General features: G+C 66.9%; 105 protein-coding genes, 2 tRNA genes and 1 pseudogene (2 of these 108 running past the window's edge). 51 read left to right on the top strand and 57 right to left on the bottom strand.

The genetic code is table 11. From position 1 onward, the window contains the following. The 3 genes from nrdE to nrdF form a co-directional block, all read left to right on the top strand. Positions 1 to 1809 carry the 3' portion of a class 1b ribonucleoside-diphosphate reductase subunit alpha gene (nrdE, locus tag IEW22_RS04670; RefSeq protein WP_188585428.1) on the top strand. It extends 387 nt beyond the left edge of the window, so the window shows 1809 of its 2196 coding nt (coding positions 388–2196); its start codon lies beyond the left edge, outside the window; the stop codon is at positions 1807 to 1809. Between the two features lie 70 nt (positions 1810 to 1879). Continuing rightward, positions 1880 to 2623 carry a maleylpyruvate isomerase family mycothiol-dependent enzyme gene (locus tag IEW22_RS04665; protein ID WP_188585427.1) on the top strand — a complete coding sequence of 248 codons (744 nt, stop codon included), beginning with the start codon at positions 1880 to 1882 and terminating at the stop codon, positions 2621 to 2623. A 209-nt stretch (positions 2624 to 2832) separates the two neighbouring features. Then, on the top strand, positions 2833 to 3834 hold the full coding sequence (gene nrdF / locus IEW22_RS04660; RefSeq protein ID WP_188585426.1) for a class 1b ribonucleoside-diphosphate reductase subunit beta: 1002 nt from the start codon (positions 2833 to 2835) through the stop codon (positions 3832 to 3834). Positions 3835 to 3908: 74 nt separating this feature from the next. On the opposite strand, the gene IEW22_RS04655 is transcribed toward nrdF, so the two are convergent. After that, positions 3909 to 4829 carry a LysR family transcriptional regulator gene (locus tag IEW22_RS04655; protein ID WP_188585425.1) on the bottom strand — a complete coding sequence of 307 codons (921 nt, stop codon included), beginning with the start codon at positions 4827 to 4829 and terminating at the stop codon, positions 3909 to 3911. A gap of 108 nt (positions 4830 to 4937) precedes the next feature. Here IEW22_RS04655 and IEW22_RS04650 point away from each other — a divergent pair, with 108 nt between their 5' ends. Further along, complete coding sequence (locus tag IEW22_RS04650) at positions 4938 to 6449, top strand: aminotransferase class I/II-fold pyridoxal phosphate-dependent enzyme (RefSeq protein ID WP_229742177.1); 1512 nt, start codon at positions 4938 to 4940, stop codon at positions 6447 to 6449. A gap of 16 nt (positions 6450 to 6465) precedes the next feature. Here IEW22_RS04650 and IEW22_RS04645 read toward each other — a convergent pair whose 3' ends face one another. Further along, positions 6466 to 6858, bottom strand: a complete 393-nt coding sequence (locus IEW22_RS04645; RefSeq protein WP_188585424.1) for a TIGR03618 family F420-dependent PPOX class oxidoreductase — start codon at positions 6856 to 6858, stop codon at positions 6466 to 6468. Between the two features lie 123 nt (positions 6859 to 6981). Between IEW22_RS04645 and IEW22_RS20665 the strand changes: the two are divergent. After that, a pseudogene (locus tag IEW22_RS20665) lies at positions 6982 to 7509 on the top strand (DUF2252 family protein); the annotation flags it as partial. Further along, positions 7479 to 8510 (top strand): DUF2252 family protein, encoded by a 1032-nt coding sequence (locus IEW22_RS04640; protein ID WP_407066591.1) that lies wholly within the window; start codon positions 7479 to 7481, stop codon positions 8508 to 8510. The pseudogene IEW22_RS20665 and the gene IEW22_RS04640, both read left to right, overlap by 31 nt. 51 nt (positions 8511 to 8561) lie before the next feature. Here the strand turns inward: IEW22_RS04640 and IEW22_RS04635 are convergent, their stop codons facing one another. Continuing rightward, entirely contained in the window at positions 8562 to 9509 is a 948-nt protein-coding gene (locus IEW22_RS04635; protein WP_188585423.1) for an ABC transporter substrate-binding protein, read from the bottom strand. Positions 9510 to 9981: 472 nt separating this feature from the next. Between IEW22_RS04635 and ctaD the strand changes: the two genes are divergently transcribed. The 6 genes from ctaD (at position 9982) to IEW22_RS04605 (ending at position 16193) form a co-directional block, all read left to right on the top strand. Further along, positions 9982 to 11751 carry an aa3-type cytochrome oxidase subunit I gene (gene ctaD, locus IEW22_RS04630; RefSeq protein ID WP_188585422.1) on the top strand — a complete coding sequence of 590 codons (1770 nt, stop codon included), beginning with the start codon at positions 9982 to 9984 and terminating at the stop codon, positions 11749 to 11751. A gap of 2 nt (positions 11752 to 11753) precedes the next feature. Continuing rightward, positions 11754 to 13007 carry a phosphoserine phosphatase SerB gene (gene serB / locus IEW22_RS04625; RefSeq protein ID WP_188585421.1) on the top strand — a complete coding sequence of 418 codons (1254 nt, stop codon included), beginning with the start codon at positions 11754 to 11756 and terminating at the stop codon, positions 13005 to 13007. Positions 13008 to 13052: 45 nt separating this feature from the next. Beyond that, positions 13053 to 13838 carry an aminoacyl-tRNA hydrolase gene (locus tag IEW22_RS04620; protein ID WP_188585420.1) on the top strand — a complete coding sequence of 262 codons (786 nt, stop codon included), beginning with the start codon at positions 13053 to 13055 and terminating at the stop codon, positions 13836 to 13838. 118 nt (positions 13839 to 13956) lie between these two features. Next, positions 13957 to 14451, top strand: coding sequence for a cupin domain-containing protein (locus IEW22_RS04615; RefSeq protein WP_188585419.1), 495 nt, complete (start codon positions 13957 to 13959; stop codon positions 14449 to 14451). A 49-nt stretch (positions 14452 to 14500) separates the two neighbouring features. After that, positions 14501 to 15331 carry an ABC transporter ATP-binding protein gene (locus tag IEW22_RS04610; protein WP_188585418.1) on the top strand — a complete coding sequence of 277 codons (831 nt, stop codon included), beginning with the start codon at positions 14501 to 14503 and terminating at the stop codon, positions 15329 to 15331. Beyond that, positions 15267 to 16193, top strand: coding sequence for an NUDIX hydrolase (locus tag IEW22_RS04605; RefSeq protein ID WP_229742176.1), 927 nt, complete (start codon positions 15267 to 15269; stop codon positions 16191 to 16193). The genes IEW22_RS04610 and IEW22_RS04605 overlap by 65 nt, the downstream gene beginning before the upstream one ends. 37 nt (positions 16194 to 16230) lie before the next feature. Here the strand turns inward: IEW22_RS04605 and ligD are convergent, their stop codons facing one another. Beyond that, on the bottom strand, positions 16231 to 17169 hold the full coding sequence (gene ligD, locus IEW22_RS04600) for a non-homologous end-joining DNA ligase (protein WP_188585417.1): 939 nt from the start codon (positions 17167 to 17169) through the stop codon (positions 16231 to 16233). Between the two features lie 52 nt (positions 17170 to 17221). On the opposite strand from ligD, the gene IEW22_RS04595 reads away from it, so the two are divergent. From IEW22_RS04595 to IEW22_RS04585, 3 genes are all read left to right on the top strand, one after another. Beyond that, positions 17222 to 18010, top strand: a complete 789-nt coding sequence (locus IEW22_RS04595) for an enoyl-CoA hydratase/isomerase family protein (RefSeq protein WP_188585416.1) — start codon at positions 17222 to 17224, stop codon at positions 18008 to 18010. A gap of 162 nt (positions 18011 to 18172) precedes the next feature. Further along, the gene (locus IEW22_RS04590; RefSeq protein ID WP_229742175.1) at positions 18173 to 19144 is read left to right on the top strand and encodes a class I SAM-dependent methyltransferase; all 972 of its coding nucleotides are present in this window, start codon (positions 18173 to 18175) and stop codon (positions 19142 to 19144) included. A 54-nt stretch (positions 19145 to 19198) separates the two neighbouring features. Then, entirely contained in the window at positions 19199 to 20470 is a 1272-nt protein-coding gene (locus IEW22_RS04585; protein WP_188585414.1) for a THUMP-like domain-containing protein, read from the top strand. 1 nt (position 20471) lies between these two features. Here the strand turns inward: IEW22_RS04585 and IEW22_RS04580 are convergent, their stop codons facing one another. Beyond that, positions 20472 to 21713: a PQQ-binding-like beta-propeller repeat protein gene (locus tag IEW22_RS04580; RefSeq protein WP_188585413.1), complete on the bottom strand. Its 1242-nt coding sequence runs from the start codon at positions 21711 to 21713 to the stop codon at positions 20472 to 20474. Between the two features lie 284 nt (positions 21714 to 21997). Here IEW22_RS04580 and IEW22_RS04575 point away from each other — a divergent pair, with 284 nt between their 5' ends. Then, the gene (locus IEW22_RS04575; protein WP_188585412.1) at positions 21998 to 22735 is read left to right on the top strand and encodes an acyltransferase; all 738 of its coding nucleotides are present in this window, start codon (positions 21998 to 22000) and stop codon (positions 22733 to 22735) included. A gap of 74 nt (positions 22736 to 22809) precedes the next feature. Here IEW22_RS04575 and IEW22_RS04570 read toward each other — a convergent pair whose 3' ends face one another. From IEW22_RS04570 to IEW22_RS04560, 3 genes are read right to left on the bottom strand one after another with little or no spacing between them, the layout of a single operon-like run. Next, entirely contained in the window at positions 22810 to 24114 is a 1305-nt protein-coding gene (locus IEW22_RS04570) for a glycosyltransferase family 4 protein (RefSeq protein WP_188585411.1), read from the bottom strand. Continuing rightward, entirely contained in the window at positions 24111 to 25757 is a 1647-nt protein-coding gene (locus IEW22_RS04565; RefSeq protein ID WP_188585410.1) for a 1,4-alpha-glucan branching protein domain-containing protein, read from the bottom strand. The genes IEW22_RS04570 and IEW22_RS04565 overlap by 4 nt, the downstream gene beginning before the upstream one ends. After that, positions 25754 to 26596, bottom strand: a complete 843-nt coding sequence (locus IEW22_RS04560) for a class I SAM-dependent methyltransferase (protein WP_188585409.1) — start codon at positions 26594 to 26596, stop codon at positions 25754 to 25756. The genes IEW22_RS04565 and IEW22_RS04560 overlap by 4 nt, the downstream gene beginning before the upstream one ends. A gap of 201 nt (positions 26597 to 26797) precedes the next feature. Here IEW22_RS04560 and IEW22_RS04555 point away from each other — a divergent pair, with 201 nt between their 5' ends. The 9 genes from IEW22_RS04555 (at position 26798) to IEW22_RS04515 (ending at position 40020) form a co-directional block, all read left to right on the top strand. Further along, the gene (locus tag IEW22_RS04555) at positions 26798 to 27583 is read left to right on the top strand and encodes an electron transfer flavoprotein subunit beta/FixA family protein (protein ID WP_188585408.1); all 786 of its coding nucleotides are present in this window, start codon (positions 26798 to 26800) and stop codon (positions 27581 to 27583) included. A gap of 54 nt (positions 27584 to 27637) precedes the next feature. Continuing rightward, positions 27638 to 28600, top strand: a complete 963-nt coding sequence (locus IEW22_RS04550; RefSeq protein WP_188585407.1) for an electron transfer flavoprotein subunit alpha/FixB family protein — start codon at positions 27638 to 27640, stop codon at positions 28598 to 28600. Between the two features lie 207 nt (positions 28601 to 28807). Continuing rightward, complete coding sequence (locus IEW22_RS04545) at positions 28808 to 29716, top strand: lysophospholipid acyltransferase family protein (RefSeq protein WP_188585406.1); 909 nt, start codon at positions 28808 to 28810, stop codon at positions 29714 to 29716. 100 nt (positions 29717 to 29816) lie between these two features. Continuing rightward, positions 29817 to 31373: an MFS transporter gene (locus IEW22_RS04540; RefSeq protein WP_188585405.1), complete on the top strand. Its 1557-nt coding sequence runs from the start codon at positions 29817 to 29819 to the stop codon at positions 31371 to 31373. Positions 31374 to 31417: 44 nt separating this feature from the next. Next, positions 31418 to 34984 (top strand): AfsR/SARP family transcriptional regulator, encoded by a 3567-nt coding sequence (locus IEW22_RS04535; RefSeq protein WP_188585404.1) that lies wholly within the window; start codon positions 31418 to 31420, stop codon positions 34982 to 34984. Between the two features lie 228 nt (positions 34985 to 35212). Beyond that, positions 35213 to 36541 carry an FAD-binding oxidoreductase gene (locus tag IEW22_RS04530; protein WP_188585494.1) on the top strand — a complete coding sequence of 443 codons (1329 nt, stop codon included), beginning with the start codon at positions 35213 to 35215 and terminating at the stop codon, positions 36539 to 36541. Between the two features lie 94 nt (positions 36542 to 36635). Beyond that, on the top strand, positions 36636 to 37841 hold the full coding sequence (locus IEW22_RS04525; protein ID WP_188585403.1) for a cysteine desulfurase family protein: 1206 nt from the start codon (positions 36636 to 36638) through the stop codon (positions 37839 to 37841). Further along, positions 37841 to 38992, top strand: a complete 1152-nt coding sequence (mnmA, locus tag IEW22_RS04520) for a tRNA 2-thiouridine(34) synthase MnmA (RefSeq protein WP_188585402.1) — start codon at positions 37841 to 37843, stop codon at positions 38990 to 38992. Before IEW22_RS04525 ends, mnmA begins: the two co-directional genes overlap by 1 nt. Next, a complete protein-coding gene (locus IEW22_RS04515) occupies positions 38989 to 40020 on the top strand; it encodes a uroporphyrinogen decarboxylase/cobalamine-independent methonine synthase family protein (protein WP_188585401.1) in 1032 nt (343 codons plus the stop codon). The genes mnmA and IEW22_RS04515 overlap by 4 nt, the downstream gene beginning before the upstream one ends. A gap of 36 nt (positions 40021 to 40056) precedes the next feature. On the opposite strand, the gene IEW22_RS04510 is transcribed toward IEW22_RS04515, so the two are convergent. Further along, positions 40057 to 40731, bottom strand: coding sequence for a L,D-transpeptidase (locus IEW22_RS04510; protein ID WP_229742174.1), 675 nt, complete (start codon positions 40729 to 40731; stop codon positions 40057 to 40059). Positions 40732 to 41099: 368 nt separating this feature from the next. On the opposite strand from IEW22_RS04510, the gene ligA reads away from it, so the two are divergent. Then, positions 41100 to 43181 (top strand): NAD-dependent DNA ligase LigA, encoded by a 2082-nt coding sequence (ligA, locus tag IEW22_RS04505; protein ID WP_188585493.1) that lies wholly within the window; start codon positions 41100 to 41102, stop codon positions 43179 to 43181. A 28-nt stretch (positions 43182 to 43209) separates the two neighbouring features. Here the strand turns inward: ligA and IEW22_RS04500 are convergent, their stop codons facing one another. Next, the gene (locus tag IEW22_RS04500) at positions 43210 to 43881 is read right to left on the bottom strand and encodes an ACT domain-containing protein (RefSeq protein ID WP_188585492.1); all 672 of its coding nucleotides are present in this window, start codon (positions 43879 to 43881) and stop codon (positions 43210 to 43212) included. Positions 43882 to 44201: 320 nt separating this feature from the next. Between IEW22_RS04500 and gatC the strand changes: the two genes are divergently transcribed. Further along, entirely contained in the window at positions 44202 to 44531 is a 330-nt protein-coding gene (gene gatC, locus IEW22_RS04495; protein ID WP_188585399.1) for an Asp-tRNA(Asn)/Glu-tRNA(Gln) amidotransferase subunit GatC, read from the top strand. After that, entirely contained in the window at positions 44528 to 46021 is a 1494-nt protein-coding gene (gatA, locus tag IEW22_RS04490; RefSeq protein WP_229742172.1) for an Asp-tRNA(Asn)/Glu-tRNA(Gln) amidotransferase subunit GatA, read from the top strand. The genes gatC and gatA overlap by 4 nt, the downstream gene beginning before the upstream one ends. Before the next feature lie 104 nt (positions 46022 to 46125). On the opposite strand, the gene IEW22_RS04485 is transcribed toward gatA, so the two are convergent. Together IEW22_RS04485 and IEW22_RS04480 are read right to left on the bottom strand one after the other, a co-directional pair. Continuing rightward, the gene (locus IEW22_RS04485) at positions 46126 to 47547 is read right to left on the bottom strand and encodes an alpha/beta-hydrolase family protein (RefSeq protein ID WP_188585397.1); all 1422 of its coding nucleotides are present in this window, start codon (positions 47545 to 47547) and stop codon (positions 46126 to 46128) included. Then, a complete protein-coding gene (locus IEW22_RS04480) occupies positions 47544 to 48158 on the bottom strand; it encodes a hypothetical protein (protein ID WP_188585396.1) in 615 nt (204 codons plus the stop codon). The genes IEW22_RS04485 and IEW22_RS04480 overlap by 4 nt, the downstream gene beginning before the upstream one ends. A gap of 166 nt (positions 48159 to 48324) precedes the next feature. Between IEW22_RS04480 and IEW22_RS04475 the strand changes: the two genes are divergently transcribed. From IEW22_RS04475 to IEW22_RS04465, 3 genes are all read left to right on the top strand, one after another. After that, positions 48325 to 49590 carry a sensor histidine kinase gene (locus tag IEW22_RS04475; RefSeq protein WP_188585395.1) on the top strand — a complete coding sequence of 422 codons (1266 nt, stop codon included), beginning with the start codon at positions 48325 to 48327 and terminating at the stop codon, positions 49588 to 49590. Beyond that, positions 49587 to 50240, top strand: coding sequence for a response regulator (locus IEW22_RS04470; RefSeq protein ID WP_188585394.1), 654 nt, complete (start codon positions 49587 to 49589; stop codon positions 50238 to 50240). Before IEW22_RS04475 ends, IEW22_RS04470 begins: the two co-directional genes overlap by 4 nt. Before the next feature lie 239 nt (positions 50241 to 50479). After that, positions 50480 to 51511: a 6-phosphofructokinase gene (locus IEW22_RS04465; protein WP_188585393.1), complete on the top strand. Its 1032-nt coding sequence runs from the start codon at positions 50480 to 50482 to the stop codon at positions 51509 to 51511. Positions 51512 to 51524: 13 nt separating this feature from the next. Here IEW22_RS04465 and IEW22_RS04460 read toward each other — a convergent pair whose 3' ends face one another. The 9 genes from IEW22_RS04460 to IEW22_RS04420 form a co-directional block, all read right to left on the bottom strand. Continuing rightward, complete coding sequence (locus IEW22_RS04460; RefSeq protein WP_188585392.1) at positions 51525 to 52211, bottom strand: IclR family transcriptional regulator; 687 nt, start codon at positions 52209 to 52211, stop codon at positions 51525 to 51527. Between the two features lie 11 nt (positions 52212 to 52222). Beyond that, on the bottom strand, positions 52223 to 53410 hold the full coding sequence (locus IEW22_RS04455; protein WP_188585391.1) for a CaiB/BaiF CoA transferase family protein: 1188 nt from the start codon (positions 53408 to 53410) through the stop codon (positions 52223 to 52225). A 13-nt stretch (positions 53411 to 53423) separates the two neighbouring features. Further along, a complete protein-coding gene (locus IEW22_RS04450) occupies positions 53424 to 54590 on the bottom strand; it encodes an acyl-CoA dehydrogenase family protein (protein ID WP_188585390.1) in 1167 nt (388 codons plus the stop codon). A gap of 240 nt (positions 54591 to 54830) precedes the next feature. Continuing rightward, a complete protein-coding gene (locus IEW22_RS04445) occupies positions 54831 to 56333 on the bottom strand; it encodes a purine-cytosine permease family protein (protein WP_188585389.1) in 1503 nt (500 codons plus the stop codon). A gap of 195 nt (positions 56334 to 56528) precedes the next feature. After that, positions 56529 to 57713, bottom strand: a complete 1185-nt coding sequence (gene hutI, locus IEW22_RS04440; RefSeq protein WP_188585388.1) for an imidazolonepropionase — start codon at positions 57711 to 57713, stop codon at positions 56529 to 56531. 106 nt (positions 57714 to 57819) lie between these two features. Continuing rightward, on the bottom strand, positions 57820 to 59175 hold the full coding sequence (locus IEW22_RS04435) for a formimidoylglutamate deiminase (protein WP_188585387.1): 1356 nt from the start codon (positions 59173 to 59175) through the stop codon (positions 57820 to 57822). Next, positions 59172 to 60401, bottom strand: a complete 1230-nt coding sequence (locus IEW22_RS04430; protein WP_188585386.1) for an allantoate amidohydrolase — start codon at positions 60399 to 60401, stop codon at positions 59172 to 59174. Before IEW22_RS04430 ends, IEW22_RS04435 begins: the two co-directional genes overlap by 4 nt. Next, a complete protein-coding gene (gene hutU, locus IEW22_RS04425; protein ID WP_188585385.1) occupies positions 60398 to 62146 on the bottom strand; it encodes a urocanate hydratase in 1749 nt (582 codons plus the stop codon). The genes IEW22_RS04430 and hutU overlap by 4 nt, the downstream gene beginning before the upstream one ends. Before the next feature lie 154 nt (positions 62147 to 62300). Continuing rightward, the gene (locus IEW22_RS04420) at positions 62301 to 63083 is read right to left on the bottom strand and encodes a phosphotransferase (protein WP_373284127.1); all 783 of its coding nucleotides are present in this window, start codon (positions 63081 to 63083) and stop codon (positions 62301 to 62303) included. 150 nt (positions 63084 to 63233) lie between these two features. On the opposite strand from IEW22_RS04420, the gene hutC reads away from it, so the two are divergent. Further along, complete coding sequence (hutC, locus tag IEW22_RS04415) at positions 63234 to 64007, top strand: histidine utilization repressor (protein ID WP_188585383.1); 774 nt, start codon at positions 63234 to 63236, stop codon at positions 64005 to 64007. Positions 64008 to 64054: 47 nt separating this feature from the next. Here hutC and IEW22_RS04410 read toward each other — a convergent pair whose 3' ends face one another. Next, positions 64055 to 65422, bottom strand: a complete 1368-nt coding sequence (locus IEW22_RS04410; protein ID WP_188585382.1) for an FAD-binding oxidoreductase — start codon at positions 65420 to 65422, stop codon at positions 64055 to 64057. 234 nt (positions 65423 to 65656) lie between these two features. Here IEW22_RS04410 and hutH point away from each other — a divergent pair, with 234 nt between their 5' ends. Both hutH and gatB read left to right on the top strand, forming a co-directional pair. Continuing rightward, entirely contained in the window at positions 65657 to 67234 is a 1578-nt protein-coding gene (gene hutH / locus IEW22_RS04405; protein ID WP_229742170.1) for a histidine ammonia-lyase, read from the top strand. 67 nt (positions 67235 to 67301) lie between these two features. Further along, complete coding sequence (gene gatB / locus IEW22_RS04400; protein ID WP_188585381.1) at positions 67302 to 68804, top strand: Asp-tRNA(Asn)/Glu-tRNA(Gln) amidotransferase subunit GatB; 1503 nt, start codon at positions 67302 to 67304, stop codon at positions 68802 to 68804. A gap of 19 nt (positions 68805 to 68823) precedes the next feature. Here gatB and IEW22_RS04395 read toward each other — a convergent pair whose 3' ends face one another. Then, entirely contained in the window at positions 68824 to 70032 is a 1209-nt protein-coding gene (locus IEW22_RS04395) for a PQQ-dependent sugar dehydrogenase (protein WP_188585380.1), read from the bottom strand. A gap of 176 nt (positions 70033 to 70208) precedes the next feature. On the opposite strand from IEW22_RS04395, the gene IEW22_RS19990 reads away from it, so the two are divergent. Together IEW22_RS19990 and IEW22_RS04385 are read left to right on the top strand one after the other, a co-directional pair. Continuing rightward, positions 70209 to 71831 carry a DoxX family membrane protein gene (locus IEW22_RS19990; protein ID WP_229742169.1) on the top strand — a complete coding sequence of 541 codons (1623 nt, stop codon included), beginning with the start codon at positions 70209 to 70211 and terminating at the stop codon, positions 71829 to 71831. A 274-nt stretch (positions 71832 to 72105) separates the two neighbouring features. Then, positions 72106 to 73932: an oleate hydratase gene (locus tag IEW22_RS04385; protein ID WP_188585379.1), complete on the top strand. Its 1827-nt coding sequence runs from the start codon at positions 72106 to 72108 to the stop codon at positions 73930 to 73932. A 121-nt stretch (positions 73933 to 74053) separates the two neighbouring features. Here the strand turns inward: IEW22_RS04385 and ilvD are convergent, their stop codons facing one another. Both ilvD and IEW22_RS04375 read right to left on the bottom strand, forming a co-directional pair. Continuing rightward, positions 74054 to 75898, bottom strand: coding sequence for a dihydroxy-acid dehydratase (ilvD, locus tag IEW22_RS04380; RefSeq protein WP_188585378.1), 1845 nt, complete (start codon positions 75896 to 75898; stop codon positions 74054 to 74056). Between the two features lie 272 nt (positions 75899 to 76170). Further along, complete coding sequence (locus tag IEW22_RS04375) at positions 76171 to 76767, bottom strand: PH domain-containing protein (RefSeq protein ID WP_229742168.1); 597 nt, start codon at positions 76765 to 76767, stop codon at positions 76171 to 76173. A 480-nt stretch (positions 76768 to 77247) separates the two neighbouring features. Here IEW22_RS04375 and IEW22_RS04370 point away from each other — a divergent pair, with 480 nt between their 5' ends. The 3 genes from IEW22_RS04370 to ilvC all read left to right on the top strand — a co-directional run bounded on the left by IEW22_RS04370 (position 77248) and on the right by ilvC (position 80894). Next, on the top strand, positions 77248 to 79242 hold the full coding sequence (locus IEW22_RS04370; protein ID WP_188585376.1) for an acetolactate synthase large subunit: 1995 nt from the start codon (positions 77248 to 77250) through the stop codon (positions 79240 to 79242). Next, positions 79239 to 79742 carry an acetolactate synthase small subunit gene (gene ilvN, locus IEW22_RS04365; protein ID WP_188585375.1) on the top strand — a complete coding sequence of 168 codons (504 nt, stop codon included), beginning with the start codon at positions 79239 to 79241 and terminating at the stop codon, positions 79740 to 79742. Before IEW22_RS04370 ends, ilvN begins: the two co-directional genes overlap by 4 nt. Before the next feature lie 87 nt (positions 79743 to 79829). Continuing rightward, positions 79830 to 80894 carry a ketol-acid reductoisomerase gene (gene ilvC / locus IEW22_RS04360; protein WP_188585489.1) on the top strand — a complete coding sequence of 355 codons (1065 nt, stop codon included), beginning with the start codon at positions 79830 to 79832 and terminating at the stop codon, positions 80892 to 80894. 130 nt (positions 80895 to 81024) lie between these two features. Here the strand turns inward: ilvC and IEW22_RS04355 are convergent, their stop codons facing one another. Continuing rightward, positions 81025 to 81684 (bottom strand): chymotrypsin family serine protease, encoded by a 660-nt coding sequence (locus IEW22_RS04355; protein ID WP_188585374.1) that lies wholly within the window; start codon positions 81682 to 81684, stop codon positions 81025 to 81027. 293 nt (positions 81685 to 81977) lie between these two features. Here IEW22_RS04355 and serA point away from each other — a divergent pair, with 293 nt between their 5' ends. The 3 genes from serA to IEW22_RS04340 are packed head-to-tail and all read left to right on the top strand — an operon-like array spanning position 81978 to position 85570. Further along, positions 81978 to 83576, top strand: coding sequence for a phosphoglycerate dehydrogenase (gene serA, locus IEW22_RS04350; protein ID WP_188585373.1), 1599 nt, complete (start codon positions 81978 to 81980; stop codon positions 83574 to 83576). Beyond that, positions 83573 to 84583: a 3-isopropylmalate dehydrogenase gene (locus IEW22_RS04345; protein ID WP_188585372.1), complete on the top strand. Its 1011-nt coding sequence runs from the start codon at positions 83573 to 83575 to the stop codon at positions 84581 to 84583. Before serA ends, IEW22_RS04345 begins: the two co-directional genes overlap by 4 nt. A gap of 60 nt (positions 84584 to 84643) precedes the next feature. Next, the gene (locus IEW22_RS04340) at positions 84644 to 85570 is read left to right on the top strand and encodes an N-acetylglucosamine kinase (protein WP_188585371.1); all 927 of its coding nucleotides are present in this window, start codon (positions 84644 to 84646) and stop codon (positions 85568 to 85570) included. Here IEW22_RS04340 and IEW22_RS04335 read toward each other — a convergent pair. Beyond that, positions 85567 to 86745, bottom strand: a complete 1179-nt coding sequence (locus IEW22_RS04335; protein WP_229742191.1) for an MFS transporter — start codon at positions 86743 to 86745, stop codon at positions 85567 to 85569. The two genes, IEW22_RS04340 and IEW22_RS04335, sit on opposite strands and share 4 nt — an antisense overlap. A gap of 201 nt (positions 86746 to 86946) precedes the next feature. Here IEW22_RS04335 and IEW22_RS04330 point away from each other — a divergent pair, with 201 nt between their 5' ends. From IEW22_RS04330 to IEW22_RS04305, 6 genes are all read left to right on the top strand, one after another. Next, entirely contained in the window at positions 86947 to 87720 is a 774-nt protein-coding gene (locus tag IEW22_RS04330; RefSeq protein WP_188585370.1) for a fumarylacetoacetate hydrolase family protein, read from the top strand. Between the two features lie 4 nt (positions 87721 to 87724). After that, positions 87725 to 88543 carry an alpha/beta fold hydrolase gene (locus IEW22_RS04325; RefSeq protein WP_229742166.1) on the top strand — a complete coding sequence of 273 codons (819 nt, stop codon included), beginning with the start codon at positions 87725 to 87727 and terminating at the stop codon, positions 88541 to 88543. 134 nt (positions 88544 to 88677) lie between these two features. Further along, a complete protein-coding gene (gene gltX, locus IEW22_RS04320; RefSeq protein WP_188585368.1) occupies positions 88678 to 90246 on the top strand; it encodes a glutamate--tRNA ligase in 1569 nt (522 codons plus the stop codon). Between the two features lie 75 nt (positions 90247 to 90321). After that, a tRNA-Gln gene (locus IEW22_RS04315) sits at positions 90322 to 90396 on the top strand. Between the two features lie 116 nt (positions 90397 to 90512). Continuing rightward, positions 90513 to 90585 (top strand) — tRNA-Glu (locus tag IEW22_RS04310). A 230-nt stretch (positions 90586 to 90815) separates the two neighbouring features. Beyond that, positions 90816 to 91346, top strand: coding sequence for a site-specific integrase (locus IEW22_RS04305; protein ID WP_188585367.1), 531 nt, complete (start codon positions 90816 to 90818; stop codon positions 91344 to 91346). Positions 91347 to 91432: 86 nt separating this feature from the next. On the opposite strand, the gene IEW22_RS04300 is transcribed toward IEW22_RS04305, so the two are convergent. Continuing rightward, the gene (locus IEW22_RS04300) at positions 91433 to 91597 is read right to left on the bottom strand and encodes a hypothetical protein (protein ID WP_188585366.1); all 165 of its coding nucleotides are present in this window, start codon (positions 91595 to 91597) and stop codon (positions 91433 to 91435) included. Positions 91598 to 91755: 158 nt separating this feature from the next. Continuing rightward, on the bottom strand, positions 91756 to 91893 hold the full coding sequence (locus tag IEW22_RS04295; protein WP_188585365.1) for a hypothetical protein: 138 nt from the start codon (positions 91891 to 91893) through the stop codon (positions 91756 to 91758). A 102-nt stretch (positions 91894 to 91995) separates the two neighbouring features. On the opposite strand from IEW22_RS04295, the gene IEW22_RS04290 reads away from it, so the two are divergent. The 3 genes from IEW22_RS04290 to IEW22_RS04280 are packed head-to-tail and all read left to right on the top strand — an operon-like array spanning position 91996 to position 93381. After that, positions 91996 to 92199: a ribbon-helix-helix domain-containing protein gene (locus IEW22_RS04290; protein WP_188585364.1), complete on the top strand. Its 204-nt coding sequence runs from the start codon at positions 91996 to 91998 to the stop codon at positions 92197 to 92199. 50 nt (positions 92200 to 92249) lie between these two features. Continuing rightward, a complete protein-coding gene (locus IEW22_RS04285) occupies positions 92250 to 92474 on the top strand; it encodes a hypothetical protein (protein ID WP_188585363.1) in 225 nt (74 codons plus the stop codon). A gap of 31 nt (positions 92475 to 92505) precedes the next feature. Beyond that, the gene (locus IEW22_RS04280) at positions 92506 to 93381 is read left to right on the top strand and encodes a hypothetical protein (protein ID WP_229742165.1); all 876 of its coding nucleotides are present in this window, start codon (positions 92506 to 92508) and stop codon (positions 93379 to 93381) included. A gap of 125 nt (positions 93382 to 93506) precedes the next feature. On the opposite strand, the gene IEW22_RS04275 is transcribed toward IEW22_RS04280, so the two are convergent. The 28 genes from IEW22_RS04275 to IEW22_RS04140 all read right to left on the bottom strand — a co-directional run. Then, positions 93507 to 93887 carry a hypothetical protein gene (locus IEW22_RS04275; protein ID WP_188585361.1) on the bottom strand — a complete coding sequence of 127 codons (381 nt, stop codon included), beginning with the start codon at positions 93885 to 93887 and terminating at the stop codon, positions 93507 to 93509. 109 nt (positions 93888 to 93996) lie between these two features. Then, on the bottom strand, positions 93997 to 95658 hold the full coding sequence (locus IEW22_RS04270) for an SGNH/GDSL hydrolase family protein (RefSeq protein WP_188585360.1): 1662 nt from the start codon (positions 95656 to 95658) through the stop codon (positions 93997 to 93999). After that, positions 95655 to 95873, bottom strand: coding sequence for a hypothetical protein (locus IEW22_RS04265; protein ID WP_188585359.1), 219 nt, complete (start codon positions 95871 to 95873; stop codon positions 95655 to 95657). The genes IEW22_RS04270 and IEW22_RS04265 overlap by 4 nt, the downstream gene beginning before the upstream one ends. A 47-nt stretch (positions 95874 to 95920) precedes the next feature. Then, positions 95921 to 96193: a hypothetical protein gene (locus IEW22_RS04260; protein WP_188585358.1), complete on the bottom strand. Its 273-nt coding sequence runs from the start codon at positions 96191 to 96193 to the stop codon at positions 95921 to 95923. A 7-nt stretch (positions 96194 to 96200) separates the two neighbouring features. After that, positions 96201 to 97247, bottom strand: a complete 1047-nt coding sequence (locus IEW22_RS04255; RefSeq protein WP_188585357.1) for a glycine-rich domain-containing protein — start codon at positions 97245 to 97247, stop codon at positions 96201 to 96203. After that, positions 97244 to 97870, bottom strand: a complete 627-nt coding sequence (locus tag IEW22_RS04250) for a hypothetical protein (RefSeq protein ID WP_188585356.1) — start codon at positions 97868 to 97870, stop codon at positions 97244 to 97246. The genes IEW22_RS04255 and IEW22_RS04250 overlap by 4 nt, the downstream gene beginning before the upstream one ends. Then, the gene (locus tag IEW22_RS04245) at positions 97867 to 98190 is read right to left on the bottom strand and encodes a putative phage holin (protein WP_188585355.1); all 324 of its coding nucleotides are present in this window, start codon (positions 98188 to 98190) and stop codon (positions 97867 to 97869) included. The genes IEW22_RS04250 and IEW22_RS04245 overlap by 4 nt, the downstream gene beginning before the upstream one ends. Further along, on the bottom strand, positions 98187 to 98390 hold the full coding sequence (locus IEW22_RS04240; protein WP_455350586.1) for a DUF7620 family protein: 204 nt from the start codon (positions 98388 to 98390) through the stop codon (positions 98187 to 98189). The genes IEW22_RS04245 and IEW22_RS04240 overlap by 4 nt, the downstream gene beginning before the upstream one ends. Beyond that, on the bottom strand, positions 98390 to 98701 hold the full coding sequence (locus IEW22_RS04235; RefSeq protein ID WP_188585353.1) for a hypothetical protein: 312 nt from the start codon (positions 98699 to 98701) through the stop codon (positions 98390 to 98392). Before IEW22_RS04235 ends, IEW22_RS04240 begins: the two co-directional genes overlap by 1 nt. 3 nt (positions 98702 to 98704) lie before the next feature. Then, entirely contained in the window at positions 98705 to 99019 is a 315-nt protein-coding gene (locus tag IEW22_RS04230) for a hypothetical protein (protein ID WP_188585352.1), read from the bottom strand. A 12-nt stretch (positions 99020 to 99031) separates the two neighbouring features. Next, complete coding sequence (locus IEW22_RS04225) at positions 99032 to 100087, bottom strand: N-acetylmuramoyl-L-alanine amidase (RefSeq protein WP_188585351.1); 1056 nt, start codon at positions 100085 to 100087, stop codon at positions 99032 to 99034. 10 nt (positions 100088 to 100097) lie between these two features. Beyond that, positions 100098 to 101684, bottom strand: coding sequence for a Gp37-like protein (locus IEW22_RS04220; RefSeq protein ID WP_188585350.1), 1587 nt, complete (start codon positions 101682 to 101684; stop codon positions 100098 to 100100). Further along, complete coding sequence (locus IEW22_RS04215) at positions 101684 to 102532, bottom strand: hypothetical protein (RefSeq protein ID WP_188585349.1); 849 nt, start codon at positions 102530 to 102532, stop codon at positions 101684 to 101686. The genes IEW22_RS04220 and IEW22_RS04215 overlap by 1 nt, the downstream gene beginning before the upstream one ends. Further along, positions 102529 to 106668, bottom strand: coding sequence for a phage tail tape measure protein (locus IEW22_RS04210; RefSeq protein WP_229742164.1), 4140 nt, complete (start codon positions 106666 to 106668; stop codon positions 102529 to 102531). The genes IEW22_RS04215 and IEW22_RS04210 overlap by 4 nt, the downstream gene beginning before the upstream one ends. Continuing rightward, positions 106661 to 106942: a hypothetical protein gene (locus IEW22_RS04205; protein WP_188585347.1), complete on the bottom strand. Its 282-nt coding sequence runs from the start codon at positions 106940 to 106942 to the stop codon at positions 106661 to 106663. The genes IEW22_RS04210 and IEW22_RS04205 overlap by 8 nt, the downstream gene beginning before the upstream one ends. A 38-nt stretch (positions 106943 to 106980) precedes the next feature. Further along, positions 106981 to 107475: a DUF7426 family protein gene (locus IEW22_RS04200; RefSeq protein WP_188585346.1), complete on the bottom strand. Its 495-nt coding sequence runs from the start codon at positions 107473 to 107475 to the stop codon at positions 106981 to 106983. Positions 107476 to 107560: 85 nt separating this feature from the next. After that, complete coding sequence (locus tag IEW22_RS04195; RefSeq protein ID WP_188585345.1) at positions 107561 to 108307, bottom strand: phage tail tube protein; 747 nt, start codon at positions 108305 to 108307, stop codon at positions 107561 to 107563. A gap of 2 nt (positions 108308 to 108309) precedes the next feature. Continuing rightward, a complete protein-coding gene (locus tag IEW22_RS04190; RefSeq protein ID WP_188585344.1) occupies positions 108310 to 108747 on the bottom strand; it encodes a minor capsid protein in 438 nt (145 codons plus the stop codon). After that, on the bottom strand, positions 108744 to 109076 hold the full coding sequence (locus IEW22_RS04185; RefSeq protein ID WP_229742163.1) for a hypothetical protein: 333 nt from the start codon (positions 109074 to 109076) through the stop codon (positions 108744 to 108746). Before IEW22_RS04185 ends, IEW22_RS04190 begins: the two co-directional genes overlap by 4 nt. Positions 109077 to 109086: 10 nt before the next feature. Further along, on the bottom strand, positions 109087 to 109410 hold the full coding sequence (locus IEW22_RS04180) for a hypothetical protein (RefSeq protein WP_188585343.1): 324 nt from the start codon (positions 109408 to 109410) through the stop codon (positions 109087 to 109089). Continuing rightward, positions 109410 to 109817 carry a hypothetical protein gene (locus IEW22_RS04175; protein ID WP_188585342.1) on the bottom strand — a complete coding sequence of 136 codons (408 nt, stop codon included), beginning with the start codon at positions 109815 to 109817 and terminating at the stop codon, positions 109410 to 109412. The genes IEW22_RS04180 and IEW22_RS04175 overlap by 1 nt, the downstream gene beginning before the upstream one ends. A gap of 65 nt (positions 109818 to 109882) precedes the next feature. Then, positions 109883 to 110176, bottom strand: coding sequence for a hypothetical protein (locus IEW22_RS04170; RefSeq protein WP_188585341.1), 294 nt, complete (start codon positions 110174 to 110176; stop codon positions 109883 to 109885). 8 nt (positions 110177 to 110184) lie between these two features. Beyond that, positions 110185 to 111189: a major capsid protein gene (locus IEW22_RS04165; RefSeq protein ID WP_188585340.1), complete on the bottom strand. Its 1005-nt coding sequence runs from the start codon at positions 111187 to 111189 to the stop codon at positions 110185 to 110187. Positions 111190 to 111236: 47 nt separating this feature from the next. Beyond that, the gene (locus tag IEW22_RS04160; RefSeq protein ID WP_188585339.1) at positions 111237 to 111854 is read right to left on the bottom strand and encodes a hypothetical protein; all 618 of its coding nucleotides are present in this window, start codon (positions 111852 to 111854) and stop codon (positions 111237 to 111239) included. 98 nt (positions 111855 to 111952) lie between these two features. Continuing rightward, the gene (locus IEW22_RS04155) at positions 111953 to 113053 is read right to left on the bottom strand and encodes a phage minor capsid protein (protein ID WP_188585338.1); all 1101 of its coding nucleotides are present in this window, start codon (positions 113051 to 113053) and stop codon (positions 111953 to 111955) included. Then, positions 113053 to 113208 (bottom strand): hypothetical protein, encoded by a 156-nt coding sequence (locus IEW22_RS04150; RefSeq protein ID WP_188585337.1) that lies wholly within the window; start codon positions 113206 to 113208, stop codon positions 113053 to 113055. The genes IEW22_RS04155 and IEW22_RS04150 overlap by 1 nt, the downstream gene beginning before the upstream one ends. Further along, the gene (locus tag IEW22_RS04145) at positions 113208 to 114812 is read right to left on the bottom strand and encodes a phage portal protein (protein ID WP_188585336.1); all 1605 of its coding nucleotides are present in this window, start codon (positions 114810 to 114812) and stop codon (positions 113208 to 113210) included. Before IEW22_RS04145 ends, IEW22_RS04150 begins: the two co-directional genes overlap by 1 nt. Further along, positions 114809 to 115343, bottom strand: partial view of a PBSX family phage terminase large subunit gene (locus IEW22_RS04140; RefSeq protein WP_229742162.1) — the final stretch only. The gene runs 770 nt beyond the window's last position; 535 of the gene's 1305 nt are visible here — the last part of the coding sequence; its start codon lies off the right edge, out of view; it ends in the stop codon at positions 114809 to 114811. Before IEW22_RS04140 ends, IEW22_RS04145 begins: the two co-directional genes overlap by 4 nt.

Here is a 115343-nt window from a genome sequence, read left to right as displayed (position 1 = left end):
ACACTCAAGACCTTCGACGGCAAGCGTTACCTCGAGCGGTTCGAGGACAGGGTGTGCATGGTGGCGCTGACGCTGGCCGACGGTGACACCGCACTGGCACGCGCACTGGTCGACGAGATCATCGAGGGCCGTTTCCAGCCGGCGACCCCCACCTTCCTCAACTCGGGTAAGAAGCAGCGCGGCGAGCCTGTTTCGTGCTTCTTGCTGCGTATCGAGGACAACATGGAGTCCATCGGGCGCTCCATCAACTCCGCACTGCAGCTGTCCAAGCGCGGCGGCGGGGTCGCGTTGCTGCTGAGCAACATTCGCGAGCACGGCGCCCCGATCAAGAAGATCGAGAACCAGTCCTCGGGCGTGATCCCGATCATGAAGCTGCTCGAGGACTCCTTCTCCTACGCCAATCAGCTCGGCGCGCGGCAGGGTGCCGGTGCGGTGTATCTGCACGCCCACCATCCCGACATCTACCGCTTCCTCGACACCAAGCGGGAGAACGCCGACGAGAAGATCCGCATCAAGACGCTGAGCCTGGGTGTGGTGATCCCCGACATCACCTTCGAACTGGCCAAGAACAACGACGACATGTATCTGTTCAGCCCGTACGACGTCGAGCGCGTCTACGGTGTGCCGTTCGCCGACATCAGCGTGACCGAGAAATATCACGAGATGGTCGAGGACGGGCGGATCCGCAAGACCAAGATCAAGGCGCGCGAATTCTTCCAGACGCTGGCCGAGTTGCAGTTCGAGTCGGGCTACCCCTACATCATGTTCGAGGACACGGTGAACCGGGCCAATCCGATCGCCGGCAAGGTCACCCATTCCAACCTGTGCTCGGAGATCCTGCAGGTCTCCACACCGTCGACCTACAACGACGATCTGTCCTATGCCCATGTGGGCAAGGACATCTCGTGCAACCTCGGCTCGCTGAACATCGCCAAGACGATGGACTCGCCCGACATCGCCAGGACGATCGAGACGGCGATCCGCGGGTTGACCGCGGTCAGCGATCAGACAGCCATCACCTCGGTGCCCTCGATCGAGAAGGGCAACAATGAGTCCCACGCGATCGGCCTCGGGCAGATGAACCTGCACGGGTACCTCGCTCGTGAGCGGGTGTTCTACGGCAGCGACGAGGGCATCGACTTCACCAACATCTACTTCTACACGGTGTTGTTCCACGCGTTGGCGGCCTCGAACAAGATCGCGCAGGAGCGTGGGCGGGCGTTCGCCGGCTTCGACGAGTCCACGTACGCCAGCGGTGAGTTCTTCGACAAGTACACCGAGCAGGTGTGGGAGCCGAGCACCGAACGCGTGCGAGAGTTGTTCGCGCAGGCCGAGATCACCATCCCGACGCAGGACGACTGGCGGGAGCTCAAGGCGTCCGTGCAGAAATATGGCATCTACAACCGCAACCTGCAGGCCGTGCCGCCCACCGGATCGATCTCCTACATCAACCACTCGACGAGTTCGATCCACCCGGTCGCCGCGAAGGTCGAGATCCGTAAAGAGGGCAAGATCGGCCGCGTCTACTACCCGGCGCCGTACATGACCAACGACAACCTGGACTACTACCAGGATGCGTACGAGATCGGCTACGAGAAGATCATCGACACCTATGCCGCGGCCACGCAGCATGTCGATCAGGGGCTGAGCCTGACCCTGTTCTTCAAGGACACCGCCACCACGCGTGACGTGAACCGGGCTCAGATCTACGCCTGGCGCAAGGGAATCAAGACGCTGTACTACATCCGGCTGCGTCAGATGGCTTTGGAGGGTACCGAGGTCGAGGGCTGCGTCTCCTGCATGCTGTGATCGTGTGAGATCTGGTCGACACGAGCCGACGCCGCTTCCCGCGCGCGTCGGCTCGTGCACACTGTGCGACATGAACGCAGACATGTGGCTCGAGGTGATCGTCGCCGAGGGAGACCGCCTGATCGATACCGATCCGGCGCAGCTGGCCGCCCCGGTACCGACCTGCCCCGGGTGGACCGTGCATGACGTGATCGGCCACACCGGTGCCGTGCACCGGTGGGCCGCGGACAAGGTGTGCCAGACAGGTCTCTACCGCGGATACGACACCATCGCGTTCCCCGACGACGCAACGGTGATCGACTGGTACTGCGACGGTCGTGATCTGCTGGTGCGGGAGCTCCGGCAGCGCGATCCTGATGCGCCGGCGAAGACCTTCGTGGGGGAGCGGACCAACGCATGGTGGTGTCGTCGGCAGGCCAACGAGGTCGCGGTGCATCGATTCGACCTCGACTCGGCGACGCGCGCCGGCGACGAGCGGCCCATCGAGGCCGGGGTGGCCGCTGCCGCCATCGACGAGTGGCTCGAACTGTTCGCACCGCGGTTCGTCGAGATGGGCCCCGGTGTGCCCGAACATCTTCTGGGTCGCACGCTGCATCTGCACGCGCATGACCACACCGACGGCGAATGGGTGCTCACGGTGACCCCTCGGGGCTTCGATGTGACCCGAGGCCACGTCAAAGCCGATGCGGCGCTGCGTGGGAGTGCATCCGATCTGTTGCTCGCGCTCTGGCATCGCAGAGCTCTCAAGGAACTCGACGTCGCCGGTGAGGGCTCAGTCGCCGACGAGATCCTCGATCTCGTCCACGTCACCTAGCTGCCACGCGACCCGGCCTGACCTGACCGCAACGGACGGTTGAACCCATGACTTGGTTCACCCCATGACTTGGGGTCCATTGCTCCCCATCCGCACCAGATGTTGTGTCTTAGCGTGTGTCGCCTCGGGCACGCGCGGGGTCGGCGAATACATTGGTTGCCAGCGCTGCGCTAAATACCAGCGGCAGGTTTCGAGACGTGAGGATTCCCATGACGACCACCCCACACAGCCCCGCCGACGGTGCACCCATCAAGTTGGTCAGCCGTGTGTCGGCGATCAACTGGAATCGGGTCACCGACGACAAGGACGCCGAGGTGTGGGATCGGCTGACCGGCAACTTCTGGCTGCCCGAGAAGGTGCCGGTGTCCAACGACATCCCGTCGTGGAACACGCTGACCGAATACGAGAAGCAGCTCACGATGCGGGTGTTCACCGGTCTGACGCTGCTCGACACGATCCAGGGCACGGTCGGCGCGGTGTCGCTGATCCCGGACGCCTCGACCCCCCACGAGGAAGCGGTGCTCACCAACATCGCCTTCATGGAATCGGTGCATGCCAAGAGCTACAGCTCGATTTTCTCCACACTGTGCTCCACCAAGGACATCGATGAGGCGTTCCGCTGGTCGGAGGAGAACGACTATCTGCAGCGCAAGGCCAACATCGTCATGGGCTACTACCGTGGCGACGATCCGCTCAAGCGTAAGGTCGCCTCGACGCTGCTGGAATCGTTCCTGTTCTACTCGGGCTTCTACCTGCCGATGTACTGGTCGAGCCGGGCCAAGCTCACGAACACCGCTGATCTCATCCGGCTGATCATCCGTGACGAGGCAGTGCACGGGTACTACATCGGCTACAAGTACCAGCGCGGCTTGGAGACCCAGACGCCCGAGCGCCGGCAGGAGCTCAAGGACTACACCTTCGAGTTGCTGTTCGAGCTGTACGACAACGAGACCGACTACACCGAGTCGCTGTATGACGAGGTCGGCCTCACCGAGGACGTCAAGAAGTTCCTGCGCTACAACGCGAACAAGGCGTTGATGAACCTCGGCTACGAGTCGATGTTCCCGCGTGACGAGACCGACGTGAACCCGGCGATCCTCTCGGCGCTGTCACCCAACGCCGACGAGAACCACGACTTCTTCTCCGGGTCGGGGTCGAGCTACGTCATCGGCAAGGCGGTCAACACCGAGGACGAGGACTGGGACTTCTAGTACTTCGGCTGTCGTCTGGTACGGGTGGTCGTCGGTCGGACGTGGACTGTCGGATGTGGACTGTCGGATGTGGACTAGGGTTCGCGTCCGACCGCAGACGTCGGGGCCGGCGGCAGTTCGGCGCGCAGCGCGGTGACGATGGCGTCGACGGCAGTGCCCTCGATCCACGGCGCCACGACGAGTGACACCTTCCGCTCCAGATTGGGTTCGTCGATCTCGACGACGACCACGTCCTCGTTGACCCCGGACAGGGCGAGTTCGGGGATCAACGCCACCCCGAGCCCGGCGGCGACGTACGCGGAGATGACCCGATAGTCGTCGCTGCGGGGGCCCGGCAGGGGAGTGAACCCCGAGCTCTGGGCCGCGTCGAACAGCGCGAGGTCGACCGGATCGGAATCGGTGGTCCCGAGGATCCAGCGTTCGTTCCGCAACATCGCCAACGTCAGCCCGGGGTCTGACGCCAACGGGTGGTTGCGCGTCAACGCGACCGCGAGGCGTTCGGTGGTCAGTGGGATGCGACGACTCCCACGCGGCAGCCGGGTGCCGCCGCGGCGGCCGTAGACGATGGCCATGTCCAGACGCAGGGCCGCCATGCCGTCGAGCAGGCCGTCGAGTTCGGTCTCGGTGATCCGTGGTTCGAGGCCGAGGGTGCCCGCCGCCTGGACGAGGGTAGGCAACAGGTATGCGGCCGCGGTGGGGAAGATGCCGACGCGTATCCGCCGCCGCGACTGCGCGAGTTCACTTCTCACGTCGTCCTGGGCCTGGGCCGCGCGGTCGAGGAGCGCCTGAGCGTGCGGGAGCCACGCCCGCCCGGCCGCAGTCAGGACGGTTCCCGATGACGATGCCTCGACCATGGGTGTACCCGTCAGCCGGCTCAGTGCCGAGAGATGGTGTGAGACTGTCGGCTGGCTCCAGTCCAGCACTCGGGCGGCTGCGAGCACCGATCCGGTATCGGCCACCGCGCGGAGCGCGCGCAGTTGGCGGAGGTCGAGCATGGGGACGTCCCTCGCATTCGCGAACGGCTGGTCGGATAAATAGCCAGTATGGATGGTTGCAGAATAGTCGCTCTTCTGTATGGAGCGCGTGCGAGCGACGATGTGCGTATGACACTCGAGTTCTCCGACCTGCGCGACGGCCTGGACATGGCTGCGATGTCGTCGACCCCGTACGCCGATGCCATCGCTGCACACGCTGCGCGCGACAGCATCCGGTTGATGGTTCCCGGTCACGCGGCTGATGTGCAGGCCGCGCCCACCCTCGCGTCGTTCTTCGGCGAGCGCACCCTGCAGTTGGATCTCCCGCAGCTGATCACCGGAATCGACAAGGGGATCGACAACCCGCTGCAGCGCTCGCTGGACATGGCCGCCCGGGCGTGGGGCGCGCGGCGGACGTGGTTCATGACCAACGGTGCATCGCAGGCCAACCGAGTGGCGTGCATCGCTCTGGGTGCTTTTCGGCGACCATCGGATCCTGTTGTCGCACAGCGCAGTATGCATTCGTCGTTCACCGATGGCGCGGTGATCGCCGGTCTGTCACCGCGATTCGTGCAACCGTCGATCGACGCCGTGATGGGGATCCACCACGGCGTCACTGCGGACGCATTGCGCGACCGGCTCGATTCCGTCGAGTCGCCGAAGGCGGTCTTCGTGGTGTCGCCGAGTTATTTCGGTGCGGTCGCCGATGTCGCGGGTCTGGCCGAAGTCGCCCACGAGCGGGAGGTGCCGTTGATCGTCGACGGCGCGTGGGGACCGCATTTCGGATTCCACCCCGATCTCCCCGGCAACCCGCTGGACCTGGGCGCCGATCTGCTGATCTCGAGCACACACAAACTCGGCGGGAGTCTCACACAGTCGGCGATGCTGCATCTCGCCGAGGGACGATTCGCCGATGAACTCGAACCGCTGATCGCCCGAGCGAATCTGATGGCACAGTCGACGAGTTGCAGCGCATTGCTGCTGGCGTCCCTGGACATCGCGCGAGATCGACTCGAGAAGGGCTCCGACGGAATCGGTGCATCCATCGCCCTCGCCGACGAGTTGCGTGCCCGAATCCGGGCAGGCGGACGGTTCGGGATCGTCAGTGACGGGTTCGGAAGCTTCTGCGACATCGTCGCCACCGATCCATTGCGGGTGTCGATCGACGTGAGTGTCGCGGGACTCAACGGTCACGCTGTGCACGAGGCCTTGCTGGCCGATCACGGTATCTACCTGGAGATCTCGACCGACCGGTGCGTGGTGGCGCTGGTCGCGCCCGGCGTCGCTGTCGATATCGACCGTGTGATCGCGGCCTTGCACTCGTTCGCCCCCGGTGGCGACGCCCCGGAGCCACCTGCGCTGCGTCTGCCCGAACCAGGATCACTGGCGATGTTGCCACGCGATGCGTACTTCGCTGCCGCGCAGACGGTTCCGATTGCTGAGGCGATCGGGCGGGTGGCCACCGAGTCACTCGCGGCCTACCCGCCCGGTATCCCCAACGTGCTTCCGGGCGAAGTGATCACCGCTGAGGTGGTGGCCTTCCTGCAAGCGGTGTCGGCATCGCCGGGTGGATACGTGCGTGGCGCAAGCGATCCCGATGTGACCACGTTGCGCGTGGTCGCCGATCACCCCCGGCAGTGACCGCGACGTGGCGACGCTACTTCTTGCCGAAGTAGGTCACGTCGAGGTTCAGGATGATGCGGTCGCGGGAGTCGTCGGGCGGTTGCTGGTCGGCGTTGCCGTAACGCTGGCCGAGCACCACGTAGTAGGCGCCGGTCGGGTCGGGCTCGATCGAGTCGACGATGCCGCGGGCCTCGAGGTAGCGGTACGGATTGTCCGGGTCGGTGATCACGAACGAGAAGTTCGGGTTCTTCAGAAGATTGGCGACCTTCTTGCGGAACTTGGTGTGCGTGAAGCGCAGCATCCCGTTCTCCCACTTGAACCACATCGGCGTGGCGTTGGGTACGCCGGCCGGGCTGATCGTGGCCAGCACGCCCACTATCGGACGTTCGAGAAGATCCTCGTACCCTTCGGGAATCGCGACTGTCATGGCGCTCAGCCTAGGCGGTCAGGGCGGCGGGTGTCCGGCACCGCCCGCGTGATCACTCCGACAACAGCGGAGCCCGCGTCGGCGATCGACGTCGAACGACGCCGATCGTTCTATCATCCGAGAATGGCGGCGCAGGACACCTCGACCTCAGACAGCTCGGCCCCGCAGGGCGGCCCTGGTGATGCCGGTTCGGCCGATCAAGCCGACCAGGCGGTGGCCACGGCGCGCTCGACGAACCTGGTCCACGCGGGTGTGCCGGTCCCCGAACACGACGGCGCGGGCCGGCTCGAGCGCAAAGTGGTGCCGCGTAAGAGTCTTGCCGAGTGGAACCCTGCGACGCGGGGACACGACCCATTACAGACGATCCTCGCGCAGAACGAGATTCGCGACCAGCGGCTGGTGCCCATGCGTCACGGGCGGATGTCGGCGTCACCGTGGACCTACTATCGCGGCGCGGCAGCGGTGATGGCCGCCGACCTCGCCTCGTCGGCACACACCGACCTCACCGTCCAGCTCTGTGGCGACGCCCACGTGCTGAACTTCGGTCTGTGGAACACCCCCGAACGCAACCTGGCCTTCGATCTCCGCGACTTCGACGAGACGCTTGCCGGGCCGTTCGAATGGGACCTGAAGCGCTTCCTGGCCAGCCTGGTGGTCCTCGGCGGCGACAAGAAGATCCCGGCCAAGTCCGTCACCGCGGCGATCGAGGCGGGCTACCGGGGTATCGGACCCAGATCGGGGAGTACTCGCGCACACCCATCCTCGACGTCTGGTACGACCAGGTGGAGGCCACCGATCTGGTGCGACTCACCGAGGGATCGAGCAGCGACGACACCAAACTCGACGAACTCATCGAGAAGCGGGCCCGCAAGCGGACCAGCCGCGGCGCCAGCAAGAAGCTGACGATGGTGGTCGACGGTGAGCGGCGCATCAAGGAGAAGCCGCCGTACCGCATGCACGCGCTGTCGGACTTCACCGAACTGCTCGGCGAGGCGATCACGGTCTACCACGAGTCCACACCCGACCACCTCTCGAGCCTGCTGTCACGATTCAATGCCGTCGATGTGGTCCAGCAGGTGGTGGGAGTCGGCAGTGTCGGCATGCGCGTATTCCTCATACTCAACGAGGAGCATGTCACCCACGACCCACTGTTCCTCCAGGTGAAACAGGCCACCGCGTCGGTCTACGAACAGCACCTGCAGCCGAGCACATATGGCAACCACGGTTCACGGGTGGTCCACGGGCAGCGGCTCATCCAGAGCGCCTCGGACATGTTCCTGGGATGGACGTCGGTCGACGGCTATGACTTCTACGTACGCCAGTTCCGCGATGGGAAGGTCATCCCGACCGGTGAGATGCTCGCACCCCGGCTCCCGCAGTTCGCGTATGCCTGCGGCCGGGTGCTGGCCCGCGCGCATGCTCGAAGCGGTGACGCGCGGGCGATCACCGACTACCTCGGCGGCGGCAAGTCCAGCACCGCCAAAGGGGACAAGCACGGCGGCAAGACACAGGACAGTGCGAAACGCGACAAGGTCGCCGAGGCCTTCATCTCATTCGCCTATGCCTACGCCGACCAGAACGCTGCCGACCATGCCCAACTGGCGAAAGCCGTCGAGAACGGGGACATCCCGTCGGCCCCCGGATGGCCGTGATCGAGTCGCGGCCGATCGAGGCCCCGACGCCGGGCCCGCACGAGACTCTGCTCAGCTGGTCGCGCCGTTGATGGTGCGCTGCAGATCGGCGACCACCCATCGGGCCGCGATCACACCCTGCCCCTCGTACCAGACGTAGTCGTCGGAGATGAACTCGCGCTTCCAGCCGACCGCTCCCAGCGAGAGCCAACGATCGCTCTTGAGGAGTGCCTCGGCCCGCGACTGCGACGTCTCACCCGCCGGGTAGCTCACGTAGATGATGTCGCCGTCGGCGTCGTCGAAGTTGTCGTCGGTGAGTGTCACCTGTGCGCCGCGTTGCGGCTTGGGCCGGTCGGCGCCCATAAGCGTGAGGATCTGGCCGGCGAACGAGTCGACCCCGGGCAACACGGTCGACGAGTCGAGGACGCGCACCAGCGAGACCTGGGTGTGCCGGGCGTCGACGCCCGCGCCGACAGCGCGTGCATAGTCGTCGACATCGGACAGTCGTGCGGTGCCGGTCTGCGCGCGCCCCAGTGCCGCCGAGACCGCGAGGAAACGGGTACGCCAATCGGCCTTCGGGTCGATCGTGACGACCTTGGCCGTGCCGAACGCGCGTGCGGCTGCCGAGGCCGGATCGGTGGTGAGAACCACGTCGGGGTGGGTGTCGCGGGCGCGCGCGGGATCGGGAGCCGAACCGAGAGCCGGCAGGTTGGTGACGGTGGGTCCCAGATAGTAGGGGAGTGCGGACCGCTCTGCGGTGACGGCCACGACCTTCGTCTGCTCGCCCAGCGCGCACAGCGGGTCGAGCAGTGAGATGTCGGTGACGGCGATACGGGCGGCATCGGGCGCCCCGGCGTCCGGTGCCGACGGCGCCAGGCAGGAACGCGCCACGCTGCGGGCAGGCTCGGCGATGCTCACGTCGGCGAATTTCGTGGGGATCTCGCTGACCGAGCTCTCGGTCGCGGGGATGTCGCTGGAGCCGCCGCCGCATGCGGCCAGGGCCGTGACCGCAGCACTCACGCAGAGCAGCGACACGCCGTGACGGATACGGCGGGTGACACGGCCAGAACCCCGGGACCGACGTGAGTTTCGCGTGGGCGGATGCGGCGTCCGGGCACGAGTCGTGGTCTGCACCCGCACCTCGAACCCCCGTCCCGTGTCGGATCCGTGCGGATCCCCAGCATGTGTCGCGCCTGCGACGCGATCACGCTAGCACCCGTTGTCGGACGGGTGCCGCCACGCGGCCGCCGCAATCGCCGAACCTGCGCGGGCACACGGTGTGTCGCAGTGTTTGTGCAGGCGATCGGGCATGCCGGACATCGGAGGGGAGGGACCTACGACACCGCGTAGGACCCGGTCTACGATGTGACTTCGTACCCAGTGGGTCAGGGCGCTTCGAAGGGTTTACGATCAACCCAGCGAATCATCGTCGTGTCTTGTCCACGGCATCAGTGTCGTGACCCATCACGAGGCCGCGCAGGCAGGAGGATCTGTGACAGCCGTAGACCAGCCCGTAACTCAACTGGCCCCGGTCCGCCCCTATCCGGAGCGGAAGGGGCTCAAGGGCTCGTTCTTCTACAAATTGATCACCACCACCGATCACAAGTTGATCGGCCAGATGTACATCACCGCCTGCTTCGCGTTCTTCTTGATCGGCGGCCTGATGGCGCTGCTCATGCGCGCCGAGCTCGCACACCCGGGCATGCAGTTCCTGTCGACCGAGCAGTTCAACCAGCTGTTCACGATGCACGGCACCGTCATGCTCCTCATGTACGCGACCCCGATCGTGATCGGGTTCGCGAACTACGTTCTGCCGCTGCAGATCGGTTCGCCCGACGTGGCCTTCCCGCGCCTCAACGCGCTGGGATTCTGGCTGTTCGTCTTCGGCTCGACCGTCGCCATCGGCGGCTTCCTGACCCCCGGCGGTGCCGCGGACTTCGGCTGGACGGCGTACACGCCCCTGACCGACGCCGTGCACTCGCCCGGAGCCGGCGCCGACCTGTGGATCCTGGGTCTGGCCGTCTCAGGTCTGGGCACCATCCTCGGTGGCGTCAACATGGTCACCACCGTGGTCTGCCTGCGTGCACCCGGTATGACGATGTTCCGCATGCCGATCTTCACCTGGAACATCTTGGTGACCAGCATCCTGATCCTGCTGGTGTTCCCGCTGCTGACCGCGGCCCTGATGGGTCTGTACGTCGACCGCACGTTCGGCGCACACATCTACGACCCGGCCAACGGCGGAGCCATTCTCTGGCAGCACCTGTTCTGGTTCTTCGGTCACCCCGAGGTCTACATCATCGCGCTGCCGTTCTTCGGCATCGTCTCGGAGATTTACCCGGTGTTCTCCCGTAAGCCGATCTTCGGCTACACCGGCCTGATCTACGCGACGCTGGGCATCGCGGCGCTGTCGGTCGCGGTGTGGGCACACCACATGTACGCCACCGGCGCAGTGCTGCTGCCGTTCTTCTCCTTCATGACGTTCCTCATCGCGGTCCCCACCGGTGTGAAGTTCTTCAACTGGATCGGAACGATGTGGAAGGGGCACATCACGTTCGAGACGCCGATGCTCTTCTCGGTCGGCTTCATCGTGACGTTCCTCTTCGGTGGTCTGACAGGCGTGATCCTCGCGAGCCCGCCGCTGGACTTCAACCTGTCCGACAGCTACTTCGTGGTGGCGCACTTCCACTACGTGCTCTTCGGCACGATCGTGTTCGCCACGTACGCCGGCATCTACTTCTGGTTCCCGAAGATGACGGGCCGGATGATGGACGAACGTCTGGGCAAGATCCACTTCTGGCTGACGTTCGTGGGCTTCCACACCACCTTCCTGGTCCAGCACTGGCTGGGCGCCGAGGGTATGCCCCGTCGCTACGCCGACTACCTCCCGTCCGACGGCTTCACGCACCTCAACGAGGTCTCGACGCTGGGCGCGTTCATCCTGGGTATCTCGACGCTGCCGTTCCTGTGGAACGTCTTCAAGAGCTACCGCTACGGTGAGGTCGTCACGGTGGACGACCCGTGGGGCTTCGGCAACTCGCTCGAGTGGGCGACCAGCTGCCCGCCGCCGCGGCACAACTTCACCGAGCTGCCCCGCATCCGTTCGGAGCGCCCCGCCTTCGAGCTGCACTATCCGCATATGGTTCAGCGGATGCACGATGAGGCGCACGTCGGTGGCGGCGGCCACAATGCCGAGGATGCTCGTCGTGAACCACTGACGGTGGGAAGTCACGAGTCCTCCGCGGATGCTGATCCCAGCTGAAGGTGAGCGACAACTTTTCTGACGACTCCGGGCTTGCCGGGACCGCATCGACCGTGTTGATCACGGTCACCGGTCCCGACAAGCCCGGAGTCACGTCTCTGCTTCTCGGTGCGCTCGCCGGTGAGATGGTCAGCCTTCTCGACGTCGAGCAGGTGGTCATCTACGGCCGGCTCACGCTCGGGATCCTCGTGGAGGTGCCCGGAGACCCGGAGCACCTGCAGGAGGTCGTCGAACAGGCGATGAGTTCCATCGGTGTCGAGGCGACCGTGGAGGTCGGCGCGGCGCCGGGTAAACATGTGGTGTCCAGCCACGCGGTGGTGCTGCTCGGCCAGCCGGTCACCGCGCGCGCCTTCCGGGCGATCGCCGCCGAGCTGGCACGTCAGGGCGGCAACATCGACTCCATCCGGGGGATCGCTGACTATCCTGTGACCGGCCTGGAACTGCTCGTCAGCGTTCCGCGCGACGATGTGGCCTCCGACGCGGCCCTGCGTCGCGGGCTGGCGGCCATCGCGGCCGACCACAACATCGACGTGGCCGTGGAGCGCGGTGGTCTCGCCCGGCGCGCCAAACGTCTGATCGTGTTCGACGTGGACTCCACGCTGATCCGCGGTGAGGTCATCGAGATGCTCGCCGCGCGGGCCGGTCGTGAGGCCGAGGTCGCCGCGGTCACCGAGGCCGCGATGCGCGGTGAACTCGACTTCGCCGAATCACTGCACCGGCGCGTCGAGGCGCTCGCTGGACTCGATGCGTCGGTGATCGACGAGGTTGCCGCCGACCTGGAGCTCACGCCCGGCGCCCGGACCACCATCAGGACGCTGCATCGTCTCGGTTATCACTGCGGCGTGGTCTCCGGCGGGTTCCGCCAGGTCATCGATCCGCTGGCGCACGAACTCGAACTGGACTTCGTGCGGGCCAACACCCTCGAGATCGTCGACGGCAAACTCACCGGCCGCGTGATCGGCGAGGTGGTCGACCGGCCGGGTAAGGCGCGCGCGCTGCGGGCATTCGCCGATCAGGTGGGTGTGCCGATGGAACAGACCGTCGCCGTGGGCGACGGCGCCAACGACATCGACATGCTCACCGTCGCCGGACAGGGGATCGCGTTCAACGCCAAACCCGCGCTCGCCGAGGTGGCCGATGCCGCATTGCATCACCCGTTCCTCGACGCGGTGCTGTTCATCCTCGGCGTCACCCGCGACGAGATCGAGGCGGCCGACGCGGTCGACGGTGTCCTGCGACGCGTACCGCTGCACTGACGTGCGACTGGTGATTGAGCTGCGGCCGGTGATGGGGTCTCGTCGATGACATTCGCCGACCGATACCGACGTCTCGCGTCGTATGCGGGCGCCGACTCCGATCCGGGAGATCCCGGGCAGGTGCTCGCGATGCCGGTGGTGCTGCGGATCGAGAAGAACGAGCCACCCGAACGTGCGAGTCTGCTCGCCGCCGCGGCCACCGCCGTGGCACAGCTGTGCCTGGATCCGCGGACAGATCCGACCCCCGATCCCGATGCAGCCGGCGGCGACCCGACCGGCGAGGATCGCCGCGCGGGTACCCAGCCCGGCCCGTGGGCGCAGGCCCTCGACGACTGGTGTGATGCCCGGATCCGCAAGATCGCACGCCGGGCGCGCGGGGCACAGTGGGATGCGGCCGGCGAGGTGGACGGTGTGACTGCCGAGGTCGGTGGTGCGCGTGCCCGGGCGATCGTCCCGGGTCCGGTGGGTGCGGTCGACAAGCGGATCGCGCGCCTGCAGATCGGCGGGACCGACGTCCCTGGTGAGCTCGAGGGAGCCGACGGGCGCGGAGACGGCGCGGTGTCGCTGTGGGTGAACCCCGACCTGGAGATGACCACTGGCAAACTCGCCGCGCAGGTGGGCCACGGGTCCATGCTCGCCGTGAAGCTGATGACCCTCGACGCCGCACGTGACTGGTACGACCGAGGCTGCCCCTGCCGGGTCCGCCAGACCGACGCGGTGCGCTGGCAGGCGCTTCTCTACGCGGAGGCATCACAGGGTTCGGTCGCCGTGCGTGACGCCGGATTCACCGAGATCGCGCCGGGTTCGGTGACGGTCATCGCGACTCTGTGACCGGGATGGCAAGGCCCGGGGCCGGGACGCCGCGGCGCGATGACCACGATGGCAGGGCGCGGGGCAGGCAGGTACGTCACCGCGCCCGGCGAGCGGTGCGCGCCTAGTGTGGTGAGTCGTGACCGATGACCTCGACGGCGAGAACAGGCCGGCGTCCGACGATGAGCGCACCGCCCGCCTTCCCGACTGGGCGCATGGGCTCGACCTGCGGCCACATCCCGAAGGGGGCTGGTTCCGGCAGACCTGGGTATCGGACGTCACCGTGCCCACGTCGATCCTGCCCGACGGGTATGAGGCCCCCCGCGCGAGCGCCACGGCGATCCTGTTCCTCCTGCTGCCCGACGAACAGTCGGCATGGCATCGGGTGCGCGGTGCCGAGATCTGGCTCTATCACCGGGGCGCCCCGGTCGAGCTGTCGATCGGGGGCGGCGCAGCGGCGCCGGGACGTGCCCACACCGTGCGCCTGGGGCCCGACCTGGCTGCCGGTGACCGCCCTCAGTTCGTCATCGCCCCCGGCGAATGGCAACGCGCTCGCCCGGCCGGCGACGAGGCGTCACTGGTGACCTGCGTGGTGTCACCCGGCTTCGATTTCGCCGATTTCGTGCTCGCCTGAGTCCACCCCCTGACAGCGTCTGGTCGGCAGATGGTGCAGGATTGGGGAGGTGCGAGACACCGACCCCGACCTCCTGATCGATTTCGACGATGTCACCGTTGTGCGCGGTGGTGCCACGCTTGTCGGGCCGATCACCTGGCAGGTCGAACTCGATGAGCGCTGGGTGATTCTCGGGGCCAACGGCGCGGGGAAGACCACGTTGATGCGGGTTGCCTCCGGTGAGATGCACCCTACGTCGGGTACGGCGTTCGTTCTCGGGGAACGGTTGGGCGCCACCAGTATTCGTGATCTGTCCACTCGCCTCGGCGTCACCACAGCGGCGATGGCCGCGCGTGTGCCCGCCGACGAGATCGTGTCGGATCTGGTGATCTCGGCGGGGTATTCGGTGTTGGGTCGCTGGCAGGAGACCTACGACGACATCGACCGCGACCAGGCCGTGGAGACCCTCGAATCGGTGGGCGCCGAACACCTCGCCGACCGTCGGTACGGCACCCTGTCCGACGGCGAGCGCAAGCGTGTGCTGATCGCCAGGGCGCTGATGACCGACCCCGAACTGCTGCTGCTCGACGAGCCGGCGGCCGGCCTCGATCTGGGCGGCCGCGAGGAGCTGGTCGCGCGGCTGTCGACGCTGGCGTTGGACCCCGACGCGCCGGCCTCGGTGTTGATCACCCATCATGTGGAGGAGATCCCGCCGGGCTTCACCCACGCCATGCTCCTCAAGCACGGCGAGGTGGTGTCCCAGGGTCTCATCGACGACGTGATCACTTCGGAGAATCTGTCCACGACGTTCAGTCAGGCGATTACTCTCACTCGAGATGGAGACCGATTCTTCGCCCGCCGCACGCGCCCCGCGGGCTCACACCGCCGCAGACGCGCCTGACGCGTCGCCGTCCGAGACCCCGGCTGCTGTCCAGACCCCGGCCGACGTCCAGGCCCCGGCTGCATCCGAGTCGCCGGAGTCGGACAGCGCGGCTCAGGCCCCGCCGGTACGTGACGCCGCGACTGTCGTACTCATCCGCGATGGCGACCCCGGCCTCGAAGTGTTCCTCATGCGGCGGGTGCGAGCGATGGCATTCGCCGGCGGGATGACGGTGTTCCCCGGCGGCGGTGTCGATCTCCGCGACGCCGAACAGGACCTCGACTGGCAGGGAGAGCAACCGCAGTGGTGGGCACGCGAATTCGCCACCGACACGGCCACGGCGACCGCACTGGTCGCGGCGGCGGTGCGCGAGACCTTCGAGGAGTGCGGGGTGCTGCTGGCCAGCGATGCAGCGGGCCGGTTCCCGGCGCCCGGTGATCTGGCACACGCGCGGGCGGATCTGGTCGCGAAGGACCTTTCGCTGGCCGGGTTGCTGCGCTCGCGCAACCTGACGCTGCGTGCTGATCTGCTGCGCCCGATGGCGCACTGGGTGACCCCCGAATCCGAGCCGCGTCGCTACGACACGCGCTTCTTCCTCGCCGCACTGCCCGAGGGGCAGGAGGCCGACGGACGGACCACCGAGGCGTTGTCGACAGGGTGGGCCACCCCCGCACACGCGTTGGCGGAATGGGAGCGGCATCATCACATGCTGCTCCCGCCCACCTGGACGCAGTTGACGGATCTGGCGGCGTATTCGTGCGTCGAGGATGCGCTGGCCGCACATCGGCCCATCACCGCCATCATGCCCACACAGGTGTCCGACGGCACCGTCCCGCTGGCCTTCGACGGTGCGCAGGACTACTTCCGGTTCGCGCGCCTGTGAGCTCCTGACGGCGGGTGAGGTTCTCGGGTGCGGCGGGTCAGCTGGCGAGGTCGTCGCGGTCGGCCCAGTCGAGCAGCGTGTCGAGCCCGAAGGCGACGTCATCGATCTCGGCGTGCAGATCGCCGACCTCGGCGTAGCGGGCTGCGACGGTGGCGATGGTGAAATCGTTCGGCTCGATCCGGTCGATCTCGGCCCAGGTGACCGGTGTCGAGACGGTTCCCAGGGCGTTGCCGCGGACCGAGTAGGCCGCGGCGATCGTGTGGTCGCGTGCGTTCTGGTTGTAGTCGACGAAGACCGTCGACGGGTCGCGGTCCTTACGCCACCACTGGGTCGCGACGTCGTGCGGGGCCCGTCGCGCCACCTCCAGCGCAAAGGCATGTGCGGCCCGACGGACGTCGGCGAAACCCCATTCGGGCCGGATGCGCACGTAGATGTGCAGGCCCCGCCCGCCCGAGGTCTTGGGGAAGCCGCGGATGTCGAGCTCGTCGAGTACCTCATGGGCCACCGCGGCCACGCGGCGCACTCGGGCGAAATCGCAGTCGGGCATCGGGTCGAGGTCGATACGCCACTCGTCGGGCTGTTCGACATGGCCACGCCGCGAGTTCCACGGATGGAACTCCACCGTCGACATCTGCGCCGCCCAGATCACCGAACCGAGCTCGGTGACGCACAGTTCGTCGGCGGTCCGCCCATACCGCGGGAAGTAGACCTCGACGGTGTCGACCCAGTCGGGTGCACCGCCCGGCAGCCGCTTTTGATGGATCTTCGGACCGTCAACCCCGCGCGGATAACGGTGCAGCATGCACGGGCGCTCACGCAGCGCCCGCACGATCCCGTCGCCGACGGCCAGGTAGTGGCCGATGAGGTCGAGTTTCGTCTCGCCGCGGGCGGGGAAGTAGACGCGGTTCGGGTTGGTGACCCGAATCGTCCGTCCGTCCACCTCGATGTCGACCGGATCGCCGTGTGCGGCGCTCATGACGCGAGGTTACCCGTCACCGGCTCGGCGACTCTGCGGTAACTTTCATGGCATGACGGAGTTTGTGACACTCGAGATCAACGAGGATCATCCCGGCGTTGCCACCATCGCGCTCTCGCGGCCCCCGATGAACGCGCTGAACCGGCAGGTGCAGACCGAGCTCCTCGAGGTGGCCCGTGAGGCCTCGATCCGCGACGACATCAAGGCCGTGGTGGTCTACGGCGGGCCGAAGGTGTTCGCCGCCGGCGCCGACATCAAAGAGATGAACACCATGACGTTCGTCGAGATGAACAAGATCGCCGGCGAGTTGCAAGCCGGTCTCGGTGCGCTGGCCTCCATCCCCAAGCCGACCGTCGCGGCCGTCACCGGATACGCACTCGGCGGCGGACTGGAAGTGGCGCTCGCCGCCGACCGCCGCATCTGCGGCGACAACGCCAAACTCGGTGTCCCGGAAGTGCTTCTCGGCGTGATCCCCGGCGGGGGCGGTACCCAGCGGCTGGCCCGCCTGGTCGGACCGGCCAAGGCCAAGGACATGATCTTCACCGGACGTCATGTGAAGGCCGACGAGGCATTGCGGATCGGACTGGTCGACGAGGTCGTCGCACCCGACGAGGTCTACAACGCCGCACTCCGCTGGGCCGCGCAGTTCGCGACCGCCGCCTCGGTCGCACTCGCCGCCGGTAAGGCGGCCGTCGACGAGGGGCTCGACACCGATCTCAGCACCGGCCTGAAGATCGAGAAGCAGTACTTCGCTTCGCTGTTCGCCACCGAGGATCGTGCCACCGGTATGCGTTCGTTCGTCGAGAGTGGGCCGGGTAAGGCAGTTTTCGAAGGAAAGTGACGCGCAGTCGCCCCTCGCGTCTCCGGGGACGGGCTCACCATGTCCGGCCCCGCGCACTCCCTACACGTGGGCGTGGGCGATGCATCCACCCGACCAGCACACGACCGCCTGCACGATGATGATCACTCATCGACGCAGACGAACCAGGAAGGTTCTGACCCCGTGACGACCTCTCAGCACGATCCCGCCCCCAATCCACACGCCACCGAGGAGCAGGTCGCCGCCGCATACGCCGACACCAAGCTCGCGCAGGTCCTCTACCACGACTGGGAGGCCGAGACCTACGACGACAAGTGGTCGATCTCCTACGACGAGCGGTGCATCGACTATGCGCGAGGACGTTTCGACGCCGTGGCCGCCGACGCTGAACTGCCCTACGGACGGGCACTCGAACTCGGTTGCGGCACCGGTTTCTTCCTGCTCAATCTCATGCAGAGTGGTGTCGCGGAGAAGGGTTCGGTGACCGATCTGTCGCCGGGCATGGTCAAGGTGGCACTGCGCAATGCCGAGAACCTCGGTCTCGACGTGGATGGCCGGGTCGCCGATGCCGAACGAATCCCGTACGAGGACAACACCTTCGACCTCGTCGTGGGGCATGCGGTGTTGCATCACATCCCGGATGTGGAGCAGTCGCTGCGTGAGGTGTTGCGTGTGCTCAAGCCGGGCGGGCGGTTCGTGTTCGCCGGGGAGCCGTCGACGATCGGGGACTTCTATGCGCGGTGGATCTCCCGCGCCACCTGGTGGGCGACGACCAATGTGACCAAATTCGGTCCGCTGCAGTCGTGGCGGCGTCCGCAGTCCGAACTCGACGAGTCCTCGCGCGCCGCAGCGCTGGAGGCCGTTGTCGACATCCACACCTTTGATCCGGGTGAGCTGGCAGATCTCGCGCGCCGTGCCGGTGCCACCGAGGTTGACACCGCCACCGAGGAGCTCGCCGCGGCAGTGCTGGGCTGGCCGGTGCGGACCTTCGAGGCCGCTGTCCCTCCGGAGAAGCTGGGTTGGGGCTGGGCCCGATTCGCCTTCGGTGGGTGGAAGAAGCTCACGTGGGTCGACGAGAAACTGCTGCACCGGGTGGTTCCGCAGAAGTTCTTCTACAACATCGTCATCACCGGGACCAAGCCGTCGCAGGACTGAACACCGCCGGGGCATCCTCGGACGTCGGGATGAGGGGCTGGTCAGCGAGAAGCGATGGCGTATGAATTCGATCTCGACGACGTCGGCTACCTGCGCTCGCGTCATGGCGAGAAGGCGCTGTCGAGCGCCGCTGAGCTGGCACTGACACCGGCCACCCTGATTGCTGACATCGCCGAACTCAAACGCCGCTACCCCGGCCATGAGGCGGCGCTGGCCGAGACCACCCGACTGCGCCGAAGAGCAGTGGGCAGACTTCCCGGCGCCGACGAGGTACTGACCACCGACGATGCGTTGCAACAGGCATCCGCATGGCCGGTGGCCACCCATCGCGCCGCGCGGATAGCGGCGCAGATCCCCGATGCGACGGTGCACGACGTGACGTGCTCGATCGGCGCGGATCTCATCGCGGCGGCTTCGACGACGGGCATCTCCGGGGTCATCGGCAGCGATCTGGACCCGGTACGCCTGGCGATGGCCGTGCACAACGCCGAGCGTGCGGAGGAGAGTGCGCGTTCTGCAGGGCGACGCAGGCTGACGCCCGTGCTGGTGGCACGCGCCGACGCGCTCACACCGACGTCACGGGCCGAGGTGGTGTTCGCCGATCCGGCGCGGCGCAGCGGTGGTCGGCGGACATTTCGGCTGGAGGATCTCGTCCCGCCGCTGCCCGAGCTGATGGTGACCTACGCTGATCGTCGGCTGGTGGTCAAATGCGCTCCCGGCCTGGATTATCAGCTGCTGCGCAACAGGTTCGGATTCGAGGGCGACGTGGAGATCGTCTCGCTCGACGGTGGCGTGCGCGAGGCGACCCTCTGGTCGGGTTTCTCCACCGTCGGTCCGGGCGTCACGCGCGCGACCGTCCTGCGCAGCGGCGGTGGCTCGTTCACCATCGACGACACCGAGCCGGATACCTGCACGGTCGGCGAGGCGGGCAGATGGATCTTCGACCCCGACGGCGCCGTCATCCGGGCGGGTCTCGTGCGCCAGTTCGCGACCAGACATCAGTTGTGGCAGCTCGATGCCCATATCGCCTATCTCACCGGTGACGATCTGCCCGCCGGTGAACGCGGCTGGCCGGTGATCGAACGACTTCCGTTCACGGAGAAGAAGATTCGCCGAGCACTGGCCGAACACGACTGCGGTGTCCTCGAGATCACCGTTCGCGGCGTCGACGTGGATCCCGACGCGCTACGGAAACGGTTGCGGCTCAAGGGTCACAGCTCGATGGCCCTGGTGATCACCCGGATCGGGTCGGTGTCGACGGCGTTCCTGTGTGGTGCGGGCGTGCGGGCGCCGCTGTCAGAGAGCGGAGTCAGTGCGACCGAGTGAATCAGCGCGACCGAGTGAAGTAGTAGACGGTCCCGGTGGTCGCCGCGGTGGCGATGGCGCCGTCGGTGCCGATCGACACCCCGGTCACGAACCCCTCCGACCGGCCGATCTCGACACTGCCCTTGGTGGTGCCATCGCGTGCCGACACCTCGGTGATCGACAGCTGCGAGGTGTTGGGGTCGCGGACGGGAACCCACGCGGTCCCGCCCTCGGCGAGCGTGGGCAGTCCGGCGGTGTGCAGGTCGTCGCGCCGCCAGAGCTGCGCGGCGCTGGTGCGGTTGTCGCGCAGCGCGATCGCCGGTGAGCCGAGTGCGGGCGCGGGCATGATGACGCCCTCGGGTGAGACCGACATGGTGCCGTAGCCGTACCCGCCGAGGTCGAACGACCAGCGCACTGCGGCCGAGCCGGTGTCGATCGCGTAGAGGTGGCCATTGGTGCCGAACACGTAGAGAGTGGTGCCGTCCGCGGACAGTACCGGCGTGCCGGTGGCGCCGTCGGGTACGGCGGCCTGGAACACCGATCGCAGTTTCCGGGTGCCGTCGACCTCGCTGTAGTCGACACCGACCACCTGTGCCGCCGACGCCCCGGAGGCGCGCACGATCAGGTAGGCGCGCTGGCGGGCGGTGTCGACGGCGGGTGGCGCTGCGATGGCACACTGCGGGCCGCCGACGGCGCACTGGTCGAGCCCGGCGGTGGGGTCATCGGGATGGACGTCGGGGCGCAGGTTGAGCGGGGCGGCCACCAGGTCGCCGGTCTGTGAACGCAGTGCGAGCAGCTGTCCCTGGGTGGTGGCCACCAGCACCACGGTGCGGGCGCCGAATTTCGCCGGCAGCGCCATGCCCTCGGTGGCGAACTTCCAGCGCACGCCGCCACCGGCGTTGATCGAGTAGAAGGTTCCGGGTTCACCGATGTAGTAGTTGTCGAACTGGTCGACCAGCGGCGCGTTGGCGGTGGCGCCGTCGGCGAACCGGCGGCAGAAGTCCTTGCGTCCGGCACGGGAGTCGAGGAGGAAGAAGGCACAGCCGCCGGATGTCGCGGCACTGACGGCCACATTCTGCTTACCGGAGACCACCACCGGAGCGGTGATGGGCCCGCCGAGGTCACGAGACCACGACAGCGACAGGTCGCTCGCGGAGGAGACCGCCGCGAAGTTGGAGTTGGCGGCGTTGCCACCGGCTGACGACCAGCCCGCCGATGCACGTCCACCCACATCCTCGGTGCCGCTGCTGCATGCGGTGGCCACGAGTGCGGTGAGCGTCGCGAGAACGCTCAGGGCGACGGGAAGTCGCGGTCGGTGAGATTGTCGGGAGCCCCGCCGCGGTGGTCTCGTGTCCCGTTCGCGACACACGCTGACCGACCTCACCGACATCTGGCTCCCGTTTCTGAACTCACGCACCCGTCACATCCGGCGGCCGGACGCCGCTCGCGCGGCGAACACACGTTGCGCGCAGCCGCCGCCTTCGAGAGCCTATCGTGTGGCACCTCACCGCCGTGGGCGCGGTGAAGGGTCGGTTATCGTGTGTCGTCATGACGAGTATGTGGAATCCGTCGGTGCGGTCGCGCTGGAGCGCCGGCCGGCGACGCGAGCCAGGGCAGGCGCGCTTCCTCACCGTCGATTCGCTGCGCTGGGTGCTGCGCAACCGCGCTTACACACCCTGGTACCTGGTCCGCTACTGGCGACTGCTGCGTTTCCGCCTGGCCAACCCGCATGTGGTGCTGCGCGGCATGGTCTTCCTGGGTCGCAACATCGAGTTCGTCGCCGAGCCGGGGCTCGCACGAGTGGAGATCGGCCGATGGGTGCACATCGGCGACGGCAACCACATCCGCTGCCACGAGGGGTCGCTGCGGATCGGCGACAAAGCCGTGTTCGGTCAGAACAATGTGGTCAACGCCTATCTCGACGTGGAGATCGGCGGCTCGACACTGGTCGCCGACTGGGTCTACATCACCGACTTCGACCACAAAATGGACGACGTGACGATGCCGATCAAGGATCAGGGCATCGTCAAGGGGCCGGTACGCATCGGCCCGGACACCTGGATCGCGACGAAGGTGACCGTGTTGCGCGACACGATGGTCGGTCGTGGCTGCGTACTGGGCGCCCATGCGGTGGTCCGCGGCACCATCCCGGATTTCTCCATCGCCGTCGGTGCCCCGGCCAAGGTGGTCAAGAACCGCGAGCAGGCATGGGCCGCCGGTGCCGATCAACGCGCCGAACTCGAGCGTGCGCTGGCCGACATCGAGCGTAAGAAACATCGAGCGTAAGAAGGTGCAGGTCCGCGAGCACTGACCGAGCGCCGGTCGCCGCGGCGGATCGGGCCGGAGTGCGGGTGCACCTCTCACACCGGGGGATCGTCGACGTCGGTGGTGGTCACCGGCTTGTTCGGATCACGTTCGGGCAGTGGGCGTTCCACGATCAACGGACGTCGTAGCGGTGAGCGCTCGCGACGTTTGGCCGCGGCGTAGACCCCGACGGTCTCCTGGGCGATCTGCGACCAGCCGAACTCGTCGGTGAGCATCTGACGTGCCCGCTGGGCACGCGTCGCCGCGGCGTCGGGATCGGTGAGGGTGGCCGCTACCGCAGCGGTCAGACCGGCCACGTCGGCCGGCGCGAAGGCCATCCCGGTGACACCGTCGGTGACGATCTCGCCGAGTCCCCCCGCGGTGGAGGCCACCAGCGGGGTACCCGCCGATACCGCCTCCAACGCCACGATGCCGAACGGCTCATATCGGCTCGGCAATACCAATGCATCGCAATCATGGAGTGCGGCAACGAGTTCGTCATGGTCGAGTCGTCCGACGAACCGCACTGACCGCAGTATCCGGTGGGTCCGTGCGGCGTCGCTCAGCCACTGCAGCTGGGTGCCCTCCCCGGCGACCGTCACAGTGGTGCCGGCAAAGCGACGGCGCAGCCGAGGCAGCGCGGCGAGCAGATCCTGCAGGCCCTTCTCGTATTCGAGGCGGCCGGCGAACAACAACCGCGGCGGCCCCGGTCGGCGTTCGGGCGAGCGATAGGGCCACGCACCGGTGTCGATCCCGTTGTGGATGGTGTGGATCTGGGCGAGTCCGGGGCCGAACAACCGGGTCACCTCGTCACGCATACTGGCCGAACAGGTGATCAGGGCATCGGATTCGTTGGCCAGCCACCATTCCACGCTGTGCACCTGGCGGCTGATACGACTTGACACCCAGCCGCTGTGCCGGCCGGCCTCGGTGGCGTGGATCGTCGACACCAGCGGTACGTCGGCGACCTGAGCCACCGCGATCGCCGCATGGGCGACCAGCCAGTCGTGGGCGTGCACCACGTCGGGTTGCCACGGTTGTGCGGCGCCGTCGCCGTCGCGGCCGTGGAGCACGCGAAGGCCGGCGCGAATCAGGCTGTGGCCCAGCGCAAGAGTCCACGCAGCCATGTCCTCGCCGAAGGTGAACTCCGGCGGGTCCTCGGGCACTGCGACCACGCGCACCCCCGCGCGCACCTCGTCGGAACCGGCGAATGCGCCGGCATCGGCGCCTGCCGGACCTCGGGTGAGCACCACGACATCGTGACCGGCCGCGGCCAGCGCCTCGCACAGGTGGTGGACGTGGCGTCCGAGACCGCCGATCACCACCGGCGGGTACTCCCACGACACGACGAGAATCCTCACGGCCGCACCATATTCCGCGCCGAGGATCCTGTGCCATCGAAGCCCGGGGCGTGCGGGCCATCGGCGCCGGGGGTGTGCAGGTCGTCGAAGCCCGCGGGCGGCAGCCGACGGGCGTCGAGGTGGGCGAACAGGTTGTCCGCGCGTGCCCAGCCGGCGGCGAGTGCGTTCGCGCGCTCCTCGCGTCCGGCGTCGGCGGCTGCGCAGATCTCGCGGGTCGCATGCGCGTGCAGGAAGGCGCGATCGCGTGCGTAGCCGGCAGCGGCGTCGCCGGTCACCATGAACGGCCAGTCCGAGGAGACCGTCAGCAGTGCTTCGCGCAGGATCTGATCGCTGACCGGGTCGCGTCGGTGACCTGCCGCTGCCAATCGCTTGTCCACCGAATCCAGTGCGGTGCGGCTCACCTCGTCGTTGAGCGCCACCAGATCGGCGACGCGCTCGCCGGTCCACACCCGCCAGTCCTTACCCGCTCCCCAGCTCGAGGCGGGCAGGTCCACCCGCTCGCCGACGAAGCCGCGGTCGGCGGCGGTGCGTAGCGATCCCACCGACACACCGGCCTCGGGCAGTCGGCGCAGCACGGCGGCCAGCCAGTCCGGGCCCTCATGCCACCAGTGTCCGAACAATTCGGTGTCGAATGCCGCGACCACCAGTGCCGGGCGTCCGGTGCGTTCGTACTCGCCGAGCAGCCGGGTGCGCACGGTGTCGACGAAGTCCTCCACGTGCCGGTCGAGGACACTGCGGGTGCGTTGCGGATCGTAGGGCTTCTTCGCCTCGCCGGGCACCGATCGCCCGGTGACCCGAGAAGCCTTGAGTCCGAATCGGTGATCGTAGGTGTAGAAGTCGCGGTAGACCGCGTGTCCGGGATAACCCGCGGTCGGCGACCAGACGCGGTAGGAGACGGTGAGATCGCGCCCGAAGGCGATCACATCGCTGTCGCCGACGGGTCGTCCGAGTGCGGTGTCGCCGTGCAGTGTCGGTCCGTCGACCATGAAGTGGCGCACGCCGGCGGCGCGGTAGCCGTTCTCCATCCCCGGCGTGTAGGCGCACTCGGGCGCCCAGATCCCCTGTGGGCGTGTGCCGATGCGGTGTGCGGCGTCGGCGAGTCCCTCGTCGAGGGAGAAGGCGCGCAGTCGCGGGTGCAGCAGCGGTGCGAACGGATGTGCCAGCGGCCCACCGAGATACTCGATGGCACCGCGGTCGGCGAGTGAACGCAACACCGCAGATCCGCCGTGGCGCCAACGTGATTCGAACAATTCGAGCCCACGTCCGGAGTCGTGGTGTTCGCGCTGTCCGGCGATGCGGACCTGTTGCTGTTGGGCCGCGTCATCGCCGACGAATTGCATGGCCTCGTGGGCGCGTAACCGCCAATCGGCGAGCCACTCGTGCATCGAGCTCAGGCAATGCGGGTCGTCGAGTTGTGCGGCCAGCACCGGCGTCACGCCCAGGGAGAGCAGATCGGTGCGTCCCTCGTCGGCGAGCTCCTCGAGCACTGCGGCCACCCGCAGGTAGGACCCCGCCCATGACTGGTAGAGCCACTCCTCGCCGACCGGCCACCGGCCGTGGTTGGCCAGCCAGGGCAGGTGGGAATGCAGTACCAGGGTGAACTGGCCGGGAACATCCGGGGCTGTCGTGTGTGCGGTGGTCATGCCGTCGGCAGGGAGGCGATCGCGAGCAGGTCGAGAGAGTCGTCGATGTCCTCGGCGGTGATCGCGAAATCGCCGGTGGTGATGGCCGCGACGTCGTCGACGAGGTCGGCGGGCCACGGTTCGTCGCGCAGGGCGCGCTGGATCTGCGCGTCGATGAACGATCCGCCCCACTTGTCGTCGAGTCGGCTCAGTGCCGGGCCGTGGTGCACGCCGAGCATCTCCTCGACCACCAGTCCCGCTCCGGTGATCAGGTCGGCGAGCTCGCCGGCGTCGAGTTCGCGGGTGTGGAACGGGTTGAGCGGTGTGTCGCGGCCGGGGGAGAAGGTGATGCGGTTGGGTGTGGAGATGAGGAGCCGGCCACCGGGGCGCAACACCCGGGCGCATTCACGCAGGAATGCCGGCTGATCCCACAGATGTTCGATCACCTGGAAGTTGACCACCACATCCACCGCGTCGGCGTCGAGGGGCAGGTCGATCAGATTGCCCTCGATCACTCGCAGATGGGGATAGCGCGCGGCGGTGTGCTCGACGGTCAGCCTGTCGTAATCGACGCATGTCACCGACGCGGCGTGTGCCGAGATCATGTCTGCGCCATAGCCTTCGCCCGATCCGGCCTCCAGGACGCGCGCACCGCTGCACCGGGGTCCGACGAATTCGTAGGCGACCTCGTGGCGGCGGAACCAGTAGTTCTCGCGCGCGATGCCGGGTACGGTGCGTTCGCCGGTGAGCGCCAGGGTCGCGAGCGCATCGGGAGCCGACGAGTCGGGGGTGGACGCCTGCGAGGTCGCTGCGTCGGCGGCGACCGGGGCGCTTCGCGGGTCCTCAGTTGCTCTAGTCATCCTCGCGAGCCTAGACCGCGATGAGATGATCGAAGTCATCGTGTGGAACTTCATATGTGTCTAAATGTGCAGTGAGCTGGCAGAATCTAGAGCGAACCGGGTTGAATACTCGCCGGTAACGAAGGTTAGACTTAGGACGACCCAGAGACTTACCGTGCGGTAAGTTCTCGCGAATCCGATGCAGGAGGTCGACGAAGACCCATGACGAACATTGTTGTGTTGATCAAGCAGGTTCCCGACACCTGGTCCGAGCGCAAACTGTCGGACAGTGACTTCACCCTGGATCGTGAAGCCGCCGACGCCGTTCTCGACGAGATCAACGAGCGCGCGGTCGAGGAGGCCTTGCAGATCAAGGAGGCTTCCGGGGGCGAGGTCACCATCCTCACCGCCGGTCCCGCCCGGGCCACCGACGCGATCCGCAAGGCACTGTCGATGGGTGCCGACAAGGCGATCCACATCGAAGACGACCAGCTGCACGGCTCCGACGCGGTGCAGACCGCCTACGTGCTGGCCCGCGCACTCGGCACGGTCGAGGGCGTGGAGCTCGTGATCGCCGGCAACGAGGCCACCGACGGTCGTGTCGGCGCCATCCCGGCGATGATCGCCGAGTACCTGGAACTGCCGCACCTGACGCATCTGCGCAAGCTGACCGTCGACGGCGACAACCTGACCGGTGAGCGTGAGACCGACGAGGGCATATTCCACCTCGAGTCGTCGCTGCCCGCGATCGTGAGCGTCACCGAGAAGATCAACGAACCCCGCTTCCCCTCTTTCAAGGGCATCATGGCCGCCAAGAAGAAGGAAGTTCAGAAGGTCTCGCTCGCCGACATCGGCGTCGAGCCCGAGGATGTGGGCCTGGGCAACGCCACCACCGAGGTGACCGGCGTGACCCCCAAGCCCCCGAAGACCGCAGGCGAGAAGGTCACCGATGAGGGTGACGGCGGCGTGAAGCTGGCCGAGTACCTGGTCGCGCAGAAGATCATCTGATCTCACGCCGATCGACTCACCTCACACACGCCCACATTTCGTAGGAGAAAAATCATGGCAGAAGTTCTCGTCCTCGCAGAGGTCGATGCCGAGGGCGGCCTGAAGAAGGTCACCGGCGAACTCATCACCGCTGCACGCTCGCTCGGCACCCCATCGGTGGTCGTCGTCGGCAAGCCCGGCACCGCAGCCGGTATCACCGACGCGCTCAAGGAATTCGGCGCCGAGAAGATCTACGTCGCCGAGTCCGACGATGCGGCCGGTTACCTGGTCAGCCCCAAGGTCGACGTGCTCGGCGCGGTCGCCGAGCAGGCGAGCCCGGCCGGTGTGATCGTCGCGGCCAACGCCGACGGCAAGGAGATCGCCGGTCGTCTGGCCGTGCGCCTGGGCTCGGGTGTCCTGATCGACATCATCGACCTGAAGAGCGACGGCACCGGTGTGCACTCGATCTTCGGTGGTGCGTTCACCGTCGACGCCAAGGCCAAGGGCGAGGTCCCGGTCTACGCGCTGCGTCCCGGTGGTGTCGAGGCCGCTCCGCAGGCCGGCGCCGGTGAGGTCGTCGAGGTCGCGGTGCCTGCCGTCGCCGAGAACGCGGTGAAGATCACCAAGGTCGAGCCCAACGTCGGTGGCGAGCGCCCCGAACTCACCGAGGCCTCGATCGTGGTGTCCGGCGGCCGTGGTGTCGGCTCGGAGGACAAGTTCCACGAGGTCATCGAACCGCTCGCCGATTCACTCGGTGCTGCGGTCGGCGCCTCGCGCGCGGCCGTCGATTCCGGGTACTACCCGGGTCAGTTCCAGGTCGGCCAGACGGGTAAGACCGTTTCGCCGCAGCTGTACGTCGCGCTGGGCATCTCCGGTGCCATCCAGCACCGCGCCGGCATGCAGACCTCGAAGACCATCGTGGCGGTCAACAAGGACGAAGAGGCCCCGATCTTCGAGATCAGCGATTACGGCATCATCGGCGACCTGTTCAACGTCGCACCGCAGCTGACCGACGAGGTCAAGAAGCGTAAGGGCTGATCACCCGGCCCATCGGGTGGGCGCTCTGCGCCAATCCCGGCAGGTGCCCCTGCAGCGCTCACCGCGTTGCGGGGGCATCGTCGTGTAACGGCAGGTGAACGCCGTGTCTGGCGTTCACCGCGCACCGGCGGAGCTTTCATCGGGACGGCATCGACACGTCACGCCGACGACGGCGACCGGCCTGCTCGGCCGACTAGACCTGTGGGTATGGGTGTCACCGATCCCGTTCAGCGGGTGACCGGCTCCGGTCTCCCGACGCACTCCTGGTATCCGGTCAGCGTCTGCGACGCCGGATGCGTTCATCCCGAGATCGCGGTGGGCGCCGCAGTGCGGGCCGGCCGGATCGTGTGTGCGGTGGCAGTGGTGGTGTGGGCGGCGGTGATGATGCCCGTGGTGGTGATGTCACCGCGGTCGATCCGGCAGAGGTACGTGCGCACGTTGTGCCGCCTGCTGCTGCGCGCCCTCGGGGTTCGGCTGGAGGTCAGCGACCAGCGCGTCGGCCGCGCTCCCGGCCGCCGATCGAGGATGTCCGGTCCGCCCAGTGCGCTGGTCGTGGCCAACCACACGTCATGTCTGGACATCCCCGCCATCGCCGCGGTGCTTCCCTCACGCTTCGTCACCAAATCCGAGCTCTGCCACCGGCCGGTGGTCGCCGCGATCGCGGGCCGGGTGCGTGCGATCCCGATCATGCGGCGGTCACTGCGCGACCTGCCCGCGGTGGTGGATCTCATCGGCGAGGGGATCGCCGCCGGTGATCATGTGTGCGTGTTCCCCGAGGGCACCACTCACTGCGGCCGGCACGTCGGCGACTTCCATCCCGCGGTGTTCCAGGCCGCTGTCGACGCACAGACACCGGTCCAGCCGGTGCGGCTGGAGTTCTCCATCTGCGGGCGTCCCACCACGCACGCGTCGTTCATCGGTGACGACGGCATCGGCGACACCCTCGGACGGGTGCTGCGAACCCAGGGGCTGATGGTGAGAGTGGTGTTGCTGGACATGCAGGCGCCCGGAGACGACCGGCGTGAACTGTCGCGACGCTGCGAGGCGCTCATCCATCCCGTGCACACCGGAGCGGCGGCTGCGGGCAGTACCGCTGCGCTGTCGCTCGCGGGCTGAGGTCTCGGTCGCCCATGTCGGCCTGATCGGGTCGGCACCAAGAAGTCTCCAAGCGCGTGCGCCGACGCTGAGATCCATCCATTCAGCGAAGGGCTTCGACATGACAGGTAGATCCTCTCTCGGCAGATCTTCTCCCGGCACATCTTCTCGCGGCAGATCTTCTCGCGGCGCCGCCGCCGGCAAGGCATACGGGAGCGGCACCGGGACATTCGGTCCGATCGGATCGGAGGTGCGTACCCCGTTCACCACCACGCAGCGTGCGACTCTGGCGGTCGTCTGCGTCGCCACGGCGATGCTCATGCTCGACATCGCGGTGGTGAACACCGCACTCCCGGCCATCGCCGGTGAATTCCACGCGCAGATGACCGCGCTGACCTGGGTGGTCGACGGCTACACACTGGCACTGGCGTCGTTGGTGCTCAGCGCCGGTGCTGCGGCAGACCGGATCGGCAGACGTGCGGCATTTCTCGTCGGCGCAGCACTGTTCACCGTCGCCTCGCTGCTCTGTGCGCTCGCCCCGGGTATCGGGGCGCTCGACCTGGCCCGAGTGGCTCAGGGTGTCGGTGCCGCGCTGCTGTTCGCCTCCTCATTGGCGTTGCTCGCCGGCGCCTTCACCGCAGCCGGTCAGCGTTCGCGCGCACTGGCCGCCTACGGGGCGACCATCGGCGCCTCATTCGCCATCGGACCGCTCCTCGGGGGCGTGCTGACCGAGGTGTTCGGGTGGCGGGCGATCTTCGTCGTCAACGTCCCGGTGGGTGTGGTGATGATCATCGCGGCCACCCGTATCCCCGAATCCCGCAGTGCGACACCGCGTCACGGTGATCTGTGGGGTCAGGCGGCCGCGATCGTGGGGCTGACCGCGCTCACCTACGGCTTCTTCGAGGCCGGCGACAAGGGGTGGTCGGCCGGTTCGGCACTCGTCGCCTTCGGTGTCGCAGCCGTCGCGGGGATCGCCTTCTGTGTGATCGAGGAACTGGTGGACCAGCCGATGCTCCCGCCGGCGATGCTGGCCCGGTTACCGTTCGCCGGCGCCCAAGCGGCGACGTTCGCGATCTCCGCCTCGCTGTTCGCCGTCTTCGTCTACGTCACCATTCACCTGCAGGGCGTACTGGGACTGTCACCGATCGCGGCCGGACTGGTGTATCTGCCGGGGACGGCGGCGATGGTGATCGCCGCGGCCGTCACCGATCGGATCGTCAGCCGCGTGCCCGCCTGGGTGCTGCTCTCGATCGCGTTGGCTGCGGTGGCGGCGGGGCTGGCACTCATGGCGATGGCGACCGGCGGCCGAGGCGCGGTGGCGTTGATCCCGGGATTCCTGGTCGCCTGCGTGGGCGCGGGGGTGTTCAACCCGGTGGTCAGCGGCGTGGTTCTCGCCGAGAGTCACTCCGATGACGTCGGACTGGCGTCGGGAATCAACGACGTGTTCCGTCAGTCGGGGATCGCGCTGGGTGTCGCGGCGTTGGGGGCGGTCCTGCCGGCCCACTCGGTGCTCACCGGCGGATCGCGCGCGGACTACGTCGACGGGGTGCGGACGGCCGAATGGATCGCCTGCGCGATCGCGCTGATCGGGGCACTGGCGGTGGTGGTGACGATGCGTCGGGCGCGCGCGGTGCCCGATGATGCGGGCACCGACATGGTGCATGCGGACGTAAACTGATCGCAAAGTCACACCACGAATCCGGTCGTGAGCGAGGTGACCTGATGCGCACATATCTCGTGCTCGGTCCTCTGGAAGTGCGTCGTGACTCGATCACCCTGGACCTGGGCCCGCCCAAACAGCGCGCCGTGTTGGCGGCACTGCTGCTCGCCCGTGGATCGGTGGTCTCGGTCGACCGCCTCGTCGACATGGTCTGGGGTCCCGAACCTCCGCATGCAGCGATCACGAGTCTGCAGGCCTACATCTCCAACCTGCGACGTGTCCTGCGCGGCGACACCGGTGATCCCTCACCGATCGAACGGGTCGCACCGGGCTATCGTCTCGTCCTCGCCGACGATCACCTCGACCTGATCGACGTCGACGAGCTCGCCGCGCAGGTCCGCGCCGCAGCCGAGGACGGCCGGTGGACCGACGTGCTGACCGCGACCGAGCAGGCGATCGGACTGTGGCGCGGGCCGATGTTGCCTGAACTCGCCGACGAGAAATGGGTCGCAGTGCAGACCGCCGGGCTCGCCGAGACGCGGATCGGGATCATCGAGGCACGGGTGGCCGCGTTGCTGGCGACCGCCGACACCAGTGCGGCGCTTCGTGAGATCTCCGCGCTGCGGACACAGGACCGGTTGCGCGACCGCGGCGTGTGGCTGCAGATGGTCGCGCTGCATCAGGCCGGCCGCAGCACCGAAGCCCTCGAGGCCTATGCCGCACATGTGGCCGTCCTCGACGAGGAACTGGGGATCGACCCGGGCACACCGCTGCGGGAGTTGCAGTCGGCCATCCTGCGCCATGATCCGGCGGTCGCATCGTGGCCACGCGCTCCGGGTTCGCCGGTCTCCGCTGCCATCGGTTCTGCCGACACGAGCCGGGGCACCGATGCGGTCAGGGCCGCTGAAGGGCGCAGTCCCGCGGTGGCTGCGCACGACCCGACCGGACCGTGTGATCCGCTGGTCGGCCGGACCGCCGAACGCGAAGCGCTCGCGGAGTTGTTCACCGACGAACGGCGACAAGGGTTTCGGGTTCTGGGATTGTCGGGGCCGCCCGGGATCGGAAAGACGCGGCTGGCGCAGGAGGCGGTGCGCCTTGCGCGCTGCGACGGCGACACCGTGATCTGGGTGCGATGCCCCGACGTCGAGGCGTGTCCGGCGTGGTGGCCGATGCGGCAGTTGTGCCGTGATCTCGGTGCCGACCCCGACGAGCTGCTGGCGATCCCCGCCGGTGCCGACGCCGACACCGCCCGGTTCACCGTCTACGAACGCATGCAGGCTCTGCTCGCCGATGCCACGGCCGGGACACCGGTGACGATCGTGGTCGACGACGTGCAGTGGGCCGACTCGATGTCACTGGGTCTGCTCACGTATATGACTGCGGCACTGCGTGATCGCCCGCTATGTGTGATCGTCACGATGCGCGAGCAGACCACACGTGCGGACCTGTCCCGGTTGCGGGAGAACATCATTCGAAGCGGTGGTCGGGTGTTCGACCTCGGCGAACTGGACAGATGTGAGGTGCACTCCCTGGCCGGCACCATCGCCAGCCTGGAGGCCGACGAAGTCGACGAGCTGTTCGCGCGCACCGGAGGAAACCCGCTGTTCGTCTCGGAATATGCGCGGCTGCCGGCGGATCGGCGTGGTGAGGCGGTGCCCTCGGCGGTACGTGCGGTACTCGATCGGCGTCTCGCGGCGCTCGATCCGACCGTACGTGAGGTGCTCGGTGTCGCGGCGGTGATCGGGGATGAGATCGATGCGACTCTTCTCGCCGCCGTCACCGGCCGAGACCTCGATCTGGTGGCCGACTGTCTTGACGAGGCCGCCGACGAACGCATCGTCGTCACGCCCGCCGGCAGACAGTCGACGGTCTTCGCCCATGCGCTGCTGCGTGAGGAGGCGATGTCCTCGGTCCGCGATCTGCGTCGCTGCCGAATACATCTGCGGGCCGCTCGGGTGGTGACGCAGATCGGCGGACATGACGCGATTGCTCGTCGTGCGACGCATCTGCTCGCGGCCCTGCCGCTCGCCGAGACCGCCGACGTGCTCGCCGCTTGCCAGGCCGCGGCGCAGGAGGCCACCGGCCGGTGGGATTCCGACAGCGCGGCGTACTGGCTGCAGGCGGCGTTGGACACCTATGAGTCGATGCCGATCGCCGAACAGGATTCCGGCGAGCGCGACGATCTGCTGGTGGCGATGCTCGATGCGCATACGCGGGCCGGACGTGCGCAGGTGGTGATCGACACCGTGACCGCGCGGATGTCCGAGGCGATCGCGCTCGGGGCGGCGCGTAGCGTCGGGCGGCTGGCCGCGGTACTGCTGCGCGCCGGCGGTGGGTGGCCGTGGATTCCGCCCACCGGTGAGGTCGGTGCGTTACGTGAGGTCCTCGTCGAGGCGAGCAGGTGCGCACGCGGCGATCCGGCCAGTGCGGCACGGGTTCTCGCGGCACTGGCAGTGTGCCACTGCTATCACCCCGATCCGGCGATCTGCGCGGGCCACCTCCGTGGCGCTCGCGATCTCGCCGCCTCGCTCGACCACACAGAGGCCCGGTCTGACGTGAGGGCTGAGGTGAGAGCCGATGTCCTGCTCGCCGAATTGATCGCCTACTCGGGCGTCGCCGACCATGCCGAACGCAACATCGCAGTGGCCCAATTGCTCTCGACGTCGGAGCATTCCTCGGCGGCCGTCGACGCGGTGATCGCCGACTCGGTGGCAACGATGGCGACGATGACACTCGGCGACATCGACACGACCGAACGCCATCTGCGGCGCGGGATCGTCGGCAGTGAACAGATGCGCCTGCCCATCCTGCGCGCACAGCTGCGCTGGATGGAAGCCGCACTCGCTGTGTGGCGAGGCGAATTCGGCCGCGCTGCAGACCATTTCCGCACCGCGATCGCCGTGCATCAGCAGACGCAGCTCTACGTCGCCGGCAGTGGTGCGCTGGCGATGATGGCGATGGCCACCCAGCACGGACTCTTCGACGACATCGTCGACCAGGTGCTCGGCACCTGGGGCGGCGACCGCATGCAGTGGGTCCGCCAGACGATGGCAGCCCGCCCCGGCGACGCCGTGGTCGCAGTGCTCACCGCCGGTGTCGCGGTGGCTGCCGGGGTCGATGGTGACCAACGACTGGCCGCCGAGATCGTCGACAGGTGGCGCGGCGCGGACGGACCGATGATGTGGACGTCACTTGCCCATGCGGTGATCCTCGCCGACATCGTGGTCGATCTGGGTCTGCTCGAACGAGCGAGGGAATTCATCGACTATCTCGAGCCGTTCCGGCACTGCATCGCGACCGTCGGTCAGGTCGGGTGCTTGGGGCCGGTCGCACTGGCACTGGCCGACCTGTACGCACTGTGCGCAGACGGCGACCGCGCGAGGGCTGCGCTCGCCGACGCGCGTGCGCTGTCCGATCGAGGAGGCAGTGAGCCGGGGCTGCTGCGCTGTCGGCTGGCCGAACAGCGTCATCGACTGGCCCAACGGCCCTCTGGATCGGGTGATCTCCCGCACCACCGTGACCACCTGTCGGATCCGTGGCGGGATGTGGAACTGGCCGACATCGAGGTGCGCGCACGCCGCATCGGTCTGATCGCGGTGGCCGACGCCGCACATGCGCTGCGCGGCTGAGGCCCTGCGCCATGCGTTCGCCAAGACGGCGCCAAGACGACACCGCCAGTGTTCAGGACATCGATATCTCGACTCCCCGGATATCTCGATCCCGAAAGCGAGGACGCCGTGTCCCAGCACATCACCTCCGAATCAGCCGCCACCGGCCCTGATCTCACCCACCCTGACCCGCCTCGACCTGACCCGACCGGTGACGGTGCTGACCCCACCGAAGTACGCCTCACCGAATTGCGCCGGCGTATCCGTGGCGGCATTCACGTCCCGGGAGACCCGGCCTACCCGACCGCCGGGTTCAACGTGGCCGTCACCCGGAATCCCTGGGCGGTGGTCGATGTGTGCGATGCGCGCGACGTCGCCGACGTGGTCGCCGTCGCCGGGGTCACCGCCACGACCGTGGCGGTGGCGGCGACGGGCCATGGCGGAACCGACGTCGGCGACGGGTCGATCCTCGTGCGCACCGCGGCACTGGATCGATGCGAGGTCGACCCGGTGTCGGCGACAGCACGCGTGGGCGCCGGAGTTCGCTGGCAGACCGTCATCGAACAGGCGGCCCGTCACGGGTTGGCGCCACTGTGCGGGTCGGCCCCCGGTGTCGGGGTCGCCGGCCTGATCAGCGGGGGAGGTATCGGGCCACTCGTACGCACCTTCGGCGCCACCGCCGATCATGTCCGCTCGATCGAGGTGGTGACCGGCGACGGCATGCTCGCGCGGGCGACCCCGGAAGACCACACCGACTTGTTCTGGGGGCTCCGTGGCGGCAAGGCCACCCTCGGCCTCATCACCGAATGCGTCATCGATCTCTTTCCGCTGTCCGAGATCGTCGGCGGCGCACTGTATTTCGATGCCGCCGATGCGCCAGAGGTGCTCACCGCCTGGCAACGGTGGTGCGCGGACATGCCCCGCTCGGCCAGCACGTCACTGGCGCTGTTGCGGCTGCCGGATCTGCCCGGCGTGCCGCGGCCGTTGGCCGGGCGGGCGACAATCGCGGTGCGCTTTGCCTGCGTGGAGGATCTCGGCACCGCAACCAACATCCTCGCGCCGATGCGTGCGGTCGCGACGCCGCTCATCGACACCGTGGGCATGCTGCCGTATCCGGCCATCGGCGCGATCCATGCCGACCCCGTCGAACCGATACCCAGCCACGATGACGGCACCCTGCTCTCCGACCTCCCCGATGAGGCCCTCGAGGTACTGCTGCGCCACGCCGGCCCCGATGTCCGGACCCCGCTGTTGATGGTCGAACTGCGTCTGCTCGGGGGTGCCTACGCCGAGGAACCGCGCGTTGCCGGAGCACTGAGCCATCGCCGGGCCAGTCACAACCTGCATGCGGTGGGAGTGCTCGCCGGCCCCGGCGCGGCCAGCGTGCGCACCGCTACCGATGCGCTGCTGGCCGACATGTCGGCATGGGCGTGCGGGCGTCTGCCGAACTTCACCGCATCGTCGGACCCTGCCGTGATCAGGTCCTGCTACGACGACCCGACCGCCGATCGACTGGCACGGCTGGCTCGTGAGTTCGATCCGCGCGGTGTGCTCGCCGTGGGCCAGGTGATGAGGTGAAGGTGATGAGGTGAGCCCGGCCATGGCGCGTGTGTGTCGGCGAGCAGCGGCCGGAATTGGCCACCGACCCCACGGTGTCTATGCTTGACACGGTATGTCTTCTTCGTCCGTGCGCTCTGTCTACCTCGATCACGCCGCATCCACACCGATGCGTGCCGATGCTCTCGAGGCGATGACGTCGGCGCTGGCCGAGACCGCCAATCCCTCCTCGCTACACGGCTCCGGTCGCCGAGCGCGCCGCCGTCTGGAGGAGGCGCGCGAGTCGGTTGCGGCGTCGCTGGGCGCCCGCCCGTCCGAGGTGCTCTTCACCTCGGGGGGTACCGAGAGCGACAACATCGCCGTGAAGGGCATCTACATGGCCCGCAGAGCGGCCGACCCGCGTCGACGCCGGGTGGTCATCTCGGCGGTCGAGCATCACGCCGTCATCGACGCCGCCCAATGGCTGGCCGACGAGCAGGGCGCCGAACTGGTGATCCTCGGGGTCGACGAGACCGGATTCGTCCATCCCGAATCGTTGCGCTCCGAACTCGGTGCGCACGCCGACGAGGTCGCACTGGTGTCGGTGATGTGGGCCAACAACGAGGTCGGTACCGTGCAGCCGATCGCCGAATTGGCTTCGGTCGCAGCCGAGTTCGACATCCCGTTCCACACCGATGCGGTGCAGGCCGCCGGTCACGTGCCGGTCGACTTCGGGTCGGCGGGCGTGTCGGCGATGAGTGTGGCGGCACACAAGTTCGGCGGACCCCAGGGCGTGGGTGCACTGCTCCTGGGCCGCGGCGTTGCTTGCACCCCGCTGGTGCACGGTGGTGGCCACGAACGCGACACCCGCTCGGGCACCCAGAACGTCGCCGCAGCCACCGCCATGGCAGTCGCACTGCGTGGGTGCCTCGCCGAACTCGACACCGCCGCCGCGCGCACCGAGGCGCTGCGGGAGCGGCTGACCGAACGTCTGCTCGCGGTTCCCGGCGCCGTGGTCAACGGCCCTGCGGGTGGACCCCGCCTGCCGGGGATCGTGCATGTCAGTTTCCCCGGATGCGAGGGCGACTCGTTGCTGATGCTGCTCGATGCCCGCGGCATCGAGTGCTCGACGGGATCGGCGTGCACCGCCGGGGTCGCCAGCGCCAGCCATGTGTTGATGGCGATGGGGCGCAGCAACGCCCAGGCGCGCGGTTCGCTGCGGTTCAGCCTGTCGCCGGCCACCACCGCCGAGGAGATCGACCTGGTCGGTGACGTGATCGGCGAGGTCGTCGACCGTGCGCGCAACGCCGGCATGGCAACGGTTGCGGCAGGAGAGCGCTGATGCGAGTACTGGCAGCGATGAGTGGCGGCGTCGACTCGGCGGTGGCCGCCGCACGCGCCGTGGAGGCCGGACACGACGTGGTCGGTGTGCACCTGGCTCTCTCGAGCGCACCGGGCACTCTGCGCACCGGATCGCGCGGATGCTGTTCCCGTGAGGACGCCGACGATGCGCGCCGCGCCGCCGACGTGCTCGGCATCCCGTTCTACGTATGGGATTTCGCCGACCGCTTCAAAGAAGACGTGATCGACGAGTTCGTGGCCGCCTACGCCGCGGGCCAGACCCCCAACCCGTGCCTGACCTGCAACGAGAAGATCAAGTTCTCGGCGCTGGCCGACCGTGCCGTGGCCCTGGGATTCGACGCGGTGGTCACCGGGCATTACGCCCGCCTGTCACAGGGTGTGCTGCGCCGTGCCGTCGACGACGACAAGGACCAGTCGTATGTGCTCGCGGTACTCAACCGCGAGCAGTTGTCGCGGGCGATGTTCCCGGTGGGTGACACGCCCAAGCCGCAGATCCGCGAGGAGGCCGCTCGTCGCGGCCTGGCGGTGGCCGACAAGCCCGACTCCCACGACATCTGCTTCGTGCCGACCGGCGACACCAAGGCATTCCTCGGTGCCCGTATCGGTGTGCGGCCCGGCGCGATCGTCGACCACGCCTCCGGCGAACAACTCGCCGACCACGACGGCGTCCACGGCTTCACCATCGGCCAGCGCAAGGGGCTCGGTATCGACGCCCCGGCAGCCGACGGCCGCCCGCGTTATGTGACCGACATCGACCCGGCCACCGGCACGGTGACCGTCGGAACCTCACAGGACCTGCGGGTCTCGGCGATCCTGGCCGACCGTGTGGTGTGGACCGACGGCACCGAACGTGACGAGCCGTTCGAGGCGGTGGTGCAGGTGCGTGCCCACGGCGGACTTGCCCCGGTGACCGTGCACCCCGTCCGCCTCGACGACGACCGGCCAGGGTTCCGCCTCGACCTGCACACCCCGCTCGCCGGCGTGGCCCGCGGGCAGGCGGCGGTGCTGTACCGCCCCGACACCGACGGGGACGTGGTGGTCGGATCGGGGCGTATCTGTGCCACCGGCGATGCCGTGCCCGACGTGGCCGGCACCTCGATCAGCGATGGCGGGAGCGCACGCGCGCGATGACCGCACTCGGCGGTGGCCGCTCCACCGCGATCGGGTCGATGCCCGGCACCGATGCCCGGGTCGCCGCCGAGGTCGTGATCGGCGAACTCGACATCCCCACTCTCCCCGAACTACCCGCCCGTGGACTGGGTGCGGACATGATCGGTCGGGCCGCGGCGATCCTGGTCGACATGCCCGTCGACGTCGCCGCCTCCGGCTACCGTTTGGCCGCGCGGCCGACCATGCTGATGCGACGTGCGGTCGACCTGCTCCGGCAGGATCTCGATGCCGTCGAGGAGTTCTGGGAGAGATCGGGGCGTGACGGCGCCGAGTCCGATCTCACCATCAGCTGTGTGGGTCCCTACACCTTCGCCGCCTCGGCCGAACTGCCCAGTGGACACAAGATCATCGCCGATCGCGGTGCCACCGCCGACGTGGTCGACTCACTCACCGAGGGACTGTCGAGTCTGGTCGCCGAGGTGGCCCGCCGGCTCGGGGTCCGGGTGAACCTGCAGCTCGACGAGCCGTTGATCGGGCGGGTCATCGACGGCCACATCACCCCGTTGACCAGGCTGAACGTGATCGAGGCCGTACCCGCAGCGGTGGCGGGTGAACGTCTGACGGCGGTGTTCACCGGCGTCGGGGTGCCCGGGATCCTGCATGATTGCGGAACGTTGCGCGCCGATCTCGTCGCCGCGATGCCGCCGATGACAAGCGGTCAGGTGGCGTGGTCGGTGGACCTGGGGCAGGTGCGCGGCGGCGCCGACCTCGATGCGATCGGGTCGTTGCTCGACGGCGGCGGGGAACTCGTCGCCGGGGCGGTCGAGTCGGTCCGTACCCAGCCCGCACCGCACCTCGACGACGTTCTGGCGCGCCTCATTTCGCTTGTCGACCGCATCGGTCTGCCGAGATCGGTGCTGGCCGAACAGGTTCTGGTGAGCCCCGCCTGTGGTCTGGCCGGGGCCACCGATGACTGGTCGCGCGAGGCGTTGTCGCTGTGCAGCCGGGCGGCGGCTGCCCTCGCCGACGATCCCGAGGCGATCGGGTAGTCGCGCCCGACCGACACCGGGCGTGGTTCGGGCACATCACGCGGTGACGGTGACCGTGGTGCCCTCCAGCGCCCATGTGTAGAGCCCCGACATCATCTCGGCGGGTACGTGCACACACCCGTGTGAGCCGAACCGCTTGTACATGTTGAGATCTCCGTACGGGAACTTCTGCCACGACGAATCGTGGAAGCCGATGTCCTCGAAATACGGGAGCCAATAGTGCACGAACACCCGATAATCCGGACCCCAGAGATATCGGTCGGTCTCGCGGGACTGGATCTGCCAGGTGCCCAGCGGTGTCCCGTCGCCCAGGTCCACACTGCCGGTGGTCACAGGGGAGTCGGCGTAGACGTTGGCGGCCTGACACAACCACATGTGCTGTGATCCGACGCTCACCACCACGCGACGCGGCAGAGTGTTGTCGCGGCACGGATCGGGTGCCGGAGTGGGCGGGGCCGACGCCGGCACGGCGGTCTCGGCCGCCGCACGCGGTGCCGGATCGTGCACGTTGAGCCGGACGATCACGCCGACCGACAATGCGATCACCGCGAGCAGACCGATCACCGGGAGTGCGTAGTCAGTGATGGCGCCAGTCGAGAGGCGGCCGAGTGGGAGGCGGCCGCGTGAGGAACTCGGCGAGTCGGGCGGCTGGCGATCGGGACGTGAGTCATCCCCACCGGTGCGATCGGTGGTGGCACGAGAATCGGGCACACCCATACGTCGAGAATTCCAACTTCTCTGGCACTTCGCCAGGGTCCGACGCCGCTGTGCCGCGGATCATTCGCGGCGGCAACCTCCTGACCTGCGGATAGTGGACGCCTTGCGACGGCGAATGTGTCCGCGTCGCATTCTCGGATAAGCGGCCAATCCGACGCCGCGTCCGCACAGACGTGCCGAAAGCGGCAGCGGGAGCTGTCGGTGCGCTCGACTAGCCTTGTAGCGTGACCGCTCGCCGCAGCTCCACCCGATCCGCCGCCTCCGACGACCCCGTCCAGGATCGCGCTCCCCAGGACACGGCCGCCGTTCGCGATGGCGCCGGTCCGGATGCCGGCGACCCGGGCACGGCCGATGGGGGCGAGCTGCGGACACAGTGGCAGGAGCTCGCCGACGAGGTGCGCGACCATCAGTTCCGCTATTACGTGAAGGACTCGCCGATCATCTCCGATGCGCAGTTCGACACACTGCTGCGCCGTCTGCAGAAACTCGAGGACGACCACCCGGAACTGGCCGCAGCCGATTCGCCGACCAAACTGGTCGGCGGCGGCTTCGCCACCGACTTCACCCCCGTCGATCACCTCGAACGGATGATGTCACTCGACAACGTCTTCGACGAGGAGGAGATGCGCGGCTGGATCTCGCGGGTCGAGGCCGACGCCGGGGTGTCGCCGGAGTTCTTGTGCGAGTTGAAGATCGACGGCGTCGCACTCGATCTGGTCTTCGAGAACGGCAGACTCGTGCGCGCGGCCACCCGCGGCGACGGGCGCACCGGTGAGGACGTGACGCTCAACGCACGCACCATCGACGACATCCCGGTCGCATTGACGGGCAGCGACGAGTACCCGGTTCCCGACGTCCTCGAAGTGCGCGGCGAGGTCTTCTTCCGCGTCGAGGAGTTCGAGGAACTCAACGCGTCACTGGTCGAATCGGGTAAGCCGCCGTTCGCCAATCCACGCAACTCCGCCGCCGGCTCGCTGCGCCAGAAGAACCCCCAGATCACCGCGGGGCGCCCGTTGCACATGATCTGTCACGGGATCGGCCACGTCGAGGGGTGGCGACCGGAGTCGCTGCACGACGCCTACCTCGCACTCGGCGCGTGGGGGCTGCCGGTGTCCACCCACACCTCCAAGGTCTCCGGCGCCGACGCGGTGATCGAGCGGATCTGGTACTGGGGCGAGCATCGTCACGACGTGGAGCACGAGATCGACGGTGTGGTGGTGAAGGTCGACGATTTCGCCATCCAGCGACGACTCGGGTCGACCTCGCGCGCCCCGCGGTGGGCCATCGCCTACAAATACCCGCCTGAAGAGGTGACCACCCGGCTGCTCGACATCCGAGTGAACGTCGGGCGCACCGGTCGCGTCACCCCGTTCGCCTACATGGAGCCGGTGACCGTTGCGGGGTCGACGGTCTCGCTCGCGACATTGCACAACGCCTCCGAGGTCGAGCGTAAGGGCGTGCTCATCGGCGACGTGGTGACCATCCGCAAGGCCGGTGACGTGATCCCCGAGGTTCTCGGTCCGGTCGTCGACCTGCGCGACGGCAGCGAACGCCGGTTCGTCATGCCCACCCACTGTCCCGAGTGCGGTTCGCCGCTGCGTCCGGAGAAGGAGGGCGACGCAGACATCCGCTGTCCCAATGCGCGCTCGTGTCCCGCACAGCTGCGCGAGCGGCTGTTCCACCTCGCCGGGCGCGGTGCCTTCGACATCGAGGCGCTGGGTTATGAGGCGGCGAGTGCGCTGTTGACCTCGCACATCATCGACAACGAGGGGGACCTCTTCTCGATCACCGCCGACGACCTGACCAGGTCGGATTTCTTCCTCACCAAGAAGGGGGAGCTCAGCGCCAACGGTAAGCGGCTGCTCGCCAATCTCGACGGCGCCAAGGATGTGCCGCTGTGGCGCGTGCTGGTGGGACTGTCGATCCGGCACGTCGGGCCCACCGCGGCACGGTCGCTGGCGTCGGAGTTCGGCAGCATCGACGCCATCGCGACCGCGACCGCCGAACAACTCGAGGCCACCGACGGTCTCGGCGCCACGCTGGCGCAGAGCGTGATCGATTGGTTCCGCGTCGACTGGCATCGCGAGATCGTGGACAAATGGCGCGCGGCCGGTGTGCGGATGGCCGACGAACGTGACGAGTCGGTGCCGCGCACGCTCGAGGGGTACACGATCGTGGTCACCGGTTCGCTGCAGAACTATTCGCGGGACGGCGCCAAGGAGGCGATCCTCGCCAGAGGCGGTAAGGCCGCCGGATCGGTGTCGAAGAAGACCGACTTCGTGGTCGTGGGCGATGCCCCGGGATCGAAGGCGGCCAAGGCGGAGTCGTTGGGGGTGCCGATCCTCGACGAGGACGGTTTCACCCGGCTTCTCGACGACGGACCGCCGGAGACGTCAGAACCCGACGATCCCGCCGCCGGGACCGACGATGCGTCGGATGGGTGACGCGGGCTGATCAGGGAGGGCGCGGCGATCAGGCCGGCTTGTCCAGGACGGTGTTGACGATGCCCGACAGGTATCCCAGGCGAGCGATCTCCGACGGCCGGAAGTCGGGACCGCCGGCACGTCCCAGCAGTAATGCCTTGTCGCCGTTGCCAATCGGTGCCGCGGCGAGCCGGGTCGCCATGTCGCTCCACGCCGTGGGCACCCAGTCGGCGTCGTGATCGAGGACGGTCGCCGAATGCAGCGGTAGCCAGTCGACGTCGGTGAGTGGTGTCTCGGGCGCACCGGAACTTCCGAAGAGGGTGATCACACCGGACCCGCCGCGCGTGATGACCATCGCCCACGACACCCGCAGCACCCGCGGGGTGTTGTCGACGAGTACCTGCATCCGATCGTGGGTGTTGGCCGTGGCGACCTGGTCGATCAGCTCGAGTTCACGGTGGGTGTCGAGAACGCCGGTGTACGGACGGATCGAGTCCACCCGTACGCCGTCGACCTTCTCGGCTGCGGTGATGAGGGTGTCGGGGAGTGAACCGGGGGCCACCTCGACGACGATGTCGTCGACGGCGTATCCGTTCATGCGCTCGACCACGTCGAGCGACAGGATGTCGGCGCCTGCCGAGCCGAGCGAGACGGCCAGTGCGCCGAGGCTGCCCGGCCGGTCATGCAAGTACACGCGCAGCAGATAGGACACGCTCGACATTGTTGCACCTACCGCGACTCCGATCCCGGCATGTGCTCGACGTCGCGCGCCGGGCGCGGACACCAGATCTGGCAGGTGGCCGGAGGTCTTCGAGGTGGCAATGCTCACGTGCATCCACTGTAGTGAATCGCCAGTGAAGCTCATTCGACCGACCCTCGGTGCGGCGCTGAGGAGTCCGTCGACATCACGGTCGGATGTGTTGACTAGGCTGACATGAGCGGTTGCCGCGCAGGTGGCCCGCACCCGCTGATCGTCGACGAGGTGATCCACGGACGACTCGGTCCACGTGTGATGCGGCTCGACTGCGATCAGGGGTTCACATGACCGGACACGGAAGGACCAACCGGACAGTGGCAGCAATCTCGCGGGACGAGGTGGCGCACCTGGCGCGATTGTCCCGACTCGCGCTCACCGACGCCGAACTCGACCAGTATGCGGGTCAGCTGGACTCGATTCTCAACTATGTGGCGCAGGTGTCGGAGGTCGCGGCCGCCGACATCCCGCCCACCGCTCACCCGGCCGACATCGCGAACGTGTTGCGACCAGACGTCGAGCACCAATGCCTCACCAACGAGCAGGCACTGGACCAGGCGCCCGCCGTCGAGCAGGAGCGCTTCGCCGTTCCGCAGATCCTGGGAGAAGAGCAGTGAGCGCCCCCACACGTGCCGCCGGACCCGTCACCGGGTTGTCGGCGGCTGAACTGGCCGAGAAGATCCACAGCCGTGAACTCACCTCGGTGGAGGTGACCCAGGCCCATCTCGATCGCATCGCCGAGGTCGACGACGAGCTGCACGCATTCCTGCATGTGAGTTCGCAGGAGGCGCTCGCCGCCGCGGCCGAGGTCGACAGGTCGCTGGATCAGGGGCAGGCGCCGACCTCGCCGCTGGCCGGTGTGCCGCTGGCGCTCAAGGACGTCTTCGCCACCACCGACGCACCGACCACTTGCGGATCGAAGATCCTCGAGGGCTGGATGTCGCCCTACAACGCGACCGTCACCGAACGGCTCAAGGCTGCGGGGATCCCGATCCTCGGCAAGACCAACATGGACGAGTTCGCGATGGGCAGCTCCACCGAGAACTCTGCCTACGGTGTGACACGAAACCCCTGGGACACCAGCCGTATCCCCGGCGGCTCCGGTGGCGGCAGTGCCGCGGCGCTGGCCTCGTACTCGGCGCCGCTGGCCATCGGCACCGACACCGGCGGATCCATCCGCCAGCCCGCCGCGGTCACCGCGACCGTCGGGGTGAAGCCGACCTATGGCACCGTCTCGCGATACGGACTCGTCGCCTGCGCCTCGTCGCTCGACCAGGGCGGACCGTGCGGCCGCACGGTGCTCGACACCGCACTGCTGCACTCGGTGATCGCCGGCTACGACCCGCGCGATTCGACGTCGCTGGATCTCCCGGTACCCGACGTGGTCGGTGCCGCGAGAGCCGGTGCCGCACATGATCTGTCGGGTGTTCGCGTCGGTGTGGTCACCGAACTGCAGGGCGAGGGCTATCAGCCCGGCGTGCTCGAATCCTTCACCGCCGCAGTGCAGACGCTGCGCGACCGCGGTGCCGAGGTGGTCGAGGTGTCGTGCCCGAGCTTCACCTCGGCTCTGTCGGCGTACTACCTCATCCTCCCCTCGGAGGTGTCGAGCAACCTCGCGCGCTTCGACGGCATGCGCTACGGGTTGCGTGTCGGTGACGACGGCACTCACAGTGCCGACGAGGTGATGGCACTGACCCGTGAGGCCGGATTCGGCCCAGAGGTCAAGCGGCGCATCATGATCGGCACCTATGCGCTGTCGGCCGGCTACTACGACGCCTACTACGGTCAGGCTCAGAAGGTGCGTACGCTGATCGCACGCGACTTCGAGGCCGCATTCCAGAATGTCGACGTCCTGGTGTCGCCGACCACACCCACCACGGCGTTCCCGATCGGGGAGAAGGTCGACGATCCGCTCGCGATGTACCTGTTCGACCTGTGCACGCTGCCGGTGAATCTCGCCGGCACCTGCGCGATGTCGGTGCCCTCCGGGTTGTCGTCCGACGACGGATTGCCGGTGGGGCTGCAGATCATGGCTCCGGCGATGGCCGACGAACGGCTCTACCGCGTGGGTGCCTCCTATGAGGCTGCGCGCGGCGATATCGGCTGATCGTTCTCGCCTGTCGTCGTCGGTGCCGTTGCGGTGATCCGTGCGGCGCAGGGTGCTCGCCCACGCGCGGTGCTCGACCGGTGGATGCTCGCCGTCAGTCGTCGTCAGCGTGGGTCGCGGCGGAGTGTGGTGTGATCGAGACACTGCTCGCGGATCTGCGCCTGCTCGGGTCCGTAGCGGTGCCCCACACCCGAGCCGAAGCTGCGCGCCGAGAGTAGGTCGATGCTGCGAGAGATGAAGCTCGCCACCGGGATCCACGGCGGGCGTCGCAGCGCGGTACCGGTGTCCACGCGTTGGTGCGTCGGTCGGGTCGGTCGCCATGCCAGTGCCGGCGACCAGTCGGCCACCGGGTCGGACCGATTGACGAGCACCTGCCGGTGGAGACCGTCGGCGGCGATGGAGTCGGCGGGCGGGCCGGCGAGCAGCGTTGTGCACACGCGCGAACCCCCGACACTCGCGCGGGCCGCGTCGGCGCCGACCGCTCCCAAGCTCTGTCCGTACAGCACCACGTGCGGGCGTTCGCCGCGCGGCATCGCCTCCAGAGCGTGCAGGACAGCCGCGGTGACCGCAGTCGCCGAGGAAATCGCCAGCGTGCGGTGGACGAGGAACGATTCCCAGCTCGGCGCGGAATCGTATTGGACGGCGATGACACTGAGGTCCGTGCGTGAGCGACTCTCGAATGCCGCGATCGCGGCGGGATCCACCCAGCCGGAGCCGGTGGGGACGGCGATCACCACCGTCGAGCGATGCGCACCCCCGAGCGTGAGCCAGGCCTTGACGGCGTCGCGGGCGCGATCCTGCATGGTCCGCTGGTCCAACGGCTCGTAGACGCGCAGCGACGCAGGCGTCGCGCTGTCGGTCAGGAAGCTCTCCGCGTGTGAGCGACCCGATGCCGGACTCGCTGCAGACCTCGCCGAACTCGTCGCGCCTGAGCTCAGACCGGTCGCGGACCCGCAGCTGACGGTGCCGGCGATCAGTGTCGCGATCACGGCGGTCGCGCAGGTCACCGCGACCGTGGGGGTCGCCGCACGCTGGGGTGTGAGGGCTGCGCGGTGGCGGCGACGACCGCGTACGGCCGCGACCGCGGCGTATCCCGCGACGACGGGTGTACAGAAGAGGACTCTCCACACCCAGCTCAGTCCACCGATGCCGAGTTCATCGCGAAGAGTGTTCTCCCAGAGCATGTTCCACGCGGACATCGCGATGCTCGCACTCAGACACACCGCGGCCGCCACGACACGCGCAGAGCCGGCGACCGGACAGGTCCTCGCCGGTGACCGGTGACCGACACAGCGCCCGACGACCCGCATGATTCCCGACGCCACAGCGCCGAACAACGCACCCGCGACGACGAGACAGGCGAGAACCGCGAACTCGACGAGCGGGACGCGGGGTAGCGACGGTGGGGTGAGTGCTAGTGCAGCACCCACGGCCGCGCCGAGGGAGGTCAGCGCGCGGGGCAGGTGTGCGGAGATGTCCCGGAGCGTCACACCCCGGACCGTCATGTCCCGGACCGTGATGGTCATGATCGGACCAGCCGGGCGAGGACGGTGAACGCGAAGACCGGCGCCGACACCGTGCGGCCGGGTGCCGTGTCACCCTCTCGCCACGAGTTCACGCCGACACCGCGATCGGCGAGATCTGCGGCCACATCGCATACGGCGTCGCCGCACGATCCGCGCATGCGAGCAATGAGGTTGGCGTCGAGTGCGCGCCGCGCCCACGGTTGCAGCGGGTGTCCGTGCACCGCCGCACTGCGCAGCAGGTCGTAGCCGAAATCGTGTTCCCGGCACATCGGTTGGAACTGCGCAGGCATCGCGATCGGAGACGAGCACGAACCCGCCGGATTCTCCGGATGTCCCTGACGGAGCTGCGGGAGGTAGCCGAATCGCGCGCCGAAGTCGGCGGGAAGGTGCGCGAGTGCGTCGGCGGGATGTGCACCGACGAGTGCGGTGATCGCCGCCCCCTCGGGTGTGCGTTCGTCGGCTGAGCGTCCGGCAGTCCCGCGGGCCGAGGCCCCGCCGGCGACCACGAAGGCCGCCACGATCCCGCCGGTGACGAGGATCGCTGCGATCAGCACTGCCGCAGACAAGACAGAGGTGCCGCCCGGCAGTGCTCTGATGCGTTGTGAGGTCATGGTTTTCGACGCTAGGAAGTGCGGGTCCATGCGCGAATCGGCGCGTGGACCGAGGTCAGTTCTCCCGCGCAGGTCGTGGGCGGGTGTGTGTATGCGACCGCTGAGGGAGGCGGATCTCCCTCCGGAGTATGAGGACACCGCAACCGGCATTTCGTAGGGTGGCGGTATGGCAGACGGCAACTCGCGCCGCCGGCCGTGGCGCACAGTGCGCGTGCGGGCGCGGCGACTGTTCACCAACGCGGACATCGCTGTCGCGCCGGCGGTCGCCGATCACTTCCGCTCACCGATGAACGTGATCGCGCTGCTGGTGGCGGCGGTGCTGTTCGCGGTCTCGTGGTCGACATTTGCCGCCACATTGGACCTCCCCGTCGCCGCGTGGCCGCTGTGTGCGGCGCTGACCGCGTTGCCGGTGGCCCTGGCGTGGTCACATCCACTGGTGGGGTGGGCCGTGTGCCTGGTGGCCGCGGCGGTCATCGGGCAGATCGCGGGGCGGGTGAACGAGTGGCCGTGGGCGATGCAGGTCACCACGATCATCGCGATGGTGGCGCTCACCGTCATGACCTACGTGCGGGTGCCGTGGTGGAGTGTGCCGCTGGTCTGGGTGGTGACGTCGCTGCTCTTCTTCCTCTCGGCGCCTGGGCTCACCTGGGTGGGGTGGGCGGTGGGCTTCGCGATCACCGGGGTGGTGGTTGTGTTGGCGCGCTTGGCATTCCGCTCGCGAATCGAACTCGAACGAGAGACTGGTTTGAAAGAGCAAGCGACCCAACGGTCGGCGGTGCTCAACGAGCGTGCACGGATCGCCCGGGATCTCCACGACGTGGTGGCGCACCGGATGTCGATGGTGGTGGTGCAGGCGGAGTCGGCGCCGTACCGATTGCGTGGCCTGTCACCGGAGGTGGTCGCCGAGTTCGAGTCGATCGCCGCCACCGGGCGCGAGGCACTGCAGGAGGTCCGTCAGATGCTGGGGGTCCTGCGGGTGGAGGAGGACGGCGCGCAGTCGATGCCCAACCCCACCGTTGCCGACATCGCGGCGCTGGTCGCCTCCACCCGCTCGGCCGGCGTCGACGTGCAGGCGCAGGTGAGTGTCGATCCGCAGACCCTGGGGGATGCGACGTCGCTCGTCGCCTACCGGATCGTGCAGGAGTCACTGGCCAACGCCACCCGGCACGCACCGGGTTCGTCGGTGGTGGTCGCGGTGCAGGCGAATGCGGGAACCCTCGAGGTGAGTGTCGACAACTCGGCTCCCCGCCCCGGCGCGGCCCCGTCGGGTGCGGTGGGTTCAGGCCCGTCTGACGAGGGCGGCGGGTTCGGCATCATCGGGATGATCGAACGCGCCAATGCCGTCGGTGGATCTCTGTCTGCGGCGGCCGCCCGTGACGGCGGTTTCGCCGTACGGGCCGTGCTCCCGCTGCGATCGGGAGTAACGGTGTGAGTATCACGGTGGTGATCGCGGACGACCAGGCGATGGTGCGGCAGGGATTCGGGGCGTTGCTGGCAGCCCAAGACGACATCGAGGTGATCGGCGACGCCGCCGACGGTCGTGCAGCGGTGGAACTCGTGCGCGCGGTGTCGCCGGATGTGGTGCTCATGGACGTACGGATGCCGGTGCTCGACGGTTTGCGGGCCACGCGGGAACTGCTCACGGGATCCGATCGCGTCGCCTCGAAGATTCTGATGCTCACCACCTTCGACATCGACGACTACGTCTACGACGCGCTGGCGGCCGGGGCCTCGGGCTTCATGCTCAAGGACGCCCCGGCCGCCGAATTGGTGCGGGCGGTGCGGGTGGTCGCGACCGGGGACGCACTTCTGGCGCCGTGGGTGACGCAGCGATTGATCTCCGAGGTGGTCTCCACACGCCGTCCGCGACCGGCCGCACCCGGGGCCACCGCGACACTCACACCGCGCGAACGCGAGGTGCTCGAGAAAGTGGCCGAAGGGAAATCGAATGCAGAGATCGCCTCGGTGCTGTTCGTCACCGAGCAGACGGTCAAGACCCATGTGAGCAGCGTGCTGGCGAAGCTGGGGCTGCGCGACCGGGTGCAGGCCGTGGTCTACGCCTTCGAAAACGGGCTTCGCTGAAAGTGCTCGCGCGAATGTCCCGCGTGCGACGCATCCGCCGTCCTCCGTGCCGTGTACTGACAGATCGTCCGTGGTCGTATCACGCAGCGCAGTGGGGCGGGGTCCACTAGATTGAACGCATCGCCGACCCGGCCGGGGGCCCGCTGTGGACCTGCTTCGTGGGTAGCGTGGGGCCGGTATGACGAGCTCGACGGCTCGACCGGATGTGTTGACGCCCGACGACGAGAGGATCTGTTCCTGTGGCCCGTTTCGGAATCCTGACCTCGGGCGGCGACTGCCCCGGGCTCAACGCCGTCATCCGCGGCGCCGTACTCAAGGGTGAGACGGTCTACGGGCACAGCTACCTCGGATTCAAAGACGGATGGCGCGGCCTCGTCGAGGGCGATGTGATCCCGCTCGACCGCGCGGTCGTACGTGGCCTGTCCCATGAGGGCGGCACGATTCTGGGCACCAGCAGGTTCGGGCCGTATACCGAACCGCAGGGTGGTCCGGAGAACATCAAGAAGGTGCTCGACGATCTGCGGGTGGACGGCGTGATCGCGATCGGCGGGGAGGGCACCGCCTCGGCGGCCAAGCGCCTCTACGGCGACGGCATCAACATCGTCGGTGTGCCCAAGACCATCGACAACGATCTGGGTGCGACCGACTACACCTTCGGTTTCGACACCGCCGTCTCCATCGCCACCGAGGCGATCGACCGATTGCGCACCACGGGTAATTCGCATATGCGGTGCATGGTCTTGGAGGTGATGGGTCGACATGCGGGATGGATCGCGTTGCACTCGGGTATCGCAGGCGGCGCACACGCCATCCTCATCCCCGAACAGCCCGAGAGCCTCGATCAGATCTGCGCGTGGGTGACCAGTGTGCGCGCACGAGGCCGTGCCCCGATGGTGGTGGTCGCCGAGGGATTCAAACTCCCCGACATGGGCGCTGCGCATTCGACGAAGGGTCTCGACGGCTTCAACCGTCCCCGGCTCGGCGGCATCGGTGAGGTGCTCGCCCCTCTGATCGAGGAGCGCACTGGAATCGAAACGCGCGCAACTGTTCTCGGTCACATCCAACGTGGGGGTTCGCCGACGGGATTCGACCGTGTGCTCGCGACCCGGATGGGTATGGCGGTCTCGGACCTCGTCGCCGATCGAGGCTGGGGTGAGATGGTGGCGCTGCGCGGCACCAACATCGTGCGCGTCGATTTCGAGGAGGCGCTCGCGAATCACAAAGTGGTGCCGCAGGAGCAGTATCAGGAGATCCGCGTCATCTTCGGGTGAGATCGCGTGTGAATCAACGCTGCTCGTCGGGCACTGCGGCGGCGATGTCTGCCCCGAGCTCTGCCGACAACCGGCCGGAGTACTCGACGAGCACTCGACCGTGCTGGGCACAGACATCGTCGGTGAGGCGAAACGTGGGCCCCACAATGCTCAACGCGCCCGCGACGCGTCCTGTCGCGTCGACGATCGGGGCCGCAACTCCCGTTGAGTGCTCTTCGATCGCATCGTCTGCAATCGCGTAGGAGCCCGGGGTCAGGTCGCCACGTAGCGCGGTTCCGGCGGCAGTTCCCGCGAGGGGGATGGTCTGACCGACCCATCCCATGTGCCGAATGGCGTGAGTGCCCTGAACCTGACCGATGTAGAGGCCGGTATCACTTGAGCCACGTATCGACAGATACGTTGATTCCCGCGTGATCTCGGCGATCGTCTCCATCGCCGGTTGGGCACGATAGAGGAGCTGGTTGTCGGAGATCGCCTGAGCGCCCAACTGCAGTAGTCGCGAACCTGCCTGGTAGACGTTGTCCCTGCCGCGTTGTACGAATCCCGTCTGCTCGAGGCTGCGGATCAGCCGCAGCGCGGTACTCGGAGCCAGATCCGTTGCCTTGGCGGCCTCGGCGAGGGTGAGCCCACCGTCTTCGATGATCGCTCCGAGTAGTTCGAAAGTGCGGCTGACACTTCGGGTCACGTCACCGGGCGGCATCTGATCCTCCTCTACACATGGTCAGGATTGTCACCCGTCCGATCGATCCGATCAGGTTCGGCCTCGCCGAGGATCTCGTCATGATGTTCGTCGAGGAGCGGGCTTCGTCTCACCCCGGGTCGCGCACTGTCGCCGAACACGACCGGCTGCCGGACGTAGGATACCGTTCCTGCAACCGGATGCTCGAAGGATTCGACCACCGCGCGGTGACCAGCCTGTTCCGATGTGAGTGCCTGTTCAACGGTCCACACCTCTGATCCCGCGAGTCCGGCAGCACTGAGCGACTCGAGCACCTGAGCGACACTCTTACCCGCAGCCCACGATTCGATCTCGGCACGCAGAGCGGGTTCGTTCTGTGTCCGGGCGGTGTCGTCGGCGAATCTCTCGTCTGTGAGCAGGTGATCGCGGCCCATTGTGTGGGCCAAGGTCTGAAATCCCTTCTGGCTGGCGATCGCGAGAACGAATTGACCGTCGGCGGCACGGAAGGTGTCGAACGGTGTCGACACGGGGTGCCGATTTCCCACGCGTTTGGGGGTCTCGCCGGTCGCCTGCAACTGGCTGTGCGCAGTCGGCAACATCGCGAGCAAGCTGTCCAACATCGCGATATCGAGGTGTTGGCCGCGGCCGGTGGCGCGAGACGACAGCAACGCTGTGCTGATTCCCCATGCGGCGAAGATTCCGGTGATGGTGTCGCCGAACGATTCGCCGAGACGTGTGGGACCGGATTCTTCAGTTCCGGTGATGCTCATGATCCCTGAGAGCGCCTGAACGACCAGGTCGTATGCGGCAGCGCCGGCCATCGGCCCGCTCTGGCCGAAACCGGAGATTGATGCGTAGACGATCCGTGGGCTGCGGGCGCGGACGGTGTCGTAGTCGATGCCGAGCCGGCCGGTGACACCCGGCCGGAAGTTCTCGACGACGACATCGGCACCCTCGATCAGGCACAGCAGTACCTCGCGATCGTCGGGGTCTTTGAGGTCGAGTGCGATGGAGCGCTTTCCGCGGTTGAGAACGTTGAAGTAGATGCTCTCACCGTCGCGGAACGGGCCCAGATGTCGCGAGTCCTCACCCGTCTTCGATTCGATTTTCACGATATCTGCGCCGGCGTCGGCGAGGAGTGCCGTGCAGAAGGGTCCCGAGAGCACGCGGGACAGGTCGATCACCCGGACGCCGTCGAGTGGGGCAGGTGCACTGGTCATTGTCGACTGTCTCTCAGTAATCGGTGGAACGGGTGGATGGTGCATTGCCGGCGATGGTCAGCAACTGGATCTGCGACGTGCCCTCGAAGATGCGCAGAATCCGGCAGTCTCGGTACAGCCGCTCGATCTCCGACTCGCGCATGAATCCGGCGCCGCCGTGAATCTGCATGACCTGGTCGACGATCGAGAAGCATGATTCCGTCGCAATGTATTTCGAGATCGAGGCGGCGCGGCGCACCTCGCCGCCGTCGTCCTTGACATCCGCCGCCCAGTCTGCGGTCACCCGTGAGGCGACGAGCCGGGCGTCGAATTCGCCGAGGAGGAGTTGGATGGCCTGGAAATCGCGGATGGGTTGACCGAACTGGCGACGTGTGGAGGCATATTCGCGCCCCACCTCCCATGCACGAAGCGCGATCCCATTTGCCATGGCGGCGACGTCGATTCGTGCACGGTTGAGTGCGGTCAGCGCGAGATTGCCGCCACGTCCCTCGGTGCCGATGAGGTGATCGTGCGGAAGCACCACGTCGTCCAAGTACACGGTGTAGGTGGGTGCTGAACGGATTCCCAACTTGTCCTGTGGCTCTGAAAAGCTGACGCCGGCAGTGCCCTTCGGCAGTGCGAAGGCTGTGATGCCGCGGAAGCCGGCCGTGGGGTCGGTTGTGGCGAAGACCACGACGAGATCGGCTTCCTGGGCATTCGAGATGAAGGTCTTGGAACCCGATAGGTGCCAACCGTCGTCTCGGTGGCATGCCGTTGTGCGCATGGAGGCGATATCGGAGCCTGCGTCGGGTTCGGTGAGTGCGAACGCCGCGAGGTGGCCACCGGATGTGAGCGGAGGCAGCCAACGTGTCCGCTGCGCATCGCTCCCGCCGAGGAGTATGGGCTCGATTCCCAGGTAGTGCGCGGTGTAGATGGATGCCAATGCCGCATCAGCACGTGCGATTTCCTCGATGGCAACCAGCTGTGCGCGGGTCGGCAGGCCGAGTCCACCGAACTCTGCCGGAATCGAGATGCCCATGAGGTCCTGATCGGCCAGGCGCTGGATGAGCTGTCGCGGAAACTGAGCGGATCTGTCCCGATCGGCCGCGCCGGGGCGAATCTCGGCGTCGGCGAATTCTCGTACCGACGTGCGCAACTCGGCGGACGTGACGGTGTCGGTGTGTGCGTGCTGGGTGGTCACCTGGGGCTCCTGAACTTTTCCCGTCTAATTCCATCTAATGGAATTAGAATACTGTCTGACGGCATAAGTAGTGTCGCATGGGACGAGTGGGGTGTCCACCCCGTGTGTGCTGGGTGGTGGCGCCATGTCGCGACTGGTTGGCGAGACCCGTTGCACGACAGCGGGCTTGTGGTTCCGTGAAGAACCACAAGCCCGCTGTGTATCGTGCGGATGTTCAATTATCTGATGAGGCAATGGTATTCAGTCGGGCACGCGACGTGAAGACGGGCCTCCCGCTGTTGCGTGGTCATGCGCAACGTGCTCGGAGTCTGGAACCGAGGATGCCTCCGACAGCGGTGACGTGGTGGGGTACACCGTCGCGGCCGGTGCGCGATTGTGGTGTCGTGCAGGCGGATAGTACAGGGCTGCGGCCACGACGAGCCCGAGTATCCAGGAGATGTCGACGCCGCCGATCATCCTGGTGATCGGTCCGGTGTACATCGTCTGGGCGAGAAATGGGATCTGAATGAGGACTGCGATCGTATAGGTCGACAGCGCATACCAATTCCAGGCACCGTAGCGGCCTCGACGGTCATAAAGAGCAGGGATGTCGATACGTTCCTTGGAGATCAGGTAGTAATCGACCAGATTGATCGCACTCCACGGCGTGAAGACCATGAGAAGCAGCAACACGAAATTCTTGAAATTCGACAGGAAGTTGTCGCTGGCGGCCAGCGCGATGATCATCGATATCGCGACGAATCCGAGGATGTACACCGTACGTACCCTGGCAGACACCGAGGATCGTCCGGTGAACGATGTCGTCGTGGTCAGAACGCCCATGAATCCGCCGTAGGCGTTGAGCGTGTTGACCGTGAGCTTTCCGATGACGATGACCAGATAGATGATCATGGCCGCCCATGCGGGCCCGGCCAGTTCGCCGAAGTAGCCGACCTGGTCGCCGAGGAAGGCGTCGCCTGCGATCGCCGCCACGAGTGCACCGATGGTCATCGACCACTGTGAGCCGAGGACACTACCGGCGAGCGTTGCCCAGAAGGTCTTCTTCGGGGATGTGTCACGAGGCAGGTAGCGGGAGTAATCAGCGACATACGGCCCGAACGTGAGCTGCCAGCCGGCGCCGAGTGACACCGCGAGCAGGAAGGTCGCGATATCGAAGCCGTGCACGCTGAGGACATCGGCCGCATCGTAGGCAACGAAGAGGCGGATGGTGAGGTAGGCGAAGGCGAGTACGCCGACGACCGTCGCGATGCGGCCGAGGAGGTGGATCATTCGATAACCGATGAGAGTCACCACCGCCGTCAGCACCGCGAAGATGACTATCCCCACGCTCACGCTGTCGATGTGCAGGAAATGGCTGATCGCCTGACCGGCGAGAACGCTTCCCGTCGCGGCGAATCCGAGATACATGAGGATGACCATCACCAGGGGGACGACCGCGCCGAGCACGCCGAATTGCGCGCGACTGGAGATCATCTGTGGAAGTCCCAGTCGCGGACCCTGCGCCGAATGCAGGGCCATCACGATACCGCCGAGGATGTTGCCGATCGCCAGTCCGATGATCGCCCACAGCGCGTCGGCGCCGAAGACCACGGCGAGTGCACCGTCGACGACGGCGGTGATCTGTGTATTCGCCCCGAACCACAACGTGAACTGGTTGAGGGGTCGCCCGTGGCGTTCAGCGTCGGGTACGACGTCGATGGTTCGGGTTTCCACGGTGGTTGCGCGGGTGTTCGTGTCGGTCACAACTGGTCCCTCGTGAGTGTCGATGGCTCCGCGAGCCGGAGATCATCTTTGTATAGTGCTGTATATACAACTTGCGTGCAGTGTGAATGCCGGAGTTTTTACAGTCTCGTAACCCTTGCCGTCGCATCTGCCCCCGCATTCATTGACATCGAAAGGCTTTGAGCAACAGTGATATACGGGTAGACGTGCGCTGGGTCAGTTCGTGCCACGATCGCGATGAGGCACCCCGCCGGCCACCACTGTGCCCACCAGCGGTACTCCCGGTCGGTAGGCGAGATGGATGTAGGAGGGAGCGTCGAGTACCGCGAGATCGGCGCGCATCCCTGGTCGAAGGACGCCGATGTCGTTGCGTCGCAGTGCGAGTGCACCGCCGGCTGTGGCTGACCAGAGCGCCTGAGCGGGTGTGAAATACATATCCCGCACCGCGACGGCGATACAGAAGCCCATACTCGTGGTGAACGAGCTGCCCGGGTTGCAATCGGTGGCCAGTGCGACCGTCACGCCCGCATCGAACATCCGGCGCGCATCGGGCCATCGTGCGCGGGTGGAGAATTCGGCGCCGGGCAGCAGTGTCGCCACGGTGTCGGAGGCGGCGAGTGCCGCGAGATCGTCGTCGGTGGTGTAGGTGCAGTGATCGATCGACGCGGCGCCCAGTTCCACACCGAGTGCGATACCCGGCCCGTAGTCGAGCTGTCCTGCGTGTAGGCGTGGGTGCAGACCCGCGTCGATGCCGGCCCGCAGTACATGGCGGGTCTCATCGACGTCGAATGCGCCGCGATCGCAGAACACGTCGATCCACCGTGCATGGGGTGCACATGCCGAGAGCATCTCCCCGCATACGAGATCGACATAGCCATCGCGATTGTCGCGATACTCCGCGGGTACCACATGGGCGCCGAGATAGGTGGTCTCGGTGGTGAAGTGGCGTGCGATCCGCAGGCTCCGCGCCTCGTCCTCGGTGCGGAGACCGTATCCGCTCTTGGTCTCGAAGGTGGTGATCCCCGCCGCGGTCATCTCGGCGACCAGATGTGCGACGTTGGCCTCGAGAGCCGCATCGTCGGCGTCCCGGGTCGCGCCGACGGTGGTCGCGATCCCGCCTGCGGCATACGGCTGTCCGCTTATGCGTGCGGCGAATTCTGCGGATCGCTCGCCGGCGAACACCAGATGTGCATGAGAGTCCACGAAGCCCGGGATCACCGCCGCCCCCTGCAGGTCGATCCGTTCGTCGGCGTCGGGGGCCCGCCTCGACGATCCGACCCAGGCGATGGTGTCGTCGGCGACCACCACTGCGGCGTCGGTGATGATGCCCAGCGCTGATCCGTCGCCGCGAGCGGGATCGTTGGTCACCAACTCGCCGATCCCGGTGTAAACGGTGGTCATGTGCGGACTCGAATCCTCGTGGTTGTCGGCATCAGTTCAGCATCCCGGCTCGGTTCAGCATCCCGGTTCATCCCGGCGAACGGGCTCGTCGCCGCAGACGGTCTGCTCATCTGAGCACCCCGGTTCTGCTTGTCAACGCGTCGATCTCGACTGCCAGCTGACCGGCAGGATCGTCGACGAGGGTGTGCCGGCGTGCGCGTACCACGAATTCTCCGTCGACCACGACGTCGGTCACGTCGGCTGCCGACGCCGCGAACACCACGGTCTCCGGGGAGAATCCGCACCCGGCGGTGCGCACCGAACCCATGTCGAGCGCCACGAGGTCGGTGCGCATGCCCACGGCGATGGATCCGGCATCGTGCCAGCCGAGGGCGAGCTGACCGTCGCGGGCGGCCGCGGTGAGCAGTCGGGTGGCCTCGAAGTTGCCTCGCCGCATGGTGCGCAGTCGCTCGTCGAGTTCGACAGCCCGTGACTCCTCGAAGAGATCGATCATCGCCTGGCTGTCCGAGCCGAGGCAGAAGTGCCCCGGGTTGTCCAGCAGCGGTGCCGCCGGTCCGATGCCGTCACCGAGATCGCGTTCGGTGGTGGGGCAGAAGCACACCCCGGTCGCGGTGTCGCGCAACAGCGCGATGTCGTGGTCGCGCAGATGTGTGGCGTGCACGACCGTCGTCGACGGTCCCAGTGCGCCGGCGTGGTCGAGGACCTCGATCGGACTCTGGCCGTAGAACGCCTGGCAGGCATCGATCTCGGCGAGCTGCTCGCAGGCGTGCACGTGCAGTGGCGCATGATGTGCTGCGGCCCACCGCGCGACCACCGGCATGTCTTCACGTGCGACGGCGCGCACCGAGTGGATCGCCGCGCCCACCTTGGCATGCGGTCGAGGTGGCTCCGCGGCCAGGAGTTCGACCCGCGCAGCCCAGTTCTGCACGCTTCCGTCACCGAATCTCTGCTGCGGTCCGGCGGCCAGCGGCGAACCATTCACGGCGGCAGTGAGATAGCACGCGTCGAGCAGAGTGATACGGATACCGGCGTCGGCGGCGGCATCGATCAGTGCGTGCCCCATCGCATTCGGGTCGGCGTAGGGACGGCCGTCGCGATCGTGGTGGAGGTAGTGGAACTCGCCGACCGAGGTGATTCCCGCCAGTGCCATCTCGGCGTACACCGCTCGCGCGAGACGTCGATAGGACTCCGGGGTGAGTCTCTCGGCGGCACTGTACATCAGCTCACGCCAGGTCCAGAACGTTCCGCGGTCGGTTTGGGTACGGGCGCGCAATGCCCGATGAAATGCGTGTGAATGGGCGTTGCCCAGACCCGCGATCACCATTCCGGTGAGCTGTTCGGCGCCCGGTGGTGGCGGTGTGTCGGGGGAGAGAGCGGTGATCACGCCGCCGTCGGAGTCCACGACGACGCTGTGGGCCACCACGCCGCCGTCGAGAATCGCTCGTTGACACCAGAACTTCATGACGCCGCCTGTGCGCGCATGATGGTGGCCAACGCCTGCGCGCCGGCTTCGCAGTCGGCCGGGTCGGCGTATTCGTGGGGAGAGTGGGAGACGCCGGTCGGGTTGCGCACGAACAGCATTGCGCTTGCCACCACCGACGCCAGGATGCCCGCATCGTGTCCGGCGGCGGTCGGCAGCACCGGAATGTCACCGAATTCCTCGGCCAGTGTCGCCTGCAGGTCGGCGGTCAGAGCGAGGGAGAAGTCGACCACCGGCGTCGTCGACTCCGCCTCGGCGCGTACCGATACCTGTTCAGCGTCGGCGTGTTCACCTGCCGCAGAGACGATGTCGTCGACGATGCCGGCCAGCGTCGTCTCGTCACCCGCCCGGGCGTCGAGCCATGCGGTCACCGACGATGCGATGGCGTTGGTCCCGTTGGGCGTCACGGCGACCTTGCCGAAGGTCGCCACACCACCATGGCTGCGCGCCATTGCGCGTGCGGCGAGGACGGTGGCGGCATAGACCAGCATCGGGTCGCGCCGATCGACCAGGCGTGTGGTGCCCGCATGATCGGCCCGTCCGGCGAAATCGAACCGCCACCGACCGTGCGGCCAGATCGACGACGCGATCCCCAGCGGGGCATCGGCCGGGCCGAGTGCTCGGCCCTGTTCGATGTGGAGTTCGACGAATGTGCCGACCCGCTCGGCGAGTTCGGTGTCGCGTCCGACGTGTCGCGGATCCCGGCCCTGAGCACCCATCGCCTCGGCGAGTGTGGTTCCCTGCTCATCGCGCAGGGCCAGGGCGTGGTCACGGCTCATCACACCGGTCGACAGCCGTGACCCCATACACGCCACACCGAAGCGTGCACCCTCCTCGTCGGAGAATGCGGTGACCGCAATGGGTTTGGTGGGAGTGATGTGCTGTTCTCGCAGGAGGTCGACCGCGTGGAGCGCCGACACCACGCCGAGCGGGCCGTCGAAGGCGCCACCGTCGGGCACCGAGTCGAGGTGCGAACCGGTGACGAAGGCATCTCGCGGATCGCCGGTGACACCTGGCGGCATCCACCACGCCCACAGATTGCCGTTGCGGTCCTCCTGTACGTCGAGACCGCGCGCAGTCGCCTCGCCGGAGAACCATTCGCGCAGCGTCATGTCCGCAGACGTCCACGCGAAACGTCGGTACCCGCCGCTGGTGTCGTCACGGCCGATGCCCAGCAGTGACGACCAGAGCGACTCGAAGGAACTCACTCGTTCTCCTGCATGGGGATTCGCACACCGCGTGCGGCGGCGACCTCGGCGGCGTGTTCATACCCGGCATCCACGTGGCGGATCACACCCATCGCCGGGTCGTTGGTCAGGACACGTTCGATCTTGGCCGCCGCCAGGTCGGTACCGTCGGCGACGGTCACCTGTCCGGCGTGGATGGAGCGTCCCATACCGACCCCGCCGCCGTGGTGGATCGACACCCAGGTGGCTCCGGAGGCGGTGTTGACCAAGGCGTTGAGCAACGGCCAGTCGGCGATCGCGTCGGAACCGTCGAGCATGGCCTCGGTCTCGCGGTAGGGGGATGCCACCGATCCGGAATCGAGGTGATCGCGACCGATCGCGATCGGCCCCGACAGCTCGCCGGAGGCCACCATCTCGTTGAATCGCAGTCCGGCCCGGTGACGTTCGCCGTATCCGAGCCAGCAGATGCGAGCCGGTAGCCCTTCGAAAGCGACCTTCTCCTCGGCCATGGTGAGCCACCGACGAAGGTGGTCGTTCTCCGGGAACAGTTCGAGGATCGCGCGGTCGGTGGCGGCGATGTCGGCCGGGTCGCCCGAGAGTGCGGCCCACCGGAACGGTCCCAGCCCTTCTTCGAATTGCGGTCGGATGTAGGCGGGTACGAAGCCCGGGAAGGCGAATGCGCGGTCGAAGCCACCCTTGCGGGCCTCGTCGCGGATGGAGTTGCCGTAGTCGAACACCTCCGCGCCGCGGTCGAGGAAGCCGACCATCGCGGCGACGTGGCGGGCCATGGATTGCTGTGCCTGTTCGGTGAACCAGACGGGGTCTTTCTCCGCCATCGTCTTCATGTCGTCGAAGTCGATACCGATGGGCAGGTAGGACAGCGGGTCGTGGGCCGATGTCTGGTCGGTGACGATGTCGATGGGGGCATCCCGGTCGAGGAGTTCGGCGAAGACCTCGGCGGCATTGCCGACCACGCCGATCGACAACGGACGCTTGGCATCGCGGGCCTCGATCGCCATCGCCAGGGCCTCGTCGAGATCGGCCGCCTTGGTGTCGAGGTAGCGGTGCTCGATGCGCCGATCGACACGTGAGGGGTCGCAGTCCACGCAGATCGCCACGCCGTCGTTCATGGTGACGGCCAGTGGCTGTGCGCCGCCCATCCCGCCCAGACCTGCGGTGAGCGTGATGGTTCCGGCCAACGTGCCGCCAAAGCGCTTGCGCGCCACGGCACCGAAGGTTTCGAAGGTGCCCTGCAGGATGCCCTGGGTGCCGATGTAGATCCACGACCCCGCGGTCATCTGGCCGTACATCGTCAGTCCCTGGGACTCCAGCGCGCGGAACTGTTCCCAGTTGGCCCAGTCGCCCACCAGATTGGAGTTCGCGATGAGTACCCGCGGGGCCCAGGTGCTCGTGCGCAGCACACCGACGGGTTTGCCCGATTGCACCAGCATGGTCTCGTCGTTCTCCAGGGTGCGCAGCGTCGAGACGATCGCGTCGAAGGCGGGCCAGGATCGGGCCGCGCGCCCGGTGCCGCCGTAAACGACCAGATCCTCGGGGTGCTCGGCGACCTCGGGATCGAGGTTGTTGCACAGCATCCGCAAGACCGCCTCCTGCTGCCACCCCTTGCAGGAGATCTCGCTGCCGCGCGGAGCGCGAACGGTGCGCGGGCCGTGATGCGGTGTTGCCCTGTGCCCAGTGGTGTCTTCTGCAGTGGTGTTTTCTGCGGCGGTGCTGTCTGGGGTGCTGGTCGGCTGGGTGCTGGTCATGCGTCTCTTCTCTCGGCTCTCGTCCCTGTCAGTGCTCGTCTACTGCTGCTTGTATAGTGCTGTATATACAACCTGAGCGCAGCGGAACCGCCGGATTTTTACACGCTCGTAACCGGGTTCCCGCTCGGTCTCGGGACGGGGGGCTCGCATGGTGTCACGAGAGATCCCAGAGCAATCGGTAGTAGGCGAGCCGATCACTGTCGTGCTGGATGCCGTAGCCCTCGAAGAGGGCCCGCTCACACGGCAGGTGAAAATTCCACTCCAGACTCCACGCCGCCACGGCCAGATCGGCCCACCGATCGGCCACGCCCAGGGACCCGAGATCCACGTGCGCCGTGTAGAAGCCGTTCTCGTCGAGAAGGGTGTTGGGGGCACAGGCATCGCCGTGGCAGACCACCAGCTTGTCGACCGGCGGCGGCGAGGAGAGGATCTCGCGAGCCTCGCTGATAGCGAGGTGGCGGTGTTCGGGTGCCCAGTCGGAGGGACCTTCGCCGTGTGTCAGGCGTGCGTGCACCTGTGTCTTCCGATCGTCGACCGACCAGGTGAACGGGCACCGGTCCACGGGTGCGAGATCGTGAAGCCGACGCAGCCCGAATCCGATCGAGCGGGCCGCGACCGACGGCTGCCCCTGCCAACGACGATCGGCGGCGTTGAAGGCATTGAGTGCCGAGGTGACGAGCCATGAGCCGGCATCGTCACGCCCCATCTCGAGCACGGCGGGCACCGTCACGAACGAGCCCACCCACCGCAGTCGTGCGGCCTCGTCGGTGAAATCGCCCTCGGGTGTCCCGGCGAGTTCGGCCGGTGCCCACTTCACAAAGCATCTGGCCGCATGCTCGGGTCCGATGCGGAATGTCACGCCGCCGCAGACATTGCGCCATACGGCGGTCGCGCGGTCGCCGTCGGCGATGGCCTGCACCGCGTCGGGGACCGGTATCTCGGTTCTGGGTACCCCGGCGATCGGAGCCTGTGCAGCGCTCACGTCTCGATTGTCGACCCAAATCGTCATCGGCGCGCCTCGAGCAGGGTCGGTGTGCTCACGCCGCGCCTGCGTGTCGGCGCGGTGGTGCTCGTTAGACTCGCCCACATGACCACCGCCTCGTCGGCGAATGCGAGCGACGGGCTCGCACGTGACTTCCGCGAGTCCGCGGGCCCGTCCGTGCCCGCCTATCAGCGGGTCAAACTGCTGATCGGGGGCCGTGTGCGCAGCGGTGAGTGGACCGAGGGGATGCAGATCCCCTCGGAGAACCAGCTGGTGGACGCACTCGGACTCTCGCGGATGACCATCAACCGCGCCTACCGGGAACTCAGCGCGGAGGGTCTGATCGTCCGGATCCCCGGGGTGGGGACCTTCGTCGCCGACGTACGTCGGCCCTCGCCACTGTTGGAGGTGCGCAGTATCGGCGACGAGATCGCCGAACGTGGTGGCCGCCACCGTATGTCGATGCGCTACGTCCGCTGCGAGGATGCCGGCGCCCATCGCGGGCTCCTCGACGATGCGGACTTCACCGCACCCACGGTGTTCCACTCCCTCGCAGTGCATTTCGAGGACGACATCCCCATCCAGATCGAGGATCGCTACGTCAACCCGGTGACGGCTCCGGGGTATCTCGACCAGGACTTCACCGAGATCACCCCGCATGCCTATCTGAGCGCGGTCGCGCCGCTGACCCGCGGAGAACATGTGGTGGAGGCTGTGATGCCCACCGCCGACGAGGCCGCGATGCTGGCGATGGAGGCCACCGAACCGTGCCTGCTGGTGCGCCGGCGCACCTGGTCGGGGGACAGGATCGTCACTGCGGCTCGTCTGCTGTACCCGGGCTCACGAAGCCGACTCGAGGGTTCGTTCACCACCACGTGAGCACGTGTGAGCAGTGCCCGGCTGAACCGGGCCATGTATCGGATCTCTCAGATCGCCTTGCCGGGGTTGAGGATTCCCAGTGGGTCGAGTGCTCCCTTGATGTCGTGGCACACCGCGAGCGTGTCGGCGCCGAGATCCTCGCCGAGCCAGCGCTTCTTCAGTACGCCCACACCGTGCTCGCCGGTCAGTGTGCCGCCGAAGGAGATCGCCGTGCGGAACACCTCTTCGGCGGCGGCCATCACCTCATCGGGCACCTCGGGTAGTCCGCGCTCGTAGATGAAGGTCGGGTGGACGTTGCCGTCGCCGGCATGGGCCACGCTCGCGACGGTCACGCCGTGCCGTGCCGATATCTCGTCGACGGCGGCGAGCATGTCGGCGAGGCGGCTGCGCGGCACGGCCACATCCTCCACGAGCGCGGCACCGGCGTGTTCGTAGGCCGGGTAGGCCAGCCGACGGATCTCGATGAGTTGTTCGGCTTCCGCGGCGTCGTCGGAGACGATCACATCGAATCCGCCTGCGGTGGTGAACAGTTCGGCGATCACTGCGGCACGTTCGATCGCTGAGGTGCCGGTGGTCTGGGCCACCAACAGTGCACCGGCGTCGGGTTCGAGGCCGGTGTGCTTGAAGTCGTCGATCAGTGTCAGCGTCCGGCGATCGAGTAGTTCCATGAGCTCGGGTTCGAGGTTGGCGCTCATCACCTGGGCAACGGCAGCCCCGGCGGCGGCGGTGTCGGTGAAGGAACCGACGATCACCGGGGACAGGCCCACTGGACGCGGACGCAGTCGCACGTCGATCTCGGTCACCACGCCCAGGGTGCCCTCGGATCCGACGAACAATCCGGTCAGGTCATAACCGCTGACGTTCTTCACCGTGCGACGGCCGGTGCGGATGATCCGCCCATCGGCCAGGACCACCTCGAGTCCGGCGATGCTGTCCCGTGTCACGCCGTATTTCACGCACCGCAGGCCGCCGGCGTTCGTGGCGACGTTGCCGCCGATCGAGCAGATCTCGACCGATCCCGGATCGGGTGCGTACATCAGTCCGCGCTGGGCGACCGCGCGGTCGAGTTCGGCGGTGATGACGGCGGGTTGGGTCGTGGCCAGCATGTTCGGGGCATCGATGTCGAGGATGCGGTTGAGATGGGCCGTCGAGAGAATGATGCACCCGTCGCTGGCCGTGGCCGCCCCCGCGATACCCGACCCGGCGCCGCGAACAACCACCGGAACCCGGTGTCGGGTAGCCCATTTCATGGTCTCCGACACCTGCGCGGTGTCGGCGGGCGAGACCACTGCGAGTGCCAGACCGTAGGGGGCGGGGGAGCGGTCGTGGCTGTAGGTCTCGATCACGTCGGGATCGGTCCGCACCGAGACGCCCGCCGCGACGAGTTCGTCGAGTGTGCTCTGCGAAAGGGTCATGGCTTGACGGTACGCGCGGCGCCGACCCCTCCGAGCAGCGGCTTGTCCGGTGAGGTGGTGTGCTTTCGTGTTGAACCGGCGACTCCGGTGTGCGACAGTTTCGGAGGTTGTATAGACAACTGCGTCGAGCGGCACCGTCCGACGCGCCGGCGGGGACACCGCCGCGCGACAGGCGGTGCCGATCGTGACGACCGAACGAAGCAGACAGACGAACGAATCAGGCAGGGGTGGACGGTGTCGAGTGCAGCAGTGGCCGACGGAACGCGGCAACGACCGACGGTGATCGTGGGTGTGGGTCCGGTCGGTGCCGATGACGTCGTGGCGGTCGCGCGTGGAGGCGCCGAGGTCACACTCGGCGACGACGCGCTGTCCGCGATCGCGCAGACGCGCACCCACATCGAGTCGCTGGCCGCGCGACCCGACCCCGTCTACGGCGTCTCGACCGGCTTCGGCGCCCTGGCGACCCGCCACATCCCCGAACACCTGCGAACCGAGTTGCAGCGCAGCCTGATCCGGTCACATGCGGCCGGAACCGGTGATGTGGTCGAACCCGAAGTGGTGCGGGCGATGATGCTGTTGCGATTGTCGACGTTGGCGACCGGCCGTACCGGTATCCGCCCGGAGACCGCGACCGCCTACGCTGCGCTGCTGTCGTCGGGGCTGGTCCCGGTGGTCCACGAATACGGCAGTCTCGGCTGCTCGGGAGACCTCGCACCGCTGGCACATGTGGCGCTGACTCTCACCGGTGAAGGTGTGGTGGCCACGCCCGACGGCCGGATCATCCCGACCGCCGAGGCGTTCGCCGAGTTCGGTCTGCATCCGGTGACCCTGGCCGAGAAGGAGGGACTTGCGCTGATCAACGGCACCGACGGCATGCTCGGCATGTTGCTGCTGGCGTTGGCAGACCTCGACAATCTGTTCGCCGTCGCCGACATCTCCGCGGCGATGAGCGTGGAAGGGCTGCTGGGGACCGACAAGGTCTTCGCCGACGATCTGCAGCGGTTGCGTCCCCAGCCGGGTCAGGCTGCGGCCGCGGCGAATATGCGGGCGGTGCTGGCCGACTCGCAGATCGTGGCCAGCCACGCCGGACCGGAGGACACCCGTGTTCAGGATGCGTACTCGCTGCGGTGCGCCCCGCAGGTCGCCGGTGCCGGCCGCGACACAGCAGCGCATGCGCGCATGGTCGCCGAGAACGAACTGGCCAGTGCCATCGACAATCCCGTGGTCACGTTGTCGGGGGAGGTGGTGTCCAACGGCAACTTCCACGGGGCGCCGGTGGCCTATGTGCTCGACTTCCTGGCGATCGCGATCGCCGACCTGGCGAGCATCAGCGAGCGACGCACCGACCGGTTCCTCGACCGCTCACGCAACCACGGCCTGCCGCCGTTCCTCGCCGACGATCCTGGCGTGGACTCGGGTCTGATGATCGCCCAGTACACCCAGGCTGCGATCGTCTCCGAGCTCAAGCGGCTCGCGGTGCCGGCGTCGGTTGATTCGATCCCGTCGTCGGCCATGCAGGAAGACCACGTGTCGATGGGATGGTCGGCGGGGCGCAAACTGCGCCGCGCGGTCGACGGTCTGGCCCGGGTGCTCGCCATCGAGGTGCTCACCGCGGGTCGTGGTGTGCAGATGCGGGCTCCGCTGCGGCCGTCGCCGGCCTCGGCCGCAGTGATCGAGACGTTGCGCTCGGCCGGTGTCGACGGTGTGGGCCCCGACCGATTCCTCGCCCCGGAGATCGAACGCGCGGTCGGTGCAGTGGTCTCCGGTGACGTGCGTGCGGCCGTGGAGTCGGTGGTCGGTCGGCTGCAGTGATGCCGATACGCCACGCTCGCACCATCCGAGGTACGTGGTCGTCGGCGGGAAACATAAACTGGTCGGCATGACAGCAGCGACCACAGACCTGATGGACTACGACGAGGTCGTCTCCACCTATGACCCGGTCCTGGGTCTGGAGGTGCACGTCGAGCTCGGCACCGCGACGAAGATGTTCTGCGGCTGCCCGACCGGATTCGGTGCCGACCCCAACACGCAGGTGTGCCCGGTGTGCCTGGGTCTGCCCGGCGCGCTGCCGGTGGTCAACGCCAAGGGCGTGGAGTACGCGATCAAGATCGGTCTGGCGCTGAACTGTTCGATTGCCACCTCGTGCACGTTCGCGCGGAAGAACTACTTCTATCCCGATCAGCCGAAGAACTATCAGATCTCCCAGTACGACGAGCCGATCGCCTTCGACGGTCACCTCGATGTGGTCCTCGACGACGGCACCACCTGGCGGGTGGACATCGAGCGGGCGCACATGGAGGAGGACACCGGCAAGTCGCTGCATGTGGGCGGTTCGGGACGTATCCACGGTGCCGATCACTCGCTGCTGGACTACAACCGGGCCGGCGTGCCGCTGGTGGAGATCGTGACCAAGCCGATCACCGGGACCGGTGAGAGGGCACCGGAGGTCGCTCGCGCCTATGTGAGCGCGTTGCGGGACCTGCTGCGTTCGCTGGACGTCTCCGACGTGCGAATGGATCAGGGATCACTGCGCTGTGACGCGAATGTGTCGCTGATGCCCAAGGGCGCCGACGAGTTCGGAACGCGCACCGAGACCAAGAACGTCAACTCCCTCAAGAGCGTCGAGGTCGCGGTGCGGTACGAGATGCGCAGGCAGGCGGCGGTTCTGAGCGCCGGCGGCGAGATCATCCAGGAGACCCGTCACTTCCAGGAGTCCGACGGCACCACGTCGGCTGGTCGGCGCAAGGAGACCGCGGAGGACTACCGCTACTTCCCCGAGCCGGATCTGGCGCCGGTCGCACCCGACCCGGCGTGGGTCGCCGAGATCGGCAAGAGCCTGCCCGAGCTGCCGTGGGTCCGGCGCGCGCGTATCCAGCAGGAGTGGGGCATCTCCGACGAGGTGATGCGCGACCTGGTGAACGTGGGGGCGATCGATCTGATCATCGCCACCGTCGAGGCAGGCGCCACACCCGAGAGTGCCCGCAGCTGGTGGGTGTCGTTCCTCGCCCAGCAGGCCAACACCCGCGAGGTGGAGTTGGCCGAACTGCCGATCACCCCCGCTCAGGTGGCCGAGGTGATCGCGATGGTCAACGACGGCAAGCTGACCACCAAACTCGCCCAGCAGGTGGTGGTCGGAGTTCTCGACGGCGAGGGCGAACCGGCCGAGATCGTCGCGACCCGCGGCCTCGAGGTGGTACGTGACGATTCGGCACTGCAGAAGGCGGTCGACGAGGCGCTCGCCGCCAACCCCGACATCGTGGAGAAGATCCGTGGCGGCAAGGTCGCTGCGGCGGGCAAGATCGTCGGCGACGTAATGAAGGCCACGCGCGGCCAGGCCGACCCCGCGCGGGTGAAGGAACTGGTCCTCGCCGCCTGCGAGTGATCTCGGCGACTCGGGTCGGTCAGGCTCTGCTGTCCGACGATGCCGGAACCAGGTAACGCACCACCCGGTCGTCGGTCGACACCGGCTTGCCTCCGGCGTCCTTGTTGACCGTCCCGAACTGCAGCAGGCCGCTGGGGAGTGCTGCCAGCGGCCCGACCGCACCGTACTTCTTGTCGAGGACCACGCTCGGCGCCGAGACGGTCGGACGGTCGCGGGTGGGGGCGTTGAGTTCGAGGATCTGTCGTGTCGTCGTCGCCGAGACGAACAGCGCGCCCGCAGTCGCGGCACATCCGGCGATCCCCGGCTTGTCCGGCCAGGTCCACAGTGTGTGGGCGGCGCCGGTGGCGGAGATCTGCTGCAGACGGTCCTCGGTAGGCGCACGATCGGTCAGGTACACCGCGCTGCCGTCGGCCACGGCACACAGCGATGCAGCCGCGCCGAGTCCGGACATCAGGATCTTCGGTCGGATACCCGAACCCGAGGTCAGATCGGTGACCGACAGGAGTTTGCCGGCCAGCGATGCAGGGTTGGCGGCTGCGGCCGGATCGCCCGCATTGCCGGTGGCCACCAGCAGCTCACCCGGTGAGCGGAAGTACAGCGATCCGCCGTTTCCGGTGGTGCCCTTGGGGATTCCGGTGAGTATCGGCTTGGGCGTGTCACCCGGAGCGATGCGGACCACCTCATTGTCCGACGCCGTCGAGACATAGGCGTAGATCAGCTGATCCTGGTCGTAGGTTGGGGAGAGGGCGAAGTCGAGGAGGCCGCCGTCGCCGGCCGGGTCGACGGGGAATGAGGCCACCACACGGTGGTCGCTGCCACGAGCCCCGGCGATGATGTTGCCCGTGGTGCGCTCGGCGACCATCGCGCTGTTGCCCTCGTTGTCGGTGGGCAGTACCGCACTGGTCGGCGACAGGCAGGTGATGATGACGGCGGGGTCGGGGTCCACACACGGCCCGGGTGCCTCGGTGGCCGGCGGCGCGCCCTGGTCGCCGTTGTCCTGGCTGGCCGGCGGCTGCGGGGGGACCGACATGATCCCGGCATCGGGGTTCTCGGAGAAGGTGCCCGCCGACGAGTCGCGGTCGGCGGAGGAGAAATCGCATCCCGTCACCGCCAGCGCGGCGGTGGCGAGGATGGCGACGAACGCAGCTGCCGGGCTGCGGAGATCGGTTCTGCGTTGTTCGGTTCTGCGGCGTCGCGGCCGGGCGGCGTTGCGCCTCGGAAAGGACATGCGCCCACAGTACTGATGTGCGTGATGCGCGTTCGGGGCTGATCGCCGGTATGGCCGGGATCGGACCTCGGTGGCTGGGGTGATCGGTGCCAGGCCTTCGAACACAGGTCATGAAGTGTCAACACTCCGAACGCCAAAGCGCCAGGTCGCCACACCCACGTCGTATGGTCGGGCTTGTGACCGACGACTACCGATCGACACCGGCACCCGAGCGCGACGCGCAGGCGCCGAGCCCGTTCGACGAACCCACCGAGGCGATAGAAACCGGGGCGACAGAGACCTCGGGCGACGCTCGGGGAGGGCGGGGTGCGCAGTCCGGCCGCGACGCGCGTGCGGGTCGCGAGCGTCCGGACTCGTCCCGGCCGCGAGCGCAGACCCCGTCGATGAGGTCGCGGCGCGTGAGCGGACCGGCCGGGTCCGCACCGGCGCGTCGGGTGGTCGACACCGACGACGACGTCTTCGCAGACGTCCCGCCGGCGCCCGCGGACCGCGCGCGTACTCCCGCAGCGTCCCACCCGGCTGATTCGCCCGAGACCGAGTCTCCTGACGCTGAAACCGCCGAAGCCGGTTCGACCCAAGCTGCTTCGACGGAAGCGGATTCGAGGGCAGCAGGTTCGACCGACACCGAAGCCGCTGACTCCACAACCATCGGCTCGCGATCCGGCGATGCAGAGTCCGGTTCGGCCGCACCTCCCGGCGAGGAGACCCCCGCTTCCGTCGAGCCGACCCACGACGAGCAGGAGGGTCCCGGGGAGGTGGTTCAGAAGGCGCCGACCCCAGAAGGGTCGAGAACAGACGAGTCGAGAACAGACGAGTCGACGACAGACGAGGTGACCCCGGTCGAGCAGCGGGTCGACGACACCGCCGATGCGCCCACTGCCGCGATCGAACGCGGGCGGATGTCCAGCGAGGACCGCGACAAGTTCTACGAGCGCAATGCGCGCCCGCGTGGGCGTGAGCGAGGAAAGGCCGCGGCCGCTACGGCCGCCGCTGGTGCGGCCGCGGCTACGGCATCTGCCGGCGCGCAGGACGCCGCTGACGACGAATCTGCCACGCAGACGCGGCGTCTGGACACCACCGACGCTCCGGATGAGAGGGCCCGGGGCAGCCGTCGCCGGAAGAAGGGCCGCGCGGATACCGAGGTTGCGACCGACGAGCAGACGCGCGATGGGCATGCGGACGAAACGCGCGACGAGGAACTCGATCGTCTGCGCAAGGCCTCGCGCCGCGGCACCCTTGACCTGGGTCTGCTGATCTTGCGCGTGGCCGTCGGCGTCATCGCGATGGCCCACGGCTGCCAGAAACTGTTCGGATGGTGGGGCGGACCGAAGCTCGGCGGCTTCACCGACATGCTCATCAACTCGCAGAACACCAGCATCGGGTTCACCCACGACGCGGCGCGACCGCTGGCGATCATCGGGGCACTCTCGGAGACGCTCGGTGGTCTGATGTTGATACTCGGATTGCTCACACCCATCGCCGGGTCGGCGATCCTGGGGGTGATGATCATCGCGACTGCCTACAAGGCGACGTTGGCGGGTGGCCTGTGGTTCTTCGCCACCGATCCCGACGGGCGCGGCGGTGGCGTCGAATACGAGATGTTCCTCGGAGTGGTCGCCGCAGTCATCATCCTCACCGGTCCCGGCCGCTACTCGCTGGACTTCAAGCGCGGCTGGGCGCGACGACCGTTCATCGGATCGATCGCCTGGCTGGTGATCGGTGTGGCCGCGGCGGTGGTGATCTGGATGCTGTTCAACGGTACGAATCCTGTCCATTCGCCGGGTAATCCATCCTCCTGACCAAGTGGCTCAGGTAGGTCGTGGCGACTGTCCGCGGTTACGCCTGACACATCGGTACGCGGTTGACGTTCAGGTAACTTCACCAAACCGGAGCCGATTCCGGTTCAATGAAGTTAAGCTGGCGATGTCGACAAGATCGGCGTGCGGATCAACCGCACGAGGTAGTTCTCCTGCCTCCACCACCGGGGGCGGGTCACGGTAGCGCCGACAGTGAGACGTGTCTGCATGAGCCGGACAACCGATCGCCGTCGGAGATGAAGCGATCGGAGAGTTGATGTATTACAGCAGCGGCAATTACGAGGCCTTCGCCCGGCCGCGCAAGCCCCATGGTGTCGACGGGAAGACCGCATGGTTCGTCGGCGCCGGTCAGGCGTCCCTCGCGGGCGCCGCGTTTCTGATTCGCGATGGTCAGATGCCGGGCGACAAGATCACCATTCTCGAGGAACTCAAGCTCCCCGGCGGTGCGCTCGACGGGATCAAGGAACCCAAGAAGGGCTTCGTGATTCGCGGCGGCCGCGAGATGGAGAATCACTTCGAGTGTCTGTGGGATCTCTATCGATCCATTCCGTCACTCGAGGTCGAGGGTGCCAGCGTTCACGAGGAGTTCTACTACCTGAACAAGGACGACCCCAACTACTCGCTGCAGCGCGCGACCATCAACCGTGGCGAGGATGCGCATACCGACGGACTGTTCACGCTGAACGACAAGGCGCAGAAAGAGATCCTCAGACTCTTCCTGGCCACGCGCGAGGAAGTCGAAGATGTCCGCATCGACGAAGTGTTCACCGATGAATTCTTCTCCAGCAACTTCTGGCTGTATTGGCAAACAATGTTCGCATTCGAGAAGTGGCATTCGGCTCTGGAGATGAAGCTGTACATCCACCGCTTCATCCACCACATCGGCGGATTGCCCGACTTCAGTGCGCTGAAGTTCACCAAGTACAACCAGTACGAATCCCTGGTGCTGCCGCTCTACACCTGGCTTCTCGACCAAGGTGTGAAGTTCCAGTTCAGCACCGTCGTGACCGACGTCGACTTCGAGTTCGACGGGGACAAGAAGACCGCGACCAAGATCCACTACGTGTCCGAGGGCGTCGAAGGCAGCCAGGATCTCGGAACGAACGATCTGCTGTTCATGACGATCGGTTCGCTGACGGAGAACTCTGACGAGGGTGATCATCACACGCCGGCCAAACTCAACACCGGGCCTGCGCCCGCGTGGGATCTCTGGCGTCGGATCGCCGCGAAGCACGAGGGTTTCGGCCGTCCGGACAAGTTCGCCGGCGACATCGACAAGAGCAAGTGGGAATCGTGCACGGTAACCACGCTCGACCCGACCATTCCCAAGTACATCCAGAAGATCTGCAAGCGGGATCCGTTCAGCGGCAAGGTCGTGACCGGCGGCATCGTCAGCGTGCGGGACTCGAGCTGGCAGATGTCGTGGACGGTCAATCGACAGCCGCACTTCAAGCAGCAGCCCAAGGATCAGATCGTGATCTGGGTGTACGGGCTGATCGTCGACAAACCGGGCGATTACGTCAAAAAGGCGCTGCAGGATTGCACCGGCGAGGAGATCACCCAGGAATGGCTATATCACCTGGGCGTACCGGAGGCCGATATTCCTGAACTGGCAGCCAATTCGGCCAAGGCGGTGCCCTGCATGATGCCCTACGTCACGGCCTTCTTCATGCCGCGGCGGGCCGGGGATCGCCCGGACGTCGTGCCGGAGGGGTCGATGAACTTCGCGTTCATCGGCCAGTTCGCCGAATCGCCGACTCGTGACTGCATCTTCACGACCGAGTACTCCGTCCGCACTCCGATGGAGGCGGTCTACACCTTGCTCAACATCGAGCGCGGCGTGCCCGAGGTGTTCAACTCAACCTATGACGTACGTACGCTGGTTGCGGCCACCAGCCGACTGCGTGACGGCAAGATGGTCGATCTCCCCGGACCGAAGAAGGTGCGCGAGAAGGTTCTCGGAAAGCTCGAGTCCAATCAGGTTGGCGAACTCCTCGCCGAGTATGAGTTGATCCCCAGCGTCGGTTCGACACGCAAGATCCGCAACGACGCCGTCGACATGAACGGAACCGTGGCGAAATAGGCCTGCGCTCAGCGCGGGTACGCCCCTGGACCGCGGCCGCGCCGGTTCTGTGCAGCCGCGACGGGTACACCCGTCGCGGCCACGCGGAACCGGCGCGGCCGCAGTCGTGGAGAGGGGGCGACTAGTCGACCTTGCGGACTGCGCCCTTGTCTGCCGAGGTGGCCAGTTTGGCGTACGCGCGCAGGGCAGTGGAGACCGTGCGATCGCGATCCTTGGGCTGCCAGGGCCGCTCGGATGCTTCCATCTTGGCGCGGCGCTCCGCGAGCACCTCGTCGTCGACGAGCATCGTCAGGGTGCGTGAGGCGACGTCGATGAGGATCTGGTCGCCGTTCTCGACGAGGGCGATGTCGCCGCCGGCGGCCGCCTCGGGGGAGGCGTGTCCGATCACCAGACCCGACGACCCGCCGGAGAACCGACCATCGGTGACGAGCCCGCACTTCTTGCCCATCCCGGTGCCCTTCATGAACGCGGTCGGGTGCAACATCTCCTGCATGCCCGGTCCGCCCGCCGGACCCTCGTAGCGGATGACCAGCACCTCCCCGGCCTGCAGTTCCTTCGACAGGATGGTGTGCACGGCATCCTCCTGGCTCTCGACGACGCGCGCCGGACCCTGGAAGTGCCAGAGGGATTCGTCCACGCCGGCCGTCTTGAGCACCGCACCGTTGGCGGCGAGGTTGCCGTGCAGGACGCACAGCCCGCCCTCGACCGTGTAGGCGTGTTCGATGTCGCGGATGCAGCCGTCGGCCGCGTCGGTGTCCAGCGATTCCCACCGGTTGGACGTGGAGAACGGTTCGGTGGTGCGCACCCCGCCGGGCGCGGCGTGGAACAGTTCGATCGCCTCGGGAATCGCTGTGCCGCTGCGGATGTCCCAGTCAGCCAGATACGACTCGAGTGACGGTGCATGAACCGGGTGGACGTCGGTGTTGAGCAGTCCCGCGCGGTTGAGCTCACCGAGGATGGCGGGGATGCCACCGGCCCGGTGCACATGCTCCATGTAGTACTTCGGCGAGTTCGGTGCGACCTTGGCCAGGCACGGCACCTTGCGCGAGATGCGGTCGATGTCCTTCAGTGTGAAGTCGACCTCACCCTCCTGCGCGGCGGCGAGGATGTGCAGGACTGTGTTCGTGGAGCCGCCCATCGCGACGTCGAGGGCCATCGCGTTCTCGAAGGCATCGTGGGTGGCGACGCTGCGCGGCAGCACCGAGTCGTCATCGTCGTGGTAATACCGCTTGGCCAGGTCCACGACCATGCGTCCGGCCTTGGTGAACAGCTCACGGCGCGCGACCTGAGTCGCCAGCGTGGAGCCGTTGCCCGGCAGCGACAGACCGAGCGCCTCGGTGAGGCAGTTCATCGAGTTGGCGGTGAACATTCCCGAACACGATCCGCAGGTGGGACACGCAGACCGCTCGACCTGGAGGAGTTCCTCGTCGCCGACATTGCTGTCGGCGGAGGCCGAGATGGCGTCGATGAGGTCGGTGCCGGGGTGCACGACTCCGTTGATGACCACCGATGTACCGGCCTCCATCGGCCCACCGGAGACGAACACCGTCGGGATGTTCAGCCGCATCGCGGCGTTGAGCATCCCCGGGGTGATCTTGTCGCAGTTGGAGATGCACACCAGTGCGTCGGCGGTGTGGGCGTTGACCATGTACTCGACCGAGTCGGCGATGATCTCGCGGCTGGGCAACGAATAGAGCATGCCGCCGTGTCCCATGGCGATGCCGTCGTCGACGGCAATCGTGTTGAACTCCTTGGACACTCCGCCCGCCTCGGCGACGGCCTCGGCGACGATCTCCCCGACGTTCTTGAGGTGAACATGGCCCGGCACAAACTGGGTGTATGAATTCGCAATCGCCACAATCGGTTTGCCGAAATCGCCCTCAGTCATACCGGTGGCGCGCCAGAGTGCGCGGGCGCCTGACGCCTCGCGTCCGACGGTGGTTGTTCGTGACCTCAAGGGCGGCATGGAAACCTCGATCGACAATCGTGCTGCGGGGCCGGCGCAGCGGGCGGGTATGTGCGTGCGAGCAGTCTCAACGCCGAGCAGACCGGAAATATTCGTCAGAAGGCGATATCCGTCGCGGCCGATGGCGACTCCGTGGAATCGATCAGCAGACGCGCCGTGGCGCCGGTCACCCGTGAAGAGTGCTCTGACCAGGCTACGCCGCCGGCCAGACGCCCCATGCGGCCCGGGTCGGTACCGGGAGATCGACCGCCGGTTGGGGACCCGGTGGGGACTCAGTCGGCCCGGTGCGGCGGGATCGACCCCGACTCGCTCGATGCCGACTCATTCGATGCCGATTCACTCGGCTCGTGGCCGCTCGTCGGCGACGCAGTCTTCTCGGCCGCGGCATCGGCTGCAGCTGCATACGGGTCGGGGATGCGTCCGGAGCTCGCGGCCGACATCACCGGCAGATGGCCGAATGTGACCGCCGGTAGCGACACCGACGTGCCGTCGGTACGAACGGCTTTGGTCGCACCCCACCGGGTGAAGCGCAGACCGGCGATGGTGTCCCAGGGCATCACCGTCGTGGCGAAGGTACGTACCGAGACCAGGCCGTCGGCGGTCACCACCGTGCGCAGTCGCCAGATCCACACCGCGAGCACCACCGGCAGGACCAGTGTCCAGCCCAGATAGGGCAGCGACGTACCGGCCAGGATGATCGCGGTCACGAACATCATCGCGGGCGCGAAGTAGGCGACCGGCTGGATGCGGATCGTCAGCGGCAGGCGCACGGCCGGACGGTCGGAGGTGGCCCGCCCGGTGGTCGAGATCGCAGCGGTTGCCCGATGGCTGCGATCCGAGTGGTTCGCGTTGGCATTCGTGCTGCTCACGTCTGGGATGTTCGCTTCCGTGTCGTCGGTGAACCCCTCGTCCCTGGTTGTGCCGGGCACGGGATCATCGGCAACCATTGTGCACGCATGCCACCGGCTGCCGACATGCCCTGGCGTACGCGGAAGCGGGGTCTGTCGATTGCAGCCTGCGCGCCACGGCCGGGGCGGGTGCACCGACGATCCGGCAACGGACAGTGCGTCTCAGTATGTGGGAGGCCCACATGGGCGAGTTTGACTCACGCGACGCGCAACACCTACCTTTGCCCTATGCTGCAACGGAACATTCTCGTACTCGGCCGGCGCGTCGCCGCCTGACCGATTACGAATCGGACCCACTCAGCATCGACGCGCCACCCTCGACCAGCATCAGCTGTCGGGGGTTTTTTCTTGCCCACGGTGGGCGTCGACAATTCCATCACCGCAGATCACCAACCGTGTGAGCCCCGAGGGACTCGCGCATGACACATCGAGGAACGTGCAGTGAGCGCACCAGCAACACGCACACAGTCGGCATCCGGCGACACGCCGGGCACTGCCACGCCGAGTGCATCCGGCTCCGCCCCCAAGCCGGGGGCGCATCGGGACGGATCGGGCCGCGTCGCCGGCCGGAACACCGAGACGGTAGCTCCCGAGCGCATGTCCGGTGCCCAGGCGGTCGTCCGTTCGCTCGAGGAACTCGGTGTGGAGGTCGTCTTCGGTATCCCCGGTGGTGCGGTGCTGCCGGTCTACGATCCGCTTCTGGACTCCCGCAAGGTCCGTCACGTGTTGGTGCGCCATGAGCAGGGTGCAGGCCATGCAGCCACCGGATACGCCCAGATCACCGGTCGGGCCGGCGTGATGATGGCGACCTCGGGTCCCGGTGCCACCAACCTGGTGACCCCGCTGGCCGACGCCCAGATGGACTCGGTTCCCGTGGTGGCGATCACCGGGCAGGTCGGACGCCCGCTCATCGGCACCGATGCGTTCCAGGAGGCTGACATCTCCGGCATCACCATGCCGGTCACCAAGCACAACTTCCTGGTCTCCAACGGAGCCGACATCCCGCGCGTGATCGCCCAGGCGTTCTACATCGCCGAGAGCGGACGTCCCGGCGCGGTTCTCGTCGACATCCCCAAGGACATCCTGCAGGCGCAGACCACCTTCTCGTGGCCGCCGCAGATGGATCTGCCCGGCTATCGCCCGGTCACCAAACCGCACGGCAAGCAGGTCCGCGAGGCCGCCCGCATGATCGCTGCCGCCAAGGCGCCGGTGCTCTACGTCGGCGGTGGCGTGATCAAGGCCGAGGCGGCCGATGAACTGCTCGAACTCGCCGAACTGACCGGCATCCCGGTGGTCACCACCCTGATGGCCCGCGGGGCGTTCCCCGACAGTCATCCTCAGCACATGGGGATGCCGGGTATGCACGGCACGGTCGCCGCGGTGGGTGCGCTGCAGCGCAGCGACCTGCTGATCACCCTCGGTGCTCGCTTCGACGACCGGGTGACCGGTCAGCTCGACTCGTTCGCACCCCATGCCAAGGTGATCCACGCCGACATCGACCCGGCCGAGATCGGCAAGAACCGTGAGGTCGACGTCCCGATCGTGGGCGACTGCAAGGCCGTCATCAGCGAACTCACCGAGGCGCTGCGCCACGACTTCGCCGCCGGCACCGTTGCGGCCGACCTCAGCGACTGGCGGGCCGAGCTCGACGACATCCGTCGTCGGTTCCCGCTGAGCTACAACCGTCCTGCCGACGGATCGATGTCGCCGGAGTTCGTCATCAGCTCGGTGGGCCGGGCCGCCGGACCCGACGCGGTGTACGTCGCCGGCGTGGGCCAGCATCAGATGTGGGCCGCGCAGTTCATCTCCTACGAGAACCCGCGCACCTGGCTCAACTCCGGTGGCCTGGGCACCATGGGCTATGCGGTGCCCGCTGCCATGGGTGCCAAGATGGCGGCTCCGGACAAGGAAGTGTGGGCCATCGACGGCGACGGCTGCTTCCAGATGACCAACCAGGAACTGGCCACCTGCGCGATCGAGGGCATCCCCATCAAGGTCGCCCTCATCAACAACGGCAACCTCGGCATGGTCCGCCAGTGGCAGACCCTGTTCTACGAGGAGCGCTACTCCAACACCGACCTGTCCACCCACTCGCGGCGTATCCCCGACTTCGTGAAGCTCGCGGAAGCGTTGGGGTGTGCGGCATTCCGCGTGGAGAAGGAATCCGACGTCGACGAGGTCATCGCCCAGGCACGTGCGATCAACGACCGCCCGGTGGTCATCGACTTCATCGTCGGTGCCGACGCGCAGGTGTGGCCGATGGTCGCCGCGGGCACCAGCAACGACGAGATCATGGCCGCACGCGACATCCGTCCGCTGTTCGACGAGGATGCCGCTGCCGACCCCGCGGAGATCCACGCTGTGGCCAACCAGGAGACGTCGCTGAACCAGCCGACGAATGTCGGCCCGAACCCGGCAGGGGAGAACCTCAAGTGAGCACCACACATACGCTGAGCGTCCTCGTCGAAGACCTGCCGGGCGTGCTGGCCCGCGTCTCGGGTCTGTTCTCGCGGCGCGGATTCAACATCGAGTCACTGGCGGTGGGCGCCACCGAGATCAAGGGCGTCTCGCGGATGACGATCATGGTCTCGGTCGAGGATTTCCCGCTGGAACAGGTCACCAAACAGCTCAACAAGCTGATCAACGTGATCAAGATCGTCGAGCAGGATCCCGAGTCCTCGGTCTCGCGCGAGCTGATGCTGATCAAGGTGCGTGCCGACGCGACCGTGCGCTCGGAGGTCATCGAGGTGGTGAACCTGTTCCGCGCCAAGGTGATCGACGTCTCGCCGGAGTCGGTCACCGTGGAGGCGACCGGCACCACCGACAAGCTCGAGGCGCTGCTGCGCATGCTCGATCCGTACGGCATCCGCGAGATCGCGCAATCGGGTGCGGTCGCGCTGGGTCGTGGACCCAAGAGCATGACAGCCACCCGCTGACACCCGTCGGTGGTGGCCGCCCGGCCCCGCTGCCCACCAGGCAGACGTGACCGGGGAACATGCACAGGGACAACATTTTTCACACAGATTCTTTCGCACACTCAATGTTTCGAGAGAACACACGAAGGGAAGTACCAAGTGGCAGTCGAATTGTTCTATGACGACGACGCCGACCTGTCGATCATCCAGGGCCGCAAGGTTGCCGTCATCGGCTACGGCAGCCAGGGACACGCACACTCGCTGAGCCTGCGCGATTCCGGTGTGGACGTCGCCATCGGTCTGCGCGAGGGCAGCAAGTCGCGTGAGAAGGCACAGGAGCAGGGCCTCAAGGTCATGTCCAACGCCGAGGCCGCGAAGTGGGCCGACGTGATCATGATCCTGGCGCCCGACACCTCACAGGCCAAGATCTTCACCGAGGACATCGAGCCGAACCTCTCCGAGGGCAACGCGCTGTTCTTCGGACACGGACTCAACATCCACTTCGACCTCATCAAGGCTCCGGAGAACGTGACCGTCGCGATGGTCGCTCCCAAGGGACCCGGCCACCTGGTGCGCCGTCAGTTCGTCGACGGCAAGGGTGTGCCCTGCCTCATCGCCGTCGATCAGGATCCCAAGGATGAGGGTCAGGCGCTCGCGCTGTCCTACGCCTCGGCGATCGGTGGCGGCCGCGCCGGCATCATCAAGACCACCTTCAAAGAGGAGACCGAGACCGATCTCTTCGGTGAGCAGGCCGTGCTCTGCGGCGGCACCGAGGAACTGGTCAAGAAGGGCTTCGAGGTGATGGTCGAGGCCGGCTACGCCCCGGAGATGGCCTACTTCGAGGTGCTCCACGAGCTCAAGCTGATCGTCGACCTCATGTACGAGGGCGGCATCGCCCGCATGAACTACTCGGTGTCGGACACCGCCGAGTTCGGTGGCTACATCTCGGGTCCGCGCATCATCGACGCCGGCACCAAGGAGCGCATGAAGGAAGTCCTCGCCGACATCCAGGACGGCACCTTCGTCAAGCGTCTGGTCGCCAACGTCGAGGGCGGCAACAAGGAACTCGAGGCGCTGCGCGAGGAGAACGCCCAGCACCCGATCGAGGTCACCGGCCGCAAGCTGCGCGGTCTGATGAGCTGGGTCGACCGCCCGATCACCGAGACCGCCTGACGGTCGCTGCGCGCCCCTGGTGCGTATAGACAGGTGCGTATACGACAGGAGCCCCGGACCGTGTGGTCCGGGGCTCCTGTCGTCGGTGCGTGTCGATCAAATGACCGAGGCGATCAGTAGACCGTGTCGATCAGTAAACGTGGAATCCGCTGAAACCGACCTTGTTCATGCGGTCGAGGATCGGCCCGATGTTGGTGCCGGTCTCCGGTCCGAGGCAGGCGAACTCGAAGTAGCCGTTGACCATTCCGATCAGACGGTCTCCGATGACCACGGGGCTACCCGAATCGCCTTCGGCGATGCACATCTGGGTGATGTGGGCCTGTCCGTCGCTGAACCAGGTGACGCCACAGGTGTTACCGGTGGTGCGGCCGGTCTTGCAGGCGACCGAGGGGAACTGCGGCGGCGTGGTCTGGATGCCACGGATGGTCACGCCGCCGACGCTGCGCAGCGGGGCCACCTTGGACTTGTCGAACTTGATCACCGCGAAGTCGAGGTCGGGGGTGCTGTAGACCACCTCGCCGGCCTTCCCGCGGTTGGCGAACTTCTCCGAGTACACCGCGCGCCCGGCCGGGCCGCAGTGTCCGGCGGTCAGCCCGATCAGATCGCCGGCCTTGTCGTAGCCGATCGTGGTGATCGTGCAGGCCGCCGCGCTGTCGGCATTCTCCGGCAAGAGGATCCCCGACCCTCCGCCGAGCGGGATGTTCGGTGCGGCTGCGGCATGACCCGCTCCGAGCACCATGAGCACCATCGCCGCGGTGGCTGTCAGCATCGCCGCAAGCCTTCTCAACATCACAACTCCGTTTTCCTGCCAGGCAACCGCCGGAGGTGTTCCGAACGGCCCCGTGAGTCTATGTGATGGTGGGCCCGACTGGCCGCGGTCACACAGAACCCGGCCGACAGACCCGGCATCGGAGACCGACAGTGCGCGCTCTAAGCTGGTCGCTGAATCGCGATCCGTGCAGAACGATTCCGTGCACGACTGGCGTCGGCGCGGGCCGCGGCCCGAGAAGAACCCCCAAGACGAAGAACCCCACCGAGCCCCCGAGAAGAACTCGCTGCTCGACCAGAACTAGGAGCGTACAGGTGACCGATCCCGGCCGCACCCCCATCGTGTTGATTGCCGACAAGCTCGCACCGTCGACGGTCGAGGCACTCGGCGACGGGGTAGAGGTGCGATGGGTCGACGGACCCGATCGCCCGAAGCTGCTCGAGGCCATCGCCGAGGCCGACGCGGTCCTGGTCCGCTCGGCCACCACGATCGACGCCGAGGTCCTCGCCGCCGCGCCGCGACTGAAGATCGTCGCCCGCGCGGGCGTGGGCCTGGACAACGTCGACGTCCCGGCAGCCACCGAGCGTGGCGTGATGGTGGTCAACGCACCCACGTCGAACATCCACACCGCCGCCGAGCATGCGATCTCCCTCATGCTCTCGGCGGCCCGTCAGATCCCGCAGGCCGACGCGACGCTGCGCGAGCACACCTGGAAACGGTCGAGCTTCAACGGTGTGGAGATCTTCGGCAAGACCGTCGGCGTGGTCGGGCTCGGCCGTATCGGGCAGCTGGTCGCCGCACGTCTGGCAGCCTTCGAGACCCACATCATCGCCTACGACCCCTACGTGTCGCCCGCGCGCGCCGCGCAGCTGGGTATCGAGCTGGTGAGCCTCGAGGAGCTGCTCGAGCGTGCGGATCTCATCACGATCCACCTGCCCAAGACGCCAGAGACCCTGGGCCTCATCGGCGCCGACGAGCTCGCCAAGACCAAGGAGGGCGTGATCATCGTCAACGCCGCCCGCGGCGGTCTGATCGACGAGGATGCGCTGGCCGACTCGGTGCGCTCGGGCCACGTGCGCGGCGCCGGCATCGACGTGTTCACCAAGGAGCCCTGCACCGACAGCCCACTGTTCGAGTTGCCGCAGGTCGTGGTGACCCCGCACCTGGGCGCGTCGACCAGTGAGGCACAGGACCGCGCGGGCACCGACGTCGCCAAGAGTGTGCGCCTGGCACTGGCCGGCCACTTCGTCCCCGATGCGGTCAACATCTCCGGTGGACCCGTCGACGACGAGGTCGCGCCGTGGCTGGAGCTGTCGCGCAAGCTCGGCGTGCTCGTCGGCGCGATCTCGGACCAGTCGCCGACCGCACTGCAGGTGGAGGTCCGCGGTGAGCTCGCCGCCAGCAACGTCGACGTGCTCGGGCTGTCGGCGCTGCGCGGGCTGTTTTCGGCGGTCCTCGAGGATCCGATCACCTTCGTCAACGCCCCGGCCATCGCCCAGGAACGAGGCGTGACCACCGAGGTCACCACCGCCACCGAGAGCCCGAACCACCGCAGTCTGGTCGACGTGAAGGCGGTCTACGGCGACGGTTCGACGGTGAACGTCGCCGGCACGTTGAGTGGTCCGGCACAGGTGGAGAAGGTCGTCAACATCAACGGCCGCAACTTCGACCTGCGCGCGCAGGGACTCAACCTGCTGGTGAGCTACCGCGACCAGCCCGGTTCACTGGGCAAGATCGCCACGCTGCTGGGCAACGCCGGCATCGACATCCAGGCCGCCGGGCTGTCCCAGGACGTCGAGGGCGAGGGTGCGACCGTGCTGCTGCGCGTCGACCGCGCTGTGCCCGAGGACGTGGTCAGCGCCATCGGCGACGCCGTCGGCGCCACCCTGATCGAAGGAGTTGACCTGTCGTGAAGCTCGCAGTCATCGCCGGTGACGGGATCGGCCCCGAGGTCATCGAGCAGGCACTGAACGTGCTGCGCGCGGTCGAGCCCGATGTGGAGACCACCGAATACGATCTCGGTGCACGTCGTTACCACCGCACCGGTGAACTCCTCACCGACGCCGACCTCGACTCGCTGCGCGAGCACGACGCGATCCTGCTCGGAGCGATCGGCGATCCGTCGGTGCCCTCGGGCATCCTCGAACGCGGACTGCTGCTGAAGATGCGCTTCGCCCTCGACCACCACGTCAATCTGCGTCCGAGCAAGCTCTACGACGGTGTCTCCTCGCCGCTGTCGGGTGATCCGTCGATCGATTTCGTCGTGGTCCGTGAGGGCACCGAGGGTCCCTACACCGGAAACGGTGGTGCGATCCGCGTCGGGACGCCGCATGAGGTGGCCACCGAGGTCAGCCTGAACACCCGTTTCGGGATCGAACGCGTGGTCCGCGATGCGTTCGAGCGTGCGCAGGCGCGCCGCAAGCACCTCACCCTCGTCCACAAGACCAACGTGCTCACCTTCGGCGGTTCGCTGTGGGCGCGCACGGTCGAGGAGGTGGGTGCCGACTACCCCGACGTCACCACCGACTACTGCCATGTGGACGCGGCCACCATCTACCTGGTGACCAACCCGGGCCGGTTCGACGTGATCGTGACCGACAACCTCTTCGGCGACATCATCACCGACCTCGCCGCGGCGGTATCCGGCGGTATCGGGCTGGCGGCGTCGGGCAACATCGACGCCACGCGTACCAACCCGTCGATGTTCGAGCCGGTGCACGGCAGCGCCCCCGACATCGCGGGCAAGGGCATCGCCGACCCCACCGCGGCGATCCTCTCGGCTGCACTGCTGTTGCGTCACCTGGGCAACACCGACGCCGCGGCGCGGATCGAGAAGGCCGTGGAGGCCGACGTCGCCGCTCGCGGCGACAGTGCCGGTTCGACCGCCGACATCGGTGCGCGGATCGTCGCGGCTCTCTGATCCGTATGTGTGATCGGTGCGCCGTCGTGACTCGTCGACACGCCGGGCGATAGCACGGCCGTGAAACTGTCGATCGACGGTGGACAGACGGGGTCGCGAATCCGGTTGAGCTTCGACGACGGACATGTCGAGGAGCGCGACGGGGCGGGTATCGACACCTCCATGTCGGTGGTCGACCAGATCGCCGACATCGCGACCCGTTCGGTCCTCGACATGGGCATCGACACGAATGCCGAATCCGTTTCGGTGCTCGCGGCGGGCGTGTCGGGTCTGACACCCGCCGGTTCGCGACCTGAGCGGCTGCGTGCGCTGACCGCGGGACTCGGTGTCACCGATGTGGCACTGGCTCACGATTCGGTGACGGGATACCTCGCGGCCAACGGTCTGGCCCTCGGCGCGGTGACCGCGGTCGGCACCGGTGTGGTCACGCTCGGTGTCGGTGAGCGCGTGGCGCGAGTGGACGGCTGGGGCTACCTGCTCGGTGATGCTGGTTCGGCGTACTGGATCGGCAGGATGGGACTCGACGCCGCCCTGCGCGCCTTCGACGGCAGGGGACAGGCCACCGAACTCGGTGAACGCGCTGTGATCTCGTTCGGTCCCTTCGAGGAGATCTACATGCGGCTGCAGGCGCGTGAGGACCGGGTGCCGACGATCGCCCGGTTCGCTCGTGAGGTCGCCGACGCCGCCCTCCGCGGCGACGTGGTGGCCGCGGAGATCCTCGCGGCAGCCGCCGACGAACTCGCGACGAGCGTGGTGAGCGCGTTACGCCGCTGCCGGGCAGAGTCATCGGCTCGGGTGAGCTGGGTCGGTGCGGTGATGGGCAACGACGTCCTGCGCTCGGAGTTCACCGACGCCGTGTCGCGCTCGATGCCGGGTGTCACGGTGGCGCCGCCGCGGGGCAGAACCCTCGACGGCGTCGAGGCCCTGAACGATGTCCCGGCCGATCATCCGCTGGCAGAACAGATCTCGCGCAGTTCGCCGGACTAGTTCTCTGTCGGCGGGTCGTGGGGCACCACCCCGATGGCCAGCAGCGGTGCGGCTGCGGCGACGGCGAAGGCCAGTGGGAATCCTGCGGCTGCGATCAGTGCACCGAAGATCGGTGTGGTGGCCGACATCGCCAGATACTGGCTGGTGTTCTGGATCGCGAGACTTCGTCCGCTCCACCGCGGTCCGGCGTATTCGGCGATGGCGGTGAATGCCAGCCCGTTGTCGGCAACGGAGATGACCGAGGCGAGCATCATCGCGACCACCGCCACGACGGGAGCATGCATCCACGCCGTCAGGGCCAGCAATGCGGTGAACACCACCGCCGCCACCGAGATGATCCGCACCGGTCGCATCCGCGAGCCCATCCGGTCGGAGACACGCCCTGCGGCGATGCGCCCCAACGCGCCCAGGATCTGGGTGATGGTCACCAACAGTCCCGCGGCGGCCGGCGACCAGTGCAGTCCGACGATCAGCCAGGTGGGGACGAATGTCCACAGCATGCCCTGCGGGATCACCAGCAGCAGGCTCACGGTATGGACGCGAGTGAGGAATCCGCCTGTCCGATAGGGATTCTCGGACACATTCGGGTCGCTGTGTGCCGTCGAGTTGCCTGTCGCCGGTTCCGGTCGTCGTGGATCGACGATGAGCAGCGCGGTCAGTCCCAGTGCGATCACCGACACCGCGAACGGGATGATCAGCGCCGCTGCGGCACCCCGATGTGCGGCGAGCACCGGCATCGTCAGCGCGCAGATGCCCACACCGAGCGGCTGTGCCATCTGTCGCATCCCCATGGCGGTGCCCCGCAGGTTCGGCGGGAACCAGCCCACCACGATGCGCCCGCTTGCCCCGTTGCCCGCCCCGCAGGCCAGCCCGCCGGCGAGCAGGCAGGCGCCGATCACCGGTAACGGGGCGTGGTACGCCGCAGCGAGTGCGGTCGCGCCGGTGGCGATCACGGTCAGCGCCAGCGAGACCAGCAGCACACGTCGTTCGCCGCGACGGTCGAGTGCGAGCCCCCACCCCACCATCGACAGCGTCAGGCCGACGGTGGGCAACGCCGCGAGCCAGGCCCCCTCGGTCAGGGAGACGCCGTCGTCGTGCAGGGCCGGGATCAGGTAGGCCACACCCGACACGGCGCAGGTGGTGGCCATCGCTGCGACGAGTGCGGCGACGAGCATCCACCAGCGGTGCACGGTCGGTTCGTCGGGATGGCTGCCCGCCGCCGTATTGGCGCCGGGGGCTGCGCAGTCCCGTCGGCGTCTCAACATATGGAACGACATATTCATATTTTAAGACACTCGCGGAATGTGGGATCGACGTGCCCCTGTCGATCCCGGCAGGCGGGATGGCAGATCGACGTGCTCGGCTAAGGTCGACACATGCGACTCGCTCGAATTGCAAGCCCTGACGGCGTGGCTTTCGTGAGTATCGACGGTGACGGGAACGATGCCCGTGCTCGGGAAATCGCCGAGCATCCCTTCGGCACCCCCACCTTCACGGGACGCTCCTGGCCGCTGGCCGATACCCGGTTGCTCGCGCCCATCCTCGCCAGCAAGGTGGTGTGTATCGGCAAGAACTACGTCGAGCACATCGCCGAGATGGGTGGACCGGCACCGGACAGTCCGGTCATCTTCATCAAACCCAACACGTCGATCATCGGTCCGAACGCCCCGATCCTGCGCCCCAAGAGTTCTGAGCGGGTGGATTTCGAGGGTGAGCTCGCGGTGGTGATCGGCCGGCCGTGTCGAGATGTGCCCGCCGCCAAAGCCGCCGACGTCATCCTCGGCTACACCATCGCCAACGACGTGACCGCGCGTGATCAGCAGGCGATCGACGGTCAGTGGACGCGTGCCAAGGGGTACGACTCGTTCTGTCCGCTGGGCCCGTGGATCGAAACCGAGCTCGATCCAAGCGATCTGGAGATCACCACCACCCTCGGCGGCGAGGTGAAGCAGCGCTCGCGGACCAGTCTGATGATCCACGACATCGGTGCCATCGTGGAGTGGATCTCGGCGGTCATGACACTGATGCCGGGCGATGTGTTGCTCACCGGGACACCCTCGGGGGTGGGCCCGATGGCTGCCGGTCAGACCGTGTCGGTCGCTGTCGAAGGGTTGGGCGAATTGTCCAACCCGGTGGCCGATCGAGGGTAGGTCCGTGCCACCGATCGCACCGAAAATCGCTCGCGTCAACGGAATCGAGATCAGCTACATCGACCAGGGGCAGGGCCCGCTCGTGGTGATGGTGATGGGCACCGGCGCTCCCGGTCGCGTGTGGCATGCCCATCAGCAGCCCGCCCTCATCGCCGCGGGCTATCGCGTGGTCACCTTCGACAACCGCGGGATCGCGCCGACGAGCGAATGCGCCGAGGGTTTCGCGCTGTCGGATATGGTCGCCGACACCGCCGCGCTCATCGAATTCCTCGATGCCGGACCGGCACACGTGATCGGGACCTCGCTCGGCGGACGCATCACCGCCGAACTCTGCGTTGCCCGACCCGATCTCGTCGCCTCGGCGGTGATCATCGCCTCCTACGGACGTTCCACACCGCTGCAGGCGGCGATGTCGCGCGGCGAGCGGGAGATCTACGACCGGGGTATCGAACTGCCCGAGGACTACCACGCCGCGGTGACCGCCCAGATGAGTCTGTCGCCGGCGACGCTGGCCGACGAGTCGGCAGTACGCGACTGGCTCGACGTGATCGGCTTCTCGGGAAGCCGGGTGTCGGCAGGTGTACGCGCGCAGATGGGTGTGCACGACGACGAGTTGGACCGTCTGGGCGTCTACGGCACGATCGCGGTGCCGGTGCTGGTCATCGGATTCGCCGACGACCGCACGTTGCTGCCGCATCTGTCACGAGAACTCGCCGACGCCATCACCGGGGCGAGGTATGAAGAGGTCGCCGACGCGGGACATTGGGGTTACCTCGAACAGCCGGCGACCGTCAACGCCCTGCTGATCGACTTCCTGGCCTGAGCGCCTGACAGGCAGGCCGCGCAACCGATCCGGATGCCGTCGGGGCCCTGCAACGCCGGGCGTGTCGGGCTGCGCACCCGCGGCGGGCAGGGCTGGGCCGAGCGCGCCTGCGTGCCGCTATACCCTTGAGGGTCATGAGCAGTCATGATGTCGACAGCACGCCGCAGTCCGCACCGGCCGATGCCGGCAGCTCCACCGCCGCGCCCACACAGGTGAGGGTGCGGTTCTCCCCGTCGCCCACCGGCACACCACATGTGGGACTTGCGCGCACGGCGCTGTTCAACTTCGCCCACGCCCGCCACACCGGCGGCACCTTCGTCTTCCGCATCGAGGACACCGACGCCGCTCGTGACTCCCAGGAGTCCTATGAGGCGATCCTCGACGCGTTGCGCTGGCTCGGCCTCGACTGGGATGAGGGGCCCGAGGTCGGTGGACCGTATGCGCCCTATCGTCAGTCCGAGCGCGGGGATCTCTATCGCGCCGTGGTCGCCGAACTCCTCGAGGCCGGCGAGGCCTACGAGGCGTACTCCACCGCCGAGGAGGTGGAGGCGCGGCACCGGGCGGCCGGGCGCGATCCGAAGCTCGGCTATGACAACTTCGACCGCGACCTGACCGACGAGCAGCGCGCGGCCTTCCGCGCCGAGGGCCGCAATCCCGTTGTGCGCCTGAAGATGCCCGACCACGACATCACCTGGGACGATCTCGTGCGCGGCAGCACAACCATCAAAGCGGGCACCGTTCCCGACTATGCGCTGACCCGTGGCAACGGGGATCCGCTCTATACGCTGGTCAATCCGGTCGACGACGCCGCGATGAAGATCACCCACGTGCTGCGCGGCGAGGATCTGCTGCCCTCCACACCCCGCCAGATCGCGCTGTACGAGGCGCTGATGCGCATCGGACGCGCGGAGTGGGTGCCGGAGTTCGGTCATCTCCCGTTCGTGATGGGGGAGGGCAACAAGAAGCTCTCCAAGCGCGACCCGCAGTCGAGTCTGTTCCATCACCGCGATCGTGGATTCATCCGTGAGGGACTCATCAACTATCTCGCGCTGTTGGGGTGGGGCATCTCCGACGATCACGACGTCTTCGGGATCGACGAGATGATCGAGGCCTTCGATGTGCGCCGGGTGAACTCCAATCCCGCACGCTTCGACCAGAAGAAGGCCGACGCCATCAACGCCGAACACATCCGGCGGCTGAGTCCGGAGGATTTCGCCGCGCGACTGCGCGCCTATCTGATCGAGCACGGCAAGCTCGTCGAACCGATCGACGATGCGACCTTCGCGACGGTCGCGGAGTTGGTGCAGACGCGGATCCAGGTGCTGAGCGAAGCGTGGCCGTTGATCTCGTTCCTCTACGTCGGCACCGACAACGACCCCGAACACGCGTCCTTCGCGGTCGACGAGGCCTCGGCACGCAAGAATCTCGGCAGCGACGCCGCACCCGTCCTCGCTGCTGCCATCGAGGCGCTGGAGGGCGTGACCGACTGGTCCACGTCGGCCATCGAGGACGCGCTCAAGACTGCGTTGGTCGAGGGTCTCGAACTCAAGCCGCGCAAGGCGTTCGGCCCCGTCCGAGTCGCCGTCACCGGGTCGCACATCAGTCCGCCGCTGTTCGAGTCGATCGAGCTCCTGGGACGCGATGTCACCGTCGACCGGTTGCGCTCGGCGGCTCAAAACCTTCCCTCACCTGCCGATTTGTAGTTAGGGCGGGTGTCTTTGGTAGTCTCTCTCACGGCGCTTTTCGAGCCCGCGAGAGCGGGAAGAGGGGCTGACCAATGGGGTATGGTGTAATTGGCAACACAGCTGATTCTGGTTCAGCCATTCTAGGTTCGAGTCCTGGTACCCCAGCCACGAGCAGGGTTGTACACCAGTTTGGTGAATCCCGCTCGGGAGGCTAGAGTTGCGGAGGCTCTCAGCGGTTCGAATCGCAGAGATCGATGTGACAACAGTCGTGAAGAGCAAGTCTTGGCCCCGTCGTCTAGCGGCCTAGGACGCCGCCCTCTCAAGGCGGTAGCGCGGGTTCGAATCCCGTCGGGGCTACAACGCAGAAAACACCCCCTCACCAGCAGTGATGCCGGTGAGGGGGTGTTGTGCGTCAGGGGGTCCGTGGCCGTCGTGGACACAGTTTGGACACGGGCTTGTCAGTCCAGGTGTTAGCGGACACGATCACCGAGGGCGAAGGTCTTCGGCTGCCCGAGACTGAGCGGAAGGAGATGGTGTTCTTGTCGCCGACTGAGTTCGCTGTTGTCCACGGAGGTATCACGCGCCCGATGTTCGCCGATCTCGCGCTATGGCTGGTGTCGACCGGTATGCGCTTCGGGGAGGCGACGGCACTACGCCCCGGCGACATCGATGTCGAGAACGCCACTGCCCGGGTCGGTCGGGCGTGGAAGTACTCGGGCGGCTACAGCCGGCGTTTGGGGCCACCGAAGACGAGGAAGTCTCGTCGCACGATCGACCTGACCCCGCAGGCCGTCGAGGTTGCCGGGAGACATGCCGACGGCGAGTGGTTGTTCAGCCTGAGCTCGGGTGGTCCCGTGAGTCCTCAGGGTTTCTGGCGTCGGGCGTGGGAACCGGCGCGACGTGCTGCGAGGGAGCACGGTTTGACGAAGACGCCGCGTGTGCATGATCTGCGGCACACGAACGCGTCGTGGATGATCGCTTCGGGCATCCCGCTACCGATGATCCAGGCTCACTTGGGGCATGAGTCGATCACCACGACCATTGATCGCTATGGGCATTTGGATCGCACGTCGGGCAAGGCGGCGGCGAGGGCGATCGGGGATCTGCTGTCCGCCTAGAGCCGCTACACTCGCACATGTGTTCGGGGACGCCCAGACACGAAAAGACCCCCGCCGCCTCTGGGAAGAAGGCGACGGGGGTCTCGTCATTCGTCGTGCTCGTCTCGCTGCCACCACTCCGGGTCTGCGGTGGTCCACAGGATCGCGAGGGTGGGGTCGGGGTAGCCGCAGTTCGGGCAGGTGTGCTCGTCGAGGTTGTTCATGCCCTCTTGGACGTGTGCCAGGCCGGATCGGTTCGCGGTGTCGGTCACGCGGTGGACGAGTCAAGGAACCTTGAACTCGGCCGGCAGCAATTCAAGGTTCGGGGCCGAACCTTGAATTCGCACACGTGTGAGGCCGGGCCGGATCGGTTCGGTCGCGTGCCGGACGAGACCCCCGGGCCCTTTCGGGTCCGGGGGTCTCGCGTCGGTCAGTGTCCGAGTGCTTCGCGGATCGTCTGGGCGTGGGCTTCGGCTTTCGCGTGAGCGTCGTGCTCGTCGGTAGCCATGACGAGGATGATGCTTCCGCGGGGGTCGGTGACTCGGTGGGGGGTGAGTGTGGTTTTCATGGTGTCCCTCTCTCGTGGTGTGATACCAGTATAGCCGCAATACTCGTATACCGTCAACACTTTGGTATCGACTAATGCAGCAATACGCGATACGCTCACCGCATGGCGAACACTGCACCCAACACCCGAGGACTCACGCCCGGCGGGACCTCCCTATCCGGCGACGGGACACACTCGCCCCGCGTCACCGTTTCCCTACCCGCAGCCGCCAAGGCGGAGCTGGACGAGCACGCAAAAGAGGCCGGGATGGGCACCGCGAAATACGTCCGGAAGATTTTGCTCGACCACTTGACGAGTAACGAGTAATGCTGCAATACTGGTTACACAGTCAAGGAACACCGACCAAGGAGCCCGACATGATCAACGCCCACATCTCCCGCGACGAGAACACCATCCTCATCCAGGACGCCGACGACGCCTCCACCATCGCCGAGTTCCCCGCCGACAACCTGTTCGACGACGGGGAGCCCAACGAGGAAGCCCTCGACGCCGCGCTGGACGCCGCCGGGTGGAAGCGCACCGGCGACATCGAATCCGGTCCCGACTGGGGCCTGTTCGCCGCGCAGGTCACCGCGGCGTAGTCGGGCGCTGGTGGTGCGACCTCTACGCGCAGTGACATTGCCGGCGGTCAGGATGGACCTGGCCGCCGGCCTGAACCACGCCAGTCGCGTGGTCGATGAGCAGCCAAGGGGAACTGAAGGGTCGAGTGTCAGCGATCTGTGGCGGCGCGAGGCGAAAGAGCTGGAGACCGCCTCGCTGTGGTGGGTCGCACCGGACATGACGACCCTCGCAGCCGACACTGGCCTGTGCGGCGGCGAGCTACCCCACTGGGACCGTGACGCTGAGACACGGTCGGGTCTGCTCGTGTGGGATGGCGGACTCCCGATCCGCGTGGTCAACCGGTCCGCCGACCGCGACGAGCGCACCGTGACGATCGACGCGGTGTCGTGGGCTCCGATCCCCGAGTGGTCACAGGATGCGGACATGGACGGCGTCCGCATCGAGCTGTGGACACGCCAGGCCATCGCCGGACGCCCACCCAGCCCACTGTCCTTGATCACCGTGCGTTTCAGCGACGGCCGCGACGATACGGTGCGCGTGGGCGATCACAGCATCGCACCCGAGCTGGCGATCTGGCGCATCCTGTGCGCCACGATGCTGCTATCGCAACAGCCCCAGGTCGGCTCGACCCGACCCGCCAACTTCCGCGAAGACGGGTCGGCGAAAGAAACCCGCACACGACCCGTGCCCGCAGTCACAGTCATCGACCTCCGGACCGTCCGAGAGTGGACAGTCGGTCCGGACGGAAAGGCAGCCAGCGACGGTCGTGACTACACCCACCGCTGGATCGTGCGCGGTCACATGCGCACCTATCACACCGGACCTCGCGGTGCGAAGACCGAAAAGCGTTGGATCGCGCCCTATGTCGCCGGACCCGAAGGTGCCCCGCTGGTCCCGAAAGAGCATGTATGGGTGTGGCGACGCTGACATGAACGGGGGCGACCAACGCCTCACGCTCGCCAAGTTTCTTTGCAGTGTGCGAGGACATGTCAACTCTTCGGGCTGTTCGCTTGGTATGTCGTGCCGCCTCAGACTTCGCGTTATGGGCGGGCTTAGTTTGTGAGCCAGTACGTGCCGTCGTTGATGAGCAACAGTGCTACACCCGCTGCGACTGTGACGGTGGTATTGGCGGCAGTCGAGTAGATCTGATCTGATCCGGCCCGAGATATGGTGAGTGTTGCTGAGCCGCGATTCTTGATCCGGATAAATCGTCCGGTATTTCCCGCCACCGCAGGGAGGGTCCATGTGACCGCCGACGAGCCGGTAAAAACGTTGAGCTTCGGGGTGGCGGTGAGCGTCTGTGCCGCAGAAGAGACTGCCACTGCCAGGGTGTAGTCGTTCTGCATGTAGTAGGAGGCGTTGCTGTAGGCCATGCCCGCAAGCTCGGACGGGTTGAGTGAGGCGAGGAAGCCGGGGCCGGATTGGATTGCCATCAGTCATCGTCTCCAAAGTTGAGATCGGCGGGCGGGATCAGCGGCGTGTCGGGCAGGTCGGGAAGCATGTCGTTACCAGCCTCCATAAATCGTTCTGTCAGTTCGTCCATCATGCGGCCCTTTCCGCGCGATCCTTGGGCACCCGAAAGTCTCCAATCGCCGCAGCGATTCGGGAGCCGTAGTACTTGTGCCCGAACCAGTTGGGGTGAATCTGATCGGCACCCACCATCTGCGCCTGCTGAGAGGTAGACACACTCTTTTCGTAGCCGGTGCCGGTCCACCACGGCGTCGTGGGGTTGTTGGCGTCAGCGAAGCCGATTCCCTGTGCGTGCGCGGCTATCGCCGCCTGGATACCGAGACGATTGGTGGCGTGTGCGCCCGACCCGTAACTGTCGTTGATGGGTTCTGGCCCGATGGCGACGATCCCCACCTTCGGGTCGCGTGCCGCGATGGCGTTGAGTAGCGCGGTGACGCGCGTCTGCATCCCTGCCTGTGAGGCGTTCGTGCCGTCACCCGACAGTCCGCCGTCGTTGCAGGTTCCGTTGACGAGGACGGCCACCGGCTTGGCGACCGAGCCGAGGAACTTGCCGTAGTAGGCGACCCTGGGGGCCGAACCGAAAGGGCTGGTGTGCGCAGTATTGGACGCCACTGCCGTCAACGAGCCAGCGGCCCCCGTGCCGTCGTTGAAATAGCCGGTGCCACCCTGCGCACACCTCGCCACCGCGAAGCCGGTCGCCTCGATGAGCGCGTCGATCATCCCGTACGTCACGAAGCTCCGCGCCGACCCCGAGTTGTACGCACCGCACGACTCGAAGTACGAGTCTCCCGTCGTCACGATCAGCGGCCTGTCGGGGCTGGGAGCCAGGATCGCGGACCGCTCGTGCATGATCTGCACGAAGTACACGGCGGGCATCACCACCCTGATGCGTCGTGTGGCGATCTCAGCGAACCGCAGCGAGCGGTACGAGTAGCCGGAATAGTTGCCCGCCAACGGAAGCGGCTTCGCCTTCTTCATCCGGCCCTCGTCCTCGATGTACACCTGAGAGTCGAAGTAGCCGAATGTCTGCATCATGATGTCGAGCTTGTCGCCGGTGAATATGAACTCGATGTCGATGACGGAGCCGAAGGGGATTTTGCTTGAGCCGCTGGTGGTGTAGCGTCCGCTGCTGTCGTTGATGCATCCAGAGGCGGGGGTGCCAGCGGTGACGGGGATGAGGTTTTGACCCTGGGTGTTGTAGTTCGCCGAGTCCCAACGGGTGCCCCACAGATTTGTGTAGTCCGATGGGGCCGCGAATAGGTATTGGTCGGTGGTCAGCACGCTTGACGAGATGATGTCAGTCATCGGTCGGTACAGGGTACGCAGCGGTACTTGTCCAAGGTCCGCTTCCTCGATGGCCTCCGACACCTGGTCTGTGACAGCACTCCCGACCTGACTGGCGACGGCCTGCTGGATGACCTGGGCGGGTGTGGCTGCCGGGATCTGCACGTTGGCCTGGATCAGCTCCCACAGGGTGTAGGAGCCGTCACCCGACGTTTTCGGCGTCGACGGCACGGTGAAGGGGATGCTGGTGCGATGCCCGATCGACACCATCGCCTGGCCGGGTTGCAGCTGGGCGGTGAACGCTCCGGTCGAGGTGTCTGAGGGCACGTCAACGTAGTTGGTGCTCATGGTGCTGGCGGAGATGCCGCGGGGGGCGAAGCGGAGTCGTTCACCGGCGGCTGCGCCGGCGATGTTGAGGAGCGTGTCCTTGATGGTGATGAGTGTCGTCATGCCGTGGCCTCCTCGCTCGCTGCGTCGATGGCGTCGAGTTGCGCGACGCTTGCGGTGTCTTCCACGGTCACCACTACCTCCGAGGTTGTGTCGTCTTGTGGGCGTTGCAGATTCGCGGCCAGTACTGCGTTGTGCCGCCCGACGACCCCGAAGCATCCGCCGGGGTGAATGTCGGCATGTACGGGGTTGTCGTGCCGCTGAATGTTCCCCGCCACGCCATCACGTCCCGACGCGGCACACTTCGACGGGTGCGGGGTCGGGGTCATGCGGTCGGCCCCTGATCGCTGCTCGGCTCGGGTAGTGGCGGTGCCGGGATGACGGGTTGTTCGACGATTTCGGCATCGACCTGAATGGGGTCGCTGTCGAAGAAGCGGATGACGGCGTAGGAGCCGTCTTTTTCGCCGATGTCGATGGTGGCTTCAGCGAATCCGCCGATCACGTTTTTCGCGATGCCTGTGAGTGTGCCGGTGATGGTGGCCGAGAAATGTCCTCCCTGCATCTCGGTGGTGAGGTCGGTGGATGAAAACTGTGTCATTGCTTCCTCATTCCGTCACGATCTGAATTTCCCCGTACCCGCCACGCCCGCCAGCCGAACCGTTGAAGAACATGTGGCCGGAGCCACCGCCCGCACCGCCGCCGCCGCCAACCGAGCCGTTCTTTCCCAGCCCAGGGACTGCCCCGTTCGCCCCGTAGCCGCCGCCGCCGCCGCCACCACCACTGGGGGACCGCGTAACTGTGGCGTCAGGAGCGTCCGCACCGTCGCGGCTCGACGCCGTACCGGCCGCGCCGCCAGCGCCCACTGGCGTCCCGCCACCGGCGGTCGGCGAGGCCATCATCGCCGAACCGTTGTAGAAGCCTGCATCGCCTCCCCGCCCCGGTGCGGACGCAGACGCGAGGAATCCGTCGTGCGTCCCGATGGTCGACTGGCCTTTCACTGAGGAGAGGTAGGTTCCGAATGTGGTTTCAGTGCCCATACCGCCGGCGCCGCCCGTTCCGTTAGTCGCCGTCGCGCCCACCCCCCCACTGCCGGGGATGCCGCAGGTATAGGTGACAGTGGCGCCGACGCCACCGAGTTCAGATGGAGTGAACAGCTGTGAGTTGAAGCCCCCGGCACTACCGCCTTGTGGTGGTGTCGATACCGTCTGGCTCCCCTTGTGTCCACCCTGACCCCCATCGCCCGCGCCGATGCACGCGACGTGCAGGTACTTGCAGTCGGGGACAGTGAACGAGCCGCTGCCAGTCAATCGCCACATGGTGATGTCTCCGTAGATCGCCGACTTGATCGAGTTGATCGCCGCTGCAACACCTTCCGGTGTCTGATTCGTGTACGACGCCCCGAACCACGTTTGCGTGATCGCCGCGATGATCCCGCCGATCACCGCACCCGGAAACGAGATGCCACCCGACCCGCCGCCTAGAACGTTCTTCAGGTTGTTGACCCAGGTGCCGACGTCGTTGAGGTCGCCGTCCTCGACACCGGAGATGATCTCGAGGAGATCGCCCAGCGGCGCGGGCAGCATCTGTTCGAGGGTGGCAACCAGGTAGTTCGAGTAGTCGTGGGCGGTCGGCTTGTCGGATGGGATTCTCACGCGACACCCCGCACGGCGTCCGCGGCGGCCTGCACGTAGGTGCGGTGATCGCCGGGCATCTTCTCGATCCCGTACACGCAGTGACGGGAATTCTGCTGGAAGTACTTCCACGCCCACGCGAGGGTGTAGCCGGCATCCCACCAGCGGCCCGGCACCGGCTGCGTCAGCCCGGTGACGGTGTTGGCGATGGTGCGCGCACCGTTGTCGCCGGGGCACGCGGTGATCGGATCGTCGGGCACCGCGAACGACCACACGGGCACCGACGCGATCCGACGCTCACCCGCGATACCCCAATTCGCGAGGGAAACGCCGCCGTTGGCGCACTGGCTGCGGTGGCGGCGAGGGTCAGCGACCAACACGACGCCGGCGCAATGCTCCGGCCGGTCGAACGCCGCGTAGTCGCCCAGTCCAGCCGCGCCGAGACTGTAAGCGACACCAATCCACGGCTGTCCGGCGGCGTCGATGCCGCGCAGGTGCGCGCGAATGTCGCGCACCGATTCTGCGTAGGAGCGGGAGCCGATGGGTGCGATCTCCGCGCGGTAGTCCAGCTCCTCGCCGGGTATCGGCGTGAGCATGTTGCCGACCATCGGTTCCCCCGTCCCGCGTACCTTGATGACTCTCACTTGCGGCCCTTTCGGTCCCGGTTCTGCTCGATGAGCAGGATCGCGATCATCGGCGCAAGACCGACCGCACCCAGCCAGTAGGCGATGGGGCGGATGATCTCGCGCCACGGGTAGGCGCTGTCGGTGATGTAGGTAATCGACAGCTGGACGAGGAACACTGTGAACGTGACACAGAGCCCGAGGAACACGACGCCGACGCGGTTGTGGGGCCACGACTTCCACGGCTTCGACCGCCACGCGTACAGGGTGGTGAAGATGATCATCTCGACGGTGACGACGATCGCTGCCGCGTCGCCTAAGTCGATCGGTGCCAGCGTCATTGTCGTTTCATGGCCTCTCTGAGTAGTTCGGTGAATCCGTTGCGCTCGAGGTGCATTCGCAGCACCTGGGCGGGCTGGCGATCTTTCGGGGCATCCTCGGCGATGCGGTCACGGCGGCGCCGGGACTCGGCAAGTTCCTGCTCGGCCTGCTCGGCCTGCTCGCGGGCGTCGATCATCTCTTTCGTCCACGGCCACTGCACTACGACGGCTCCCTGTTCCGTGTGGAGGAGATCGCCTCGCGCACCGCCTCGAGGTAGTGCGCCTGCAGTTCGCCGGCCACCCGATAGGACGCCACCGTCTCCGCGAGCGAAGAGATGGAGTCCTGATCGGCGGCGGCGCGGGCTGACATGCGGTCGATCGCCCGATCCTTCTCGGCGACGATCTCGCGATGGTGGATCCCCAGCACCAGCCAGCCCCGGATCAGCGCGAGCGCCGCGAACGCTGCGACCACGATGATGAAGCTGACTATCCCGACGCCGTTCCACGCCGAAGGGGACAACCACGTCGGCACCGCTCACACGTCTCGGTGCAGGACGTCCTCGACGAGATCCTCAGTCGAGTCGGCGATGTCGGCGACCTTCGGGGTGTTGGCGGTCAGCCACACATTGAACGCGGTCAGCACGGCGATGGCTCCGGAGATCCAGGCGTACACCTGCGCGGGGATCGACACATCCCCGAGGATCGCGATCAGCGGGGTCACGATGCCCAGCAGCGCGGTGATGCCGCCGGTGATGGCTTTGGCGGAGCGAGACACCTTGTCACCCCACGTGTTGCCCTGGACGTAGACGGGGTTGACCTGAACGGTCAGTTTGTCAGCGGCGGTTGCCATGTCGAGTTCCTCTCAGTTGATGATGTCGGGGCCGTCTTGCGGCACGAGTCCGACGACCTTGTCGGGGGACCACACCAGGCGTCCCTTCTCGAACACCTGGTAGCGAGTGCCGCTCTTGTTGACGATCTCGTTCGAGGCAGGCCACCCATACGGACCTTTCTCGAAACCCGTGCGGTTCCAGTGGGATCGGATGTCTCCGGTCACGAAGTAGCCGGGCTGCTCGTTGTTGCCGAGGTGACCTTTACGGTAGATCGCGCCATGCTCGAAGCCCTGCACCTCGCCGTCAGTGAGCACCGTGTGGTCACCGATCGGATAGCCGAGCGGGCCGCGCTCGTACTTCAGTGCCGCCCACGTCTGAAACAGGTAGGTGGGGATCGCGTGCGCCCCCGTCGTCGGAGACCAGTACACGTAGCCCGCCTCGAACTGCGCCCAGCGGCCACGCCCGTCTGGGGTGATGTTCTCGCCGCTGGTGATGCGCTGCCCGAGCCACGTGGCGCGGGCAGCCTCGGCGTTGATCTGATTGACGGGCGGTTCCACGTGCACTCCTGACGAGTAGGCGGTGATGTAGCGGGCGAAGACGTCCCACGGAAAGTGGTTGCCGACGTCGGTGTGCGTGCCGATCCCAAGGCACTGCGTGACGTACTTGTGGTCACTCAGACCTCGGCCGCGGTGGTACGGCGGGGTGATCACGGTCAGCGGGAAGCCATACTTCTTGCTGTCCTGCACCATCAGCCATGCGGCAATGGCGATGTCGCCCTCGCGATCTAGCCACTGCGCGCGCGACCAGGACGCGAAGCTGCCGGCGAAGCAGATGTTGATCGTGTACGGATTGGCATCCAGCACACTCCAACTTGCGTAGTCGGTGTCGACGAGGTCGACCACGATGCCGTCGCGGATCACATAGTGGTAGCTGGCGTCGTTGCGGTTGTTCAGCGAGATGGCCAGCTCCACGGCGGTCGAGTAGCCGTCCTCGGTGTGCAGCAGATCGTTCGCCACGCTCGCACCCCAGCGGTTCGACCGGTTGTCGCCCATCATGTCGATCTCGCGGTACGCGGGTTTGGTGGTCATGACGTGCCTCCTAGACACTGTTGGACAGGCCACGAATGGATGCGGCACCGTCCTGAACTCCGGTGATGATTCGTTCCCAAAGCCCCTGCGACTGCTTCGATTTGCCGATGTTGGCTTTCTCCGCCCACCCGTTGTCGCGGTTGCGCGACAACGTCACCTTCGACACGTACTGCTCGGTCGAGGTGCCTCTATCCCAGAGAGTGACGATGTCGCCGGGCTGGTACTTGCGTGCACCGCGGACACCCGTCTCGTCCTGGCCGAAGTGGATGCCCATGCCTTTCGGCCCACCGGTGGACACCTGTACCTCGAGGGTTCGGGTGCCACCGTGCTCGTGAAGGGCGCGTTTGCCGGTGGCGTAGCCGTCGAGGCTGTAGGCGGCGGTGTTGTCGGCGAAGATCTCCCCGAACGCGTCATCGTCACCGATGTCGTCCTCGAGATCGTGGTCGGCGAACACCTGGTAGGCGAAGAACACGTCGTCGAACAGGTCACCGACGGTCAGCGACAGTCCCGCGATCGCGCCGGCACCGGGGATGAGCGAGATGGCGAAGATGATCGCCGAGATCGCCAGGTTCGCGCCGATCTCGATCAACTGGTTCAGCACCTCGGGTGCCTTGCCGCCGACGACAGCCCTGGTGGCGTCGGCGTGGGTTTCTTCCATCACCCACGAGTCGATGCCCGCCTGGGCGTTGGTGTGGAACTGCACCTTCTGGTTCGGGAACTTCTCCTGCGTGTCGAAGACGTAGCAGGCACGGTTCGGTTCGAACGAGAACAGCCCCGACGACACCGAACCGAGTTGCGACAGGTCCAGGAAGTGGTCGGAGGTGTGGTCGAGGATCGACTGCAGTTTGCCGACCGTGTCGGTGGAGAACACGAACGGTTTGTCGCCGCGCCCGTCCCACAGGTCAACGGTCACACCCATTTCGAGGCGCTCGCACGTCGGCCGGAACAGGTCGTCGAGCTGCGTGAACCGTGCCGGCAGCGCGATGAGGTCTTGGCTGGCACCCCAGATGATGTCGAGGAGGTCGTCGAGCTCGTTGATCGCGTTCACGTTCGTCTGGTTGGCGTTCGTCCACGCTGTCGGCCACCGCAGCGGCAGCCGCACGTACAGCGGTTTGTTCAGGCGGGTGAACACCTTCGACACGTAGTTTTTGAACACCGGATCGACCGGGCCCCACACGACGTCCTGTTTGCCGGTGATGTTGAACTGCACCTCGGGCGGGGCAGTGTTGTTCACCCACGCCGAGGACCGTGACAGGTGGTGCCGGTAGTCCAGGCCCGACCACAGGTCGCCCTGCTCGTTCGGACCGGAGGCGCGGCGCTTGAGGATCCGTCCGGTGTATTCGACGCCGTCGTAGGCGGCGAAGATGTGCCAGGCCTTGCGGCGGATATCGGTGACCTCGTCGAGGAGCGGATGCTTCGGCGGGAGCTGGATGGAGAACGCGCCGGGGTCGACGCCGAAGCTGAATTCGATCTCGTCGGACAGGGTGGTGCCGATGGGGCGACGGTCGATGAGCGTGCCGTCGGGCGACCGCAGCCCGAGGTCGAGGTAATCCCACTGCGGGTCGGTGATCGCCTGCGGGTATCCGGGGTCTGCCATCAGATCGCCGCCCAAAAGTATTGCGGCACGGTCACCGTCAAGCTCGTGGCGGCGGTGATCCCGGTTCCGGTGACCGACACGACGGCGTTCTCGGTGTTGGCCGGCACCTGCTTCTGCCAGCGGATGCCGATGTCCCACGACCGGTCGTTGCCCGCCTGGTCGAGCGCCGACCAGTAGTCGGGGTCGGCGTCGATGTCGAGCCACTGACCGGCGGCCAGGTTCGGCAGCGAGATCAGTTCACCGGCGATGCCGATCTTCGGTGTGGTGATCGGCCCGGTGAGCTTGAGCTGGGGCCACACGTCGATGTCGCCGCGGTTCGGGACGGTCGCTGATCCGATGGCGGTCTGCCCGGTGAAGGTGCGGACGATCGGGTCGGCGCGCCACCACGTGAGGTCGGAGCGCAGCGTCAACTCTTCCAACGCCATACCGCCGGGAGAGGCGATGGATTGCAGGTCCGGTTCGGCGTCGGCTGACAGCAGCCGGACGTCCTGCCAGCGGCCGGTCTCGCCGACCGTCAGCTGCAGCGGCGGAGTGTTCACGTCCCGCGCCAGCCCGCGGCCGAGGGCGCGCCGCCACCCCATCAGGTAGGCGACCGCGTCGGGGCCACCGCCGGGGTAGTCGACCCACAGCTTGATCTTGATGGTGTTGGGGTCGTCCTTGCGTCCGGTGACGAGCACGCCGTCGGTGGTGACACCGGCCACCTCCGTGAAGGAGAACGGCGCCCCCGCCAGACCGCTGATCTCTTTGAGCCGCAAACCCACCTGCCGCGGGTACGGCTGTGCTGGTGGTGTGAGATCCCACGTGTTGCCCCAGAAGTCGGTGAGGAGCACCGAGATCGGTGAGGTCACATCGCCGCCAGTCGGATACCGGACTTCTCGAGCAGACCGGTGGCGTCTTTGACCGTGATGTACACGTGCTTGCCTTCTCTCACGGCCTTCTTCAGCTCCTCGATCTGCTGAGACATCGCGCTGGTTTGCTGGCTGACGATTTCTGCCAGACCGGCGACCGTGTTGTTGCCGGTGTCGGGTTTCGGTGCGAGGTCCGACAGGCTCATCGACACTTCGCCGGCAGTGGCGGCCTGGGCGACCATCGCTGCGTACGGGGCGACAACGGATGCTGCGGTGAAGAACCCGCCCGCCCCGAGCGCGAGCCAGTCGTCGAGGTTCTTCGGCGCCATCCAGTCGGTGGTGTCGTCGCTGTAGCCGCCGAACCCGCCGTCGGCGTAGGCGCGGAGGATGCCGAGTCGTTTGCCCGTCTCGATCCACAGGGGGATCGACGACGCCCGCTTGGATGGGGACGTGGGAATGTAGGCCTCCGGTCCGGCCTCCCCGGCGAGAGTGATCCATGCGCGAGGCGTGTGGAGCATCTCGGCGGAACCGGGGATCGGATTGAACCCGCCGTCGGCGTAGGCCACCAGCGGCAGCGGGCCCTTCCCGACAACATCGGTCGACACCGCAGCACTCGGTACAGGCGTGGTGTCCGTCGTCGGGGTGCTGCTGGATGTGGTGTCGTAGCTGCTGGGCCAGTTGGTGACGAACACGTTCTGCACCGCGCCCGTCGGCTGCGCCGGTCCCTGCGCTGTGGGAGCGGGAGCGAGCGTGCCACCGACCTTCGCCGAAAGCTTCGACAGCAGCGATCCCGCGGCGCCCTGCTGGGATTGGATCTCGCTGAGATACCCCTGGCGTCCGGTGGAGTAGGCGGATTCGGCGCTGTCTGCGCCGGGCGCCTGCTGCACCCAGAAGATGTCCTTCCAGATGTCGGCCTTCGGGTCTGCTTTGCGTTTCGCGTCGAGGCGGTCGTAGAACCCGGTGATGTTGGTGTTCGGGTTGTCGCGGCCGGCGTAGCTCGAATCCTGCTGGAACACACCGTGCCAGGCCCCGGAGCCGCCTGAGGCGTTCGGGTTCAGGCCCGACTCCTGCAGCCCCGTCGACAGGATCGCCTTGATCTGGTCGTCGCTGTAGCCGCGGCGGCGCCCCTCGGCGATGATCTTCGATGCGACGTCATCCTTCGACGAGTCGCCGGTCAGGGTGATGTCGTTGATCGGTGTGCGCTGCATCGCCGTTTTCTGTTGCGCTGCAGCATCTTTAAGCTCGTGCAGGGCGGCGACGTGGATGTGGTTGCCGTGCTGGGCCATGGTGTCGGCGCCGTAGATCGCGCGGGCGGCAGCGCCTTCGGCGCGCTCACCGTTGACGTTGTACCAGACGTGTGTGGCGTCGTCGTAGATGATCTGGGCGAGCTGGTCGCGCACCGACCACAGATAGTCGAGGTTGGTCTTCGACGGGTCGACGTCGATCGCGTCACCCTTCGGGTGGTAGCCGCCGTCGGCGTCGTGATCGGTCTTCGCCGAGGTGAGCACCGCGTTCGGGTTGTGCGCCTTCACCGCCTTCCAGAGCGACAGGTTGACGGTCCCGCCGCCCATGCGGGCAATGTCGGCGCCGCTGATCGCGCCGTCGGCGAACGACTGTGCGAGGAGCGCTTTCGTGTCGACGAGGCCGTACCCGAACAGTCGTGCCGTCTCGGTGAGGATCGCCATCGACCGGTTCCGCTTCGTCGGGGCGAGCGGAATGTAGGCTTCGCCGCCGGTCTCCTGCTCGGCGAAAACGGTGCCCGCGCCGCGGCCGGCGTAGATGTCGGCGCTCTGCGGTTTGGTGATCATCCTCATGCCGCCGCCGGCCATCGCCGCGACCACGGCACCGTTGGCGCGCATACGGATCGACGAGCCGCCGACATCGTTGTAGCCCGAGGTCGGATCACCGGTCCAGGTGGTGCCACCCGACGTCCATTCCACGGGAACGCGGATCACGCGCTGCTGCTGGATGAACGCGTCGAGGGTGATGGAGGCTGCAGCGGTGTCGGCGGTCACCTTCACCTGACCGTTGGGCAGAGTGGTGACCTTCAGACCGAGCGCCTCGAGGCGTCCGGTCGTTTCCGGGGTGTTGTCGGACAGGATGATGGATTTGCCGTCAGGGATGGCGACGACAGCGTTCGCGGTACCTCCGAGTGCTTGGGTGAGCACTCCCGCCTGGTCGGCGGTCTCAGATTGTGCGTTGCGGAAATCTTCGAGGGTGGCCTTGCCGGCGGACACCTTGTCGGCGAGCTGCCACATCTTCCCGGCAGCATCGGTGGCGGTGTCGCCCATCTTGCCGATGGAGTCGATCATCGCGACGCCTTCTTTCGCCGCGTCGCGCACCGCGGCACCGGCCTGGCCCGCGGACCCCGGCAGGTGCGACATTGCGCTGCCGAGCGCCTCGATAGCCTGCAGCCCACCCTTGAATGGGGCGACGAACGTGGAGGTGGCGTCCAGGAGCGCACCGCCGGTGAACGCGACTGCGGCACCGATTTTCAGGACGGCGCTGACGACGGTGAGCGCGGCCTCGCCGACGCGGGCGAAGAAGTCGACGATCTCGGTTTGGTGGGTTTGCACCCAGTTGCCGAAGTCTTGCAGTGACGGCCCGAACGCCTCGGCCAGCTTCAGTTTGATCGCATCGGCGGCGACCTCAATCTTGCGTTTCGCGGTCTCTAGAGCAGCCCCAGGCCCCGACATTTGCTGGGCTGCCCGGTCGGCGGCACCGCCGACGTCGCCGAGCTCTGTTGACGCCTTGGATAGGTCCATCTTGTTGATCGCCCCGCCGAGGTCTTCCCACTGCGTGCCGAACAGTTCCACGCCGATGCGGTTGCGCTCCACCGGGTCTTGGATGTCGCGGAGTTTCGCGATGACGGTGGCGGCCATGTTCTTGGCGGACTCGCCGCCCTTGCCGAATGCCTCAGCGGTGTCGTTGACGTTGAGGCCCAACGACTTGTAGGCGTCCTGGGTGGTGGCAGATCCGTCGATGACGCGCAGGCTGAACTCTTTGAGTGCGTCGGCGGCGATGTCGGTGTCGCGGGCACCGCCGGACATCATCTGCGAGATGGTGCCCAGCGCGGTGGCCCCGTCGATGCCGAGTTTGCGGTATTGGGTGCCGTACTCGGTGACCGTGTCGAGCAGGTCATCGGAGAGGTTGAGGCCCTTCTGCTGCGCGACGGTCAGCTGGTCGAGTGCGTCGGCGGCGCTGCCGGCCAGACCGGTCTTGACCATCTGTCCGGCGGCGCGCGCGGTCTCGGGGATCTCGGTGCCCATGATCGTCGAGACGGTCGTCAGCTTCTCGATGATCGGTTCGATCTGCCCTGCGGTCTCTGTCCCGTTGAGGAGGCCGGCCTGGATGGCGACACCAGCAGTCGACAGGTTCGACTTGACCGATTCGCCGAAGTTGTTGCCGTAGGCGTTACCCGCAGCCTTACCGGCCTGTTCGAGCTGGGCATCGGTCCAGCCGAACGTGGCGGCCGCACCGCGGCGATCCTGATCGATTTTCAGCCCGTCGGCAACGGCCTGGCCGAGCTTGGTGCCGAAGATCGCGCCCAGGCCGACGGCTGCGGCCAGCGCGGCACCGATAGGCCCGGCCTTGCCGCCGAGTTCCGCTGCTTTGGTTCCGAATCCGGCGACGAACGATCCCCCGCCCTCCATGCCCTGGTCGCGGGCACCGGTGGCCATCTCGGCGAGCTGCGCGCGGAACGCGTTGCCGATCTTCTGGGTTCCGGTGACCACTTCGTCGCTGGACTTCTTCGCCGAGTCGCCGATCTTCTCGACATCCTTCGCCGCACCCTTGGCGTCGGATTCGATCTTCTTACGCGCCTTGGACATTCCGTCGCCGGTCTTACCGAGGTCATTGGAGGCCTGCTTGGCGGAGGTGCCGATCTTGTCGACGTCCTTGGCGGTGCCGTCGGCCTCGGTGCCGATCTTCTTGAGAGTGGTGGTGATCTTGTCGCCGTCGCGGCTGATGGTGAGTACACCCTCGGGGGTGCGAATGGTGCTGATCTTCTGCGACGCCCGATCGGCCTGCTGAGCGAGCTGCTGGAACGAGTTCCCAGCCTTGCGGATGTCGGAGTCGTAGGTGCCGCGGTCGAGTTCCAGTTTCGCGACGAGGGTACCGACGGTCATGTCAGACATGGGGCACCTCGCCTTCGATGGTCAGGAGTGTTTTCACGGTGGTGGCCAGCCGTGAGGTTTCGTCGGAGAGGAGGTCTCCGACGCGCAGGGTGAACCAGCGCCAGTCGCGGGTGTCGAGGACGTCGGCCAGGTCGATGCCGAAGCGGTGGAAGTCGAGTTCGACCGCGTTCCAGCAGGTGAAGATGTGCCGCCATTGCACGGTGGCTTTCGGGGCGGGCTTCGGCTGGCTGGTGGTGTCGTTGTACCAGTCGCGGATCGCCTGCTCGGGCGGCACGGTCGGGTCGTAGTCGGTGCCGCCGGGGTCGTCGGGGCCTAGTGCTCCGGGGCGGGGGTCGTAGAGGCCGTATCGGCCTTGGATGAGGTGGCCTTCTTCGGCTTCTTCTTGGCCCGCGCTCGGCGGGCCGAACGGTTTCCCGCCGCGTCCACTTCCTTCTCCGGGGCGATGTCCGGGAATCCGAGATCGTCTGGTCCCCAGAAGACCTGCGCGACTTCACTGTTGACGCCCCACCGTAGGAGTGCGGCGTTTCCGGCGCGCAGGATCTCTTCGGCGGAGCATCCGTCGGCTTCCATCTGCGACCAGACGCCGCCGGAGAACTCCTCGGCCTCGGGGTCGAAGGTCGCTCCGAGAAGTTTCGCCATCCAGTGCAGACGGTCGAGGCCGGTGCCCTTCTTCTTCGGGTCGTCGAAGAACAGCCGGATCTTGATGCCGTCTTTCACGCTGGGCGGGTTGATGACGTACTCGACCCCGCGGATGGTGAGGCGCATTGCGGGGTCGAAGAATTCGTCGAGGTCTGGGAAGTCGCTCATGCTCCTGGGTTTCTGCGAGGTGGATGTGGTGACGGGCGGGCCGGACGCCGAGGAGGTGTTATCCGGCCCGCCCGCGGTTTCGGGGTCAGGCGAAGGTGGCGGTGCCGTCGTTGGACAGCACGCTCAGCGTCGCCGACGCCGGGATGTTGGCGAACGTGTACGGCCCGCCCGTCGAGCCGGTGACGGTGGTCGCCGAGAACCCGGTGACCGCTTGCACTGCGGTCTGCAATGCGCTCGCCGTGGTCGATGGGGTGACGGCGACCGCCTTGCCGTTGAGGCCGAGGGTGACCGACGTCGCGGTGTTGAGCGTCAGCACGGCGCCGATGGTGCCGGCAGCGGTCTGCTTGGCGATCGGGATCGGCGCGCCCTTGCCGGTGAGGGTGCCGGTCCAGTTCTGGCCGCCGTCGGGCTTGCCGTCGTCGAGGTTCGTCTCGCACGCCGCGTAGCCCTCGAATGACAGGGGCAGTTCGTCGGTGCGCCAGCCGCGCAGGTGGATGGTGTTGTCGTCGCCGAGGGTCATGCCGGCGTTGAGGAGGCGAACGAGGGCGGGGTTGATGACGCGGTTCGGCTTGACGCCGGTGCCCTTGACCGCACCCTTGAGGTCGATCTTCCAGCTGTTGCCCATGATCGCGGCCGACGCCCAGCCGTTGGAGCCGAAGTCGGTGTCGTCGACGGACTTCGGGGAGAAGGCGACGGTGCCGGAGGTCAGTGCGCGCAGCTCCTGCCAGTTGGAGCCGTCCTGGGCGGCGGAGCAGTCGATCTCCCACCGCCACTGGCCGGCGTTGAAGTACTTGAGGCTTGCGTTGCTGGACTGCTGAAGTGGGACGGCCATGGTCAGTCTCCTGGTTGTAGGGCGATGGTGTACGAGTCGGGCTTGAGGTATCGCCCGTTGGTGTCGGCGTCGAGGGGCCCGTCGATGTGGCGGGTGATGATGCGAACCTCGACCCCTCCCGGCCAGGAGCCGGAAGTGTTGTGCAGCGCGAGGAAGCCGCGCCAGGCGTCGTCGTGGACGACGCGGGGGTCTTTCGTGCCGCGCCACCGGATCTGCGCGTACAGCGTGGGTGTGCAGTCGATGGTGAAGATGTCGGGGTCGGAGCCGTAGTGGTTGAGGGTGACGGCGCGGTCGGGTCCGCTGGTGGGCATGGCCCCGAAGTAGATGGCGGGCAGTGTGGGTGTGCCGGTGTAGATGCCGTTCGGGGTGTAGACGGCGACACCGACGTCAGCCATGTGCTGTGCGAGGGCGTCGAGGACGGCGGCGGGGGCGATGGTCATGTGAGGCCTTCGCGGATCGCGTCGCCGATGGCTCCGAGGATCTGGTCCTTGTGGTTGTGGAGCGCGTTCTCGAGGAACTTCGCTTCGCGGCCGGCGTCGTGGTGGTAGCCGACCTCTTCGTGCTGGCGTACCGCGTAGGGCGTGTTGTAGCCGACGGCGGCTTGATTGCCTTGTGCGACTGCGGTTCCCGAGCGGATCAAGGCGCCGGTCTCGATGGGTGCTTTGCGGTTGGATTCGTCCAGGAGCAGTTCGGCCCCGGCGAGCAGACCGCGTTCGAGGTCGTCGTCGTTGAGGGTGTTGTCGCCGTCCCAGTTGACGGTCACGGCCATGACGGTCTCCTCAGTCGAGGTCGATGGAGTAGTAGTCGGGGGTCTTTCCGGTTCCGGTCTGGTGGCGGGCTTCGGCGATGACGGTTCGCCATCCGCCGCCGGGGAGCCTGGCCTGCGATCCGACGGGGATGGTGTCGGTGTCGACAGGGAACGCGGCACCGCTCGATGACACGACCTGCGCGCCGGTGGCGTCGCGGATCAGCCGGTTACCGGAGCGGAGCTTCCCGAGGATCTGCGTGTCGTTGTCGAAGGTGTCGCCGTAGGGGCCGGAGCCGATGAGGCGTCGCACCTCGACGGGCATCCGCCACCACATCGCGAGGGGGTCGCGGGCCATCACCACACCACTGCCGTGGCCAGACCCGCGTTACGCAGGATCCGCAGGCTGTCGGCGCACAGGGCGTCTGTGGCGGCAGCCAGGTCGGCGACGGTCGGCGCGACGAAGGTGACCGACCCGCCGTCGACGCCTGAGGAGGCGACGATGTCGGATTGTGCACCACCGGCGAGCGGGTTGATGTCGGCGTTGAGCCAGTGCTCGACCTGCGCGCAGGTGGCGTCAGCCATCGCCTCACGCAGGTCATCGTCGGCAAACATTCCGTTGTCCTGCACGGGGAACCAGTCTCGGCGGGTCACCGAGGTGACCATGATCGAGGCTTTGCGGAGCATCGCGTCGACGTTGACGTCGAGGTCGGGTTGTTCGCCCATGAAGGTGGTGAGCTGGTCGGCGGTGGCGTGGATCAGCACGGTCGCTCCTAGGGTGGTGGTGCCCGCCCGGCCGGGGCTGCAGCGCCCCGACCGGGTCGGACATGTCAGGAGTCGGGCTGCTCGGCGGCCAGGACCGCGAGAATATCCGGCTTGTTCTTCGCGTCCCCGAGGTCCACGTCATGCTCTGCGGCGTACGCCTTGAGCTGTGCGACCGTCCACGAGTCCGACGGTTCGCCGTCGGGGATATCGACCTTCGCCTTCGCCTTGGAGACCTCGTAGCCTTGGCGCTCGAAGTAGGCGATGGCGTTCTCGTCGTCGGTGTCGCCGACGCCCTCGACGAAGTCGACGCCTGCCACGGTGCCGCTGAAATCCTTGACGGGGGCGGTGATCTTGGCCATGGGGAACCTCACTGAACCTTGATGTTGCGGAGCACGGACGCAGCCTTGGTGGCCTTGAGGGCGACGCCCACGGGGCCGAGCTCGACCTCGCCCTTCTTCACCGCGCCCGAGGTCGAGAAGTCCGGCAACCACGACTGCACGATCTGGCCACCGACCGTCGAGACGCCGTGGAAGCCGTCCAGGCCAATGCGGATGGCGTACAGGTCGGTCAGGCCGGTGGTGGACACCGAGTTCACGGTGCGGGTCGAGATCGGGATGATCGGGTTCGAGCTGCCCGCCTTGTCGCCGGGGTCGACGAAGGTGATGTTGCCGTAGGACTCTCGGACGATCGGGCGTCCGTTCGCGCCGAGGAGTCCATCGATCGGGTCTTTGGTGTACTGGCCGGACCGTCGGGCGAGTGCACGCACCCGGGCCAACGCCTTCTTGTTGCCGAGGATGAGCGTCGGTGCGCCGTCGAGGTAGGACAGCCATTCGTCGAGCTTGTCGAGGCCCTTGAACGGCGACCGGGTGTCGGTGTCGAAGTCGGTCCAATCGGTGACCGCGGTGGCGCCGACCTCGGTCGAGGAACCGATGAGTGCCTTGTCGAGACCGTCGAAGCCGTTGGCGTCGGTTGCGGTGTCGCCGTTGATGACGGCGTCGGAGAACTTGGCGCGGGCGGCCTTGATCTTCTGGCTCATGTTGAGCGCGACGGCGCCGCTGGCGGCGGGGCCGAGCTTGGCGAGCACGCGATCGATCTCGAACGCACCGCCGAGCACGGCCAGCGTCACGCTGTACTTCGCGGTGGTGACGTTCGCGGGCGTGTACTCGGTGTTGTACGCGCGGAATGCGGCGTCGGCCTGGGTGACGAGGCGCCGGTATCCGTAGTCGAGGGTCGCGCCCCCGCCTGCGGGGTTGACGACGTCGTCGAAAATGAGTGCGTCCAGGATGGCGGATTCCTTGCGGAACTCGTCGATGACCATGGGGTCGTAGTCCTGGACGGCGTTGTTCTTCGATTCTGCGAGGGTGACAGCCATGGTGGCGTGCTCCTTTCACTTCCCCGCAGGATCGCGGGATCGGGGGTCTACTGGGTGGCGTAGTGCGCCGAGATGGCGCCGCCGAGACTGGTTGGCTTCTGTGCGCCCCGGCTACCGGTGGCTTCACCGCCCGAGCTGCCTGCCTTGGCCGAGGCCTTGCGGATGGCGGCGAGCTTCTTGGCCTTGGCGTCGATCTTGTCGACGGGGGTGTCCTCGAGGAGTTCGAGATCGTCCTTGGTGAGGCCGTGAGCGACAGCGGCTTCGAGGAGCGCGGCGCGTCGTTCGGCCTTGTCGGCACGGTCGGCGGCGTCGGCTGCTTCGGCCTTGGCGCGTTCGGTGTCGTCGAGCTTGGCACGTTCGGCCTTCTGCTGAGCGGCCTTGAGCGCCTTGAGTTCTTTATCGAGAGCTTTGGCGCGTTCGCGTTCGGCGTCGAGCGCCTTCTTGCCGCCTTCGCCGAGTTTGTCGTCGTCACCCGGTTTCGGGTCCGCGTCGGCGGGCGGATCGCTCGGCGGGTCTGCCGGGGGATCGGTGGGCGGGTTGGGGTCGGTTGGGGGGTCTCCACCCTCACCATTGCCGCCGATGACGGGCCAGATGGGGCCACGTTTACCGAGCCCAAGGGCACGGAGTCCGGTGACCGGGTGAATGGGTAGTGCGGTGTCTGCCATCGCGGCATCCTTCGATCTGGGCGGGCGCATCGCGCGCACGCCGATATCCCCGTCACCAGGAGCGGTGCGGGGTCACCCGACATTGAGGTCGGGAAGTCTCAGTCGTGAATCTGCTCGCGCCAGGGGACACGCTTCGCCGACGTGTTCGCCGTGTGCTCGCGGATCTTCGCTTGGTAGGCGCGAACTCGTGCCTTCGCCACCTTCGCAGCCTCGTCGTCGATCGCGACGGCTTGCTGGCGTTTGGCCGCTCGCACCTGCCGTTCGAGGTAGCGCAGCTTCTCGCGATCGGCCTGCCCTTGCGGGTCTGCCGTCTCACCGAATGAGCGTGTGCGACCAGGGATGAACGCTGTGTGCGAGTGTCGACAGCCGGGGTGATACAGCCCCGCCGAACGTGCCTGCGCCAGGGTGCCCGCGATCTTCACCGGCTTGCCGTTGGCCCACTTCGCCTCGGTCGTCGGACGCCCCGACAGCGACAGCACCTTGCCCTCCCATGGGCGGCAGCGCTCGCACTCTTGCGGCACGTCGGAGATGATGACGAGGTCGAAGCCGTTGGCTTCCAGCTTCGCCGTGTGCCCCTCGACCGCGGCGTTCATCAGCGCTGAGCGGGTTGCCATGTCCACGTAGGACTGCATCTCCCACTGACGCCCCGAGCGGTCACGGAATCCCGTGATGCCTTTGCGGGCGAAGTCCGAGAGCGCGCGGGCAACAACCTCACGCTGTGTTTGTGCCCCCACCATCGCCGGTTGTGCGGCCTTCGCGATGACGTCGCGGTAGGCGTCGGTGATGCTACGGAAGATGCGAGGTCGTGTCGCATCCAACGTCTGCGTGAGGTCGGCGGCTGCGGCGGTCAGAGCGTAGGTGTCGATGCTCGCCCCGACGCTGCTCGTCATGGCAGTGGTTGCCGGCGTGATGGCCTTCGCGATCTCAGCCTGGGCGACAGCGGCACCGCGGTTGATCGCCAACGATGCTGCCTCTTGTGCCGCGACCGGGGTGCCTGCTTGCAGCTTCGCCAAGATGATCTCGGCTTCGCGGCGGAACGTCTGCACTTCGAGGAGCTGCCGTTCAGCCCAATCGGGTGAGTCCAAGCCCTTCGCCAGCCTCGCCGCGATGCGTTGCAGCAGGTCGGCTTCGGCGGCGGCGTACATCGCGAGGATCTGTTGCACCAGCGGCTCGGTGAGCGGGCCGGGTTGCAGGGGCATCAGCCCAGCTTATCGGCTCGCGGGTGCGGCAGCGAACGCTCTGCCTGTACTGCGAGATGCCATGCCAACTGTTGCCTCGCCTTGCCTGCTGTGCGTTCCTCGATCACCTTGGCGGCGCGCGCGATGGCGTAGATCGGCAGGGTCAACCACCACATCAGCGCGGTGGCTCCTGTGTCGCGGGTTCGTCGGGCTGTTGCTCGTCGACCGCTTCGGCGTCGGGGGCATCAGGCTCGGTGGTGAAGTCGGATTCCTCGGGCAGCGTCGCGACGCTGATGCTGTTGGCGTCGTCGATCAACGTGACCTCAGTGGCGACCCGCCCGTCATCCCACTCAGGATGCAGATGGCGGACCTTCGTCTCCGTCGACGCGGCCTTCGCCGCCTCCCACATCTGCACCGTCGTGGCGCGCTGGTTGTCGGACTGCTGACGCATCGACGGCCACGACACTTCGAGATCCTCGGAAGGCTCCGGTGTGCCGTTGAGATGTGCGGCCACCTGCAACAGCGTCGTGTTCAGTGACACCATCGTCGGCGACCACAAGCGGATGCGGGCGGCGCGGGTGCTGTTGGTGTCACGCTCTTTGGCGTCCACCTCGGTCGCGGTCACCGCCGTCTCATCCGACAGGCCGAACGTGAGGGGTGAGTAGCCGACGCGGGAGAGCACGCGGCGTAGCAGGTTCTCGAAAGTGGCCTGGTGTTCGGCGACCCGGATGTCGAACTGCTGCGCCTGTAGGTACGTCATGGCCTCACCAGTGCTACCCATGCCCGCGCCGATGGGTGAGTACACCGCTTGGTCAAGGTCGAAGCCGGGGGTGTGTCCCCGCCGCGCCGACAGGAGCTCGTCGGAGACGAACACGCGCCCGCGCCCGAGTTCGAGGTCATTCATCCACGACGACCAGCAGGCGTCGATCCGGTCGAGCAGATGCAGCACATCGCGGGTCAGGTCAGCCCTGCCGAGTGAGGCGAGCGCAGGTTCGTTGCGCCACTCCGGGTTTGGCCGCAGGTTCGGCGCGTAGCCCGCGCACAGTCTGTCGGTGCCCGTCTCGATGCCGGTGCCGTCGATCGTCACCTCAAGCCCCGCGGTGGCGGGATGCTCTGCGAGGGGCACGACACGTCCGAGGTTGTCGGCTGTGCCCTGATAGAGCGCGTGGTCGATGCGTCCTGCCGTGTAGTGCTGCAACCACCGCAACACCGCGTTGGAGTCGCCCGAGTCGAGTTCAGTCCAGAAGGTGACCGCGACCAGGTGTCCCCAGCGGAATGTCGGGATCGCGCGGTCGGCGTCGACCCAGTCGATCCACGGATTGTCGCTGATGCTGCGATCCCACACGATGCGCCCGTACACGCCTGACAGCATGGATGCGCTCTCGGCAGCCGACAGTCGGCGAGCGTGTGCTTCGTCGGTGTTGGCGAGGTCGTCGATGATCGCCTGTAGCCGCTCGTTGCCGTCAGGGTCGGTGATGACGATGGGTTCGGCGAACAGGGATTGTGCTGCAACGCGTCCGAGATCGGCAGCGACCGGCACATGCATCCGCTTCGGGTTGCTCGGCCCTGGTTCACGCTGACCCCAGAACGCCCGCCACGCCCGCTGCACACGGCCTGTGTTGACCATGTCGGAGCGTTGCGCACCCTGTGCACCGTAGAAGGTGGCGAGCTTATCGGGGTCGCCTTCCCACCACACCTGCCGTTCGGCGCACGCGCTCAGCACCTTGTCGTGCGGCTTGGGCGGCCAGGGTGTGCCGTTGGCGGGGAGGTCGACACTCACGCGGCAACCTCCTCGGGGTCAACGGTCGGGGTGGGGATGGAAACGTAAGGACGCCACAGGGTTTGGCTCGTAACTATGGCGTACCTAAGACTGTCGACGCTGTGGTCGTCGAGCTTGATGACCGCATCCTCGCCCTTCTCCTCGGCCTTCTTGGTGTCCCACACGTAGCCGGGAATCTCGTCGATCAGAGCGGTGCAGGAGCGGTGGATCTTGAGGCGGTCGGCGTCGAGCAGGCTCGACACGAGCGTGATGCCAGGCACCACACGGTTGTTCGCGGCGAACACGCTGGTGAAGCCGTCGACGCGCAACTGGTTACGGAAGCCCTTCGCCGCGGGATCGACGAAGATGCGTTCAGGCCACCCCTGCTGGTCGAGCCACGCCCGAAGCAGTTGAGAGCGTTCAGCATCCGTGCACTTCGGCGGATTCCACTCGGCCACCACGTACAGGCAGCCGTCGGTGCCGATGCCGATGAGCACACCGCGCGTCGGGTTCTGAATGCCGTGGTCGACGCCGAGAGCGACGATGGTGCGC

Origin of the sequence: Gordonia jinhuaensis, assembly GCF_014639795.1 — a bacterium.
Taxonomy (GTDB): domain Bacteria; phylum Actinomycetota; class Actinomycetes; order Mycobacteriales; family Mycobacteriaceae; genus Gordonia_B; species Gordonia_B jinhuaensis.
The sequence above is the reverse complement of the archived record's forward strand: the minus strand, read 5'-3'. Positions and strand labels throughout refer to the sequence as shown.

Bases quoted from the DNA above. Each gene is read 5' to 3' on its own strand.
- IEW22_RS04665 (WP_188585427.1), top strand. From the start codon at position 1,880: ATGAACGCAGACATGTGGCTCGAGGTGATCGTCGCCGAGGGAGACCGC.
- nrdF (WP_188585426.1), top strand. From the start codon at position 2,833: ATGACGACCACCCCACACAGCCCCGCCGACGGTGCACCCATCAAGTTG.
- IEW22_RS04655 (WP_188585425.1), bottom strand. From the start codon at position 4,829: ATGCTCGACCTCCGCCAACTGCGCGCGCTCCGCGCGGTGGCCGATACC.
- IEW22_RS04650 (WP_229742177.1), top strand. From the start codon at position 4,938: ATGACACTCGAGTTCTCCGACCTGCGCGACGGCCTGGACATGGCTGCG.
- IEW22_RS04645 (WP_188585424.1), bottom strand. From the start codon at position 6,858: ATGACAGTCGCGATTCCCGAAGGGTACGAGGATCTTCTCGAACGTCCG.
- IEW22_RS04640 (WP_407066591.1), top strand. From the start codon at position 7,479: ATGGGACCTGAAGCGCTTCCTGGCCAGCCTGGTGGTCCTCGGCGGCGA.
- IEW22_RS04620 (WP_188585420.1), top strand. From the start codon at position 13,053: ATGACATTCGCCGACCGATACCGACGTCTCGCGTCGTATGCGGGCGCC.
- IEW22_RS04605 (WP_229742176.1), top strand. From the start codon at position 15,267: ATGGAGACCGATTCTTCGCCCGCCGCACGCGCCCCGCGGGCTCACACC.
- ligD (WP_188585417.1), bottom strand. From the start codon at position 17,169: ATGAGCGCCGCACACGGCGATCCGGTCGACATCGAGGTGGACGGACGG.
- IEW22_RS04595 (WP_188585416.1), top strand. From the start codon at position 17,222: ATGACGGAGTTTGTGACACTCGAGATCAACGAGGATCATCCCGGCGTT.
- IEW22_RS04585 (WP_188585414.1), top strand. From the start codon at position 19,199: ATGGCGTATGAATTCGATCTCGACGACGTCGGCTACCTGCGCTCGCGT.
- IEW22_RS04575 (WP_188585412.1), top strand. From the start codon at position 21,998: ATGACGAGTATGTGGAATCCGTCGGTGCGGTCGCGCTGGAGCGCCGGC.
- IEW22_RS04565 (WP_188585410.1), bottom strand. From the start codon at position 25,757: ATGACCACCGCACACACGACAGCCCCGGATGTTCCCGGCCAGTTCACC.
- IEW22_RS04560 (WP_188585409.1), bottom strand. From the start codon at position 26,596: ATGACTAGAGCAACTGAGGACCCGCGAAGCGCCCCGGTCGCCGCCGAC.
- IEW22_RS04555 (WP_188585408.1), top strand. From the start codon at position 26,798: ATGACGAACATTGTTGTGTTGATCAAGCAGGTTCCCGACACCTGGTCC.
- IEW22_RS04550 (WP_188585407.1), top strand. From the start codon at position 27,638: ATGGCAGAAGTTCTCGTCCTCGCAGAGGTCGATGCCGAGGGCGGCCTG.
- IEW22_RS04545 (WP_188585406.1), top strand. From the start codon at position 28,808: ATGGGTGTCACCGATCCCGTTCAGCGGGTGACCGGCTCCGGTCTCCCG.
- IEW22_RS04540 (WP_188585405.1), top strand. From the start codon at position 29,817: ATGACAGGTAGATCCTCTCTCGGCAGATCTTCTCCCGGCACATCTTCT.
- IEW22_RS04535 (WP_188585404.1), top strand. From the start codon at position 31,418: ATGCGCACATATCTCGTGCTCGGTCCTCTGGAAGTGCGTCGTGACTCG.
- IEW22_RS04525 (WP_188585403.1), top strand. From the start codon at position 36,636: ATGTCTTCTTCGTCCGTGCGCTCTGTCTACCTCGATCACGCCGCATCC.
- mnmA (WP_188585402.1), top strand. From the start codon at position 37,841: ATGCGAGTACTGGCAGCGATGAGTGGCGGCGTCGACTCGGCGGTGGCC.
- IEW22_RS04515 (WP_188585401.1), top strand. From the start codon at position 38,989: ATGACCGCACTCGGCGGTGGCCGCTCCACCGCGATCGGGTCGATGCCC.
- IEW22_RS04500 (WP_188585492.1), bottom strand. From the start codon at position 43,881: ATGTCGAGCGTGTCCTATCTGCTGCGCGTGTACTTGCATGACCGGCCG.
- gatC (WP_188585399.1), top strand. From the start codon at position 44,202: ATGACCGGACACGGAAGGACCAACCGGACAGTGGCAGCAATCTCGCGG.
- IEW22_RS04485 (WP_188585397.1), bottom strand. From the start codon at position 47,547: ATGACCATCACGGTCCGGGACATGACGGTCCGGGGTGTGACGCTCCGG.
- IEW22_RS04480 (WP_188585396.1), bottom strand. From the start codon at position 48,158: ATGACCTCACAACGCATCAGAGCACTGCCGGGCGGCACCTCTGTCTTG.
- IEW22_RS04475 (WP_188585395.1), top strand. From the start codon at position 48,325: ATGGCAGACGGCAACTCGCGCCGCCGGCCGTGGCGCACAGTGCGCGTG.
- IEW22_RS04460 (WP_188585392.1), bottom strand. From the start codon at position 52,211: ATGCCGCCCGGTGACGTGACCCGAAGTGTCAGCCGCACTTTCGAACTA.
- IEW22_RS04455 (WP_188585391.1), bottom strand. From the start codon at position 53,410: ATGACCAGTGCACCTGCCCCACTCGACGGCGTCCGGGTGATCGACCTG.
- hutI (WP_188585388.1), bottom strand. From the start codon at position 57,713: ATGACCACCGTTTACACCGGGATCGGCGAGTTGGTGACCAACGATCCC.
- IEW22_RS04435 (WP_188585387.1), bottom strand. From the start codon at position 59,175: ATGAAGTTCTGGTGTCAACGAGCGATTCTCGACGGCGGCGTGGTGGCC.
- hutU (WP_188585385.1), bottom strand. From the start codon at position 62,146: ATGACCAGCACCCAGCCGACCAGCACCCCAGACAGCACCGCCGCAGAA.
- hutC (WP_188585383.1), top strand. From the start codon at position 63,234: ATGACCACCGCCTCGTCGGCGAATGCGAGCGACGGGCTCGCACGTGAC.
- IEW22_RS04410 (WP_188585382.1), bottom strand. From the start codon at position 65,422: ATGACCCTTTCGCAGAGCACACTCGACGAACTCGTCGCGGCGGGCGTC.
- gatB (WP_188585381.1), top strand. From the start codon at position 67,302: ATGACAGCAGCGACCACAGACCTGATGGACTACGACGAGGTCGTCTCC.
- IEW22_RS04395 (WP_188585380.1), bottom strand. From the start codon at position 70,032: ATGTCCTTTCCGAGGCGCAACGCCGCCCGGCCGCGACGCCGCAGAACC.
- IEW22_RS04385 (WP_188585379.1), top strand. From the start codon at position 72,106: ATGTATTACAGCAGCGGCAATTACGAGGCCTTCGCCCGGCCGCGCAAG.
- ilvD (WP_188585378.1), bottom strand. From the start codon at position 75,898: ATGCCGCCCTTGAGGTCACGAACAACCACCGTCGGACGCGAGGCGTCA.
- IEW22_RS04355 (WP_188585374.1), bottom strand. From the start codon at position 81,684: ATGTTGAGAAGGCTTGCGGCGATGCTGACAGCCACCGCGGCGATGGTG.
- IEW22_RS04335 (WP_229742191.1), bottom strand. From the start codon at position 86,745: ATGCTCGTCGCCGCACTCGTCGCAGCGATGGCCACCACCTGCGCCGTG.
- IEW22_RS04330 (WP_188585370.1), top strand. From the start codon at position 86,947: ATGCGACTCGCTCGAATTGCAAGCCCTGACGGCGTGGCTTTCGTGAGT.
- gltX (WP_188585368.1), top strand. From the start codon at position 88,678: ATGAGCAGTCATGATGTCGACAGCACGCCGCAGTCCGCACCGGCCGAT.
- IEW22_RS04305 (WP_188585367.1), top strand. From the start codon at position 90,816: ATGTTCGCCGATCTCGCGCTATGGCTGGTGTCGACCGGTATGCGCTTC.
- IEW22_RS04295 (WP_188585365.1), bottom strand. From the start codon at position 91,893: ATGAAAACCACACTCACCCCCCACCGAGTCACCGACCCCCGCGGAAGC.
- IEW22_RS04290 (WP_188585364.1), top strand. From the start codon at position 91,996: ATGGCGAACACTGCACCCAACACCCGAGGACTCACGCCCGGCGGGACC.
- IEW22_RS04285 (WP_188585363.1), top strand. From the start codon at position 92,250: ATGATCAACGCCCACATCTCCCGCGACGAGAACACCATCCTCATCCAG.
- IEW22_RS04275 (WP_188585361.1), bottom strand. From the start codon at position 93,887: ATGGCAATCCAATCCGGCCCCGGCTTCCTCGCCTCACTCAACCCGTCC.
- IEW22_RS04270 (WP_188585360.1), bottom strand. From the start codon at position 95,658: ATGACGACACTCATCACCATCAAGGACACGCTCCTCAACATCGCCGGC.
- IEW22_RS04260 (WP_188585358.1), bottom strand. From the start codon at position 96,193: ATGACACAGTTTTCATCCACCGACCTCACCACCGAGATGCAGGGAGGA.
- IEW22_RS04245 (WP_188585355.1), bottom strand. From the start codon at position 98,190: ATGACGCTGGCACCGATCGACTTAGGCGACGCGGCAGCGATCGTCGTC.
- IEW22_RS04230 (WP_188585352.1), bottom strand. From the start codon at position 99,019: ATGGCAACCGCCGCTGACAAACTGACCGTTCAGGTCAACCCCGTCTAC.
- IEW22_RS04225 (WP_188585351.1), bottom strand. From the start codon at position 100,087: ATGACCACCAAACCCGCGTACCGCGAGATCGACATGATGGGCGACAAC.
- IEW22_RS04220 (WP_188585350.1), bottom strand. From the start codon at position 101,684: ATGGCAGACCCCGGATACCCGCAGGCGATCACCGACCCGCAGTGGGAT.
- IEW22_RS04210 (WP_229742164.1), bottom strand. From the start codon at position 106,668: ATGTCTGACATGACCGTCGGTACCCTCGTCGCGAAACTGGAACTCGAC.
- IEW22_RS04200 (WP_188585346.1), bottom strand. From the start codon at position 107,475: ATGAGCGACTTCCCAGACCTCGACGAATTCTTCGACCCCGCAATGCGC.
- IEW22_RS04195 (WP_188585345.1), bottom strand. From the start codon at position 108,307: ATGGCCGTCCCACTTCAGCAGTCCAGCAACGCAAGCCTCAAGTACTTC.
- IEW22_RS04190 (WP_188585344.1), bottom strand. From the start codon at position 108,747: ATGACCATCGCCCCCGCCGCCGTCCTCGACGCCCTCGCACAGCACATG.
- IEW22_RS04185 (WP_229742163.1), bottom strand. From the start codon at position 109,076: ATGGCCGTGACCGTCAACTGGGACGGCGACAACACCCTCAACGACGAC.
- IEW22_RS04180 (WP_188585343.1), bottom strand. From the start codon at position 109,410: ATGGCCCGCGACCCCCTCGCGATGTGGTGGCGGATGCCCGTCGAGGTG.
- IEW22_RS04170 (WP_188585341.1), bottom strand. From the start codon at position 110,176: ATGGCCAAGATCACCGCCCCCGTCAAGGATTTCAGCGGCACCGTGGCA.
- IEW22_RS04165 (WP_188585340.1), bottom strand. From the start codon at position 111,189: ATGGCTGTCACCCTCGCAGAATCGAAGAACAACGCCGTCCAGGACTAC.
- IEW22_RS04160 (WP_188585339.1), bottom strand. From the start codon at position 111,854: ATGGCAGACACCGCACTACCCATTCACCCGGTCACCGGACTCCGTGCC.
- IEW22_RS04155 (WP_188585338.1), bottom strand. From the start codon at position 113,053: ATGCCCCTGCAACCCGGCCCGCTCACCGAGCCGCTGGTGCAACAGATC.
- IEW22_RS04150 (WP_188585337.1), bottom strand. From the start codon at position 113,208: ATGTGGTGGTTGACCCTGCCGATCTACGCCATCGCGCGCGCCGCCAAG.